We start from the raw sequence: 115343 nt of genomic DNA, 5'->3' as shown, positions 1-115343 counted from the left end.
TGTAAAATAATATTAAATCTGGTTAGAAAACCAAGTTATAAAAGTAGATTTTTTATAATATTTAAGGGTTGTATCTTAACCGGATTTAATATTATTTATTACTTATGGTTTAACGGCTTCTAAAATACGAGAATAATAAAAACGAGTGCTAGTCATATCATTTCTAGCGATGGTAAAACCATTTTCTTCTAATATTTTAATGATGTCTTTTTCTTTGTGTTGATAGGCTCTGGTGGTTTTACTTGGGCCGGGGAAAAGTTCACCAATTTTTTTCAATAAAACTAAACAGGGTTTTTTGGGGGCAAAACTCAAAATAATTCTTTTTTGGGCTAAAGAAGCTAAATGGCCGATCATTTTGGCCATATCTTCGTCTGGATAATGAATTAAAACGTCTAAACAGCAGACTGTATGATAGTTTCCGGTGATAGATTCTAAATCATGAACTTCAAAGGTTATTTTACTGGGATCGGCGATCGCTGCGGTGGCTTTTTCTTTGGCTTCCCCTACCATTTTTTCGGAAATATCACTGGCGAAAACCGTTGCTCCTTCTTGGGCAAGGGGAATACTTAAACTGCCTACTCCACAACCTGCATCACAAATGGTAATATTGGCTAAATTTTGATCGGCTTTTAACCATGAAATGACTGTATCAATGGTTTTTTGATGGCCGATGCGTATATCATTTTGCACTTTATTGACTTCTCCATCACCATAAATTCTACGCCAACGATCAAATCCTGTGGCATTAAAATAATCTTTGACAATGGCTTTATCATTACTAGCTGTATTGGTCATAAAATTTTTTAGTAGTTGAAATTGTGTGTAATTTGAGTTAATTTTTAAGCAATCTTCATTGTATCAAAAAAAGAACAAAAAAAGCGATCACCTTAAATCTAGTGATCGCTTTTGATTAATTATGATAAAGTTTTAATAGGCAATGATTTAAAATGAATTAACCTCGAAAATTAAAGAAAATTAACCTGCTAAATTTTCAGGAGTTTCAGGAGTAACTTTAACTTCGGGTTCTTCAATTAAATTAACTTTGATAACACGGTTAACTTCTTCTTCAATTTTGGGTAAAGTAAGAATCAAAATTCCATCTTTATATTCAGCTTTGACCTTACTATTTTGAATGGGAACTGGTAAACCGATGGTTCTTTCAAATTTACCATAACGAAATTCGGAATGGAAATAACCATTTTCATCAGTGGTTTTTTCGTAGCGGTTTTCCCCCATAATTTTAACAGATTCACGGGTAACACTAATATCCAATTCTTTAGGATCAATACCCGGTAATAAAGCTTTAAGAATTAAGGCTTCTGTGGTATTCAATAATTCAACGGCCGGTCGCCATGAAATATTATCACCAAAGACATTAACATTACCAAATTCATCAAGCATTCTATCAAATTGACGGCGGAGTGTTTCCATTTCAGAGAACGGAGAAAAGTGAACAATAGCCATAACTTAAAACCTCCAATTTTGGTTAATTGATTGATTTAATAATTCCTTGTTTTGTTACTTTTATCTTGGCTCTTTTCTCTCAAAAAAACATTGGTAAAAACCGAAAATCTAAAAGTACAGTTAACCGTATTTGTAAATATTAAATAAATCTTAAATTGGTGTGTTTAACCGTAATTTTAGTTCGGTTTTTACCATTGTTAATTGGTCTTAAGTATTGGGAATTTATTTTTTAGATAAGAATGGCATTTAAAGCAGACTTTGAAAATATGGTGGGATATTAGACTGGTTGGGAAAGTTAAACTAATCATAAAGACAATGACTTTTTGATGGTCAATTGTTAAATAGAAATGTTAACGACTGTTACAATTTTGGTAACACAGAAACAATTTAGCTATAACTGGAGACATACTAAAAATAATTAATAATTGGTAATTGACAATTATTGATGTAAGAATGTTAAATTTTGAAAATTTGATGGTAAATCTATGTTATTTAAAGATGCAAGGGATTCACAAATTTTAGTGTTATCTCTCTTTTTAGTTTTAGGAATTACTACCAGAGATTGGTCTTTAAAATGGGATTTAATTGCTGTTACTATTTTAACCTGTTTAGTAACTCAATTATTATTAACTATTTTAACTCAAATTGCTAATCATAATTCCCATAAAATTTGGACATCGGAAACTTTTTTGAGTTTAAAAAGTGCGTTTATTACTTCCCTTGGTTTATCTTTATTATTAAGAGCAAATGATCCCTTTACTATGGCGATCGCCAGTTTTTTTGCCATAGGTAGTAAATTTCTGTTTAAATATCAAGGAAAACACTTTTTTAATCCTGCAAATTTTGGCATAATTATAGCCTTAACTTTTACCCATTCAGCATGGGTTTCCCCTGGCCAATGGGGGGCTGACTGGTGGTATTTATTATTATTTATTGGCTTAGGTGGCATCATTTTAAAACAGGTGGGAAGATGGGAAACATCGGCCATTTTCTTTTTAACCTATAGCAGTTTAGAAATGATCAGAAATCTTTATTTAGGCTGGACTTGGGATGTACTTTTACATAATTTAATGAGCGGATCATTATTATTATTTGCTTTGTTTATGTTAACAGATCCTCGCTCAATTCCTAATGCTAAAAATGCGAGAATTATTTGGTCAATTACTATCGCTTGTCTGACCTTCTTTTTTCAACATCAATTTTATTTAACAACGGCTATTTTTTGGTCATTATTTATCATTTCACCCTTAACAATTTTCTTTGATCAAAAGTGGAAAGCCCCCCGTTTTAATTGGCTATCAAATTATAAAATCTTTAACCCATATTCTGCCATTTAAAAACACTATTGATCACAATTTCTATTGTGAAACAGGCATCTTACCTGTTGTATTAAAAACATCTTAACTGTGACGGGCTAGAAGCCCATCGCACATTTAAAAGTTCATTTGTAAATATTATATAACTATTAAATACGAGTTAAAAATGAAAATTTTAAATCTATTAAAAGGCTTAATTATAACCATAATCGCCACATTTTTATTAACCCAACCTGCTTGGGCATTTTGTGGATTTTTCGTCTCTAAAGCCGATACCAAACTATATAATCAAGCCTCTCAAGTAATCATCGCTAGAGATGGAAATAGAACAGTTTTAACTATGGCCAATGATTATCAAGGAGATGTAAAAGATTTTGCAATTGTTGTGCCTGTGCCGACAATTTTAACAGAAAATCAAGTTCATATTGGAGAGCCAAAAATTATTGAAAGATTAGATAGTTTTAGCGCTCCAAGATTAGTTGAATATTTTGATGAGGATCCCTGTAATCCCGTTGTGATGTACGATCTTCAAGCTGTTCCGGCTACGGCTAACGCCCCTAATGGTGGTTTTAGAGGCTTAACGGAAGAAGCTTTAGGGGTAACGATCGAAGAACAATTTAGCGTAGGAGAATATGATATTTTAATCTTAAGTGCCACTCAATCCGATGGTTTAGTCACATGGTTAAGACAAAATAATTATCAAATTCCTAGTAATGCTAATTCAGTTTTAGGGGCATATATTCGAGACGGTTTAAAATTCTTTGTAGCTAAAGTTAATTTAGAAGAATTTGCTAACACAGGCTATCAACAATTACGCCCTTTAATGATGGCTTATGAATCTCCCCGTTTTATGTTACCAATTCGTTTAGGAATGGTCAATGCCAATGGTGATCAGGATTTAATCGCTTATTTATTATCACCAAAAGGACGAATTGAATTAACTAATTATCGCACAGTTCAAATACCTTCAGGAGCAGAAATTCCCGAATTTGTTAAGGATGAATTTAAAGATTTTTACCTTGATTCTTTTCGCCGAGATTATGAACAAGAAGGCAAAAATATTGCCTTTTTAGAATATGCTTGGGATATGTCTTGGTGTGATCCCTGTGCGGCCGAACCTTTAACACCTGAAGAATTAAAAAGTGCGGGAGTTTTTTGGTTAAATGATGATCCCACTATTATTCGTCCAAATATTTTTCCGCCCGTCCAAAATAATGTGTATATTACCCGTCTTCATGTGAGATATACAAGGGATAAATTTCCCACAGATTTACAATTTAAAGAAACAGAAAATCGAGAGAATTTTCAAGGTAGATTTGTGATTCGTCATCCTTTTCGAGGTGAGATCAAATGTGAGATTAAAAATGATTATCTGCGACAAACTCGCCAAAGACAAGAGCAGGAAGCCCAAACTTTAGCCAGTTTAACAGGATGGAATATAGATCAAATTCGAGCTAAAATTAATTGGCTTGAAACGTCTTCTACTCCGGTAGAACCTCCCGTCAGACCTTGGTGGGAAACCCTTTGGGATCTACCCGGATAAATAGATTTTGTAGGGGTGAACCCTCGTTCACCCCTACGGGTATTGTAAATCAATCATATTGGAATGACTAACCAATCTCCCTAACTTTAGGGCAAGGAATTAAATCCGTTTTAGCAACACTACAATGATCGGGTAAACAAACTTGATGATAAACAGCCTCTTGTTCAATTGGGATGGGCATTTGACCGAAAACCATTTCACAACTAAAATCCTCAAAATTAGGAGTCATTGTTAAAGGAATACCAAAATCTTTTGTGAAAAATTCTTGAGTAGGAAGTTTACACATATTAATACACATTCCCACACAACCACTATTTTCTAAATATCTACATTTTTTAATTTTTACGCCACTTTTTTGCCGTTTAATTTCTCCATTTTCCGTTAATATTTCTGCCTCTATAACTTCACATTCCCCCACTAACCAAGGAAATAATAAAGTAGTAAACCAAGCATTTAATTCACAGACTAATTGAGTAGGAGAAAATAGGGTTTTAATTAATTTTAAAACAAAATTAGGGATTAAAGATTTTAAAATTTGAGCCACAACTTTTTGCTGTTCAATGGCATTACGGCCGCCCATAATTTTAAAAGATAAATCCACAAAACCATCATAACCCTTAATCTTAGTTTTTTCGCCTAAGACTTTCGACATTTTATTTTTAAACAGCAAAATAAATAATTGATCAAACCAATTATCATCATAAATTGTTTTTTCTTTCAAATTCATCATTAATACTCTGAAAATCAATTATTTACTATCAGTTTTTTCAACTCGGAAGCGTTCAACCCCTGAAATTAAATCTCTCGCAATGCCTACCAGACTCTGTAATGAACCCGATACCCTTTGTGATTCTTGTGAGGTTTCCTGAGCCGTTAACTCAACCGACTGCATAACTTGAGCCACCGCGCGCGATGTTTCTTCCTGTTCCACCGTATCCGCCGTGATCGAACGTACTAAAGCGTCAATGCGGTTAGATACCTGAATAATGTCCTCAAGCGATCGTTTCGCCTGTTCAGCCCGTTTTGTCCCATCAATAACCTGTTGGATCCCTTCTTCCATCGCCGTCATTACAAGGCTAGTTTCTGACTGAATTTGTAATACAATCACCTCAATATCCTTTAAGGCTTTCGCAGAACGATCCGCTAACTGTCTGACCTCATCCGCCACGATCGCAAAACCCTTACCCGCATCACCAGCCCGAGCCGCCTCAATGGAAGCATTTAACGCTAGTAAGTTTGTACGGGAAGCAATGTTAGAAATAACCGCCACAATTTTAGAAATTTCTTGAGACGACTCAGCTAACCGTTTTACCTTCCGTGCCGTTTCCGATACCGTTTCCCGAATTTGTAAAATACCCGCTACCGTTCTTTCTACGGATTGGACTTTGGACAAAAAGAAATTGGTAGAGGTTAAAATAGAAGATAAAAAAATAGACAAAGTAAAACTAACCTAAAATAATTTTAGGGGAAAAAAGATTAATTAACAGTCGTTTCTAACAGCAATTTAGCTATTTTGTTGACATTTTTGATTCTTTTTATAACCTGATAACGTGGTCTTTTCACTTGTATTTCACCTTTTTCCGTCCAGAAGAATAACCACGGGGTTTGGGAAAATTAGAATTGATCTCAATGGTGCTAATAATTCTATAAAAGTCTCTCTGAACAGCACTGGGGTAATCTTACTCTCACGAAAATTAGGCAAATATTTCTCCCAAGGGCGGGGTAAGCAAACAGCTAAATTCCTTGCATTCCACAATTGAATATAAGCAATTAAAATTAGGTTCATCCAGTTTTCTTCATAACTTGTATGAGAGGTTAAATAGTCGTTCATTAATAATCTTTGTTTGCCAAATCGAAAAAGTGTTCCAAGTCAAAACGTTGACGATAAGATTGATAAATTTCAAGCAAAGTTAATTCGTTACGGCGTTTACCAATGGCAATTAACCACATTGGTTTCCAAATAGAATTACCTTCTTGATCAGTAACAGTAATTTCCAATAATGTAAAGGGATAATCATGCAATTTATGTTCCTTTGTTCCCTTCATTAACATATTATTCCAACCCTTAATTTTGACATTTAATAATTTACCACGTTTCGTAGTAAAATTAGTTTGAATTAAATCATCAGGGGGATGCCAAGAAGTTGAATCTTTTAAATCAAATTTATCACCATACCAACGTGGATGTCCACTTTTTAACTCAGAAGAATCTTTGACAAAAGGACGAAAAAAAACACGATTACTTTTAACTCTGGTGACAACAAGTCGATCTTGATTAAGAACTTGTTTGCCAATAAAATCTTTTTGACTATAAAGACAATCTACGACAATAACTGATAGAATTATCTTAAATAATAATGAATCTGTCAAAACTTTATTAATCTGTTTATGAGCAACAGAAACATCTTTTTCATCGCTTTTTACTCGTTGAACTGATAAAGGAATTGTCCAAGAAGCATCACAATTAGATATTTTTTCAGGTAAGTAAAAAAGCCAAGAATAAGCATGACCAATATTGATGGGTTTATTGCCTTTAATACTGTTAGGTTGATGAATAAACGTTTTATCAGATACAGTAGGAGAAAACTGGCGTGAATTAGGGGTTACATCAATGCCAAATAGATGAAACTTTCGCTGATTATTTTGAGGAATACTCTCTAAAATAATCTTAGATATTTCGGCTTTATTTGTGATTTGTGATTTCTTTTTTCCCGCTTTATTAAAATCAGCAATTGCTCGATAAATACTTTGGTATTTATGTTTAAATAGAGGATTTAAACTTAATTCCACGACTGTTTTAGCATCTTGATTACTACTAAGAGCATCGAGTAAATTCATCAAGGCATCTTTTCTTAAACCAAGACTTTGATATAATCGTTGACGACCTTGAATAAATTGTTCAACTTCTTGGTAATTTTTATTTTTGATTTTCATATTATTTTGAATAATAAACTATCTATTTATTCTAATCTATAGAACAAACTTGTTGAGAAAGAAAGTTTATTATTTGACATTATGCTATTAGACAATATTCAATTTCTCTTAATATAAATATCTTATTTTAATTTTTTCGGTCTGATGTGAGCTTCATTAAATCTAATTTTTTGTCCAAAGTCCAATACGGACTCACCACCTTTTAAAGCTGTGGCCGAAGCAGATCGAGCCACTTCCTCCGCTTCCCTTGCGTTATCAGCTACCCTTTGGATCGAGTCAGTCATCATCTGTACAGAGTTCAAAGTTACCGCTAACTCCTCCGCCTGTCGTAACGCATCATTCGATAAATTTCGGGCGAAAGTTTCACTATCGGCCGAACTTTGGTTCACTTGACGAGCCGCTTGTTTTACCTGTTGAACGATCTCCCGTAGATTTTGAATAGTTAAGTTAAAAGCATCGGCCACCGCCCCTAATACGTCCGCCGTCACTTCAGCCTGTACGGTTAAATCCCCTCTGGCCGCCCCTTCCACGTCATCAAGTAAGCGGATCACCTGTCTTTGTAAATCTTCCTTCGCCTGTTCCATTTCTTCGGCGCGTCTTTGGGCTTCACTGGTAGTAGTTAAAATGACCCGTGCCATTTGGTTAAAACCGGCCGCTAACTGGCCAAATTCATCCTCAGAATAAACAGTGGCTTTAGCAGTAAAATTACCTTGTGCAACGGATTCAAACTGAGATTGTAAGTCTAAAATTGTGCGTTGAATCTGACGATTAGTTTTATTATTTAAGAATAAAGTCGCGCCAAAACTAAACCCTCCCGCAAAAACAATTGTGGCCAAACCTGTCTTTTGTAAATGCCATAAAAGGGATTTTTGATATTCTTTTGGAGTATCCGTATTACTAATTAAATTAGAAGCGGAGAAAAAAGTCACAAAAGCCGTCACGGTCATGGTGGCGATCGCTGATACCCCCGCCGTGATCCATTGTTTTTTCTGAACATTGGCATTTTCAAAAAAGGCCAAAATACCCTGTTCAACTTCAGAACTAGCCTCAACTATGGGTTCAGAAGACGAAGTAAAATTAGTAGCAACACCCGAAGACTCCTTGCCCAAACCAAAAGCATCTTCTCCACGATCAAGACTAGAGCCAAAACCCGTTCCATCAAAGCCAAAACTACCCGTCTGTTCCAGACTTTCGTTAAAAATAGCTGAATCTGGGAGTGATTCATCTATCTCCCCCATATCAAAAGCCGGAAGATGATCTAACTTATCACCATCAAACACATCAAACTCATCGAGAAAACTGTCCGCCCCCCCCGATAAAGGATGACTAAACACATCATCAGAAGTCGACCCTTCTTCAAAATCATCAAATTGGTCTAATTTAAGATGACCAGAATTATGAAAACCATTTTTACGGCCGAGGGTTTCAAAATCAGAGTCTTCTTCGTATGTATTTTCATTCAAAGTTTCCGATTGATTATCATTAAAGTCATCGTCATCGGTAAAATTTTGATCAGGCATTAAAAAAGTTTCTTCCGTTTCCCTCGAAGGCGACTCCCACTTTTCCGGCTCCGATATTTTTTCAGCAAAAGTATCTCCTAACTCATCTTCATTATCTAAATTGTTCGCAAAAGTATCATTATAATTAATATAATTTTCATCATCTTGGTCATAAAAATCACTATTACTAGCAATTTTTTCACTAATTTGGTTAAAATCTTCTTCAGAAATACCTAATTCATCATCTAAATCATTCATCTGATTATTCTTATAATTATTCTTATAATTATTTTTATTTTCGTTTAAATAATTTTGAGCAAATTGATCTTCTGCTCCCACCACTAAAGTCATTTCCTCACTATGGGAGAGAGACTGTTCGATCGAACTAGCTTCTTCACTCACATCTAAAAAAGGAGAATGACCAAATTCCTCTTCTTCAAGGGATAGCCAATTATCCCCTGAAACCTCAGAATTAATTAAAAAAGGATCATGGCCATTAGAGTGAGACTGGGAGATCGAATCATCATCTAAAGCAAAAGGATTATTCGTACTTGAGCCTGTATTGTGAAAATTACCATTAAAAGATTCCTCTTGTGAATTATCCCAATCTAAATTTAATTCTTCTTGTTCAATCCAACTATCATCATCATGGGACTCAAAAATCAAATTAGTGACCGGATCAAGATCGTCAAAATCTTGAAGATTAATATTATCTTCTTCTTGTTCTCTAAGATGCTGTACTTGTTGCAGTCCATTTTGGGCATAATCAAGACAATCAGGATCACTGGTGATTTCTAATACTTTTTGATATTGTGCTTGAGCTAAATCATATTTTTGCAGTCCATAACAGTAAATATGACCACGCAACAACAAACTATGAGGATCTTCAGGATAATCTTTGATTACCTGATCAATAATTTTGGCGGCGCTTTCATAATTACCTTGAAGATAAGCTTTTTCAGCTTGTCCATATTCTTGAGCATAATCTATTCCTGATGGCATTGATCCTCCTTCACGCTTGTGCTACTGGTTGTCTTATTTATATATCGTTAGTTTAATTAATTTAATTTTGAACAAAAAATTTTGTTGCCTTAATTTTTTGATTTAGTTACTTATTTTTATTTTAACTTTTAATTTTAATTATTTTATAACATTTTGAGATAGCCTGACCATTAATGGTCAATCATTGAGATTTAGGCCGCCCATCGAGCGGAACGTAAAATCGCAATGTGATCTAATAAACGCAAGAAAAGGGATTCTTTTTGATCAATCACCCATTCTCCCGGAACGAAAGGAGCCATATTATCAGCAATATTGGTAGGAGGCATTTTTAATTTTTCTAGGTCTAACCAGTCTATATCCCCTAATTTTTCAATAGCCAATCCTAATAAAATTTCTTGATCTTCCACCACAATAATGGGTATTTCCTGCCTTTGAGTATTAAGAATGATTGGGATTCCTAAAAACTGCCCTAGATCAGCCACCCAAATCACTTGACCCCTTAAATTAATTGTGCCTAAAAGAAGACGTGAAGCATTAGGAATAGATGTGATTCTTTCGGGAGGCAGTTGCATTACTTCTTTAATGCCATTGGCCGCAAGGGCAAACTCATCTCCAGAAGCGATGAAAAATCTCAGGTGTAGTTCACCTTCAGGAGTCTGTAACTCTTGAATTTCATCAGGTAATTCCTGACCAGTATTTGTTAAAAAAGCCGGATTGACCATTAATTAATTTAGACAATTAGTATTAGTGAACTGATCTGATTCAATAATCATCTGGCGATAGCCAAAAATGTTGGTGAGTTTATTCCTCACAGGGCTAAAACCATCAATTTAAGGTTGATCGGTTTAGATTGAGGAATAAATCACATTAGCCGTAAGAGTTGTTTAACTGTTCCGATTAACTCAACTGGCTCAAAAGGTTTAGCGATATAAGCATCCGCCCCCTGTTTCATACCCCAATAACGATCAAATTCTTCTCCTTTAGAGGAACACATCACCACTGGGACATTTTGGGTTTTTGGATCTGCCTTTAAACGTCTACAAACTTCGTAGCCGTTCATTTTGGGCATAACAATATCCAAAACCACCAGATCTGGACTAGATTTTTTTATCTGCTCTAAAGCTTCTTCTCCGTCACAGGCTACGGCTACATCCAAGCCACTGCCTTTGAGCAGATCGGAAATCATTTGTCTTTGAGCAAGGCTATCTTCAACAACTAAAATTGTACTCATGAGACTTTACCAGATGTTTTTACATATAATAATCCTTTCACTTAAATTAAAATTTTAAATTAAGTGGGGAAAAGAAGGTTAATCTAAAATAGTTGGATCTTAACCATTTATGATAATTAATGATTCAATTAAATCATAAATATTTTCAAAAACAATCTTGACTACATAAATTTTAAAATCACTCAGGAAAAAACTAAATTAAAACAGCTTTTTAGCTGACTGTTTGAGAATGGGTGTCTGTGGTTAGAGAGCTTGAATTAGTTACAATTGGCTTTAATTCTTGATTGAGTGGAAATCCTGAACCAATATATTTTTCCAAAAGCATTAATAATTCATTTTTCCCGAAAGGTTTAGTTAAATAATCAGTTGCGCCTACCATTCTGGCTCTAATGCGATCGATAAAACCTTCTTTCCCTGTTAACATTATAATTGGAGTTTGTTTAAAAGTGTTGGAATGTCTCAACATTGAGCAGATTTCATAACCATCTAATTCTGGCATGGCAATATCACATAAAATTAAATCTGGTTTGATCACAAACACTTGTTTGAGGGATTCTAAGGGATTATTTAAAACTGTGATTTCGTAACCTTGGGGGGCTAAAATAAATTCTACCGATTTACCAATGGTCAGATCATCATCTATACATACGACTTTGGGGACTTTATTGGTAGTTGATAGGTGATATTTTTTGTGATGTTCTAATTTTGAATGGGGGGGAGTGGGATTAAATAGTTGGATCCAACCTCGTTTTAAATAGGGATAAATGGCTTTGGCAATGGTTAACAGATCTCGATTAAAATAGCGTGAGAGTTGGCGTAGGGAGGTTTTGCCATCAATCCAACGATAAATACTTTTAAAAGCTCCTTCTTCAAGGGCGGTTTTTAGTTTATGCTCATCACTAATAACCGGACATTGGGTTGGAAATTGAATCAGGGGATGAAATTGTTTCCATTGTTGAACTTGTTTAATAATTTTGATAATTAAAGGATTAATGTCTAAGGTTGTGAGTTGGGGGGCTAAGGCCGAACTGATTTCAAAGATAAATTTGCCTTGATGTAAACTAAATAAATCAAAAAGGGTTTCTTCGATCATATTTTGGAGGATATTTCTACCTTGTTGGGGGGTGATAATATGATGCTCTAATAATTGCCATAAATAGGCGTATTCAGGGGCATTCATCGTGCCTAAAGTTGGATTTTTTAAGCGATTTAATTCTTCTTTTAGTTTATGGCGATGGAGATAATCTTGTAATCTAATTAAGCTACTATTCGTATTATCGGCCGCATAGGCAATTTTGCCATTAATAAAAAAGACAAACCAAATTGGTTTAGCATTTTGAAGGATTCCTAAATCTCCGTAGGGATAGAAATTTTCCGACTCAAAAGAATCAAAAAAATTGAAACGAGAAGACAGGGGATAGGCTTCCACAAAAAGTTCCCCAGTTCGCTGTCCTAATGCGATCAGTTGTAAGATACTGCGGATATCAATTTCATTTAATGTTCCCTGCATTTGACTAAAATCCGCTCCCGTGTCGACAGTGAATAAGATTGATTGAGATAGTTAATCAATGGATTTGGTCTCAAATAAAATAAAATTTTTGTTGATTTCAACTTTAAGCTCAATTGATCTTTTCTTTTAGTTTAATTTAAGATTTGACACAAGAAAAGATCAATCTTTAATTTTTCTACAGTCAATGAATTATAATTGGGCTGGGATAGCCTAGCTCTTGATGAGTTGAGGCTGTCTAAGCTTAATCGAGGTGGGGGAAAAAATCAAGAAAAGTTTGTAAATTTTTGTAAAAAATTGATCATAAAAATCAAGAAAAATGGAATTTTGGATAGAAATTTGAGAACAATGGTGATGAAACTTATCAAAAATTATCAAAAAATGTTAGTCTAAATCATTAGAATAGTGTTAGGTTACTCATCTTTTCAAGATGAGCATAAAGAATCAACTTTTAGATTCTTTGAGATCAAACAGTTTTGTTCAGTCTTAGTTTTTTAGACACATTAAGGGGACCATCAAGGATGCTCTATCTGGCAGAAGTTCAAAAGCAAAGTAAAGGTTTTATGGGCGGTTCGGAAACGAAACTGCAATTATTGGCTTGTCAGCGAAATGATCAAACTTGGAGTGCTGTACCAACAAAAGAAACCATTTCCACTGAAGAAGTTGCCTCTTTTAATGATGGGGCATTAGTGATGGTAAATTTAACTGATAATCGGCAAATTCAGGGCAAACCTGAAGCGGCGGCAAGTCAATTGGCAAGGATTCTTCAACGCTTTTCCTCCGAGGTTGAAAAGGCTAAAAAAGAAGAAGAAAAAATTGATATTTGGAGAGGTTCACTAGAAGCTCAAGCTCAGATGTTGAATGAACGTCAAGATGAGCTTGATGTGCGTTTTGAGGAGCTTGAACAAAAGGAAGTTCAATTTCAACAGTTGGAGGCCAAACGCCGTGAAATTGAGCAGTTACAAGCTCAGGCACAAAAGGTTAAGCAGGAGTTTGAGCAAAAAAGTAAGGAGTTAGAGGGGGCTTGGGAACATCTGCGGGGTGAGCAAAAGCGTCTAAGTGACAAACAAGAGGAGTTTAAAACTTCTGGATCGGCTTTAGATCATGATTGTTCTCAAAAACTTCAGGAGTTGATGAGCCGTTTGACTTCTTCAAAAATGCCGAAAAATGGCATTGGGGGTCAAATTGAACAGACTGTTGAAACCATTGAAAGTCAAAGATCCCTTTTAAATAAGGGATGGGAAGATTTACAGGGTCAGATCTCCTATTGTCAAAATCTGGAGGCGGAGCTACAAAAAAGGGAAGCTGAGTTAAAAAGTCGCAAACAGGAGTTAAAAGATTCAATTTTTTCGATTGAAACGGCGAAAACTCAGTTACAAATTCAAGAAAAATTATTAAATAGTAAACAGGATTCAATTCGGTTATTAAATATTGAGCTTGATGCTAAGGAGGAAATTTATGAGTTTTTAAGTCAAATTGCTTCTGGGGAGGGCGATTCGGCCGGAGATAGTAAGATTGATGTTACTGCTCTGGAAAATATGCCTTTAAGTGAGTTACAAGAAATTGTGGATAATTTGAGGGGGGATCTCGATCGTTTAGTTAGATTTGTTAATGATCAAGAGGAAGAATTAACTTTACAGAAACAAACGATTAAGGAGTTAGAGGAAAAAATTAATTCGGTGAGTGATTCGGAAAGAATCAATTTGGAGGCTGAATTATATGATGAAAAAGAAGGTTATAAAATGTTAGATGAGTCTATTGTCGGGTCTCGGCGTAATCTTCTGGAGAAACAAAATATTTTTAAACAGCATTTTTTGATTTTGCGTCGTCGTCAGGGAATTGTTGATTTAGATTCAACTCAGGCGGTGAATCTGGATCCGGTGTTGGATCGTTTAAATGAGTCTAAAAATAGAACTGATGAGGAGAGGGCAAAGTTAGAAGCTCAAGTTGAGCAAATTAATCAAAGTATTCAACAGATGCAAAGTATTATTCATCAACAACAGTCTCAACAAGCTCAAAAAGAGCAACAGTTACGTCAAGAGGAGGATCAGTTACAACAGGATTATTTGGCTTTGGTAAAACTTCAAGAACAAATCAGAATTTATGAGGAAATTCTGAATCCAGTTAAGGATAGTTTGAATACTATTTTAGAAAAAATTAAGGAGTTTAAACAGATTTTTGGTCAAATGGAACAAATTAATAATCAACAAAATGATGCTTTAACTCAGATGGATGATATTTTAAAACCGATTTTATCAATTGATAATTGATTAATTAGCTTTAAATATCTACTTTTAAACAGAGGTAATTATCAATTTTTGTGTTAAGACTGTATTGGTTAAATCCTGTAGAGATGTAAGATATTACCTCTCTACAAACGTCTTAATATTAGTTGGTAGTGTTATATAATTAAAACGATAAGTAGATGTGTGTAATTAATTACCCAATTGTGGCACAGGCTTCTAGCCTGTGACGGGCAGGATGCCCATTCCACATTATATAATTAATTTTGCTTAGGTACTTAAATTAATAATTAATCTTAAATAATTTTATGTCTGATTTAATCACTTCTCAAGTTAGCGATCGCATTTGTAAACACATGAATGAAGATCATGGCGAGGCGATCGTCTTATATGCCAAGGCTTTTGGGAATATTCCCGATGCGAAAAAGGCGGAAATGATCTCGATTGATCCCGAAGGGATGGATCTATGTGTGCTTTGTGATGAGCAAACTTTACCCATTAGAATTAATTTTGATCGCACTTTAGCTCATTCTGAGGACGCTCATCAAACTTTAATCGAAATGGTTAAACAAGCTAGACAAAAAATTAACAAATAATTTCTTTCAAAAAACTAATTAATCTGAGCTATTTCCTGAATAATTTTTATTTTTTTTGATCTGGGGGTGAACGGCCGTTCATCCCCACTTTATTTTGGGAAATTTGGAAAAAATCTTTAAATTTTTACGCTAGATCTAGCGTTTTGATGTATGATAATTAATCCTGACTCTATATATAGAGTACAGGCTTATTATAAAAGTCAAAAATTCGAGGATTAACTTACATTAATTATGACGACTTTAAATTATCTCAACGAATGGCGAAATAGTGCGGTTGATGAAACTTTGACCCGCCTTAATGTCATTTCACTTCAAGACAGTCGCCCTTTGGAGTATTTATTTTACGCAGATGATCTTCCTCGTAGGAATGATGGCAGGGTTAGTAACTCGTTTTTAGATCAATATCAACACACGGAAAACGGTGGCTGGTGGTGTTCAGGTGTGGATATTTTAACAGGCCAAGATGATCTTTGGGGATGTTTTAAGCCTGAAAATCCACGTTATAACAGGGATACGGGGAAAGTGATTAAATATGAACATCCCCCCAAAGCTCCGGCCAGTCTTTTTGCGTTGCGCGTTCCCCTTCATTTATGGGAAAAAATCGCTCAACGCTATCAAATCGCCCTTCCCACAGGGATTAATGATTATAACATTGAAAGTGACTATTTTGCTTTTTGGCAATGGGTGATTGACCATCCTCAGATTCCTCTTTGTATTACTGAGGGAGCTAAAAAAGCAGGGGCATTAGTTACGGCAGGTTATGTGGCGATTGCTTTACCCGGAATTTATGGTGGTTATCGTAATTTAAAAAATGAAGAAGGTAATATTATTGGTAAATCTGAGTTAATTCCCCACTTAAAAAAATTAATTCAGTCTCAAAGATCGGTTTATTTTGTTTTTGATCAAGATACACAACCGAAAACTCAGAAAAATGTTAATTTAGCAATTCAGAAAACGGGGTATTTATTAAAAAAATCGGGCTGTGAAGTTAAAATTATTAGTTGGGATCATCATTTGGCTAAAGGTGTTGATGATTTAATTGCTAAATATGGAGCGACAATTTTTGATCAGGCTTATATAAATGCTTTAAATTTTGAAGTTTGGAAAGCTCAATCTTTATTTAGTTTAACCTATCCCAGAAATTTAGAAATTAATGAGCGTTATTTAGGGGAAATTTCTGATCAAATTATCATTCCTGATCAGGTTAAATTAGTGGGGATTAAATCTCCTAAAAATACGGGAAAAACTGAATTTTTAAGTAAATTAGTTAAACAAAGTATTGAGAAAAAACAAAAAGTTTTAGTGATTAGTCACCGAGTTAAATTAGTTGAGGAACTTTGTCAAAGATTTGGGATTAATTATGATCATAATTATCAGAAAAAATCTATTAGTAATTTAACAAGTTATGGTTTATGTATTGATTCATTGCATCCCCAATCTTACTCTAAATTTAACCCTGAAAATTGGGCTAATGCTTTAATTATTATTGATGAAGTTGAGCAGGTTTTATGGCATGGTTTAAATTCCGATACTTGTAAACAAAATCGGGTTAATATTTTAAAAAATTTAAAGTTATTAATGCAGTGTGTTTTTAATCATCAAGGAAAAGTGGTTATTTCCGATGCGGATTTAAGTGATTGTTCTATTGAATATTTAATGAAGTTAGGTGGCAATTATGGTTCACCTTTTATAATTGAGAATAACTGGAAACCCTCTTTAAATGAGCATTATTGTGCTTATTATTATCCAGAAAATACCCCTAAAAGATTAGTTAAAGATTTGGTTAATCATATTGAGCAAGGGGGTAAACCTTTTATCTTTTTATCCGCTCAAAAATTAACCAGTAAATGGGGAACTTTAACTTTTGAAGCTTATTTAAAACAGAGATTTCCCCACCATCAAATTTTAAGAATTGATGCACAATCTTTGATGGATCAAAATCATAATGCTTATCAAATTATGGGTAATTTAAACAATGTTTTAAATCAATATGATATTGTATTAGCTAGTCCGGCGATCGAAACGGGTATTAGTATTGATTTAAAGGATTATTTTACTTCAGTTTGGTGTATTGCTCAAGGGGTACAATCAGCCCATTCTGTTTGTCAATCTTTAGGGCGGATTCGTGATAATATTGATCGTTATTTATGGATTAATACTTATGGTTTTAATAAGGTAGGCAATGGCTCAACTTCTATTCCTAATTTATTGACTAATGGCCATCGTTTAACTAATGCCAATATTCGGTTATTACAACAAGCTGATCTGGAATGTTTAGACGAGTTAGAGTTAAATTTTCAGGCCGAATCTTTACATTGTTGGGCTAAAATGGCGGTGCGGTTTAATGCGACAATGTTAAATTATCGTCAAACGGTTTTAACTCTGTTGAAAAATGAGGGACAAACTGTTACAATTAAACCGAAAAAAATGAAAAAACAGTTTGATCTTGATCAATTTAATTTAGATCAACAGCAAAAAAATGATCCTGAATATGTGAAAAATTTGACTTATTTTTTGCAAGTACAACAACATAAAAAAAAGGAAAAAGCTCAAAATCAATTAATGTCAGAAATTCAGGCCATTCGAGATTATAATTATCAACACGAATGTGGGGCGATCGCTGAGGCACAACAGTTAAATTTCGCTGAATATAGTAGTTTAAAAAAAGTTTTAGTTAAGACAATTGATCAAAAATATGCGCTCAGAAAATATGAATTACAACAGCGTTATTTAATTCCGGTAACAGTTGAATTAGTGATGAAAGATGATCAAAAATGGTATGATAAATTAAGGCTCAATTATTATTTAACTAAAGGGCGAGATTATTTAGCGCAAAGGGATGCAAAAATAGCCCAACAATTGATCCAACAAGGTGAGGGAAATATTTTTACTCCTGACTTTAATAATTGTCAATTAGGAGTGATGATTAATACTTTAGAACTATTAAGAATTAATCAAATTATTGCCCATCCTGAGCAGATTTTAAGCAATAACGATCCTTGGTTAGAGCAGATGGCGGAGTTAGCTTTAAAAAATAAAACTGTCATTAAAACTATTTTTAAAATTGGCTTAAGTAATAAGTCAACTCCGATTATGATTTTACGCCGTTTTTTAGATAAAATTGGCTATAGTTTAAATTGGATTAGTCAAGAAAAATTGAAGCAAAAAATCATCCGTCTTTATCAAATTAATGTTCCCCAAGATGGGCGAGATCAAGTGTTTAATAATTGGCTAATTTTAGATAGAATGTCCTTAGGAAATATTCAAGAAGAATTAAGACGCAATGAAGATTACTTATTATCTTTAGTCAAAAATTCTGGTGAAGAAATATCTAATTATATTCAATTAAATCTTAGTTTAGATCACTAACATTTTGTAGAGATGTTATCAGTTATCAAAAACCCCCTCGCCCTTGGGAGAGGGGTTAGATTAAACGATTAAATTACCGTACCATGAGGAATAATGGCATTTTTCAAGATGACGGTAATACCACTACGGATATAAAAACCTTGATCTTCTTTTTCCGCTTCTTCTACTCGGTCTTTATTGACAATCATCACATTTTGACCAATGCGCGCATTTTTATCAATAATAGCTCGGCGAATGGTTGATCCCTGTCCGATCCCGATCGGGATTGAACCACCTGCGATTTCGGCTTTACGATCGGCGGAAGTTTCATAAGCATCCGATCCCATTAAAAGACTATCCTCAATCACACAATCTTTTTCCACACGAGTTCTGACTCCTAAAACGGAATGATTGATCCGGCATTGTTTTAAGATACAACCCTCTCCGATCATAGACTCAGTAATCTGACAATCTAATAATTTGGTGGGGGGTAAATAACGAGAACGGGTATAGATGGGGAATTTTTGATCGTAGAAACTAAAGGGAGGGGTAGGTTGTTGAGTTAGGGCTAAATTGGCATCATAAAAGGCTTCGATCGTTCCAATATCTTCCCAGTAACCTTTAAATAAATAGGCCTGAATATTATGATCACTGGCCGCACTGGGGATAATTTCTCCGCCAAAATCGGTTTTATCAAGGTTTTGTTTGAGTAAATTAACTAAAACATCTTTTTTAAAGACATAAATACCCATAGAGGCAATATAGGGCATTTCTTGAGCTTTTTGGGGGTCTAAACCTAATTTGGTGGTATCCACGGCCATGGCTTTAAGGGCTTCACCTTTGGGTTTTTCACTAAAACTGATTACCCGTCCATGATCGTCAATTTTCATTAAACCGAAGGCAGAAGCTCGTTTTTCATCCATTGGTACAACGGATAAAGTAATATCGGCGTTAGTTTCCCGATGACGTTGGACAAATTTACTGTAATCCATGCGATAGAGATGATCACCAGAGAGGATCACAAATTCATCCACATCCCATTCTTCTAATAACCAGAGATATTGACGCACCGCATCGGCCGTTCCCTGAAACCAGTCGGGATTTTCCGAAGTTTGTTGAGCGGCCAAAACTTCTACGAAACCATCATTAAAACCGGCAAAGTTATAACTGCGGGTTAAGTGACGGTTTAAAGATGCGGAATTATATTGAGTTAAAACATAAATTTTGATAATTTCCGAGTTAATACAGTTACTAACGGGAATATCTATTAAACGGTATTTTCCGGCTAAGGGAACGGCGGGTTTGGCTCTGAGCTTAGTTAGGGGATAGAGACGAGTTCCCGCGCCTCCTCCTAAAATGATTCCTAATACTCTTTTCATAAAAATAACCTCATAGGAGTGGATAAATTTTACTGGTCATAGCAAGATTAATGATCAATCAAAATCTTGTTATAAAAGGATTTTAAACTTTATTGGTTCATTTAAAATTTTTTAATTAATTATTTGTCACTGGTCATTGTTCATTGCTGACTGTTTATTGCTCACTGTTCAGTGTCAATTGTCCATTGTTTAGAAAGGGGATCGGGAACTGGGAAAGGTTCAGAACTTAATGGTACAAATTCACCTTGGTTAGCATCATAAGCGGAAATAATACCCGTTTCAATTTCATAAAACCAAGCATGAAGATATAAGTCTCCGCTATATAAACGGGAACGCACGACTGGATAAGTTTCAATATTTTTGATTTGGGTGAGGACATTTTCTTTAATGGAAATAGTTAATAATTCTTCACCTTCATAATCTGAATAATTATCTCGTAAAAGACGAAGGGTAGAATCGGCATTTTTTAACCATTGATAAACTAAAGGCATTTCTTTTTTTATTTGATCCATTTTTAAAATCCCTTTCATACTGCCACAGTCAGAGTGTCCGCAGATGACAATATGTTTAATTTCTAGGGCAATAATGGCATATTCTACGGCCGCGCCTTCCCCATTATTGGGCATTCCATAAGGTGGAATCATACCCCCAATATTACGCAAAATAAATAATTCCCCCGGCTCTGTTTGGGTTAATAAATTAGGATTAATACGAGAATCACAACAGGTAATAAAAAGAATATCAGGTGTTTGTTTATGGGATAATTGAGCAAACATTTCCTGATGATCTGTAAAATAGGTATTCTGAAATTGGTTTAATCCCTGAATAATACGTTTAATTGGCATAATAAAATAAAACTCAAAATGTAAAGTAATAAGTAATAATTGATACTGATTTTACGCAACAAGTTAGGCTAAATTTTAATTATAACTAATGATTTTAAAATTTAACCTTTCTTAAATCTTAAATCTGGTGGCTTTTAAGATTAAAAAAAAACTAATATTCTACTTTCCAAATTTTAATTGTACAGTCATGACTAGCACTAGCTAAATATTTACCATCAGGGCTAAATTTGACACAATAAACAGTATTAGAATGATTGGTTATAGTATGTAATTCTTTACCCGTATTCACATCCCAAATTCTAATAGTATGATCATCACTACCACTAGCTAAAAATTTTCCATCTGGACTAAAATTTACTGACAAAATAGCCCCACTATGAGCAATTAAATTCTTTAATTTTTGCCCTGTATTAACATTCCAAATTTTAATAGTATGATTCCCACTACCACTAGCTAAAAATTTTCCGTCTGGACTAAAATTAACTGAAAAAATAGCTAGACCATGAGCAATCAAATTCTTTAATTCTTGCCCTGTATTAACATCCCAAATTTTAATTATACCATCACCATCACCACTAGCTACAATTTTTCCATTTTGGCTAAAATTAACGGTTCTAATCCAGTTAGAATGACCTATTAAAGTAGATAATAATTTACCAGTATTAATATACCAAATCTTAATTTTACCATCACTACTACCACCAGCTAACAAATGACTATCTGGGCTAAAATTGACAGAGCGAATCCAACTAAAATCTCCTGTTAAAGTAGATAATAATTTACCACTATTAACATCCCAAATTTTAACAGTTTGATCCTCACTACCACTAGCTAAAAGTTTTCCATTCGGGCTAAAATCTATTGAGTTAATATTACCAAGATGTCCTACTGAGTTAATATTATTAAGATAGCCAGAAAAATAGCGAATTTGCTTACCTTTACTGACATCCCATAATCTAATATTATTATCATTTCCGCCACTAACTAAAAATTTACTATCAGGGCTAAAAGCAATAGAATTAACTGGACATTTAACTAAAACTTTTTCTTCTTCTGTAAATATAAATAGCTTAGGTTTAATTTTTGTTTCCCAATAAGTATGACCTTCTAAAGAATGTAAAAGAGTAAATTTAGGGGTTGCAAAAGGCTTAACATTTTGAACATTTTGAGGTATAATTAAAGGTTGCTTTTGTGATTTATTATTAACTGAAGATTGACTTAATTTTTGTTCAATTTCTGTTAATTTTTCTAAGATTACTTGACTATTTTGAGGACGATCCTTTAATCTTTTCATTAAATCTTCAATTAAATCTAAGAATAAAGAATTAATATTTTCCGTTTCGTCTTGCCACACTAATTCATCATTAAAATTATCATATAAATCAATCGGATGTTTCCCTGTTAATAAATGAACAAAAGTTCTCCCCAATGCAAAAAAATCTGATTGCATTACCGCTTGACCAAGTTCTTGCTCCCTTGGAGTATAACCTACTGATACGATACCCGTTGATCTTTGGCCTTGTATTTTTTGTAAATAAGTTTGAGTTTCTTCTCTGGCTGTACCAAAATCAATTAATACTAATTCGCCATTATTTCGCATCATAATATTAGCAGGTTTAAGATCACGATGGAAATAATTTAAACTATGAATTTTATCTAATATTAATAATATTTCTTTCAACCATTTTAAAGCCTGATTTTGATTAATTTTACCATGAATATTAACCCATTTTTCTAAATCAATTCCCTCGACTTTTTCCATTACTAAACAATATAAATTTAAACCGTCTCTGGTTTGATATTCAAACAAATCTAAAACTTCAGGAATAGCCGTTATTCCCTGCTTAGTTAATTGTGCTAAAACTTCATATTCCCTTTTAAATAATTCGATCGCCTTGGGTTGATTATTCCATTCGGGTTTAAGTACCTTTAAAATAGATGCAGAAAAGCCCTTAAAAACCTCATAAACATCACCAAAACCGCTATTATTACTTAAGAGACGACCAACCCTAAATTGACCATTTAAAAGCAATTGTGAGCCACAACTTTGACAATAATTAATATTAGGATTATTATTATTAATATGATCCGGTTGTTGACATTTAGGATTGATACAAAAACAGGATTTAGTAGCCATAGCAAAGCATAATTTAAGATGATTAAAGATTAACTACAATGATAAATTAAATAACTAATAACTAATAATAAATTTAACAATTGACAATCTAAACTAGGGAAAAATTGTCAATTAATAATTATAATTTTTCCATTGGGGCAATAGTGGGATTAATAATTTTTGTGCCTAAATTTGGAAATTGAATCGCTAAATTTTGTTTTTTTCCATCCCCTAAAATATGGGTAACTTGGCCTTGTCCAAAAATTTTATGTAAAACATAATCCCCTACTTCCCATTGTTGATTATTTGGTAAAATCTTAACATGATCAGTCGTTTTTATTCCTTGATTTTCTGGAGATTTACTAACATTAATTGGTTTACCTGAAGGAGATTTTTTAACAGATTTTTTCGTATTTCCTGTTAATAAATCTGAGGGTAATTCCTTTAAAAATTGGGAAGGTAATTTCTTTTCAAAAGATCCCCACATGAATCTTTCATGACAATAAGTTAAAAATAATTGTTCTTGGGCGCGGGTAATACCAACATAACATAAACGTCTTTCTTCTTCTAATTCAAGGGGATCATAAATACTGCGACTATGGGGTAAAATTCCCTGCTCTAATCCTACCAGAAAAACGATTGGAAATTCTAAACCTTTGGCCGAATGTAATGTCATTAAAGAGATTTTTTCTTCTCCTTCTTGAAGATCATCAAGATCGGAAGCTAAAGAAGCACTAGAGAGAAAATCATTTAAACTATTTTCTTCATTTTCTTCTTGAAATTGTAGCACCGCATTATATAATTCATTAATATTTTCTAAACGGTTTTCTGCTTCATCTGTACCCTGTTCTTGTAAATCGGAAATATAACCAGAATTGTTTAAAATAAAGTTTAAAATTTCCGCTACAGATAATTCTTCTAATTGATTTTGAACAGTGGTAATTAAATTCACAAATTGACTAATTTTTTTGGCCGCTCTACCTGCAATTGTATTAACAGAAGTTTCATCTGTTAATATTTCCCATAATGGAATACCTAACTGTTGAGAAGCATTAACTAAATGATCAATTGTAGTTTTTCCGATGCCCCTTTTAGGAGTATTAATTACCCTTAACAAACTAACAGTATCATTGGGATTTGATACCAGTCTTAAATAGGCGATCGCATCCTTAATTTCCTTTCTTTCATAAAACTTAAATCCCCCCACAATGGTGTAAGGAATATCCGTTTTAATTAACTGTTCTTCAAAGGTGCGAGACTGGGCATTTGTACGATATAAAATTGCAAAACTACCCCAATTTAATTCGGGATTTTGTTGTTTTAATTTTTTAATACTATTTAAGACAAATCTTGCTTCATCTTCCTCTGTTTCCCCTTGATAACAATAGATTAAATCACCGGATCCCCTTGTAGGTTTTAAAATTTTATCAATCCTTTGATTATTATTTTGAATTAGATAATTGGCCGCTTGTAAAATTGTTTCAGTAGAGCGATAATTTTCCTCTAATTTTACCATTGTTGAGGTATGTTGATCGGGTAAATTATCGCCAAAATCCTCTTGAAAACCGAGTAAAATTGTAAAATCGGCCATACGAAAACTATAAATAGATTGATCCGCATCACCCACCACAAAAACCGAGCGATTTTCCCAATTCCAGTCGCTTTTTTTCGGCTCATTATTAGTAGATAAAAGCCTAATTAATTCATATTGAATGCGGTTAGTATCCTGATATTCGTCAACTAAAATATGATTAAATTGTTGATGCCAATAGGCTAAAAGTGATTCATTTTGTTGAAATAATAACCAAGGTACTAATAATAAATCATCAAAATCTAACCCATTATTAGCGGCTAATTGATCTTGATATTCTTGATAAATGTCAGCGATAACTTTACCCTGATAACCTTGATTTTCTTGGGCATAAGTGCGGGGAGTTAAACCTAAATTTTTAGCGTTACTAATGGCATATCTAACTTTACGAGGTTCAAATTTTTTATCATCTAAATTTAATTTTTTAGTAATAATATTTTTGATTAAACTTTGTACATCATTTTCATCAAAAATACTAAAATTTTTCTTCCATGTGTGGCCTTTTTCGTCTTGAAATTTGGGAATATCATAACGTAAAATTCGGGCAAATAAACTGTGAAATGTACCGATCCAAAGAGGTTTAATATAATTACGATAGACTTTAGATTTAATTTTTTTCTGATCTATTTCTGGTAATAATTCAAATCTTTGATTATATTTTTTTAAAGCCATTTCTTGGGCGAAAATATTTTCAATTCGCTCTTTCATTTCCCTAGCGGCCTTATTAGTAAAAGTCACAGCGAAAATATTTTCAGGATTAACTTTATATTCCCTGATTAAATGCGCGATCCGATAGGTTAAGGCTCTTGTTTTGCCGGATCCAGCCCCTGCTACTACTAATAAAGGGCCACAATAATGTTCAACGGCACGGCGTTGGGAAGGGTTTAAAGTTGCTAAAAAATCAGTCATATTATTGGTTATTTTTTATTAGTTATTGGTTATTTGTTATTTGTTAGTAGTATAGGCATCTTGCCTGTAAATTTAAGCTAAATTTTGCCTATAAATTTAACTTAAATTAATGATTTCATTAAGGCTAAAGCCTTATGCTATATCAACAAAGTCTGCCTGCGCAGACTTCATACCAAATCGGTTTTATATACCCTTTTTGGTAGTAGAGCGTTTTCAAAGTCGAGGGTAAAATGCAATTCTGAGTTCAATTTATTGAACGATCGCTGTTAGCTTTGAAATTTATTTCAAAGCGGGTTAAATGCTAAAACCCTTAACTCGCCTTGAACTTAAGTTCAAGGCTAACATAAATCGTTCAATAAATTGAACTAATTTTTGTTAGAAATTATCTCTTTTTTAATAATTTTTGATTTATTAACATCAAAAATAAACTAAAAAATTGATTATAAAAAGATCACAGAGATCATAAAATCTGACTTTGTTTAAATAGCCTAACCCTTTAGGTTTTGGGGCTATAATTTCTAATAGTTAAAGTTAAATAATTAAGTATTTCTAAAGCGGTACGATCGCAGACATTTTCTTGACCTAAATTTTGACGCATAATTTGATAATCAGTTAAAGTTTTAGATTTAATTTCTTGATTTAATAATAAATTTAAAGCATTTTCAGTAATATTTTTAGCAGTAGCTTTTTCCTGTAATAATTCAGGTACAATTTCAGTCATGGTAACTAAATTAACAGGAGACATAAAAGGAATAGAAAAATTTAAAATATTACAAGCAATCCAATAGGTAATAGGATGCACTTTATATAATACCACTTGAGGCACATTTAATAAAGCAATTTCTAAGTTAACTGTACCTGATTTTGTAATAGCTAAATCTGAAGCAGAAATGGCTTCTAAAGGTTGAGAATCTAAAAGTTTAATCTTTAAAGAATAGGGTTTTATTACCTCTTTAATTTGTGCTTCATAACTTTTTAAAGAAACAGGTAATAAAAATTTTATATCAGGGATTTTTGCCTGTATTTGTTGCGCCGCTTCACACATTACAGGTAATAAATATTTAATTTCTTGACGGCGGGAAGCAGGTAATAAAGTAATAACTTGATCGTCTTGATCTAAACCTAATTTTAAACGGGCTTCTTCTCTTTTGATCACATTTTTAATCCGATCTAATAAGGGATGACCAACCCATGTTACATCTGCACCTTTTTCCTGATAAAATTTAGCTTCCTCTGGAAAAATTGCCAATAATTTATCAGTAATACCTACTATTTGTTGAGTAGTTTTATCATTTAATGACCATACCCAAGCTTGAGGCGCAATATAATAAATAATCGGTATATTTGGATAGACTTTTTTAACGTAAGTACCAATACCAATATTAGGCCCTAAATAATCAATTAATATTACTAAATCAACGCTATTTTCCTTTAAATATTGTTTAGCTTTAGCCTGTACTTGTAAAGTGGGAATAATAAAAGGAACAGACTCAAATAAGCCTACTGAGCCGATCCCTGTGGTATTAGCGATTAATTTTGCTCCCGCTTTTTCCATGCGATCGCCCCCTAAAGCCATAATTTCTAAATCAAAATTTTGCATTTTGGCTTGACGGAATAAAGCCTCGATCAAAAGAGCGCCCTGTAGATCACCTGAAACTTCACCCGTACTAATAAAAATTTTCATTTTAATCTTTTAAATAAATTGTTAAGTTTTTATACTTAAATAACCAATTAAAATTATAATGTATGAATAGATACTTTATTGATTGACACAAGGAGATCAATATGACAGAATTTTATGATTTTCTCAAACGCAAATATGCTTACGTTGCATTAGGTGAATTTAAACCGGGTAAATTTCAAGAAGCACAACAACTCTTTGAAAAGGCTGTTTCTACTTATAAACAAGGATTTAAAGGAGCTTATCTACTGCAAGAGCCGGATACGGATAAGGGCATTGCAGTTATTTTTTGGGATAATATTCGGGATATGGATGCTAACAAAAATGATTGCTGTGATGAGATTTTAGCTCAAATGGCTCATTTATTCGTGAAAGCACCTACTACCTCATTTTATGAAGTTTCCAGCGAAATTGGCGACCGAGAACCCGTAGGAGTGGCTTAATTGATTGAGCAATCCCTAATTAACTGATCTGGTGCGGACATGGCGATGCTGTGTCCGTAACCTTTAAGGATTAAATTATTAATACTTAAGAATTTCATAATAATCAATTAAGAGTTTAAACCAATAATTAAAATTATTTTTGTGATTATTTATTAGATTAAATTTGAAAAATAGATAAAGTAAACATGAGATAATTCAGAATAAAAGTTAATCAAATTTTAAACATTTTCCCGAAACCGTAAAAAAAACATCTGTAAAATGTGATCATTAAGATTTAATAGATCAAATTGATCTAAAAGCCAGTTTTAACTTATCATATTAGTTAGATTTTATTCATTGTTAAACTTTGAGAAAAAATATGATCAAGAATCCAATTATTGATGAAATAGTAGAATATTTAAAAAATCATGATCAGGCCGAAAGGATCAAGAAATTAATGTATTATGCCGATACCAAGAAATGGGCGAAGAACTCTCAAGAAGTAGAAAGATTATCTTGTCGTGATCTAGTGGAAAAACTCAGGGAAGCTAATAGTAGCATTGATCAGTTAAGTTATTTAATGACTCGCATGGTAGAAACTTTAAATCGTCAAGATATTTATAGTAATATTGCTAATATTATTATCCAAAATTTAAGTAAACTCTATAATGATTCAGAAGATACAACTCAAATTGTTTTTGTGGAAAATAAAAAATCAAGTCAATTAATAATTGATGATTATTTAATCGATCGAGTGGTTGCCAATTTAGAAGAAAATATTGATTCAACTAGGATCAAAAAATTGATATTTTGCACCTGTAAAAAACATTGGGAAAATAACCCTCATATTTTAGAGCAGTATTCTTTGTATGATTTAATTTATGAATTAAGACAACAAAATCATGATCTTAATCAAGTCAAACAATCTTTACAAAGGGTGGTTAAAACTCTCAATCGTCAAGCAGTTTATTCTAATATTGCCAATATCATTATTCAAGCTAGTCAAATTCTTTATCAAACTTCAGAAGTTGAAGCTAATCAAGGTATAAAAAATAAAGCAATTGATAATTTTGAAACGGCATTATTAGATGGAGATTTAGATTATTTTTATGAAGAACAAGGTTTAATTCCTTCTATTGATCAAACTCAAGAATCAACGGCGGAAAATGAAAATGATATTAATACTAATGTTAAAGCAGTAACAAAACAGAAAGTATATGATATATTTGAAATTAGAATGTCTTTAATGCAATATGCCAATCCTTTGCGCGCTAAAATCCTATTATTTTCTATTTTAGATCATAATTTTGATGATAGTTGGCAAGATTGGTCAGCCTTAAAAACTTGTGAATTAGATGATTTAATTCATGATATTTATAATCGAACTCAATCTATTAGAGAATTAGAATCAACCCTCTTGAGTACGGCTAAAACTTTACCCGATGTTAGTGAATATCAACAGGCCGCTCATGGTATTATTACGGCTTTAAAACCTTATTATTATCATTAACAATTAATTATTTTTTGAGGTACAATTAAAACCATGAATGCTAATGAATTAATCGAACGTTATGCCAGTGGAGAGCATAATTTTACAGGGAAAAATTTAACGGGTTTTCATCTAATTAATGCGGATTTAATTGGTATTATTTTAAATGGAGCTAACTTAAATCAAGCTTATTTAACTTTTAGTTATTTGAATCGGGCGCAATTAAATCATGCTAATTTAGAAGGGGCGCAGTTAAACGGAGCTAACTTAAATCAAGCCAATTTAACTTCAGCTATTTTACATAATACTAATTTTCACGGTGCTATTTTAGAAAGGGCTATTTTAACCAGTGCGGATCTAACTTTAGCTAGTTTTTTAGATGCTAATTTAATTTCCGCCGACTTAAGGGGAGCGGATCTCAGTGGGGCTAACTTAACTGGAGCTTGTTTAAGAGGTGCTAATTTAAGGGAAGAAAAACGGGTTTATATTTCTAGTTTAAGGGGTGCAATTTTAGATCGGGCTGACTTATCAGGGGCGGATCTCCAAGGGGCGGATCTAGCCAGAGCTTGTTTAAGGGGGGCTAATTTAAAAAATACTAATTTAAGAGGGGCGGATCTGCGCGAAGTTGACTTAACTAATGCTAATTTAAGCGGAGTAATGTTAACTGATGCTAATTTAGTTGCGGCTAACTTAAGCGGAGCTATCATGCAAAATAGTCAACTTCAAAGAGCAAAATTAATGGAGGCCGACTTAACAGGAGTAGATTTAAAATTTAGTAATTTAAGTAATGCAAAATTAAGCCATTCTGACTTATCTGAAGGGAATTTAAGCTCTTGTCAACTCAATCGCACTGATTTTAGTCGTGGTAATTTATATAAAGTAAATTTTGAAGAATCTGATCTAATTGATGCTTATTTTGCCCGTACAAATTTAACCGGAGCTAATTTTAGAAATGCCAATTTAGTCAGGGCAGAATTGAGTAGCGCCAATATGATTGATGTAATTTTAGAAGGTGCTACTATGCCCGATGGTACGGTTAATTAACCATGATCAAAATTGATTAACTTCTAAAATAAAATTACAAAAACTAATTAATTGAGTTAAATTATGCTTAAATAACTTTAATCTTTTTTCAATAACCATCGGTTGAAGGGCGGTTTTTAAAAATAACCAATCATTTAATAATAGCCGATAAGAACGATTAATTTCTGTTTGAATTGATTGCCATTTACCCCTAAATTTTACCTCGATTTTTTCTTGATCTAATAATAAAATTTTCTGGTCTATTATTTTTTTTATTTCCATTAAATTTAATTCAATTGTTGCTCGATTATTGTCAAAATTAACTAAGAATTTTTCCAAATTTTCTAATTGTAATTTTAACTCTTGATAATTTTTTAAATCTAATTCAGATAACATCATTTTCCCCATTATTAAAAATCTAAATTTAACTTTTATTTTTACAAAAGATACCTCCTAATTTTATAATAATTACCATCAAATTAATAAATTAAATTTACTTATGGCTTCTCAATTTCGCATTTATGTTCCAGAACATCCTTTAATTAAACATTGGTTAGTAATCGCGCGCGATCGCCATACCCCCCCCGTCCTTTTTAAAACCGCCATCACAGAACTAGGACGTTGTTTGACCTACGAAGCTACCCGTTATTGGTTTTCTACCCAAGAAGTTGACCTTGAAACTCCCATCACAAACACGACAGGGACAATGATCAAACCTGATCAGCCCATCGCTTTAGTTCCCATTTTAAGATCGGGACTAGCCCTGTTAGAAGGCGCTCAAAGTATCTTCCCCATTGCCACTCAGACCTATCATTTAGGGATCAAAAGAGACGAAGAAACCTTACAACCCCATTGTTATTTTAATGCTTTACCCGAACAAATTAATCCCCAAACGAGAATCATTCTTTTTGACCCAATGTTAGCCACAGGGGGAACAATAATGATGGCCATGGATCAATTAACCAAACGGGGGGCTGATCCCGCCTTAATGAGAATAGTTAGCGTGGTGGTAGCCCGTCCAGCCTTAAGTCAACTGAGTCAAACCTATCCCCAATTAAATCTTTATGCCGCTATGATTGATGAAGGATATAATAATAAAGGTTATATCGTTCCGGGCTTAGGGGATGCTGGGGATCGTACCTTTGGCACATAAAAAAATTGACAATTGACAATGAACAATTGACAATAAAGATAACGCAATTATAAATGATCAATTATTAGCAAAAATGAGTGATAAAGGTAGTTTTACAAGCGGATTTTTAGCCGGAGCGATCGTGGGAGGAGTTGTTGGGGGAGTGATCGGCTCACTTTTAGCCTCTCGTCCCAAAAACAATACCCTTGAAGATGATGAAGATGACGAAATCTTATTAGAATCAGGGGAAGATCTAACTTTTAAATCTTCTAAAACTAAAGGTCTTAGTCGTAGTCTTGACGATCAAATTAATCAATTAAATTTAGCAATTGATGATCTGCGTCAACAACAAAGACAAACCGTAATTGACCATTCTTTAGATGAAGATTAAAGCAGAAAGTTTAGTTTTTTTTCACAAATTAACCTTTTATTTTTAATATTAATTAAATTCAATCTTAGACATTTTTACATCAGATGAATAACACAGCAACTTATTTATTAACTAATAGTATTGGTACATTTATTCAAATCTATTTGTTATTAATTTTTGTCAGAATTTTATTAACTTGGTTTCAAACGGAAAATTGGGCTAATCAAACTATGAGTTTTTTAGCACCAGTTACGGATCCCTATCTTAATATTTTTCGTTCATTTATTCCTCCTTTAGGGGGGTTAGATCTATCTCCAGTTATTGCGATTATCGTATTACAAACTGTTGGCCAATTAATTAATACTTTATAAACTTTATAATCTTTTTTGATTAAATTTTTAGCCAATTTAAAGATTAACAAAAAAAATAGCCATTCATTCTTTTTAACAAGATAATGGCTATTTTTGGCTTAATTAATGTTATTAATGATCGGTTAAATATTGAGCCACCGTATTAACATCCTTATCACCACGACCAGAACAACTGATCACAATGCGAGGTGTTCCTTCTAACTGTGGACAAAGTTTGTCTAAATAAGCTAAAGCGTGGGAAGTCTCTAAGGCGGGGATGATACCTTCTAACTTTGATAAAAGTTGAAAAGCATCTAAAGCCTCTTGATCCGTCACACTATAATATTCAGCCCGTCCTAAGTCCTTTAAGAAACTATGTTCAGGCCCTACCCCCGGATAGTCTAAACCCGCACTGATGGAATGGGCTTCGATCACCTGTCCATCATGATCCTGTAATAAATAACTCATCGCCCCGTGTAAAACTCCGGGTTGACCTGCGGTTAAAGTAGCGGCGTGTTTGCCCGTTTCCACACCGGATCCGGCCGCTTCCACTCCAATAATACGCACCGAGGGTTCTTTCAAAAATTCATAAAATAAGCCCATCGCATTAGAACCGCCACCCACACAAGCTAATAAAATATCAGGTAAACCGCCCCATTTTTCTTGACATTGAACACGGGTTTCTTGACCGATCACTTGATGAAAGTCGCGCACTAACATGGGGTAAGGATGAGGGCCGGCCACCGAACCTAAGATATAATGGGTTGTTTCCACATTTGTCACCCAGTCTCTAATGGCTTCGGAGGTGGCATCTTTTAACGTACCCGTTCCGGCCGCTACAGGTTGCACTGTAGCCCCTAATAACTTCATTCTAAAGACATTCAGGGCTTGACGTTCCATGTCCTGAACACCCATGTAAATGACGCATTCTAAGCCAAAACGGGCGCATACCGTAGCGGTAGCAACCCCATGTTGACCTGCTCCCGTCTCAGCAATGATCCGTTTTTTGCCCATGCGTTTGGCCAGTAACACTTGAGCAAGGGCGTTATTAATTTTATGAGCGCCCGTATGGTTGAGGTCTTCTCTTTTAAGATAAATTTGTGCGCCTGTACCGTCCGGTTTAGCATAATGATTTGTTAATCTTTCTGCAAAATATAAAGGGCTAGGTCTACCTACATAATCTTTAAGTAAACCATTTAATTGTGTTTGAAAATCAGGATCATTTTTCGATTGAGCGTAGGCTAATTCTAACTCGCTTAAGGCCGGCATTAAGGTTTCTGGTACATATTTTCCGCCGTAAATACCAAAACGTCCTAAATGATCGGGTTGGGCGTTTAAAACTTGAAAATTGATGGTTGTAGTCACGGTTTTTTATTCTATAAACAATTTATTATTATATTAATCTACTGTAGTATCAATTAAGTAGGTAGGAATATTTAGTAAAGTCTTAAGTCTAGTAAACATCACTTTCAACAATTGTCAACTGTCAATTGATAAATTAAACTGACGTGAGCTTAATCTTAAGAATAATGATTAATACAATTTCTTATGATCTTATTTATTTTTAATTTAAGGAAAATCTAAAGTGTTAAACCATCAATGGCTCAAAACAAAAATGTTACCTCTGATCTTGGGGGCAGGAATTAGTTTTTTAATCGGTTTATTAATTCCTGTTGATTTGTTAGCATGGTTTGGGGAGTCTTCTCAAAAAAAGGCTTCTCCCCAAATTGAAGTTGAATTAACTTTAGCACAAACCTCTGAGTTGACTCAAAAATCTATTTCTCCTCAAGTAATCAGTAATCAAACACAAAATTTAACTAAATTAGTAAAAATTCCTCCCTTAATGCAAGGGAAAATTATTAAACAGGTGACTACACCTAGCGATCGCAAGGTAATCGCTTTAACTTTTGATGATGGGCCATCTCAAGATCAAACTAATGATATTTTATATGTGCTGAAAACTTATGATATTAAGGCGACTTTTTTCGTCCTTGGTCAAAACGTGAAAGCCCATCCTGACTTAACTTTACGCATCGTTCAACATGGCCATGCCATTGGTAATCACACTTGGAGTCATCCCTATTCTCAACAAAGCAAAGCCTCGGCCGCTCGACAAATTGATCAAACAACAGATTTAATTAAGAAAATAACAGGAGTAAAAACAGAGTTATTTCGCCCCCCTGGAGGTTATTTAACTAATGGTCTGGCTTCCTACGCTCAACAAAAGAAAAATGCGGTAATTATGTGGTCAATAGATACCACAGATTATCGTAATAAATCACAAACTATTATTAATAATGCCCTGAAAAACGCTAAATCTGGGGGTATTATTTTATTACATGATGGGGGCGGAAATCGTCATCAGACTTTAGTGGCTTTACCCCATCTGATTGAAGGTTTACAAAAACAAGGTTATGAATTTGTGACAATTCCTGAATTATTAGCAATGGGAAGACTTCAAGCCAATTAAAATTAAACTTCGGAAGCATTAAAAAATCTGAATTTGATCATTGTCTTAGAACTTTAGGGACAACAGAAAGGAAAATTAAATGGAAAGATTGTTTCTCTAATGCCTTGTTTTTGATTGATCGATTGTGCGCGAATCAAAACTTTTCTATACTTTTCTATCGGGTGTTGATGATTTATAATAATATTTGAAAAATTGATTTTTATTGATTAAAATGTCAGATATAAAAACCCAACTGGGTGAAGAAATCGCCCCTATGCCTTGGAGTGATCTTCAGCCCCATGCGAAAAGAGATAGCATTATTATTGTCAATCCCTCTTTAGATTTATTGGAAGTGGGAGAGGCGATCGCCAATGATAACGCTCCTTTGGTGAATCAATGGATTAATCAAGGGTTAATTTCTAAACCAACTCAACAACAATTGAGTGAGTGGAATGAAAATTTACAACAACAATTCAATACAATTATTGTACAACCTTTTGTTTTAATCAGTCAACTATCCTCTTAATTTTTATTCTATCTATTCTTGAACCCTTTAATGGGTCTTCTACCATGAATCTAAATTCTACGATCGCTCTTAATTCTGTTTCTGAGTCTTCATTGCGTTTTGATGAAGATAATAAAGCTCCGACTCAATTCCTTGAGGAAATGATTTACCAAGAAATGTTTGAGGTTATTTCCTCCCATTCTCCTAGTTTAAAACAGGTTAGCCTTCGTATTGTGCAAGAAGTCCACCGTATTTGTGAAAAAAGCGATCGCATTCAGAAATCCGGTGATATTAATTCTTGGCAAATCTCTTTATGTCGTCATCGGGTTAATAAATGTCTAACTTATTATAAGTATGGCTCACAAAAAGGCAGAATAGAATTGCATAGTAATCTTAGTGTAATGATTTATCGTTATATTGCCCCCTCCCAATCTCAACTTAATTTTTCAGGAAGATATAACTTAATTGAGGATTTTTTACAGGATTTTTATGCAGAATCACTTAGGGTATTTCGCAGAGAAAATGATGTTAAAGATGATTATCAACCCCGAACACGCTTAGAATTAGCAGAATATATGGCTTTTACAGAGCAATATGCTAAGAGAAAAATTACTTTACCAAGGGGATCATCGGCGCAATTAATCATTTTAAGAGCGCAAACTTTTGCTAATCGTCAACCAGATGAAACCGTAGTAGATATTGAACAGGCCATCGAAACTCCGAAAGGAGAAGAAGCTCAACAGTACAGCCGTTCTGCCATTATGCAACAGGTGAGAAATTTGATGGTTTCAGAAAGTGTGGATCCCAGTGAATCAGTATTAAGAGATAGAATTATTGACACATTATTTGAATATTTTAAAGCCCAAGGACATCAAGATTGTGCGGATTATTTAACTTTAAAATTACAGGATTTAAGTGCTTCAGAAATTGATGAAATCTTAAATTTAACACCTCGTCAAAGGGATTATTTACAACAAAGATTTAAGTATCATATTGAAAAATTTGCCTTAAGTTCTCATTGGAAAATAGTACATCAATGGTTAGGGGCGGATCTGGATCAAAAGTTAGGTTTAAAACAGCTACAATGGGAACAATTTTTAACAGAATTATCCCCCATTCAACAACAAATTTTAGCAATGAAACAACAGAAAAAAAGTTATTTAGAAATAGCAAAAAGCATTAATTTAACCCCGAAAAAAGTGGAAAAACAATGGACAAAATTATTAGAATTAGCATGGAAAATCAGGAATTAATTTTCCATTATACCCTGCTTTTTTCAAAGTAAAACTAAAAGCTGATTTTTAGTCAATAATTACATGAATTTCTTAACATAGAAAACCACGAAGATAAAATAGAAAGTTATAAACAAGTCAAGAAATTGAATCTTTAATTAAATAAATTTTAAAATTAAGACAATTTATGATATAATTTCGTTTCTATCTTTTATCAATAACTGATTATTTTTATTTAATTATGTCAAAATCAAAACAAAATCCCCAACCTCAAAATAATTCAACCCTTGAAGAAATTAGAAAAACTCGCTTAGAAAAAGTTGAACAAATTAAAGAATTAGGTTTAGAAATATTATTGAAACAAGTACCATTTGTTAATTTAATGATTACAGCATCTAGTAATATTGCTTTATTTCAATTAGTAGGATTTACCGCTTGTAAATATTATGAACCAAAAGTAAATAATAAAGAAAATCCGTTAAGCTCTGATAAAGAATATTTACAAGTTGAACAACAATCAACTGCTTATTTAACTGAAATTTTAAGTGAAAAAGACAATCTTAATCAAATATTTGATCATGTTTTAGCAATTAAACAAGAAGTAATGATATAATATATTTAAAAAGTAAATTATTTTTTATCCTCAAAATTAATTAAATTTTGAGGCCGTGTTGATTACAGATCAAAATATTATTAAATAAAAATATGGACTTTCATACTGTTATTTTAAGAAAAAGTCAAGTCTATTGGGTTTCATTATGTTTAGAAAATGGCTTAGTTGGACAAGGCATAACTCAACAAGAAGCTATGGATAAACTTCAAGAAGCGATGGCCTCTTTTGAAGAAGTTTATCAGCTAGAAAATGATGTTTATTCATCTCCTATTTCTATTCAAGAATTACATGAATTTCTTAATATAGAAGAACAGGAAGAAAAAACAGATATTTATGAATTGAGGAAAGTTTATGCCTAAAAATATACCTTCACTCAAGCCTAAACAATTAATCAAAATTTTGGAAAAAGCAGGATGTTCCTTTTATAGAGAAGGGAAAGGAGATCATTGTCTTTATATTCGTCAATTTAAGGAACAAAAAAGAATTGTTCCTATTGATATTGGTGCAAAAGAGATGTCCCCAGCTTATGTTTTAAGAATTTTCCGACAATTTGGTTTTACGGATCAAGAAATTGAATCTTTAATCAAATAATATTTGATAAGATTCTATTCTTCTGAAGATTATTCACTTAAAAATTATTCATTTTATTCATTATGTCAAAATCAAAACAAAATCCCCAACCTCAAAATAATTCAACCCTTGAAGAAATTAGAAAAACTCGCTTAGAAAAAGTTGAACAAATTAAAGAATTAGGATTTAATCCCTATGCTTATAAATGGGAAATTTCCCATCATTGTCAACAGTTACAACAGCAATATAAAAACTTAGCAGATGGTGAAGAAATCGAGGTAAATGTATCAATTGCCGGACGAATTTTAGCACGGCGAGTCTTTGGAAAATTGGCCTTTTTTAGCCTTCAAGATGAAACAGGAACAATTCAATTATATTTAGATAAAACTAAAATTGATACTGTTATGAATGGGGTAGAAAATGCCTTTAAAAATTTAACAAAATTAACCGATGTGGGTGATATTTTGGGCGTAAAAGGCACAATTAAACGCACGGAAAAAGGGGAACTATCCATTTATGTGGGTGAATATGGGATCTTAACAAAATCGTTGTTACCCTTGCCTGATAAATGGCACGGTTTAACCGATACGGAAAAGCGATACCGTCAGCGCTATGTTGACTTAATTGTTAACCCCCAAGTGCGCAATACCTTCCGCATTAGGGCAAAAATTACCGCAGGGATCAGACGATATTTAGAGGAGCGAGACTTTTTAGAAATTGAAACTCCGGTATTACAAAGCGAGGCGGGAGGGGCGGAAGCACGTCCTTTCGTGACCTATCATAATACCTTAAAAATGGATTTATATTTGCGTATCGCTACGGAATTACACTTGAAACGGCTTGTGGTGGGCGGTTTTGAGCGTGTTTTTGAATTAGGGCGTATTTTCCGCAATGAGGGCGTATCAACTAAACATAATCCCGAATTTACCTCTATAGAAGTATATCAGGCTTATGGAGATTATTTCGATATGATGAATTTAACGGAAGATTTAATTCAAACGGTGGCACAGGAAACATTAGGGAAAACTGAAGTTGAATATCAGGGTGAAATGATTAATTTACAAGCACCTTGGCGGCGAGAAACTATGCACAATTTAGTGAAGGAAAAAACGGGTATTGATTTTAATAATATTACTGATATTGCGACAGCGAAAAAAGCTTGTGAGGAAATCGGTATTAAAGATTATGAGAAATTTAATACGATTGGCGAGTTATTAAATGAGTGTTTTGAGCAAAAAGTAGAAGAAACTTTAATTCAACCAACTTTTGTTACTGATTATCCAGTAGAAATTTCACCTTTAGCGAAACCCCACCGCAGTAAGCCCGGCCTTGTCGAAAGATTTGAATTATTTATTGTGGGGCGGGAATTAGCGAATGGATTTTCAGAGTTAACTGACCCTGTGGATCAATTACAAAGATTAGAGGCACAGGCTCAGAAAAAAGAAGCGGGAGATGATGAGGCTCACAGTGTGGATCATGATTTTGTGACGGCGTTAGAATATGGAATGCCCCCCACAGTAGGCTTAGGCATTGGGATCGATCGCTTGGTGATGTTATTAACTAATTCTGAAAGTATCCGTGATGTGATTGCATTCCCCTTATTAAAGAGTCATAGTGTAGCGATTCAAGAGTTTGATTATGATGAAGAAAAGAAAATATTAAGAGTTATCTTTGAAAATGGAGGTATTTATCAATATCACGATGTACCGAGTAATATTTATAAAGGATTAAAAGATGCACCTTCAAAGGGGCAATATTTTAATCAACAAATCAGAGATAAATTCGGTTTTGATCACGAAAATTAATTAAAATAAATGTTAAAAAGTCGGGGATTTTTGTTAAGATATAAATGTTATCTTTAAACTATTAAAAAAATCCCCGACTTTTATAATAGAGAAAAAAAGGAGATGATTATGTCTAACTTATCTTTAGATCAAACACAACTAAAACAAACTTTAAAAGAAGCAATGTTAGAACTTTTTTATGAAAATAAAGAGGAATTTTCTGCTTTGCTTACTGAAATAATTGAAGATATTGCCTTATCAAAAGCGATCGAGGAAGGAGAAAAAACAGAATTAATAGATCGGGAATCAATTTTTGCGATTTTAGATTCATAATTATGCAAACAGAATTTAGAAATAGTTTTAAAAAAGATTTAAAAAATATTAAAGATAAGAAATTACTAAAATGCCTAAAATTAATCATAGAAGAAATAGAAAATGCCGATAATTTACAAGAAATTAATAATTTAAAATTTCTGAAAACATTTAATAGTTATTATTGCATGCGAGTTGGTGATTATCATTTAGGATTATCTATTAATAATAATGTGGTAACTTTAGTAAGATTCTTACATCGAAAAGAAATTTATAAATATTTTCCTTAATTTGATAGGATACAAAGTCGTAGATTTCTGTTTATCATTGAATTTTAAGTATCAAGAGGATAATTTAGTTGTAGGGTGGGCAAAACAATAAATTTTAAATTTTATTAATTAATTTATTATATTTTGCCCACCTTACTAATTAAGCATTAGCTAAGATTAAACAATCATTATTCTTGATCAATAATCCATCTTTAACGGCATTATCTACTAATTTACCAAATTTATAAATAGTTTGACCATTTTTATTAATTGATGGAAATTTCTTAGGTAAATTATGAATTTTTCGCATTAAATTCCAAATTGAAGATATGGAAGGTTTTCGATTTTGCTGTAATGCTTTTTTGATAGTTTCAATTAACATTTTAACCGCTTCTTCATAACTAATCTGTAAACTGGAAATTGTTGATAATGTTGACTTTTGTTCAGTTAATTGAGATAATTCATCTAAATAATGAAACTCATCAGCAATTTCTATTAATTGTTGTTTAACATTCCCTTTCTGAGCAATAATAGTTACTTTGTTTTCTGATTCTTTTAATGTTTCTACGATATATTGAAAATCTCCATCTCCTGTAATTAATATTACCTGATCAAGATTTTTTTTATCTTTCAATATATCAGCTATAATTTGATTATCAGAACTATTTTTGAGTAAACAGGGAACATCTTTAAAAGTAAAGTTATTAGAATCAATTTTTGAGATAAAATTAATTTCATTATCACAATTAGAATTATAATAAACATTTGCAATCAAAATTTTTCCAGTTTCTTTTGCAAAGTTTAATACATCTGACTGATACACAGAAAATTTCCGACAATTTTGTGAATCCACATAAATTCCAATTTTTTGAGTTTTCATTTCCAAAATCCTCATTTTTTAATAAATTAAACAGAAATGAGAATCAATTAATATTCTTATTTTCTAATATTTCGATTATTGTTTATCGTTAAAAGTCACATTTAATCAGTGGCTTGATTGAGTTTTATGACATAAAATCTCTGTTTATGCCAAACTAATCTCACGAAAATGGGCTTTAGCTTCGATCAAAGTTTTAAACCAAGTATTTTTTTCCTTCCAATAAGCGTTGAGTGATATTAATGGATGATTAGCATTTACAGTTAACTTAATAATTTACTAGGAAAAACTGAAACTTTATATAAATCAGGATATTCTAGTTTTTAACTGCTAGTGAATATTATCAGTGGTGCAGTGATGCTTAGACTATTGCTATTCATCACCCATTAATCTCACTCAATGCTTATCAGAAGGGGAAAAATACTTCCGCTTAAAACTTCTATTGAAATCTTAATAAGAATTTTAATCATTCTTACCGCTATTATAACAAATTTCTGTTGCATGTCAATGAGATTATAAAAATTGGGGATTTTTGTTAAGATAAAAATCCCCAATTTTTTTGTTTAAACTAATTTTTATTCTTGATTTTTGTCTTGAGATTGGGGATAGATTTTTTCCGCATCTGGACAATCATCGGACGTATATATATCTACATTGCCTCTGGGTACAGAAGCAAGTTTATGGGTGATCGCCCCGATGCTTTCTAAACGTACCATTTCCTCCCAAGAACAGATTTCGTCATCATCTTCAGTTTCATAGCGGATCGTCACCAGATCGCCTTCTAGTTCGACAAAACGAGCGTCTTCGATCCAGCGTTGCTGATCCCGCAAGAATACACAGACCTCCCGCCCATCTGAACACAGTTGATAAATCTTGCGGTGTAGCATTAATTTCTCCTTAATATCTATATGATTGAAAAATTTTTGTAAAAATAATTTGATTTAGATCAGGGCTAAATAAGTTGATTTGATTTAACAACATTGTGATCGCCCATCTCTATTTTAAAGTTTAAGATCATCAGGTTTAACCTGAAGATTAATTGATTTAGTTGACAGTGTATCGTGATTGGCAAACAAAAGAATCATTATTGTGAGCAATTTTGCAACGAAAAAATAATTAATTGAGATTGGGATAAAACTAATCATTGAAAAACAACGTCAGAGTTAAAGTGATTGTTTACTATTGTGACATATTTTTTCATTATTGGTCATTAGTTATTAGTCATTTGTTTGTTGTCATTGTAACAGGCAAGATGCTTGTACTACTGAGTGATCACCGTGATGGTTTTCTAAAATTGAATTAATTTTAGAACTAACTAGATCGGGGTGTTCTAACATGGCAAAATGTCCACAGTTAGGCAATGTAATCACATTTTGACCTTGATACTCAAATAAACTGTGAAAACTGGCTAAATGATGGACATATTTTAATTCCATGATTTTATCCTGTTCCCCTGCGATAAAATAGGTGGGTTGTTTGAGTTGGGAGACAACTTGAGGTAATAAATGGACTTGTTCCTCGGTGGTGGCCTCTAATAATGATCCTAAAGCGGCCTGTTCATCTGCCCTTACTAAGTCTAATACCCTTTGACGACCCCACGATCGCGCTAAGGGTTGAACTACCATTGTTCTGGCGAATAGAAAATCAATAAAAGGTAAATAACATAACCATTGGGGGCGTTTTTTGACAATTTTAGCCCCTGCATTACGAAAACGCTCAAATTCTTCTTTTAAATAAATGCCTCCCCCCGCATTGACACAGATCACACCTTTAACTTGAGTGGGGCAACAATAGGCATTCCATAACGCAATACTACCGCCTAAAGAGTGGCCAACTAACCATGCTTGTTCAATTTTTAACTCTTGAAGAAGAATTTTTAAATCTTCAGCGTAGGAAGCTAAATCATATTTACAATGATCATTTTGTGGTTTTTTCGGTAAAGAATCACCAAAACCTCTTAAATCATAACTTAAACAAGAGAAATTTTCCGTTAATTGATTGATGATCGGTTGCCAATAATGACGACTTAATAACCAACCATGAATAAATATTAAAACTGGATTATCTGATGATTTAGCATTTTTTGAGGGTATAAAATCATAAACATGGTGAACTCCAGAAATATTAATAGTTTGCATAATTAACAGTAATTATTAGGGAATAGGTAACAGGGAATAGTGAATAAGGAATAGTGAATAGGTAACAGGCAAGATGCCTGTACTACTAGAATAAATAATCTATAATAAATAATCAAATAACCAATAATCAATTGTCAATTGTCCATTATCAATTGTCAATTGATAACTAATATCTTTGACCTAAAAGACGTTGTTTAATGCTTTCAGCAATACGCTGACCTAAATATTCAGGGATTAAACTTTCATTAGGGCCTAATAAATATAAAATTAAACGAGTACGGCCTCGCCATACTAATAGATTAGCATTAACTACCAACAGATCTTCTTGCCATGTGGCATACATTACTTTATAAAATAACCCTGGTTGGTTATCGGCTTCAATTAATAAAGCGGGTAAATGAAACACCGGATCTACATAAAATTCCGTTTCTACTTGTTCTAAACCAGCATCAAGATTAAATTCTACTGCTAACATTTCCTCAACTTCAAAATTTCCTGCTAAAGCTTCACGGATCGCTCGACAAAGATTTTCGGATGTTTTATCCGCTAAAGCTTGACTACCACGAGATACCACCAATTTAATAAAAACTAACATTGGGGGCTTAATTTGACCATAAAGACTTAAACTGTGAATAGTTAAACCGTATGCCGCTAAAACTCCAAAAATATCACTTAATAAAAAAGATTGATTTCGATAGGCAAAATGTAAACCACTTTTTGTGCCTTCTGGTTTAATTTCGATCACCGCTCGTCTTTCTTTATATAAACGGTAAGCTAACTGTAAATTTTGCAACTGAATATCACTGCTGACAAACTGATCGTAAAATTCAGGGAAAGAACGATTAAAGCGTTTGAGCAGTTCAAGGGTGGATGGTTTGAGTGTTGATTGAACACTTTTCATATCAGAGTTTTAGCTATCTATGTTTATAGGGCAATTGAGAAGTAGATTTATTGCACAATCCCGACTTATCATTTACTATTTAATCCTATTAGATCCATTTTAAAATAAATTAATCTTAATTTTTACCCATTGGCTTAAATGGGTTTCAATCTGATCTAAATTTAACGGTCAATTGTTCATTGTTAATTGTTGAACTAAAAATAACTAAAATGACGATCACAAAACAATTATTATTCAGTCTTAGTTTATCATTTTTATGTGCTAGTTGTGGGATGAGCAAATTTTCCCAATGTCAACAACTATTTATTAATGTTAATCAAGCGACTAAGGAGGTGACAACTTTAAACAGTTCATCTAATGATAAGGATTTAATGAAATTTAATCAAGCGGCTACTGCTTTAAAAACATCGGCACAAACTATCGCATCTTTAACTTTAAAAGAGCCGGAATTAATTGAATATCAAAGTAATTTTGTGAAAATTTATAATAATTATGCTCAGGCAACTTTAGAAATTATTGAGGCAAAAGAAAAAATGGATCGAAATTTAGCTAAGATTGCCATAACAAAAGTGCGTGATAACGCTAAACTGGAAAAGGAAACTGGCGAAAAATTACAGGCTTTTTGTTTAAGTAATTAGTCATTTGTCATTGGTTATTGGTAAATTTATAAAAGCAACTCAGTTCAATTTATTGAACGTCAATTATTAGCCTCGTCAATTTATTGCGAGGCGGTGTGGTGCTTTAATTGATAATCTTTTGTAATTTACCCACAATGAAATTAATTTCATTGCTAACAATGATCGTTCAATCAATTGAACTCAGAATTGTATGTTATCCCTAATTATATTTCTATGTTAAAAAAACCTAACTTTATTCAACTATTATTAACTTTTTTTATTACTTTTAGTTTAACTATTGCCTGTAGTCAAACTAACAATAATTCTCCCAATAATACTAATAGTAATAACTCTAATAATATTCCCATTGGCGTTGCAGTTTCTCAAACCAGTAATGTGGCTTTATTAGGTCAAGAACAGATCCTTGGTGTTAAAATAGCGCAAAACTATTTTAATGAAAAAAATGGCGTAAATGGCACCAAAATTTCCGTTATTATTGAAGACTCAGCCGCCGATGAACAAAGCGCTATTAATGCTTTTAATAATTTAATTACTAAAAATAAAGTGGTGGGAATTGTAGGGCCTACTTTATCACAACAAGGCTTTGCGGCCGATCCCATTGCGGAAAGGGCAAAAGTTCCGGTTTTAGCACCATCAAATACAGCTAAAGGTATTCCTCAAATTGGGGAATATATCGCCAGAGTTTCCGCCCCTGTAGCAGTTGTCGCCCCTAATGCTGTTGATCAAGCTTTAAAAATTAATCCTCAAATTAAAAAAGTTGCGGTCTTTGTTGCCCAAAATGATGCTTTTAGTAAATCGGAAAGTGAGACTTTTCAAGAAACAGTTAAAACTAAAAAGTTAGAGTTAGTAACTGTGCAAAAGTTTCAAACTACTGATACTGATTTTCAGTCACAAGCTACGGCCGCTATTAATTTAAAACCTGATTTAATTATTATTTCTGGTTTGGCTTCCGATGGTGGTAATTTAGTTAAACAATTAAGGGAGTTAGGTTATCAAGGTTTAATTATTGGGGGAAATGGTTTAAATACTTCTAATGTTTTTCCCGTTTGTCAGTTAAAATGTGATGGAGTTTTAATTGCACAGGCTTATAATTATGAATTAGATAATGAGATTAATAAGGCTTTTCGGGAAGCTTATAAAACAGAAAATGGCAAAGAGCCTCCTCAGTTTAGCGCCCAAGCTTTTACGGGTATTCAAGTATTTGTTGAAGCCTTAACAAAATTAGATCAAAAAACTAAATTAAATACTTTATCTTTAGAAGAATTACGCACTAAACTTAATCAAGAAATTTTAATAGGAAAATATGAAACAGTCTTAGGTGAAATTTCTTTTACCCCTGAAGGTGAGATCATCCAAAATCAATTTTATGTTGCACAAATTAAGATGGATCCTGATGGGAAAAATGGTAAATTTGTCTTTTTGAAATAACATAAATATAACAAAAAGAAAACGCCCTAACCCTAAAGGGTAGGGCTAGATCAACGAAGCCTGCGCAGGCAGGCTTTGTTTCTATAGCATAAGGCTTTAGCCTTAATGAAATCTTTATTTTATTTAAGTCTGCACACACAGGCTTTGTTTCTGTAGCATAAGGCTTTAGCCTTAATAAAATCATTAATTTAGCTTTTCTTTTAACAATGGATTTTAGTTTATTTTTACAAAATTTTCTCAATGGTTTATCAATTGGTAGCGTTTATGCTATCTTTGCTTTAGGTTATACTTTAGTATTTTCAATCTTAGGAATTATTAATTTTGCTCACGGTGCAATTTTTACCCTTGGCGCATATTTTACCTATACTTTATTCGGTGGAAAATTCGGTTTTAATGGCCTTTTAGCTAACGCCCAATTACCCTTTCAATTACCTTTTTTTCTCGCTTTATTCGTAAGTTGTATTTTAGCAGGTTTAGTATCAGTAATTTTAGAAAGAATTGCTTTTAAACCCATCAGAAATAAAGGCGGAGATTCTTTATTAACATTAGTTTCTAGTTTAGGATCGGCCGTAGTAATTGTTAATTTAATTCAATATTTAGTAGGTGCAGAAATTTATACTTTTCCTGATAATATTTATGGCAATATTCCCACTGCTATTAATTTTGGAACTGCGGAAAATCCCATTAATATTCGTACAGTTCAAATCATTATTTTTGTGGTTTCTAGTGTCATTGTTGGCATTTTAACCTATTTTATTAACTATACTAAAATAGGTAAAGCTTTACAAGCAGTGGCCGAGGATACAACTACCGCTAGTTTATTAGGAATTAATCCCGAAAAAATGATTATGATTACCTTTTTTATTAGTGGTTTTTTAGCAGGTTTAGCAGGTACTTTAGTGGGTTCAAGTGTGAGTATTGCCGGCCCTTATTTTGGGATTAGTTTTGGCTTAAAAGGTTTAAGTATTATTGTACTAGGAGGGTTGGGAAATATTCCGGGGGCAGTGATCGGGGGTTTATTGATCGGCTGTGCAGAAGCATTTATTCCCAGTGATTTTTCCGGTTATAAAGATGCGATCGCCTTTGCTTTATTATTTTTAATGTTATTAATTAGACCTCAAGGTTTATTTGGTAAAAAATATATTCAAAAAGTCTAAAATCAACTAATAACAAATCATCAATTATTCTTCATCATTAGTGATTGACAAAAGATTAGGAGTAATATCACAAGATTTAGTAAATAACTCTTTTTTTAGTATTTCAGGTTTACTAGAAAATTGAGGTAAAATTTCCATCGTAAAAGCTTCGGCCGCTTTAGAACAATAACGACTAGGATTAATAATGACATAAAGATTACGTTTAATTTCCACATCTTTAATTTGAGTAGAATATAAAACATTCATTTTTAATTCTTTTTCAATCGCCGTAGTTGAGACAAAAGCCGCCCCTAAACCTGACTGAACCGCATTTTTAATCGCTTCAATCGAATTTAATTCCATTTCAATTTTTAAGCGTTTAGGATCAATATTACAACGAGTTAAAACATGATCAATCACTTTGCGAATGGTTGATTGGGAATCAAGAGCGATAAAATTGAGCTTATAAAGGTCATCCTTTTGAATAGTAGACACTTTAGCTAAAGGATGATTAATCGGTAAAATCAGAGCCAATTCATCCTCTGCGTATGGAATAACCTGTAATATATCGTGTAACTCCGCTGGCACTTCACCACCAATAATAGCCAGATCTACTTGTCCATTAGCCACACTCCATGAGGTACGGCGAGTAGAATGAACTTGTAACTGTACAGAAACATCGGGATATTTTTGGCGAAATAAACCGATCATGCGTGGTAGTAAATATGTTCCGGTAGTTTGGGAAGCGCCCACAATCAGAGTACCACCTTGAAGATTTTGGAGATCTTCGATCGCGCGACAAGTTTCTTGACAAAGGGTAAGGAGTTGTTCACCGTAACTAAGCAGTAAATGTCCCGCTTCAGTCAATTGCGCCCTACGCCCTCCTCGATCGAACAGAGGGACATTAAGTTGTTTTTCAAGGTTTTGGACTTGTAAACTAACGGCGGGTTGAGAGACATAAAGACTATCGGCCGCCCTTTTAAAACTCCCTTCCGCCGCAATCGCTTTGAGAATACGGAGTTGATCTAAAGTGAAAGGAATATCAGTCATAGAGGTGTAAGGAGAAATAAATAATTCCAATCGTGAGAGTAAAAAACAAGGCTGATCAGTTGACAATGGACAATTGATTAATTTGGTTTATAATTCAACTTCACTCACCAGCCAACCTGCCCTTTAAAATTATTGAATGCTAGTTAAAATTAAACCCTGCTGACTTTGACAGTAACACAGATTGGGCATTTGTGATTAATTTTGTGATTAGGTATAAATAACATAATCAGTAAATCTTAAGTTTAAAGGATTTTAGATTTCGTAATAAGAATAGAATACTGATAAAATTTAACTTGTAACAAAAAATTATTAAAAATTTATAAAAATTAACATAATGAATAATTTAAACTGGTTAACATCTAGTCATTTTGTGATTTTAGGGTTATTAGTAGGTTTTGCGATCGCCCATAGTGGTTTAGCGGCCTTACGCCCTTGGGGGGAGGAAAAAATCGGAGCGAGACTCTATCGAGTTTTATTCGCTTTAGTGAGTATTCCCTTTGCCACCATTTTAATTCTTTATTTCTTAAATCATCGTTATGACGGCTTAATTTTATGGCAATTAAAGAATTTTCTCTTAATTAAACCAATTATTTGGGGATTATCGGCGATTTCCTTTATTTTTCTTTATCCTGCTACCTTCAATTTATTAGAAATAGCGGCCATTCAAAAACCAGAAGTCCATTTATATGAAACTGGTATTATTAGAATTTCCCGCCATCCCCAAATGGTAGGACAGGTGATCTGGTGTATTGCGCATAGTTTATGGATCGGAAGTAGCTTTATGTTAGTAACTTGTTTTGGCTTGATCGCCCATCATTTATTTGCAGTGTGGCATGGTGATCGCCGTTTAGAAAAACGCTATGGAGAAGCATTTTTAAAAGTAAAAGAAAGAACCTCTGTTATCCCATTTGTAGCCATTTTAGACGGGAGACAAACCTTAAAATTAGAAGAATTTTTACGCCCGGCCTATTTAGGAGTAGGAATTTTTGTTTTATTAGTTTGGTATGTACATTTATTATTAATTAATGGTTAGTAATATATATAGCAATCCTAAATAGGTTGTGGCAAAATTCCATATTGATAAAGTTTGGGGAAATCAAATATTTGACCATGCGCAAAAAACTTAAATAGCCACTTTACTATTTTAAATGATTTACATAAATGATAGAATTGTCTAATAAAATTTTTCACTTGTAGCCAAATATCTTCTACCGGATTTTGTTCTGGAGCATTAGGGGCAAATTTATGACAAGTAATTAACCATTCTTCTTCCAATAAATCTTGATTTATTATAGTTAAATACTCCCTAAATTCTTTTGAGTCATGATAGGTTGCTCCATCCCAAAATATTGCTAATCTTTTTCCTTTTCTTTTTGATAGTAAATACTTGATAAATTTGATCGTATTTTCTGTATTTCCACTTTCATATTCTTTGACAATAAATTCTTTAGTTTGATAGTCTAATGCCCCATAATAAGTTTGTCGGCTTTTTTCATTTTTAATGGGAATTTCTATTCTTTGATCTGTTCTTCCCCAAACATAACCTAAAATGTCTCCCCAAAGTAAATGACATTCATCAATCATAAACACTACAAGCTCTCCACTCTCTATTTCTTTTTCCAAATCTCTAATTTTTCACTGATTTCTTTTTTTTTAGCTTCGACTAATTCGTCATTTTTAGCCGGATTCTTTTTTGAGTTTTTTCCAACTTATTTTCGCTTCTTTGAGCAAACTATAATAACTTTGATTGGATTTATAAATAATATTATATTCTCGCTCTAAATAAATTTTTAAATCTGATAATCTTAAATATTCTTGCTCTCTTAACCAATTAATAACTTGGTCTTTTTCTTCTGGTTTTAATTCACTTTTAGTTCCTTTAAACTGTAATTTCAAGCTTTCTACTCCACAAAAAAGAGCTTGATTTTTCCACATACTAATAAAGCTATGAGAAACTTGTAATAATTCTTTTACTTCATGGTATGATTTTCCTTCTAAAATCATTTTGACAGCTAAAGCCCTTTTTATTTCTTTAGCCTCTTTTGTTTGATTGATAAAATCATTTAACTCAGAAATAATGTTCATTTTTTTTTCCTTGAATTTAGATTATAATTAATATTATATCTGTTATGACCTATTTAGGATTGCTATAGCAATCCTAAATTAACAAATAAAAAAATCTTTAACTTTATTTGTAACGACCAATTTAGGACTGCGATATATTATTGAATTAGTCATTTTTAGGTTAAATTATGATAAATTTTTGATAGATATGAAAGAATTTGCTAATCAAATAATACTTGGTGATAGTTTAGAAATAATTGAGAGTTCGATCGAGATTATGAAAAAATATTAAGTCTACTCTAAAGCATCTAAACGCTGTTGAAATTCTTTGGCTAATAAGTCTTGATCTAATAAATCTTTTTCCGTTGAATAGGCAATATTGGCTTGGGTAATTTCTTTTTGTGCCGCAAATTTTTGAGCAAAATTAATTTTTGCTTTCAATTCTGGTGTGGCTTTATTTAGTTTAATCGCTAAATTTTGTCTTTTTTCGTTACGTTCTTGAATTTTATTATTTTTTCCTTTTAACCATAAAAATCTAATAATAGGAATTGTGACAAAACTGGTAGCATAAGCTAATAAAAACCAGAAAATTGAGTCTACAAATGCGACTAAACCCCCTAATTCTTGGGCTAATTCTCCTTGTAATAAAACTCCTAAAGTGATGGCTAAAACAAAATTAACTACCCCCAAAGTAATTACTAATGCTTTTTGACCTCCGGTAGCTTCGGTAAATTTAATAATTTCTTCTCTTAAATAGGCTGATACTGCCTGTTTTCCTTGTTTTTTAGCTGTTACTTGTAATTCGGGAAAATAATAGATTAAATCACCGTCTGGGGAGACTTGAGGATAACCATTAAATTTAGTTAAAACGGGTAAAACATAATCATCCTCATCCATTAATTTAGGGTTAATATCATCTAAATAAGGTGCAACTTGAGGAGCAATAATTGCCCCTTGATTATTACGAATTACCGCTCCAATTTGTTGCCAACGGCGTTCTTCTAGGTTTTCATTTGGATCCCCATCACCAAATAAAAATGAAAAAACTGCTTCTAAGAAATTCATTTGATTTTCATTAGAATTAACTTGAGTTTTAAGGCGTTGACGGCGTTGATAGTGATAATCGGGTGTAAAAATCCAAAAAATATCGGGACTAATCCAAAAATGAGGTATAAAAAAAGAACCGCCCGAACGCCGAGAACTTGAATTATTATCATCTCGACTGGAGTTGGCGGCGATCATAATGGCAATAATGGCCAAAATCATTAAAATAATAGAAATAATTAAAACAATCCCAAAGGATATGCGCACTAAATAAAAGAGAAATTTAGCAATTTTAGCCCATTTTTCTTGAAAGGCAATGCGCCAATATTTATTGCGTAAAATCGTGCGATAATTTTTAGGGAAAAGATAGACGACTTCACCCTCATCTGAAACTTGAAGATGGCCTTGGGCATCGGAAGCCAACGCTAAAAGGCCTTGTTGAGTTAGATTTAATTCTAACCCAGCATGAGAAGCAAGATCACCCACAGTGACACGATAATTAAGTGTTTCAATTGACTTCATAATCAGGGGATTAAAAGTCGTCATATCTTCACCTCAAGAGATACATAGTTATTCTTTCATGGTATCTCAAATTTGCTTTAATAGGCTAATGTTGCTAATGTTTCTTTTAAATAATGTTGAACTTGTTGATCAAGTTCCATATAGGGCGTTTCCAGAACTTCGCTTTGTTCTTGTTGCCAACATTGGAAGCCAGAACTTTTGGCGATCGCTTCTTTTAAGCTTTGCCACATTACTTCATTTTCTGTTACCTGATCGGGTTCAAATCCTGTCATCATATTTGAAATAGCCATTTTCTTTGATATTCCTAGTCTATTAAAATGATTTAATATTTTCTTCTAGCATACCTTAAATTTTTCTAAAATTTGTGTGATTTACTACACATTTTGTAAAAAAAGTTTTCTAAACTTGATTTTTTGTAATAAAATTTAAACATTAGTAATTAATGATTAGTTATTTGTTATTAATTATTAAATAAAATTTAGATTAAGGAGTTAAAAATTATGATTTTACCCGGAGCTACTGTTAAAGTGATTAATCCTGACGATATTTATTATCGTTTTGAAGGTTTAGTGCAAAGAGTAACTGATGGGAAAGCGGCGGTTTTATTTGAAGGTGGAAACTGGGATAAAATTATCACTTTTCAACTTTCAGAATTAGAAAATGTTAATTTAACTGCTAAGAAAAAATAATTATTGGTCATTGGTCATTAGTCATTTGTTATTAGTTAATTATCAATTATTAATGATCAATTATTAATTATAAATAATGAGGATACCCATACCACAATATTCAACATTTGAACATCCACCCCATCATATTGGGGAGGTAATCGAAACATCAACAACTGAATTTTTAGCCCAATGTTTAGACGCAGAAGATCTTAGTTTTCCTTCCATTCCTCCCTTTGGTAGTTTAATTAAATCTTTTGATGAAGAATCAGGAAATAAAGTGATAGCAGTAGTCACATTTGTTACTACTAGCCCCATTGATTCTGTCCACCGTGCAAGGGCTTTGGGTTTATCCTTAGAAGAATTAAGGGAACAACAACCCCAAATTTTTGCTATGTTAAAAACAGAATTTAAGGCAACAATTATTGGTTTTGAAACTCCAACTATTAGTAATAATGGCAAAACACCCCAAGCAGGTATTTTATATCAATATTTACCCCCACGCCCTCCCCAAATACATCAAGGAGTTTATTTATGTGATGATCAAGAAATAATTAATTTTAGTAATAATTTAGATTTTTTACATATTTTATTGGCTGTACAAGGTATTTCACCTGATGCTTTAACGGCCGCTTCTATTCGAGAAATGTATCAATTTAGACGGCGAGATCGGGCTTGGTTAGTGCAAGTAGGTCGAAAATTAAGTTTATTATTAAAAGATGATTATGATCGCCTACGTTATATTTTAAGTCAAATTAATTAAATTATCAATTGTTATCAAGAATTAAATAAAAATGATTGATCAACCTCAAAATTATGATGTTACATTAGGAGGGAAAGCCTATCCTTTAACTCCTTTAAAAAAACTCAATATTAAAGATTTAGAAGAAATAAAAATATTGTTGGCGGGGGGCTATATTGAAAGGAAAATTTTAGCCTTAAAAGAGGCTTTAAAATATGGAGAAGATGGTTTTAATTTAATTATTAATGCGTTAAATGATCCCTCTCCAAAAGTGACTTATATGGCCTATCAACTTTTAAGTCATGCTCAAGAAAATTATGGGAAAAAAGCGTTAAGTAAATATTATGATTGGGAAACTCCTAAAATTTCACTTTTCCAAACTTTAGAAGGTCATAATAATAAAATTACAGCGATTTCTTTTAATTATGATCAAGGAATTATTGTCAGTGCAAGTTTAGATAAAAGTATCAAAATTTGGAGTTTAAATACTGGACAGGAATATTATACTTTAAGGGATCATTCTGAGGTAGTTTCAACTGTTGATATTAGTGATAATGGTAAGATTTTAGTTAGTGGAAGTCATGACAAAACTCTTAAAGTTTGGGATTTAGAAAATGGGGCTTTAATTGGTACAATTACAGGTCATTGTGCTGAAGTTTCTACGGTAAAAATTACCAAAAATGGACAAAGTTTAATTAGTGGAAGTAAGGATCAAACTATTAAAATTTGGAATTTACAAACGGGTAATTTAATTCATACTTTAGAAGGTCATCAAGGTATAATTAAACAGTTAAAATTAATTGATGAAACCTATACCATTATATCTTTAGGTGCTGATAATCAACTTAAATTATGGAATGGTTATACAGGTAAAGAACTTAAAACTATTAAGCTTGATTTTAACCATATTTCTTGTTTTGATCTAAGTGCAGATCATCAATATTTAGCTTGTGGTAATCAAGAGAGAATTATTAAAGTTTTTAATTGGGAAAATCAAGAAGAAATTTTAACTTTATCAGGTCACAATCAAACTATTCATACTTTAGCATTTAGTCCGGGGGGTTGGCCTACTTTAATCAGTGGAAGTATGGATAAAACTATTAAAATTTGGCATCTAAAAACAGGGCAAGAAATACGCTCTTTAGAAGCACATTCTGGAGCTATTTCTGATTTAATAATTAGTCAAGATTGGCAATATATTTTAAGTGCTAGTGATGATCAAACTATTGGTATTTGGAAAGTAGTATTTCAAGAATAACTGAATAATTGACAATGGAAAATGGACAATTGACAATTATTTTTAGTTAAAATTAATATAATTAAATATTAATAATTCCTGATTAAAGACAATGTTAGCAAGAGTTTGGAGTGCTTCGATATTAGGCATTGATGCCGTGAAGGTGGGGGTGGAAGTGGACGTGGCCGGAGGGCTACCAAAAACGGTGGTAGTGGGCTTACCCGATACGGCCGTACAGGAATCACGGGAAAGGGTGAAAGCGGCGTTAAAAAACTCTGGTTTTGCGTTCCCCGTGCGGAAAATCGTCATTAACTTAACTCCGGCGGATCTGAGAAAAGAAGGCCCTATTTTCGATTTACCCATCAGTATGGGCATTTTGGCCGCATCGGAACAGGTTGATCCGATGTTACTAGAGAATTATTTGTTTTTGGGTGAAGTGTCACTTGATGGCAGTTTACGCTCGGTGGCTGGGGTTTTGCCCATCGCCGCCGCCGCTCAAAAATTAGGATTTTCCGGTTTAGTCGTTCCGGCGGATAATGCCAAAGAAGCCGCCGTTGTCAAGGGTTTAGACGTTTACGGCTTCAATCATTTGGGGGAAGTGGCGGATTTTTTAGATCGGCCCGATCGCTATCAACCCGTAGAATTTGATGCTCATAATACTCTTAATAAGGTAAATCAGTTAATCCCCGATCTCAAAGATGTAAAGGGACAAAATCATGCCCGTAGGGCTTTGGAAATAGCGGCCGCAGGGGGACATAATTTAATTTTTGTGGGGCCTCCCGGAAGCGGTAAAACCATGTTGGCCAGACGTTTACCCGGAATTTTACCCCCCCTTTCCTTTCAAGAGGCTTTAGAAGTCTCCCAAATTCACTCCGTAGCCGGATTTTTGAAGGATCAAGGCTCACTGTTAACTGAGCGTCCTTTTCGTAGTCCCCATCATTCGGCCAGTGGGCCTTCCCTTGTGGGAGGTGGCAGTATTCCACGTCCGGGGGAAATTTCCCTAGCTCATCGAGGTGTACTTTTTTTAGATGAATTAACTGAATTTAAGCGTAATGTTTTAGAATTTTTACGCCAACCTTTAGAAGATGGTTTTGTTTCAATCTCTCGTACTCGTCAATCAGTCACATTTCCAGCACAATTTACTCTGATTGCTAGTACAAATCCCTGCCCCTGTGGTTATTATGGTGATCCCCTAGTCAGTTGCTCTTGTAGCCCACGCCAAAGAGAACAATATTGGGCTAAATTATCAGGCCCTTTAATGGATCGCATTGATTTACAGGTGATGGTTAACCGTTTAAAACCGGAAGAAATGACTCGTCAAAGTACGGGAGAACCTTCTGAATCAATCAGAGAAAGAGTTAAAAAAGCTAGAGATAAAGCCTCAGAAAGATTTATAAATATGGCTAATATTAGCTGTAATTCTGAGATGACATCCTCACAAATACGCAAATTTTGTATCTTAGATGAAGCCAGTCGTAATCTGTTAGAGGGGGCGATCAGGAAATTAGGTTTATCTGCAAGGGCGATGGATCGGGTGTTAAAGGTATCTCGCACGATCGCCGATCTAGCGGGAGCCGATCAAATTCAATCTTTTCATGTGGCCGAGGCTATTCAATATCGAACAATCGATCGCATGAGTTAAATATTTTTGTCATTGGTCATTTATCATTATCAATTAATAATTATCAATAATTAATTATTAATAATTAATTATTCACTTCTTAACGCAACAATTGGGTCTAATTTGGCCGCTTGAGTGGCAGGAAATACCCCACTTAATAAACCAATTCCCCCTGAAATTCCTACGGAAATAATAATAATAATTGGGGAAATTGGAGGAGTTAAACTGGTAAAAGTGCCAATTAATAAAAGTCCTCCTACCCCTGTCATTGTGCCGATTAATCCCCCTGTAGCACATAAAATAATTGCTTCAATTAAAAACTGAGTTAAAATATCAATTTTTCTCGCTCCAATCGCTTTTCTTAAGCCAATTTCTTTAGTTCTTTCTATCACTGAAACTAACATAATATTCATTACGCCAATGCCACCAACTAATAAAGAAATGGCCGCAATAATTGCTAAAAATAAAGTTAAAACGCCCGTAATTTTACCAATGGTTTCTAAAATATCTTTTTGAGTTTGCACCCCAAAATCATCTTGATCTTTAATTTTATGACGTAATCTTAATAAATTTTCAATCTGAAATTTGGCCGCATTAATACTTTTTTTATCTTGAGCCGAAACGGAAATAAAAGAAATTTCTAAGCCATAGGGAGAGGTTTTTCCTACTAATTGATTCGCCATAGTTGTCAAAGGAATAAAGACAGTTTCATCTTGATTTGTTCCTAAAAAAGAACCCTTTGATTCCATCACTCCAATCACTTGAAAAGAGGTATTATTAATGCGCATTTGTTTACCAATTGGATTTTCATTATTAAAGACTCTTTCGAGAATTTCAGAGCCAATAACTGCCACCTTTTTATTACGTTTTAAATCAATATCATTAATAAATCTACCTTGGGCTGTGTTAAAACTTCTCACAATTAAAAAAGAAGGAGTTACCCCTGAAATTAAACTATCCATATTTTGACTTTTATAGTTTAAAATACCACGAGAATTAATTTGAGGGGCAACATCTGTAATAGTTGGAACTTGTTTTTTAATCGCTTCTGCATCCGCTAAAACTAATGTTTTTGGTAAGTTAAAAGTTGTCTGTCTAGCTTGACGAGTTCCGGGAACAACAAACAAAACATTTGAGCCTAAAGATTCAAATTGTTCAGCCGTAAATTTTTGAATACCTTGGCCTATTCCTACTAAGAAAATAACGGAAGCATTACCAATAATAATCCCTAGCATTGTTAAGCCACTTCTAAGCTTATTTAAGGCTAAGGTTTTTGTCGCCATTTTTATATTTTCTAAAATGTCCATTGTTAGTAATTAAGGTTATTTTTAAAATATTTTTTTGAGGAATAAAAATCGAAAGAATCAATAATAAATATTCTTCTATATTATAGCGCATAATATATAACAATAAAGATTTTATCCCTTTTTGTTGAATTTTACGCCAATAAAAAACAATGGTACTGATTAAATTATTCAATCTTCTGCCAAAATATTCCTTTTGAATACCCCCCGGATCTAAGCGAATTAAATGGGGATTATAATTATCTTTGTTTAAATAATTCAGGGAATTTAAGTTATTAATTTTGGCAAATTCTTCATAATAAATACCCGCTCTATTTTCCGGTTTTTCTTGTTCATCAATCCATTCCCAAACTGCCCATTTTTCCGATGCAAATTGAAATTTTGCAAAGTCTTTTGTCACTTCATTTGCTTTAAAATAAATCCCTAAAGCAATCTCCGCCCAGTTACCATGATGCCACACAAATTCAGGATCAAAAAATACTTTAAAGGCCAAATTTATCTGTTCATTAATAATTAAATGAGCCACTCGGCCGATCATTCCTTCTCCAATAATTTCCACAGAAATTTTAATAAGATTAATTTGATTTTCCGTTAAATAATCCGATGGTAAAATAAAATTAGTTTTAAAACCAATTTGACTAAAATTTAAAATATATTTAGCTAAATCATCAAAAAATAAACGCCATTCTTTTAAATTTATGCTAGAATAAGGATAATTTATCTGAAAATCAGGGGCAAAAAAATAAAGCTGGTTTAGTTGATATTTGTGTTTAATTGTTTGACATTGATGATAAAATTGATGGGCGCTTAATAATTGCTCTTGTGCTTCTTGAATAATTACTTCAATCATGGTTTTTTTTGTTATTATTTGTTATAATTTTTCAGTAATTAAGTTGGGATCAATTATATAGCAATTTTTAATGGCTTGGGATCAATCAACTATTTTTTTTAAGTTCTAATCTTTTGTTATCAATCACAAACAAAGAACAACAAATAATAAATAATAAAATCTTGAATTTTTATGACCTTTCTAAAATTAAAAATTTTTAAATCCCCTTTATTTTGGTTATTTCTAATTGTAATCATTGCCAGTATTATAATTGGTAAAACCGCTTATGTTAAATTAGAAAATTCAGAAAATCAAAATAATTTAACAGAAATGACTGTAATTGTGGAAAAACAAAGTTTAGGAGTCAAAGTTCAAGCTAGTGGCACAGTTGAGCCGATCCAAAATGTTAATATTAGCCCTAAAAATCCGGGTATTTTAGCTCAATTATTAGTGGAACAGGGGGATTCCGTCAAGCAAGGCCAAACCGTAGCTATTATGGAAAATGCTCAGATTCAAGCTCAAATTTTACAATCAGAAGCGAATTTAAACAGAGCTTTATCCAACTTAGAACAGGCTAAAATTAGAATACCATCAGAAATTAAGCAATTTAAACTTAAATTAGATCAAGAAATAGCTCGGTTAGAAGAAATAAGTAAAAGAATACCCAGAGATTTAGATCAAGCTAAAGCTAAAATTACTCAAGCCCAGTCTCGCTTAGATTTAGCTCAAATTAGACTAAATCGCTATGAATATTTAGAAAAAGAAGGGGCAATTACCACTGATCGTTTAGATGAGGTGATTAATGAATATAACAGTGCTAAAGCTAATCTTTCCGATTTGCAACAACAACAGGCTCAAATTGAACAAACTACACCCTCAGAAATAAGTCAGCAAGAGGCCGTAGTTAATAACGCTCGAATTGCTCTGAAAGAAAAAGAGGATAATGCGGCTCAAGAAATCAAATTATTAGAGGCGGAAGTTAACTCAGTTAAAGCTCAGTTAAAACAGATAGAAATTCAATTTAGGGATACCATTATCACTGCCCCTTTTGAGGGAATTATTACCCAAAAATTCGCCACTGTGGGGGCTTTTGTCACTCCCACCACTTCCGCTTCTAGCACGGCTTCTGCCACTTCTTCCTCAATTTTAGCCTTAGCCCAGGGCTTAGAAATTATTGCGAAAGTGCCGGAAATTGATATGGCTCAGTTAAAAGTGGGGCAGGGGGTGGAAATATTGGCGGATGCCTTTCCCGATGAGACTTTTAAGGGGAGGATCAAGAGAATTGCCCCTGAAGCCATTGTCGAACAAAATGTTACTTCTTTTGAAGTGGCGATCGCACTCTCAACGGGAGAAGAAAAATTACGCTCAAAAATGAATGTAGATGTAACATTTATTGGCGAGGATATTAAGAATACATTAGTAGTTCCAACGGTGGCAATTCTAACTCAAGAGGGTAAAACCGGAGTATTAATCGCAGATAAAAAGGGACAACCTAAATTTATTCCCGTAGTTTTAGGCTTAACATTAGAAGATAAAACTCAGATTTTACAAGGTTTGAAGGCCGGCGATCGCATTTTTATTGATTTACCAGAAGGATATAATCAGAAAAATCAAGATGAGTAAAATTTTGTAATTTGATCAAGCTTCATTAATCATTTTTTGAGCAAGGCCTCCCCGTTTTCAATTAGCAATTAAAACTGTAATAGTTTCATTTTTTATTCTTTCTAAATAATGACCTAAATCTTGGCCAATCTAGGCACAAATTAATTAATAAAAACTTTCTGAAAATTGATTTTATTAGTTAATAGTTATTAATTTGGCAAAATATCTTATGATTAAAAACAAAATATATATTCATAATTGATAATAATTTAATCTATAACTTCAAAAACTAATCATTCTCAACTATACTTTAAACAGGTTAACAATTTTTTTGAATTTTCAATTTTAAAATAATCTTAATATGGCACATCTTACCTTAAATCTAATTCAAGGCTCAGTCGTTTTTAGCTTTTCTCCAGAAGGTGCAAAAAACTTAAAACAAGAAATTCAAACTTTAATGGAAAGTCTCAAAACCATTGCCACCAATACCAGTAGTGGAGTCAAACGCCCCTCCCCTCAAAAATCAATGGAATACCGTTATACAGGGGAAATTTTTTTAGAAGTATTTTGTAATCCAAATATTTATCCTAGTCCTTTTGCGGCTAAAGTCTTATTAACCCTCAGAGATGACAAAATTCGCATTACCACTGAAGCCGATTTAACTCAACTGATCCAAGACTTAGATCAATATTTAAACTCTGTTGTTTAAATTTTGCGTTGCTTAAAACTTTTTGATACTTTAGATATTAAGTATTAACTCATTAATAACTTTTTTTATAAAAAATGAACAATCATCCTATTTTTGATTTTGTCCAAAAAGGTTTTCGGGTAACGATCGGTGCCACTACCGTCTTACTTGAAACTTTACAAGATACTCACAAAAGACAAGAAACTTTCTCCCAACTGCAAACCCAATGGAATGAACTGGCTCACGAATGGGCGAAAAAAGGCGAACAAACTGAAGAAGAAGCCCGTCAGATCATTAATAAAATCTGGAATCAAAAACAGAACACCTCAAGGGGTGACAAGCAAACTGTTACTACCGTTGACGTTTCCTCTACCACTTCTGAGCCAGTTGAGTCAGACATTAAAAACTTAACTCAACAACTGATTGAGCTTAGACAACAGTTAGAAGATTTACGTCAAAATCAATAAAATTAAGCAGTTAACAGTCATCAGTTAGTCATTATCCCATTCTTCATAACCAATTAAATCTCCGATGCGATCGCGCAGAAGATAATCACCTTGTTCTAACTCAGACTCCAAAAAAACCCACTCTCTAGGGGGAATATGTTGGCATAAAACATAAATCGGCTGACGGCGACTAACTGTCCCCCTTTCCACAAGATGACGGGCTTCGTCTTGTAGTAATTTGATGGAATACTGACATTTGGCTGTTGAAATAATCATGTTTTTAATTTTTGTAAATTTATATACATTTATTTACCTATCTTAATCAACTTTTCCATAAGTGCAAGATTAAAATATAGCTTTTTTGAGTTAACCAAATGTTAACCAAAAGTTATACTCTTGAGAGAGTTTTTAATTAAAATAGGCGGTGGTAGAACTAAAAAACCGATTTTAATTCTTCATTTTTGGCAACCAAAGCAATAGCTAAAGGATAGATTTTATGTTCTTGAATTTGAATCCTTGCGTGTAATGTTTCGGGACTATCATCAGGTAAAATAGGTACGGCCGATTGTATAATGATTGGCCCATTATCCACCTCTATACTAGCAATATGAACCGTACAACCTGTTATTTTAACCTTAGCATTTAAAGCCTGTTCAACACCGTTAATTCCCCTAAAACTAGGTAATAAACTAGGGTGAATATTTAAGACATGATTAGGATAGGCATTTAATAAAACTTCAGTAATTATTCTCATCCATCCTGCCATAATGATCCAATCTATTTCATATTCTTTAAAAACTTCAACTATGGCCTGATCTAATGCTTTTCTAGTTTTAAATTCTCGATGATTTAATAATATACAAGGAATGCCATATTTTTGCGCTCTTAATTTAACTTTTGCGTCAGGATTATTATAAATAACTACACAAATTTTAGCATTCAATTTTCCTTCTTTGATAGCTTGGGCGATCGTCTCAAAATTACTGCCACTACCCGAAGCCATTACTCCTAATTTAATAGTTTTTTCTAGTGGTAAATCTTCTAAACTTAGATCAGCAGAAAGAAGATAATTGTTCTCAATATTAGTCATTTTTTGATTGATTAACTTATAACACTTAAATGATAATCTTATTATTAATTAATCATTGTCAATTGTCAATTATTAATTAGATAAAAGATATTTTCCCTAGAAAATTAATAGACTTATTACCATAAAAAAAGTCATCAGCTAAACCCCATTTACCTTGTAGAATAGGGCATTTTAACCAATTATATTATTAGCGATCGCCTTATTTTAACGATCGCTGATAATCATAACCCAGTCATGACCCATTTCGCCACAAGTCTATTAATTTTCAACAGAATAAGCATCCATGCCCAAACAAGAACAGACTAAATTGCGATCGCCGTAAGCATTATCAATACGGCCTACGGGTGGCCAATATTTAGCCTCTTTTGTCCATTCGGCCGGATAGGCCGCCACTTCCCGACTATAGCCATGATCCCATTCTCCACAAATTAAAGATTGAGCCGTATGGGGTGCATTTTTCAGAGGATTATCCGTTAAATCATATTCACCCTCTATCACTTTCTGAGCCTCATTATAAATAGATAACATCGCATCACAAAAACGATCCAACTCCTCTTTAGACTCACTTTCAGTAGGTTCGATCATCATTGTGCCAATCACCGGCCAAGACATGGTAGGAGCGTGAAAACCGTAATCCATCAGGCGTTTAGCAATATCATCTACTTCAATACCAGCCGCTTTTTTCAAAGGCCGTAAATCAATGATACATTCATGCGCCACAAAATCAGATTTTCCCTTATATAACACAGGATAGGCATGATCAAGACGTTTGGCCATATAATTGGCGTTTAAAATGGCAATTTTTGTGGCTTCTGTTAAGCCTTCACCCCCCATCATTTTAATATACATCCATGAAATGGGTAAAATACTGGCACTGCCCCAAGGCGCGGCCGAGATCATACCAATGGAATCAGAATTTTGATCAGTGAGATCAGTTTTTGGTAAAAATGGCTTTAAATGGGAAGCCACCCCGATGGGCCCCATACCTGGCCCACCGCCACCGTGAGGAATACAGAAAGTTTTATGTAGGTTTAAATGGCACACATCCGCGCCGAAATCTCCCGGCCGACATAGCCCCACTTGTGCATTCATATTCGCACCATCGAGATATACTTGCCCACCATTGAGATGGATAATCTCACAGATTTCTTTCACATTTTCCTCAAAAACTCCATGAGTAGAGGGATAGGTAATCATTAAAGCGGATAAAGTATTACTATATTTTTCAGCTTTAACTTTTAAATCAGTTAGATCAATATCCCCTTGAGCCTCACATTTAACACCGATTACTTTCATCCCACACATCACAGCAGAGGCGGGATTTGTGCCATGTGCTGATTCAGGAATTAAACAAATATTACGCTGAGGCTGACCATTTTTGAGGTGATACTGACGTATTACTTGCAAACCTGCATATTCACCCTGTGATCCCGCATTAGGTTGAAGTGATACGGCCGCAAAGCCCGTTATTTCCGCTAAATAGCTTTCTAACTGTTCAAATAATATTTGATAGCCCTTAGTTTGTTCAAGGGGGGCAAAGGGGTGAATTTTGCCAAATTCTGGCCAGGTAACGGGTATCATTTCCGAAGTAGAATTAAGCTTCATAGTACATGAGCCAAGGGGGATCATGGAGGTGGTTAAAGATAAATCTTTTTGCTCAAGTTGATGTAAATATCTTAATAATTCCGTTTCAGAATGATAACGATTAAAAACAGGTTCTGTTAAATATTTACTATGACGAATTAAGTTAGGGGGTAAATAATCCGTAACTTGATGTTTTAAAATATTAAAGTCAAAAGGTAAATCTTTAGACTGGGCAAAAATTTCTAATAATTCAAGTACATCTTCTTCAGTAGTAGTTTGATCTAAACTTACAGATAGATGATTTTGGTCAATATGACGTAAATTAATTTTTTGACTGTAAGCTAAATTTAAAATTGATTGAAGATGATTAGTTTCTAACTTAATGGTTACAGTATCAAAGAAATTTTTGTTAGTAATTTGATGATTTAATTTGCTTAAACCTTCTGCTAAAATTGAGGTTAATTGATGTACTTTTAAAGCAATATTTTTAACACCTTCAGCCCCATGATACACCGCATACATGGAAGCAATCACCGCTAATAATACCTGCGCGGTACAAATATTACTGGTGGCTTTTTCCCGTCTGATATGTTGTTCTCTAGTTTGTAGAGCCAATCTTAGGGCTTTATTGCCCTGACTATCTTTTGAGATGCCCACGATCCGCCCAGGAATCTGTCTTTTATATTCTTCTTTGGTGGCGAAATAGGCCGCATGGGGGCCGCCGTAGCCCAGTGGGACACCGAATCTCTGGGTATTCCCGATCGCAATATCAGCCCCCAACTCTCCGGGAGATTTTAATAAAGCTAAACTTAAAAGATCCGCCGCAATAGTGACTAAAGCCTTATGTTGATGGGCTTTTTCGATAAAATCTTGATAATCATAAATATTACCATCAGTAGCCGGATAGGGCAATAACGCCCCAAATATTTCAATCTCAAAATTAAAACTTTCATGATCCCCAATAATCAGATCAAGTTCTAAAGGCATGGCTCTAGTTTTGATCACCTCAATGACTTGTGGATGGCACTTTTGGGACACAAAATAACTCTTACTTTTCGACTTAGAAACCCCTAAACTCATCGTCATGGCTTCAGCGGCCGCCGTAGCCTCATCTAACAGGGAAGCGTTGGCTATTTCCAAGCCCGTTAACTCGATAATCATGGTTTGAAAATTTAAGAGGGCTTCTAGTCGGCCTTGGGCGATTTCCGCTTGATAGGGAGTATAGGCGGTATACCAACCCGGATTTTCTAAAATATTACGTTGAATGACCGTAGGCGTAATACAGTCATAATACCCCATGCCAAGATAATTTTTAAAAACTTGATTTTGAGAGGCTATTACTTTTAATTCTTTTAATGCTGAATATTCACTCTGAGCTTTAGGTAAATTTAAAGGTTTTTCTAAGCAAATATCAGAGGGAATTGTTAAATTAATTAATTTATCAAGGGAAGATAAACCTAAATATTTTAACATTTGCTCTTTTTCTTCACTGTTAACCCCTAAATGACGATTAAGAAAAACATCTTGAGGGAGTTCTGAAGTCGGGAGATTATTGCTCTGATTGGTTTTTGGGGTTATTTGCGTTGCCATTTTCTGATCTAAATTCAACATATTCAATGAGAATGGGTAATTAAGTCTTAATTTTGATACAATTATTATTATTTTGTAACAAAACTTAAGATTTGACAAGAGTAATTTTTTATTTATAGAAACCTTGTAGACAAAAAAATCAGGAGTTTTGAAAATTGCCTAAATTTTTATCACAAAAAATTAATTGTTTCTTTAATAAAAATTAGCTATTTAGTAATCATAAATAAATTTAGTTGTTCAAACAAAATTAATACATTTTACTTAATTTTACGGAAGCATTATATTAATTATTTTTGCCTTTAAAAACCATTTTAACCCCTGTTTTTGGGGCTAAAACTACACCCCTTCTTTGAGGTTTAACGGGTTTTGTTTCGCCTAATTCTAATTGATAATTTTTGATAATTGTAGCTAGAACTAATTTTAATTCAAACATAGCTAAAGCTTCTCCCATGCAACGGCGCACCCCCCCACCAAAGGGCATAAATTCATAAGGGGAAAATTGTTTTTCTAAAAATCTTTCAGGTTTAAATTTATGAGGTTCAGGATAAAGATCTTCCCTTTGATGTAAAAGATAAATACAACCTGCTAAAATTGCTTTTTGATCAAATTTTGTTCCCAATAATTCCACTTCAGTTTGTGGTACTCTAGGAAAAGTTAACATTGCTACGGGATGAATGCGCAAAGTTTCATAACAAACAGCCGTTAAATAAGGTAATTTTATAACAGCCATTGGATTAAAAGAATCACCTAAACTTTTTAATTCTGCTATCAATTTTTGGTAAACTTCCGGTTGTTTATGAATCCAGTATAAAGCCCACGCCATCGCCAAAGCCGTTGTATCATGGCCGGCTAATAAAAAAGAGATTAATTCATCTCTAATTGCTTGATCTGTTAAAGTTTGTCCTTGTTCATCTTTAGTTAATAATAGCAGGGTTAAAATATCTTTTTGATCCGGATTAAGTTGATTTCTTCTCTCTTTTATTTGCGCGTAAATTAACTGATCTAATTGTTTTCTTAAGTATAAAAAATAACCCCAAGGGCTAAATTTTCCTAAGTTTTTTTGTAAGAAGGGAAAAAAGAGAATACTGGCGGTTAAAGGATTATTTAAAAAGTTAAGTAATTGACAAGCATATTTAATAATTTGACCTGATTTTTCGCTTTCATGTACCCCAAAAATTATTTCCATAATCACTTGAATGGTAATTTTTTGGGTAATGGACATAGCGGTAAATTTTTGTCCAACTGTTAAACGATCTAAAATTTTTATAGTTAATTTTTCTATTAATTCCCCATAAACTTGTAAATGATCTCCATGAAAAGAAGGCATTAATAATTTTCTTTCTTTTTTGTGGCGATCGCCGTCTAATAACATCACGGAATTTTGGCCGACTAAAGGCTCTAAAATAGTATTTAAACTACCCGGAGATTCAAATAATTTGCGATCATTAGTTAAAATATATTGAATAGTAGCAGGATCATTAATAAAGATTAATTCATCACCAAAACCCGTTACATTTGCATAAAAATAATCAGGATATTCTTTAACTGCCTGTTGCAAATATCCAACAGGATTTAATACCCATTGAATTTTCTGAATCAAAGGAATAGTTGAAAGTTGATGAGGATTGTTCATAATAATGATCAATTAAACTTTTATCAGCAATAATCAATAACCAACAACTAATAACCAATAACTAATAACTAATAAGTTAATTTTGAACTAGAAAAAGCTAGGTTGATGGCGAATTAAATTTAAAAATTCTTCTCTAGTTTTTTGTTGTTCTTGAAATACCCCTAACATCGCACTCGTAACAGTCCAAGAGCCGGGTTTTTGCACCCCACGCATCACCATACACATATGGGTAGCTTCCATGACTACCGCCACACCTTGAGGATCTAAAATTTCTTGAATAGCCTCAGCGATCTGACGAGTTAATCTTTCTTGCACCTGTAAACGGCGGGAATACATTTCCACGATCCGAGCTAATTTACTTAAACCTACCACTTTTTGATTAGGAATATAAGCAACGTGCGCCCGTCCCATAAACGGTAACATATGATGTTCACACATACTAAAGAAATTAATATCTCTGACTAAAACCATTTCATTATGACCCTCATCAAAAATTGCTCCATTGACAAGGGTTTCAAGGGATTGGTTATAACCTTGAGTCATAAATAACATCGCTTCAGCCACCCGTTTGGGGGTTTTAAGTAAACCTTCCCGATCAGGATCTTCACCCACTGCATCTAACATTGTGCGTACAGCCTTCATCATTTCTTCTTTAGCTTCTTCAGAAGTTGGATGAGTTTGGGCTTTAGCACCATCATGGGTAATGCGATCTGGTAAAGGTTTAATTTTGAGGATAGACTCAGGAGGAATAATCGTAGAATTTTGATTCATTGATAATTAATAATTGAAAGTAAATAAAATAACAAAACAAATATCTATAAACTAAGATAGACATTTATCTATAGATTTGATAGATTAAGATTAAACATTAAAAGACTACCGATTCACTTTTTAGTGATCAGTAATCAGCAATCAGTTATTTAGTTATAAGTTGTTAGTTGTGAGTTACTAATACTTTACTCCTACTTCAAAGGTTTCAGCATCGGGTTTGACGTAAAAACGAATAACCCCTTACTGAAAACTGATTACTGAAAACTGATCACTGAATGGAAACAATTAACTATTCTTAGTATACCATTTGAGGTAATTGAAATTAATTATTAATTATATTTTCTTGAAATACTCCCATTTGTCTGAATTTTTGATAACGTAAATCTTTTCTTTGTTCTGGAGTCATTTGTGATAACTGTTCAAGATTTTTTAACAGATGATGTTTTAACAAGGTGGCCGCTTCTACTGGGGCGCAATGGGCGCTATTGGGTGGCTCTGGTACAATTTCATCAATAATAGCCAATTCTTTGAGATCTTTGGCGGTAATTTTTAAAGCTAAGGCCGCCTGTTCTGATTTTTGAGCGTCTTTCCATAAAATGGCGGCACAGGCTTCAGGAGTAGCTACGGTATAAACGGAATTTTCTAACATTAAAACTCGATCGCCTACCCCAATACCTAAAGCTCCTCCGGATCCACCTTCCCCGATCACGGTACAAATAATAGGTACATCAAAATCGAACATTTGACGTAAATTATAGGCGATCGCTTCACCTTGTCCCAATTCTTCCGCCTCTCTACCCGCATAAGCTCCCGGAGTATCAATAAAGGTTAAAATGGGCATTCTAAACTGATTAGCGTGTTCCATTAATCTTAAAGCTTTACGATAGCCCCCCGGCGAAGCCATGCCAAAGTTACGCGCCACATTGTCCTTCGTATCTCGTCCTTTTTGATGACCCATCATCACAACGGGATGACCGCCCAAACGTGCCACCCCCCCCACCAAGGCGGGATCATCATAGCCGCAGCGATCGCCGTGTAATTCTAGCCATTCATCCGTCATCGCTTGAATATAATCTAAAGTAGAAGGTCTACGGGGATGACGAGCCAGTTGAAGACGTTGGGAGGGAGTTAAATTACTAAAAATTTCGTGGCGTAACTGTTCATATCTCGTTTTAAGTTGAGCCAGTTGCTCAGAAACATCCACATTATTTTCCGCCGCTAGTTCCCGAATTTGGTTAATTCTTGTTTCTAGTTCAATTAAGGGCTTTTCAAACTCTAATAAAAAAGTGCGTTGTTTTGGTTTGGTCATATCTTTAATTTTAATAGTCTAAAATTATAGTATTTTTACTTTAAATAGTGATATTATCATATGGGAATGCTAAATAGATTGTAGCAAACAAGGTTAACACTTTTGCTATTTGTTATTACTTATTGGTTTTCTTAACAAAGCTTTGCATCTGTTTTAACAATTAATTAATTAAAGCTTTAAGTTAATGGTATAATCAAAGGGAGTGTCATACCCATCCTTTTTTATTAATCAAATTTTTTAGATAGTTAGAACAATGATAAAGATTGAAATTATTGCTACTGAAGATAAGAAAAATAGCCCAGAATATAAAGGTGCTGAATATCTCAAAGAAATGTTTGAAAGAGATTTTAAACCTATAGAAAATGGAAGAATTATCATTCTTCCTAGTGTTTATTGTTATGGTCAAGAAGTTAAAGATATAGATATTGTTGTAATTGGAATTTTGGATAATGTATTTAGAAACATTAAAACTAAAGTAAAAATAAAAGATCAAAATAATAAATGGAAAACAGCAGATAATTACAATGATTATAATATTTTGGACTTTGGACAAAAAATTAGATTTAATGAAGCTCACATCAGACCGAAAAAATTAAAATAAGATATTTATATTAAGAGAAATTGAATATTGTCTAATAGCATAATGTCAAATAATAAACTTTCTTTCTCAACAAGTTTGTTCTATAGATTAGAATAAATAGATAGTTTATTATTCAAAATAATATGAAAATCAAAAATAAAAATTACCAAGAAGTTGAACAATTTATTCAAGGTCGTCAACGATTATATCAAAGTCTTGGTTTAAGAAAAGATGCCTTGATGAATTTACTCGATGCTCTTAGTAGTAATCAAGATGCTAAAACAGTCGTGGAATTAAGTTTAAATCCTCTATTTAAACATAAATACCAAAGTATTTATCGAGCAATTGCTGATTTTAATAAAGCGGGAAAAAAGAAATCACAAATCACAAATAAAGCCGAAATATCTAAGATTATTTTAGAGAGTATTCCTCAAAATAATCAGCGAAAGTTTCATCTATTTGGCATTGATGTAACCCCTAATTCACGCCAGTTTTCTCCTACTGTATCTGATAAAACGTTTATTCATCAACCTAACAGTATTAAAGGCAATAAACCCATCAATATTGGTCATGCTTATTCTTGGCTTTTTACTTACCTGAAAAAATATCTAATTGTGATGCTTCTTGGACAATTCCTTTATCAGTTCAACGAGTAAAAAGCGATGAAAAAGATGTTTCTGTTGCTCATAAACAGATTAATAAAGTTTTGACAGATTCATTATTATTTAAGATAATTCTATCAGTTATTGTCGTAGATTGTCTTTATAGTCAAAAAGATTTTATTGGCAAACAAGTTCTTAATCAAGATCGACTTGTTGTCACCAGAGTTAAAAGTAATCGTGTTTTTTTTCGTCCTTTTGTCAAAGATTCTTCTGAGTTAAAAAGTGGACATCCACGTTGGTATGGTGATAAATTTGATTTAAAAGATTCAACTTCTTGGCATCCCCCTGATGATTTAATTCAAACTAATTTTACTACGAAACGTGGTAAATTATTAAATGTCAAAATTAAGGGTTGGAATAATATGTTAATGAAGGGAACAAAGGAACATAAATTGCATGATTATCCCTTTACATTATTGGAAATTACTGTTACTGATCAAGAAGGTAATTCTATTTGGAAACCAATGTGGTTAATTGCCATTGGTAAACGCCGTAACGAATTAACTTTGCTTGAAATTTATCAATCTTATCGTCAACGTTTTGACTTGGAACACTTTTTTCGATTTGGCAAACAAAGATTATTAATGAACGACTATTTAACCTCTCATACAAGTTATGAAGAAAACTGGATGAACCTAATTTTAATTGCTTATATTCAATTGTGGAATGCAAGGAATTTAGCTGTTTGCTTACCCCGCCCTTGGGAGAAATATTTGCCTAATTTTCGTGAGAGTAAGATTACCCCAGTGCTGTTCAGAGAGACTTTTATAGAATTATTAGCACCATTGAGATCAATTCTAATTTTCCCAAACCCCGTGGTTATTCTTCTGGACGGAAAAAAGGTGAAATACAAGTGAAAAGACCACGTTATCAGGTTATAAAAAAGAATCAAAAATGTCAACAAAATAGCTAAATTGCTGTTAGAAACGACTGTTAATTAATCTTTTTTCCCCTAAAATTATTTTAGGTTAGTTTTACTTTGTCTATTTTTTTATCTTCTATTTTAACCTCTACCAATTTCTTTTTGTCCAAAGTCCAATGATTTAAGAAGAATGGTTGCATTAGCTCAAGTTGAAACAGGTATAGGGAAAAAAGCAATCAATATTAGAACTATACATAAATTTATTCGTGTTTTAATGATTGGTTTTGGTATTCTTAACGATAGAAATAAGGATGATTTTCTTGATAAATATGGTGAATTTAAGACAGAGTTAATTAATTATATTAAAAATGAATTAATTACTAAATCAGATATTCAAGATTTGATGAAAAGTCGTCATCATGAAGTAGTTTGGGATACCATATTAATTGATGAAGGTCAGGATTTTCCCGAAGATGAAAAAGAAATTTTATTTACTATTTTTGATCCAAAACAATTTATTATTGCGGATGGAGTTGATCAACTTATTAGAAGTCAGAAAAAACTTCACTGGACAAAAAATACTGATCATCATCAACCTATTATTTCAGAAAAAAGATCGTTAAGACAAGAACCTAACTTATGTAATTTTGTAAAAAAATATGCCGATCAAATAAAACTAAAATGGGATATTAAATCAGAAGGACAGTTATTGGGGGGTAGAGTTATTATTTTACCTATGTCAAAATATAATCAAGAATTTTATCATCAAATATTTAAAGAATGTAAAAAAGATGGAAATCAAGCTTATGAAATGTTATTTTTAGCGCCTCCAAGTTTAGTTTATAGAGAATACTATCCCTATACAAATCAAGAAATTAAAGAGAAAAGATACTTTAAATTAAGAGAAAAATGGTCTAAATGGGGTATTCAATTATGGGATGGTACAAATGAAAATACGAGAGATGATTACCCAAAACGTATTGATGAACATAGAGTTGTACAATATGATTCATGTCGAGGTTTAGAAGGTTGGACAACAGTTTGTCTTTGTATGGATCAATTTTTTGAACATAAATGTGATCCAAAATATAACCCTTTGCTTATGCCATCAGATAATGATCAATTAACATTAGGTTTATATAGTAAAGAAGAAAAACAAAAATTAGAGGAAAAAGAAAGAAGAAAAAATGCTTTTTTATGGACAATGATTCCTTTAACAAGAGCAATTGATACTTTAGTTATTACACTTGAAAATCCTCAATCAGAATATGCTTTAATTTTAAAAGAAGTTGCTGATCAATGTTCTGATTTTGTTGAGTGGATTGATTAAGATTAAGGAGTTTTAAGGATAACAACAATTAATCTAACAAAAAATAAATCAAATATTAATGAAATTTTTTCCTTGAAATTTATCAATAAAATTGGACAACCCTATTATAACAAGAATAGCTTTATCATTAAAAATATTAAAGTGGGCAAATTTAGTATTTTTAATTATAAAAATAATGATTAAAAATTAATTATTTGCCCAAGGTACAAACTTATATATTCTTATTATCTCATGGTGACAAATTCCTCGGCCGCACTGGGATGGATGCCCACTGTAGCATCAAAATCGGCTTTTTTCGCTCCCATTTTCACTGCGATCGCTACCCCTTGGATAATTTCGGCGGCGTGATCCCCCACCATGTGCGCCCCTAATACCTGATCTGTTTCAGAATGTACTACTAATTTCATCATAGTTTTATTTTCTTTTTCAGGTAAAACGTAGTACATCGGACGGAATTTAGTACGATAAATTTTAATTTGATCTCCGTATTTTTCTCTTGCTTGAGCTTCCGTTAAGCCCACTGTAGCCGCTTCAGGATTGGTGAAGACAGCACTGGGAACATTCTCATGGCTCATTATACGGGGTTTATTGCCAAACTCAGTATCTGCAAACGCTCGACCCTCATTAATGGCCACGGGAGTTAAATTGATGCGATCGGTGCAATCACCCACAGCGTAAATATTTTCCACCGAGGTGCGACTGTGCTGATCCACTACCACCACACCTTTTTCCACTTTTACCCCTACCGCCTCTAAATTTAAGCCGTTTAGCTTAGGTTTGCGCCCTAAGGCCGCTAAGGCCACAGCATCAGCCATCACCACATCTTCAGCCCCATCTAAGCTAATTTTAAAGCCTTCTGCCGTTTTTTCGATCGCTGTGGGTTGATGACCTTTTAAGAGTTTAATATGATGTTTTTCCATGCCTTCTTCAACTGTTAACCTTAAATCTTCATCAAAACCCCTTAAAATATGATCGGCTCGGAAAATTTGAGTCACTTCAGAGCCTAAACCCCTCATAATACAGGCAAATTCACAGGCGATAAAACCGCTACCCAAAATCACTACTTGCTTAGGCTGTTCAGGCAATTCAAACATTTGATCGGAGATTAAAGCGTGTTCAATTCCGGGAATAGAAGGTTTAGTAGGCTCACCACCCACAGCAATTAAAATTTTATCGGCGGTAACAGAGGTTTCTCCCACTTTCACCGTGTGAGTATCTACAAAACTGGCAAAACCTTGGAAAACTTCAACCTTAGAATTACTTAGCATCCTTTCATAGATGCCATTTAACCGTTTAACTTCATTATTAACGGCGGTAATCATTTTTGACCAGTCAAGAGTGCTTTGAACCTCACTCCAACCATAACCCACCGCTTCTCGGAATAATTCAGGAAAATGTGAGGCATAAACCATTAATTTTTTAGGAATACAACCTCGATTAACACAAGTTCCTCCTAAACTGCTAAACTCAGCAATACCAACTTTAGCGCCGTATTCCGCAGCCCTTCTGGCCGTGGCAATACCACCTGATCCCGCACCGATCACAAATAAATCAAAATCGTAACTCATGTTTAATCCTAATTAATTAATAAATTTTTTTTAGTTAATTTTAATCTTAGCAAATTTTTAGCTGAAAATTAATAGTAATAATTTTAAAGAGAAGATAAAGAACGGATTTCTTCAAGAGATAAACCCGTAGTATTACTAATAGTTTGCTCATCTAAAATTCCTAATAATTGACGAGCAATTTCTTTTGCTTTTTCTTCTTTGCCTTCAGCTAAACCTTCTTTTTTTGATTTGATCATAAATGCTTGTTGATCGAGAATAAATAATTCTCTTTTTTGCAAATCTTCTAATTCTTCTCTGCTTAAATTAGCACGACTGGCAATATTAAAAGCTTTATGAAATTCAGGAATTTCATCCATATTTTCAGGGATTATTTCGATATGATCAGCATTTTTCATAAAGTAAATCCACTTATCTGTTAAGGATTTAATTTGCTCAATTGTTGCCTTAAATTTAGGCAATTCAACAAAGATTAAATCTAAATGATTTTCAGGATAAATGAAATTTGCTTCCAACTCTTTAAAAGCAAAATGGTTAATAAATTTTTCCGTTTCAGGAAACATGATAAAATCCGTAATTGTTAAAGCAATTACAGGTTTTAATGCCCAATAACCTTGACCCGCATCTAATTGTAAAGAGTAAGCTTTAGAGGCATTATATAACACTCTTTTGCCAAAAGATTCTACATTTAAAACCTGCATTTCAATAATGACTAAAGAGCCATCTTTTAATTTTGCTTTAACATCAAGATAGGTGTCTTTTAAACCAATCACTTGAGGTATTTGATAGGGATCAAGTATTTCTAAATCCTCAATTGTTGATTCACCATTATAAATTAAAGCATTGAGAAAACTAATTAAAATATCTTTGCTATCAGGTGAACCAAAGATTTTTTTAAAAGCAAAATCTGTTTTTGGGCTGATAAATCGCATCTGATTGACCTACAACTAATTTGCTCATTAATTTTGATTAATTTATGATAACATAAATTATTGTTGATTGTTTGATCGCCAGTTAACTTGATCAATTTTATAATTCTATTATATCATAGATATTAATAATTAATTTTTGCAAAATTTTACTTTTATGACTTATACTCAAACAGCACAAGATCTTTTTCGTATAGCTTACGAAAATCGTTATACTTGGGATGAGAATTTTCCCGGATATACCGCCGATTTAAAATTAACTCAAGGGGAGGAAATTTACACCGGAAAAATTAAAGTTAAGGCTGATTTTTCCACAGAAGTAACGGGTATTGATGATGAAAAAATTACCGAAAGTGTCACATATCAATTAAAAGATATTGTTACCCATCGTCAAAGAAATTCTTTTGAAAAAACCCATGGGAAAAATAGCTTTTCTTTCGGAGAAAAAGATGAAACTGGAGCGATTGAAATTCTAGTTTCTGGTAATGCAATGGGATCAAAATATAAGGTTAGAGAAAAAGAAATTTGTCAAGTTTATCGAGTGATGGGTGCAATGGCTTTTTATATTAATACTCATTCAATTTTTGAGACAGAAGAAGGCTATGTTCCTATTACTTATGATGCGGTTTTTCTTGATGCTAAAACTCAAGAAGTAAAAGGGGAAAGAAAATTTCAAGAAGGTTATACAAAAATTGGTAATTATTATTTACCTTCGGTGCAAAAAATTGAATCTATTGATCAAAATCAAGAAAATATTACCACAATTTTTGAATTTTCTAATTTTGAATTAATGTAGTTTGATAACTTATTAAACTTTACTAAATATGGGGTGGTCAATCTAAATTATTGAGGAAATAAATAGTCATCAAAAATTTAAACATATTGCCCACCCTACTAAATTTAGTTGAGTTTTTTAGCCTAATTTTTAAAGCTTTTTATTGATAACGATTAATTTCTTGTTGTAGCCAAGAATCAACTTCTGTCCCATCTTTGCGCTTTAATTCTATATAAATATTAAAACTTAAATTAGTCTCAGGAATAGGTGATTGACGATGGAAAATTATTTCATAATCTTTAGGATCTTCTTTTCTTTCCCTCAGCCAGTCATTAACTTTTTCAATCGCAAAAAAAGATTGACCACTTTCAAACATTCTCGTGATCTGCATTTGTAAAGTATAAGGATTAAATTTAGCCATAATTTGTTATTTGTTAATTATTTATTCCGATTTTATCTAACACAGATTTAGTCGCAACAACATGACGATCTAAACCTAATGCTTCTGGTTTAATTCCTAATGCTAATGATATTAATTGAGGCAAATGTAACACAGGTAAATTTAATTTTTCACCCAATATTTTCTCTATTTCCGGTTGACGAGAATCTAAGTTTAAATGACATAATGGGCAGGGGGTTACTAAACAGTCAACCCCTGCGGCGATCGCACTTTTAAGATTATTTCCGGCCATCAAAAAAGCCTCTTTCGTGGCATAACTGGAAATAGGCCAACCACAACATTTAATTCTGCCCTCATATTCCACCGGAGTTGCCCCGATCGCACTAAAAACATTCTCCATCGAAGTGGGGGCAAAAGGATCATCAAAAGATAAATTTTTCTGCCCTCTCAATAAATAACAACCATAAAAAGCCCCACATTTCAAACCTTTTAAGGGTTTTGTTACCCTTTGGCGCAAATTTTCTAAACCGTAATCGGCCACTAACGCCCATAATAAATGTTTTACTTCCGTTGTCCCTTGATAAGGTGAACAATTCTCTTTTTTCAAGAAATTATTTACTTTTTCTAAGTATAAAGAGTCGTTAAGTTTCGCTTCTTTTAATCTTTCATCAACATGACCGATCACCCCTTGACAAGTACTACAGTGGGTTAAAAGCGGTAAATTTAAAGACTCAGCTAAAGCAATATTTCGAGCATTGACAGTATCCTCTAAAAGCTGTGAATCCTCTTTAAAAGTACCCGAACCACAACAGGAAGCCTTTTTCAGTTCAATTAATTCAATTCCTAAAGCCTTGGTTAAAGCCTCAGTAGACTGATAAAGTTCTCTGGCCGCACCTTGAGCCACACAGCCCGGAAAATAAGCATATTTGAGAGGTTGAGATAACATAATTAATGATAGTTAAAAGTCAATTAAAGGTTAATTTTGGGTAGGAGATTCAAGAAAAATAATCCTTCTTTGTTGAGGATCAACACGGGGATTCTGTTCTTGCATCACTTTTTTACTTTGGCGGGGATCAAAATTACGTCTAAAATTTTCCCTAAGTTGATTAACTCTTTGCTCAGTTTCTTCCACTTCAATATTAATTTCCTTTAACTTTGTTTGTTGAGAAAATTGATAAGGTAACAATTTAACTAAAGTAATCAAAGCCGAGGCAGATAACAAAATATTAACCACAATTTTAATCGTTAATTCTATGGCAACAACTCCATTAGAGTAACGCTGAGGCCTTGGCTGAGTTCGTTTTCGCCGTTTTGGTTTTCTTTGATCAGTAGGGGTTTCTAAACTTTTTTGCAGTGCATTCATAAGATTATCATATAATTCATTAGAAGATAAAAGATTGAAGTCTAATTGATAAAAATTTAATCATCAATTATTAATCTAAATTGTCATTCTAAAAAAAATTATTAATACAAATTTTCTAGTCCAAACATTTAGATAACTAAAGATAATTTACAACAAAATTTTAAATTTATCTGTATTTTTTCATCTTTTTTGTAGTTGCTCTGATCAATGGCAAGTTAATTATAGCACCTTGTTTTTATTTCAACCAAAAAAAACGGGGCTAAATTGACCGATTAAGTCAAAAAGCCCAATTAAAGTAAAACAAAAATACTCTTTTAATCAAAAATTGAGAGAGTAAAAATGATCTACTTATAAAGTTCTGTGCCTAAGCGTAAAGCCAAAACAGCAGGTACTAAAGCAAGTAATAACGCTACGATAACTTGACCGTTACTTAACATTGGTGTTAACTCCTGAATTAAAAAAAGTTTTATTCTTTAAGAATGCAATATTATGACATTTTATGACATAAATTGTTACAAGATTTAAAATTTGTTTTAACTAATACAAAAATATTACTTGGTAGAATTGCCATTTTTTAAACTATAAATATTAATATCATTTAGAAAATTTGTTACTTTATTTTACTTAATTATTCTATTAATTCTATAACATACAGGTGATCGCCTTGGGTGAGGCTAGACGATCGCCGACTTTTAGATATTTTCTGAAGATCAGTCCTAAGATCAGATAAGATGAATGTTTAAATATCAAAATAAAATCAAAGTTCTAGTTTCATTAACTAGATTTTTATAAGATTAGGAGTAAATTTAACATGAGCGAAGAAACTACCACCGAACCCAAATCAGAAGTTATGGCTTTATCTGTGCCGAGTGGGGGGCAAAAAACTACAACCATTAAATTAGCTAATCTGTTTGGCAATCGTCCGATCGAGGCTAGTAATCTGGTGGTTTTAAGCACTTTTGGCTTTAATCGTCCCATTTTAGCTAGTGACATGAAGGTCAGTAGTACAATTACTCTATCAGGTAATCGTCCCATCGCCGTAAGTCATCTCCAAATTAGTGAAACTTGCACTGTGATCGGTAATCGCCCTGTGGCTTCTAATGATATTGATGATAGTGCTATTTTAATGGGCTATCTTGATTAAATTAAACTAGCCCTCACCCCCTAACCCCTTCTCCCAAGAGGCGAGGGGGGATAAGGGGTGAGGGCAAAATTTAACAATTCAAATTTCCATTAGGATCTGTAACATTTAAGCAGATTTGTTTGATGTGAACTGCTAAGGTTATTAATTTAAAAATTTAGATCTATACATTATTACCGATGACTTCCAAGACAGCAACATTTAGAACAATCCGCCCTTTTGCCGCCTGTGCCATTCATGGCATCGCTTTTCATAACAATCTGCTTTATGCGATCGATGCGATCAATGGTTATTTATTGCAAATTGATCCCCTCACCGATCAGACTAAAATTATTAATAGTCAATCATGGTCAGAGTTTATCGGAGCAACGGGTTTGGCGATCGCTGATGAGATTTTATGGTTTACCACCGATGAGAGTGTTTATTATTGTGATCTAAAAGCAGAAAATTTTACCCCTCAACTATTTACCCGTTTATCAGATAACGCTAACGGGATCGCCGTTTATCAGTCTACAGTTTATGTGAGTTGTCATCGTAGAGGCTATATTTATATTTTTAATAAGGATACCCAAAGAGAAATTACCCATTTTTATGCCCCCGGCATCGGTATTGAAAATTTGACCGTTAGGGATGAGCAATTATGGGTATGTGATACCCTTGAACAAACGGTATATTGTTTAGATCGTGCCACCGGAGATAAAGTTTTCAGTGTTTTAACCCCCTTTCCTAACCCTTCTGGCTTAAGTTTTTATACGGATCCAGCAACGGGAAAAGAGGTTTTATATATAGCTTATGCTAATATTGACCCTTATATTAGAGATAATCCGAATATTGAGCCAAATCATGAGATTCAATACCGAGATCGCACCTTTATTCATCCCCTTTATTTTCATTATTATGAGCAGGAAAGATATGCCCTTTCTAATGGTTATTTAATCGAAATGTCTTATATAGAGGAACTTTCCCCCCTTGATCAAGTGGCATTGAATAATTTAGAATGGCGCATCGCTTTACCTGCTCAAACTCAACGTCAAAAAATCAGAGATATTCAGGCGATCGGGCTACCCTTTACGGAAGAAATACAAAACGGGCAAAGAGTTGCCGTCTTTAAGTTTGATCATCTTACTTCAAAAGATCGCCATGTGTTCGGCTGGAAAGCAATTTTAGAAGTTTGGGGAATTAAATATCAATTAACCCCTAAAGATTGTGAGACTTTACCATCAAATGATCCGGTTATGGATGAATTATTTAAAGTTCATTACCTCATGGATAATGATAATTTAGCTATGAATACCGATATTATTATGAGGGCGGCCTTAGATGCACCAGGCCGTGAAACGAATATTTTACGAAAAATGTATAGTATTCGCAATTATGTTTACGATCGCCTCTCCTACGGGATTAAACCTACCATTGATACACCGGATATAGCTCTGAAAAGGGGGGTGGGATCCTGTGGTGAATATTTAGGAGTATTATTAGCCCTTTCCCGTTTAAATGAAATTCCCTCCCGCACCGTTGGCCGTTATAAATGCCCCGCTCACCCCCATTCCAGAGAGGAGGAGTTGATCCCAGACTTTAATCATGTGTGGATGGAGTTTTATGTGCCGGGCTTCGGTTGGTTGCCGATGGAATCTAATCCTGATGATATTATGGAGGGTGGCCCCTATCCCACAAGGTTTTTTATGGGTTTAGCGTGGTATCATGCTGAAATGGGTAAGGGCATCGCTTTTGAAACTTTAAGTAGTGAGGGCAAACCCATTCCCAAAGAACAAGTCTCGATCGGTTCATTAGCAATTAATCATGTTCGGTTTAGAATTTTATCAGAACTTGAACCTGTTTAAATTTTAATACTTTAACGGGTAGCTGTGAATAATTAACTCGCAATGAAATTAATTTCATTGCTAACAAAACTCGTTCAATAAATTGAACTAAATTAATATTAAAATTGATTAATTTTTTTTAAAGTTTTAATATTTTAACGTCAAAAACAAGCTTAAAATTTGATAAGATCATTATATCAAAAATTCCCGACTTAGCTATTTATAATTAAATCTAAGGTGGGCAATCCCCAAAATAAATTTATGGTAATACTTTTAGCTTATTTTAGACATTGCCCACTCTACAATATTTAGATTTAATTAGATTTAACTATTCCCTATACCCTATTCCTTGACTATAAAAAATGACTGATATTTTAATAAAAAAAGTAAGATTAATTGATCCTTCCCATCACATTGATCAAGTTATTGATCTGTGTTTAAGTGATGGCAAAATTAAAGATTTTTCACCTCAATTAAATTTATCCGATTATAACCTGAAAATTATAGATGGTAATGGGTTAATTTTAGGTACTGGTTTAGTTGATCTTTATAGTCATAGTGGCGAAACCGGCCATGAGGAGCGGGAAACTCTTAATAGTCTAGCACAGGCGGCGATCGCCGGAGGTTATACCCGTTTAACCATTTTACCCGATACCTTACCTAATATAGATCATCCGGCTCAAGTGAGTTTATTAAGCAATAAAGCTCCTGAACTTCCTAAACTTTCCTTTTGGGGAAATATAAGTTTAGGAGGTAAATCAGAAAAAATGGTTGAATTAGTGGAATTGGCAGAGGCCGGTGTGATCGGCTTTACCGATCATACTGGCCTTAAAAATTTACCCATGTTGAGACGGGTTTTAGAATATGTCCAACCTTTAAATAAGCCTGTGATGCTTAAGCCTATTGATCCAGCTTTTCAGGGCAATGGAGTCATGAGGGAAGGGGCGACTTCTTTGCGTTTTGGTCTTCCGAGTGTTCCTGAGTTTTGTGAGACTATTGCCATTAATACTATTTGTGAGTTAGTCAAAGAGTTTTCTACCCCCGTTCATTTGATGAATCTTTCTACAAAAAAAGGAGTAGAATTACTTTCACAAGCTAAAGCCCAAAATTTACCCATTACCGCCAGTGTTTCATGGATGCACTTAATTTTAAATACTGAGGATTTGATTAATTATAATCCTAATTTACGCTTAAATCCCCCTTTAGGTAATCCTTGGGATCAGGAGGCTTTAAAGGAAGGGCTAAAAACAGGGGTAATAGATGCGATCGCCGTTGATCATACCCCTTATACCTACGAAGAAAAAACGGTGGCTTTTGGGGAAGCCCCTTGTGGCGCGATCGGGCTAGAATTAATTTTACCTTTATTATGGTCAAAATTAGTCGAAACTGGTGAATTTTCGCCTTTAGAATTATGGCAAAAAATGAGTTATAATCCGGCTATTTTATTACAACAAAAACCTCCTAGAATTAGAATAGGAGAAAAAGCCGAATTAGTGTTATTTGATCCCCAAAAAACTTGGCTAGTCAATCAAGAAAATTTACAATCAATTTCCCATAATACCTATTGGTTAAATCAAGAAATTAAGGGAAAAGTTATACCATTAAATTATTAGTAATATATTACTTTTTGAAATTAATAATAAGTAACAAAAACTATGTATAAAGTAGGCGGTAGTTTAGAGTATAATGCTCCCTGTTATGTTGAAAGAAAAGCCGATCATCAGTTATATGAATCCTTAAAAAAAGGTGATTTTTGTTATGTTTTAAATTGCCGTCAAATTGGTAAATCTTCTTTATTAGTTAAAACAAAACATCACTTAGAAACTGAAGGTTTTAAATGTGCTTCTGTTGATATTACCAGTTTAGGTAGTGAAAATATTACTCCTTCTCAATGGTATAAAGGCATTATTACTCAATTGTGGAGAAGTTTTAATTTATTAACTAAAGTTAATTTAAAACAGTGGTTTCAAGATCAGGAAAATTTATCACCAATTCAACTATTACATTTATTTATTACTACTATTTTATTTACCCAATTTAAACAAGAAAAAATAATTATTTTCATAGATGAAATAGATAGTATTTTATCTTTACCTTTTTCTATTAATGATTTTTTTGCTTTTATTCGTTTTTGTTATAATCAAAGAAGTATTGACTCTGAATATAATAAAATTACTTTTGCTATTTTTGGGGTGGCTACTCCTAGCGATCTAATTCAAGATAAAAAAAGAACTCCTTTTAATATTGGTAAACCCATAGAATTAGAAGGTTTTACTTTCCAAGAAATTGAACCTTTAACTCAAGGTATAAATTTAAAAAATAGGGAAAAATTAATTCAAGAAATTTTAAAATGGACAAATGGACAACCATTTTTAACCCAAAAAATTTGTAAATTATTAGTGGAAAATATCCAAGATAATTTAATCGTTTCACCAATTAATGAGGCTTTTTATATTGAAAATTTGATCAGAACAAACATTATTGATAAATGGCAATTCCATGACGAACCGGAACATTTAAAAACAATTCGAGATCGAATTTACCGTAATGAAGTAAAAGCCGGAAAATTATTAGAAATTTATCAAAATATTTTAGAAAAAGGCAGTATTAAATATGATAATACTAGGGATTGGACTTTGGACAAAAAATTAGATTTAATGAAGCTCACATCAGACCGAAAAAATTAAAATAAGATATTTATATTAAGAGAAATTGAATATTGTCTAATAGCATAATGTCAAATAATAAACTTTCTTTCTCAACAAGTTTGTTCTATAGATTAGAATAAATAGATAGTTTATTATTCAAAATAATATGAAAATCAAAAATAAAAATTACCAAGAAGTTGAACAATTTATTCAAGGTCGTCAACGATTATATCAAAGTCTTGGTTTAAGAAAAGATGCCTTGATGAATTTACTCGATGCTCTTAGTAGTAATCAAGATGCTAAAACAGTCGTGGAATTAAGTTTAAATCCTCTATTTAAACATAAATACCAAAGTATTTATCGAGCAATTGCTGATTTTAATAAAGCGGGAAAAAAGAAATCACAAATCACAAATAAAGCCGAAATATCTAAGATTATTTTAGAGAGTATTCCTCAAAATAATCAGCGAAAGTTTCATCTATTTGGCATTGATGTAACCCCTAATTCACGCCAGTTTTCTCCTACTGTATCTGATAAAACGTTTATTCATCAACCTAACAGTATTAAAGGCAATAAACCCATCAATATTGGTCATGCTTATTCTTGGCTTTTTACTTACCTGAAAAAATATCTAATTGTGATGCTTCTTGGACAATTCCTTTATCAGTTCAACGAGTAAAAAGCGATGAAAAAGATGTTTCTGTTGCTCATAAACAGATTAATAAAGTTTTGACAGATTCATTATTATTTAAGATAATTCTATCAGTTATTGTCGTAGATTGTCTTTATAGTCAAAAAGATTTTATTGGCAAACAAGTTCTTAATCAAGATCGACTTGTTGTCACCAGAGTTAAAAGTAATCGTGTTTTTTTTCGTCCTTTTGTCAAAGATTCTTCTGAGTTAAAAAGTGGACATCCACGTTGGTATGGTGATAAATTTGATTTAAAAGATTCAACTTCTTGGCATCCCCCTGATGATTTAATTCAAACTAATTTTACTACGAAACGTGGTAAATTATTAAATGTCAAAATTAAGGGTTGGAATAATATGTTAATGAAGGGAACAAAGGAACATAAATTGCATGATTATCCCTTTACATTATTGGAAATTACTGTTACTGATCAAGAAGGTAATTCTATTTGGAAACCAATGTGGTTAATTGCCATTGGTAAACGCCGTAACGAATTAACTTTGCTTGAAATTTATCAATCTTATCGTCAACGTTTTGACTTGGAACACTTTTTCGATTTGGCAAACAAAGATTATTAATGAACGACTATTTAACCTCTCATACAAGTTATGAAGAAAACTGGATGAACCTAATTTTAATTGCTTATATTCAATTGTGGAATGCAAGGAATTTAGCTGTTTGCTTACCCCGCCCTTGGGAGAAATATTTGCCTAATTTTCGTGAGAGTAAGATTACCCCAGTGCTGGTTCAGAGAGACTTTTATAGAATTATTAGCACCATTGAGATCAATTCTAATTTTCCCAAACCCCGTGGTTATTCTTCTGGACGGAAAAAGGTGAAATACAAGTGAAAAGACCACGTTATCAGGTTATAAAAAAGAATCAAAAATGTCAACAAAATAGCTAAATTGCTGTTAGAAACGACTGTTAATTAATCTTTTTTCCCCTAAAATTATTTTAGGTTAGTTTTACTTTGTCTATTTTTTTATCTTCTATTTTAACCTCTACCAATTTCTTTTTGTCCAAAGTCCAATAATTTATAAAAGCGTTTTTAGTCCCAATGGTAAATTTATTGCTACGGCAAGTAACGATTATACGGTAAAAATTTGGGATCAAAATTTAAGTTTAGTTCACACTTTAGATCATAAAAAATATACGCCAGACTCGGTAATATTTAGTCCTGATAGTAAATTAATTGCCACTATTTCTTCACAACCCGCTATTTTATTATGGCAAGTTGATGGGAAATTATTAAAAAGTTTTACTAATCATGGATATAAAATTTGGAGCTGGGGTTTAGATTTCAGTTCTGATGGGACTTTTATTGCTACCTGTAGTGAGGATCATACGGCTAAACTTTGGTTTTTAAATAACGATCAAATTGTTAATTTAATCGGACATCAAGGCATAGTTGATGAGCTATCAATTAGTCCTGATAGTGAAATGATTGCAACCGCAAGTTGGGATCGCACGATTAAAATTTGGAATCGAAAAGGGAAATTATTAAAAACATTAAATGGCCATAATGGTGCTGTTAGAAGTGTGGCCTTTAGTCCTGATGGAAAATGGTTAGCTTCTTCGGGTGATGATCAATCAATTATTATTTGGAATTTAGAAAAAGTTTTAAAGTTAAATGAATTAGATTATGCTTGTGAATTGGTTAAAGATTATTTACAAAATAATTTAGAATTGGAGTCACAAAATAGGTACTTATGTAATAAATAATTATCAATTGACAATTATCAATTGACAATTAATAATATTGACAATTGATAATTAGTTAATTAGGTTTATGGTTCGACTCCCCTGATCAACCAAACTCCTTTTTTCTTAATCAGAAAAAAATTTTCACTTAAGGTCTAGCCTCAAGACAATTTTGCATCGCATTTTCAATAGATACTGGGAATACCTCTCTTTCTTGAGCATAATAATTACTATTACTTAAGCCCGTTACACATTGACTAAAAGTTAAGGGCAGTAAACTACGGCGACAATAATCTAAAATCAGATTAGGTTGTAAATTTTGGGTTTGGCGATCGCCGTTAGTTTCTCGGTGAATATCTCCGGCACACTGAGCCAATTCTAGGGGTCTACGGGAACGCAAACAGCCCTCTAAAGCCTCATTACCTGAAAGTTGGGTAACATAATTAATTCTAGCTACACAAAGGGATAACTCATCGGGATCGAGACTTTCCCCACAAGCATTAGCGGATTTTTGGGGGTCAATACCTGTTTTTTGTAAGCGAATTGAACAGAGGGTAAAATCATTCCATTCTGCTTTTACAGGGGAATTAAAACAGAATAGGTTAAAAGCAGGATAAAGAGCGATCGAGCTAAAAGTTAAAAATTTTTTTAAATTGATCATGATTTAGGTATAAGTTATGATTTAACAATAATAATCATAAATATTTTACATTCTTAATTGAATAGTAGCAAAAAAAGTTAACGGTTAGTTTTATGATTGATTATTAATGATTGACAAAAAAACAGAGATTATTTTGTCAAAAAAATAATTACACACAACCTATTTTTTATTGTTATAATCAAGTAATTAAAGCAAAAAAATAAAGCTTATGGTCACACAAATTAAACCGATAATTTATCCAGAAAGTGATGGACAACCGATGGCTGATAATACTTTACAATATCGCTGGATTGTCACAATTCAAGGTGGAATTGACGCAATTTTTAAAGATAATCCTAATGTTTTTGTAGCGGGAGATTTACTTTGGTATCCGGTAGAGGGAAATAATAAAATTAGAGTAGCACCGGATATTTTAGTAGCATTTGATCGCCCTAAAGGTGAGAGAGGATCCTATCTACAATGGAGAGAAAATAATATTGCTCCCCATGTAGTTTTTGAAATATTATCCCCCGGAAATACCCTAACAGAAATGGCGAAAAAATGGCAATTTTATAACCATTATGGGGTAGAAGAATATTATCTTTATGATCCAGATAAAAGAGATTTTAGCGGTTGGATTCGTCAAGATCAAAGTCAAGATTTAAAAGTAATTGAAAATATTGATCAATGGATCAGCCCCCGCTTAAAAATCAAATTTATTTTAGGGGAAGATGAATTAGAAATTTATCGCCCTAATGGGGAAAAATTTGTTAGTTTTGTGGAGTTAGATCGGCAAAAACAACTAGCAGAAGAAAAAGCTTTACGTTTAGCTGAAAAATTAAAAGAATTGGGAATTAATCCCGATGAAATTTAATTAGTATTGATTAATTAATCAATCAAAAATCGGAGATTTTTTTTACTAATTTTTTTCCTAAAATCAATTAAAATCCCCGATTTTTAAATTAATTAATATTAATTAATATTGAGTCACATTTGGATCCACTTCTTTACTCCAAGCAGTAATACCGCCTTTAACATTCGTTCCCTCAATACCCGCTTGTTTAAGAATTTGTAAGGCTTTGGCGGATCTACCACCCATTTTACAATGGGCAATTAATTGACGACCTTGCAATAAATCCCTAATTTTTTCGATGCCATCACCATTTTCAATATCGGGTAAAGGTACTAATACCGCACCTTCAATCCTCGCAATATCGTGTTCATTGGGATTACGCACATCAATTAAGAGGAAATCTACCTGATCACTATCCATTAACTCTTTTAACTCAGTAACGGTGATTTCGGGCAATTCTTGCTGTTCCTTGGCTTCTTGGGCTTTAGCTTGGGGAATGCCACAAAACTCCTGATAATCAATTAATTTTTCAATTACCGGACGCTCAGGATTGGGGCGTAATTTTAACTCTCTAAACTTCATATCCCAAGCATTATAGAGCAATAAACGCCCACTGAGGGTATTAGGCGCACCTAAGATAATTTTAATGGTTTCAGTGGCTTGAATTGTGCCAATAATCCCCGGAAGTACCCCTAAAACCCCTCCTTCTGCACAGGAAGGCACCATCCCCGGCGGTGGTGGTTCGGGATAAAGATCTCGGTAGTTAGGCCCACCTTCATAATTAAACACCGTTGCTTGTCCTTCAAAACGGAAAATAGACCCATAAACATTAGGCTTATTTAAGAGGACACAAGCATCATTTGTGAGGTAACGGGTAGGAAAATTATCTGTTCCATCAATTACCACATCATAAGGACGGATAATATCAAGAGCATTTTCCGAGGAGATTTGGGTATTATAGAGATCAACCTCACAAAAAGGATTAATTTCTAAAATACGATCTTTGGCCGACTCAATTTTAGGCTTACCTACCCAAGAAGTGCCGTGAATAATTTGACGTTGTAAGTTAGAATGATCCACCACATCAAAGTCAACGATACCAATGCGGCCGATCCCAGCCGCCGCCAAATATAAAAGCAAAGGGGATCCTAGTCCACCTGTACCAATACAAAGCACACTAGCGGCCTTGAGTTTTTTCTGCCCTTCTACGCCCACTTCTGGCAAGATGATATGACGAGCATAACGGGCGTAGTCGTCTTTACTTAGATTTATTTCCTCTAAATTAGGATTTAACATAATGATTTAAGGTAATTTGATTCAATTTGAATGAATCTTTAAATAATCAGAATATTTTAATCTCAAACAGGTAAAATTAACATTTTTTCCTGTTGAAATTGATCAGTTTCATCCAGACTCCAAGATTTTACTTCCTTAATTTGTTGCCGTGCTAGACTGACTATTAGATAAGAATAGTTTGGCCAAGCGATCGAGCGATCAAATTCTGAAGGAATAGCAAGATAATCAGGATGGGAGTGATAAAATCCTATGATAGCAAATTCTTGATCTCTTGCGTATTTTTGAGCTTTAAATAAAATTTTTGGAGCGATCGAAAAGCGATTTTTTTTACTAAGATTTGGCTGATTATTGTGGGAAAATAAGTTAAAAGTTTCTGGATCATTACCCCAATTATTTTCTGTTTCCCAAATTTTTATTACTATTTTTTCCTGCGGTTGATTATCTATTTTTCCAAATAAAATACCACAACATTCTTCAGGATAAATTGTTAAAGCATGATCATAAATTTGTTTAATTTGTACTTCTTTAAAAATAATCATCACTTGTTAATTATTAGATAGTTTTTTGATTTAAAAATTTACTTAAACCTTTTAGTAACGGGGTGTTTTCACGATTAAATAGGAAATCTTTTTAACATTTTAATAGCTGTTTTGGCATTTTCAGCTAAGACGGGGGAGATTTTAGGAACTTGGGGAATTTGCCATAAAACATCAATAGTTCGGCGCAAAATTCTGACAATATCACCCTCATCTAAATTAGTATTTTGACATAATTCAAACCAGTCCACACCTAAAGCCCATTGTTCCACTAAACCAACAAATTCTAACTCTAATAATACTAACATTTCTACTTCATTATTTAACTGAGTTTTAAACAGTTGTTTTCTAATTTTTTGTAAAGGTTGAACCACCTCCCAAACAGTGGGAGAAACTTGATAATTTGTCCAAATATCAGAGCGTAAAGGTTCAGTAATAAACGCACTGATCGCCCCTGCTAAATGATGGGGAGGTAAGTCGTCTAAAGAGCCTGACAAGAGGATTAAACCTAACCATAATTCATTTTCTCCCCTGATAGTTGCCGCCGCTTCTCCTAAAGGAGTGGGGGTATATTCATCTAATGCTTGAAATTCCCTTAAAACTTTAATTAAATTGAGAAAATCTTGCCAATAATATGACCCATGAGTTTTATGTTGTTGTAATAATCTTTGACTGCGATAAAGATTTTTCTTTAACTCTAAACGGTGTTTATGACGTTTAATCAAATGGCTAGTATTTTTCCATTTTGTTAAGGGGTGATTTTTAATTTTTTCCTGTATAATATCGACTTTTGTTTGTTGTTCAATAATCTCAAAAGGGGGTTCAATTTTGATTGATTTTAATTTAATTTGTTCACAAATTGGCTTAAATTCTGCTTCAATTTTTTTATTTTTACCTAATCTCATTATTTCTAAATTAGGTAAGGGTAAATCTTTCAATTCTGTGGCTTCTAATTGAGCTAAATTAAGATTAGCCACATCGCCATGAGTTATTAAATACCAATAACGATCTTCCCCCAAACATAAAAAATCATCGGCTTTTCCTGAGCCTTTAATTTTATCAACTAATACCGCCCTCACAGGCTCGGCTACTTTTAAATGTTTACCTTTTAAATGCAAAATTTGTCCGATGGGAACTTCAAATAAAAAGGGAGCAATTTCTTTTTTAATTGTTTCTTCACTTTGTTGTTTTAAGATTTTTAATAAGCGTTTTTCTTCCTTCAAACTTTCATTTAATTTTTCATAACTTTGAAAATGTTTTTCATCAATTTCTGCCAATTCTATATCTAATTGGGCTAATTCCTTCATTAATTCTGTAATTGCTTCCTGTTCGGGAATTAATCTTAATTGCGCTAAATATTCAGCAAAACTTCTCTCTAATAACTCTTTAGCCTCAGATAAACCATGTTTTTGTAACAGATTTAAAACCATTCCATAAGAAGGAGTAAAGTAACTTTTCAGAGGCTCAGTTTCTTTAGTTGCTAAAAAAGCGGCCTCTTTTGCCCCTTCGTAGGGTGTATCCACTGTCACCACATAACCAACTTGATCTAAGCCCCGTCTTCCGGCACGGCCAGCGATCTGTAAAAATTCCGCCACCGTTAACATTCGATGGCCGTCATCACTGCGTTTTTTCAGAGCAGAAATAACCGTTGTGCGTGCGGGCATATTAATTCCGGCCGCAAGGGTAGCCGTAGCAAAAACCACCTTAATTAAACCTGCTTCAAATAATCTTTCTACTAATTCTTTCCATGCGGGTAAAATCCCCGCATGATGGGCGGCGATCCCCCTTGTTAATGGTTCTAAATGACCATTTCTCACCCCTTGAGCGTTACCATCTAAATAACTAAATAAATCTGATTTTATTTCAGGAAAACGGTATAAAAACTCTGCTAATTCATAATCGGAATTTTTATTTTGAGCAAAAAAGTTTCTTAATTTTTCTTGACATTGGGGATAATTAGCCACAAAATTAAGTAAATTTTCTTGTAAATCAGGGTTATTTTCTAATAAAAATTTTAACAATATTAATTGTAATTGTGCTTCTTCCTCTGATGTGACTAAATTCATGCGGCGCACCTGATCAACGGCTTGATCGCAGCCTTTGCGACTGAAAATAACGTAAATAGCCGGAAGCATTTTAGCTTCTTGAAGTTGACTCACAATTTGGGGTAAACTGGGGTAATCTGCCCATTTGGTAAAGCGATCGCCCCGTTTTTTGGGGGGATTTTTATTAGTTTTTGATTTTAAATTAGAATTGATGGCATTTTTCTTATTATTTAAAAGGGGATATAAACCTTTTTTATTACTGAAATAAAATTCTAAGGGAACGGGGCGATGATCGGAATTAATTAACTGACAATTTTGAATGGGAAAATCGCAATTTTTCTGGGCGGCTTTTCTAGTTTGATTGATCCAATCTGTAAATTCTTGCGCATTACCAATAGTAGCTGAAAGGGCGACTAACTGGATTGAAGGAGGACAGTAAATAATCGCTTCTTCCCAAACAGTTCCCCTTTTTCCATCACTAATATAATGACATTCATCTAATATTACGGTTGCCACATTTTCCACCGAAGTTCCTACTTCACCAATGGTAGTTTCGTATAACATATTTCGGAAAATTTCGGTGGTCATAACGATAATAGAAGCGCTAGGATTGATTACTATATCTCCGGTAATTAATCCTACTGTACCTTGATATAAACCCGTAGAAAACTTTTCTTGAAAGTCTCTAAACTTCTGATTGGAAAGGGCTTTGAGGGGTGTTGTATAGAAAAGTCTGCGGCCTTGGGCTAAAGCCCGATAGATCGCATATTCACCAATGAGCGTTTTTCCCGATCCCGTTGGCGCACAGACTACCACCGACTGCTCCTGATCCAATGCTTCGATCGCTTGTAGCTGAAAATCATCTAATGCAAAAGGAAAGAGTTGTTTTAAATCTAAATTAGGTTTCACCGACTTTGTTAATTTTTTCACCCAGAGTTACTTTCATTTATTGATGAGAGTTTGATTATAGCATAATTAAATATTTTTGTCATTGGTTCTTGGTTATTTATGATTGGTTATTTGTTTTTAGTCAAAAAAAATGGTATATACTTAGTAAGTAATAAATGGTAAAAATGAATAATGAACGATGAATGATCAACCATAAAAATTACAGAATAACCAATAACTAATAACGAATAACGAATAACTAAGAACAAATAATTAATAACAATTATGGAAAAACAAATTATTATTTATGATACTACCTTAAGAGATGGCGCTCAAAGAGAAGGTTTATCTTTATCTTTAGATGATAAATTGAAAATTACTCATTTATTGGATCAAATGGGTGTACCTTTTATTGAAGGGGGCTGGCCGGGAGCTAATCCTAAAGACGGACAATTTTTCGCTAAAATTAAAGAATATCCTCTTCAACAAGCAGAAATAGTTGCTTTTTGTTCGACTCGCCGCCCCCATCAAAAAGCCTCAGCGGATCCCCTTTTAAAAGCAATTTTAGAGGCTCAAACTAACTGGGTAACAATTTTTGGTAAGTCATGGGATCTTCATGTGACAACGGGTTTAAAAACTACCCTTGAGGAAAATTTAGCCATGATCTGCGATACCATTGAATACTTGAGAAGTCACGGTAAACGGGTGATCTACGATGCGGAACATTGGTTTGATGGTTATAAGGCCAATCCTGATTATGCTCTGAAAACTCTTAAAGCGGCGATTAATGCGGGAGCGCAATGGTTAGTTTTTTGTGATACCAACGGGGGAACGCTACCCCATGAAATTAGTCAAATTATTCAAGAAGTAATTACAGGTTTAAATCTTAATTTAAAGGGTAATGATGCTGTAAAATTAGGGATACATCCTCATAATGATGGGGGGGTAGCCGTAGCCAATGCGATCGCCTCGGTAATGGAAGGGGTAACGATGGTACAGGGTACGATCAACGGCTATGGGGAAAGATGTGGCAATGGGAATTTATGCACGATTATCCCCAATTTACAACTAAAATTAGGATACCACTGTTTGAGCGCCACCCAACTACAACAATTAACCCCCATCAGCCGTTTAATTAGTGAAATTGCCAATTTAGCACCGGATGATCATGCTCCTTTTATCGGGCGATCGGCTTTTGCTCACAAAGGTGGGATTCATGTATCAGCAGTACAGAAAAATCCCCTCACCTACGAACATATTGATCCCCAAATTATAGGCAATGAAAGGAAAATCGTCATTTCGGATCAATCTGGCTTAAGTAATGTGCTATCAAAAGCGCAAAGTTTTGGCATTGACTTAAATAAGGATAATCCCACTTGTCGCACCATTTTGGAACAGTTGAAAGAGTTGGAAAATGAGGGCTATCAGTTTGAGGCGGCGGAGGCTAGTTTTGAACTGTTGATGAGATCATCCGTAGGCTGTCGTCATGAAATGTTTACGGTTAAAGGTTTTCAGGTACATTGTAATTTATTTAAGGGGGTAAATACGCCCTATAGTAACGCTTTAGCTACGATTAAAGTTAATGTCAACGGCCAAGACTTGTTAGAAGTAGCGGAGGGAAATGGGCCGGTTTCCGCCTTGGATCAGGCTTTACGCAAGGCTTTAATTAATTTTTATCCTCAGATTGGGCATTTTCATTTAACCGATTATAAAGTGAGGATTTTAGATGAAAAAGAGGGAACTTCAGCAAAAACGAGGGTATTAGTCGAATCAAGTGATGGAATTAAACGGTGGACAACGGTAGGAGTTTCTACTAATATTATTGAGGCTTCCTACGAAGCTATTGTAGAAGCGATCGAATATGGGTTATTATTTGAGGCTGATCAAAAAATTCCTTGTGAAATTAAATTGTAATTAAATGTAAGGTGGGTAATGCCGAAAATAAATTAATGATAATTCTTTTAAGTTATTAATAGGTATTGCCCACCCTACAATTATTTATATTGATTAAACTTAACTAATTATGTGAATATTGAAATAAAAATTACAATTATAATTGAGGTACAATTTTAATATTATCTTTAAAATACCATGAGCGAATTAGAACAAAATAAAAAAATTAATCAACTTAAAAGACAAATGCTTAATGCGATGGAACGCATTAAAACTTTAGAAATGGATATTGAACCTGACGGTAGAATTAGTCAAGCATTTTCTGTTTTATCAGATCATGTAGATGAACAATTTGACGTAATTAATAAGCGTTTAAATGGTTTTGAAACTCGATTTGATCGCATTGAACATCAAATTTCGCAAATGAATAGTAAAATGGAAGTGATACTTCAATATTTAACAGGTATTGATGATTTACCTGAAGAATAATTAATGATTATAACCTAAAAGTCGGGGATTTAACAAATCCCTAACTTTTGAATTTTCAAATTATTAATAATTCTACAAATTTAACCAATTAAAAATAATTTCTGGTGTTAATTCTAATTCAATTCCTGTTAAAATAGGTAAGATACTATTACCTTGATATAATTCAATTTTTTGATCAGAAAATATAGTTAAAATTGTTTCGTCAGAGGGGTTAATTAACCAACCTAATTCTATACCTTGACGGGAACAATGTAATAATTTTTCTAATACTTTGCTATAATTTTGTTCAGGTGATAAAATCTCAATTGACCAGTCAGGATAACGATCAAATTGATCAGCTATTTTACCATCATTATCCCTTGGTAAATTTTGCCAACGAATCACAGCAATATCTGGTACAATGGAGCGATCGCCACAGTTACAACGCAATTCAGGTAAAGCATAAGCTAACTTTTTGCTTTTAGTTTGTTGATTAATAGCGGATGCTAGTTCAATTTGTAAAATACTATGTTTTCCTTTAGGCATAGGTTTTTGAGTAATTTTTCCATTAATAAATTCTGATGCTGGTTCAGTTTCAGGAAGTTTAAGGAAATCTTCCAAAGTCAAAGTTTTTGGTTTTTCGATCGTTACTACCATAAGCTTAATTTTGATAGTGTAATATTTAATTTTTAGTTTAACATATTAATTAAAATTTCTGGCTCTTTTCAAATTATTTTTGAAGAAATTACTCTCAAAAAATTAATCTAAAAACTAGGTTTTTAGGATGAAGAATTAAAGAAATATTTAGCAAAATATCAACTTATAATGTTTCATTAAGGCTGAAGCCTTATGCTAGAAAAACAAAGCCTGTCTGCACAGGCTAGATGAAACCTGCGAAGGCCGGTTTCATCTAGCAAAGGGTTTTAACCCTTTGCCTCCGGACTTTTTTCTATTGATTTTCAAGATTAGTTAAAATTTCCTGATCTAAAGAAAAATCAACTTCTTTTTGATCCTTTCCTAATGCTAAATAATCATTATTAAATGACTCTTTTAAACCGGAAATTAAATCATATTTTGGTTGCCAATTTAATTCTTTAATTGCTTTATTTATATCGGCAAAAAAGTGTTGATTTCTGATAGGAAAAGCCTTTCTTTTCCCAAAATTAAACGCTTTTGGATTATAATGTACAATCTTAATTTCATTGGGATCAAGCCCGATCGCCTCGGCACAGGCTTTCGCTAAACCATTAAAAGTTACATAGCGATCGCCAGAAATATTGTAAATTTGACCAATAGCGGTTTTATTTCCTAATACTTTCACCATCGCCTCCGCTAGATCATCTACATGACCTAATTGGGTAATATATGTACCATTTGAAGGAATTAAAATCGGATGATTACGAGTTAAACGGTCAAAAAACCATGATTCTAACGGATTATAATTACCCGATCCATAGATATAAACGGGACGAATTGAGGTATAAGGAACTCCCATTGACTCTAAATAAGCCTCTGTTTCATACTTACCTTTATGACGGCTTTTGGGATCAACCTGATCACCCTCTTTGTGAGGCATTTGATCAGAGGATAAATAGACTCCTGCCGAACTCACATAAACAAAATGCTCTACTTGATCTTTAAATAATTCTACTAAAGGCTTAGTATCCTCTAATTCCCTACCATTATTATCAAAAATAGCGTCAAATTTTTGGCCGGCTAATTTCTCTTTTAATTGACTAGCATCGGTGCGATCGCCGTGAATTTGAGTAACACCAGCCACAGGTGCGGGTTTATTTCCACGATTAAATAATACCACTTCATGCCCCTGTTGTACTAATAATTTAGTTAAAGACACCCCGATAAAACGAGTGCCTCCCATGATTAAAATTCGCATCTTTTTCATTATCCTGATTAAGAAAAATTATTATTATTTTCTTACTATCATAAATGGAAACGAGGCATTAAAAATAATAAATTGATCAACTTTTCAAGTATAATTAATTTTAGTATTTATTATCATATTTTTATTGTTAATTTCTATGACTGAAACAACTCAATCTTTTGTTACTCAAATATCCCCTGATCAAGCCCAAGAAATTATGCGATCGTTGTTACATAAAGAAGGTAATTGGACAGATTGGGGGAAAAACTGTCAAATTTTACAGAAAAATGGCTATAATCCTCAAGATATTTTTGAACAAACAGGCTTTCAAACTAGCCAACAAAATCTGATTATAGTCGCTTTTAATGTTTATCAAAGTTTAATTAATGAAAATGCTTCAGAGGAATTATTAAATTATTATGTAGGGCCTCGCAGTGATGTTTTATATGAATTAAGAGTATTAAATCAAAAACAACGATTAGAAGCGGCTCAAGTGGCTTATGAAAAAAAATTAGAAGCAGATGAGGCTCACAATTTAGCGAAAGCAGTACAGGAAATTAATCGTATTTCCCAACTTCCCCCCGAATTTACCCGTCATGCCGGAGACGCTATGGCTTATCTAGCATGGAAAAGAGCCAAAAATAAACGAGATCTGCAAGAAAGAACTCGTTTAATTGTACAGGGTTTAAAATATGCCTATTCTCATGGTGCAAGAGAGGCAATTGAGAAATTATTAAGTGATATTTCCGTAACTCCTAAAGTTAATGCTCCGTTATTACCTACCTATCGTTTAGAATCTGAAGAAGAATTACCTCGCATTGTGCCAGTAGCGGGTAAATTTCCCATTAATAAAGAGACGTTTTTAGAAACCCCTAGTTTAGAGGCTGAAGAACCTTTTAGAGTTGCTAAAACTCCGGCTAATCTGAGTATTGTTCCCATTCCGGGGTGGCAGTCAGTGTTAAAAGCAGGGGATCCCGTGGCCATTTTGATGCAAAGTGATCAACTTCCCGTTACGATGTCAGGGAAAGTAGAGGAAGTTTTATTATTAGTTGATCGTAGTATTCAAGAATGGAATATTAATGCTTATTTTTTAATTGAAACTGATGGTAATTTACAAATAAAATGGTTTGAAAATCAACCAGATGGTCAAATTTTTGGGCAAATAGTTTTAGTGTTACGTCCGAAAAAAATCCTTGATGAAAATAATATTCTTGAGCCTTGGCAAATGGATGATTAAATTGAAATAATAATAGTTTGGGTGTTTAAATATTTAAAATACCTATTAGTAAAACAGGCTTCTAGCCTGTTATAATTAAGATAGTTGTTATCAATAATTATTCATCATGACTACGACAGATTTAATTAAAAGAAAAATTAATACTTGTCAAGATTTACACTCAGTCGTAAAAACAATGAAAGCTTTGGCGGCCGTTAGTTTACGTCAATATGAAAAAGCTGTTGAATCATTAGTTGATTATACTCGCACTGTGGAAATGGGTTTACAAGTGGTTTTAAAAAATCAGATCCCCACTAAAGTTAATCAAAAAAATAATCAAGAAACAATATTAATTATTTTTGGCTCAGATCAGGGAATGTGTGGTCAATTTAATGATCAAATTGTACATCATACTTTAGAAGAAATAAAAGATTTAAACATTCAATTAGAAGATTTAATTATTATTACCATTGGCTCAAGATTAATCGCACCTTTAGCAATAGAAAAAATTAAAATTAATCAACAATTTTTTAATCCGGCCTCAGTGATAGGAATTACACCATTAGTTCAAGAATTATTAATAAAAATTGATCAATTACAAACAACAAAATTAATTAATTATTTATTATTAGCTTATAATCAACCCTATCAAAATAATTATCAACCAACGATTAAACAATTATTACCTTTAGATCAAAAATGGTTAAAACAATTAGAAAAAACTCGATGGAAAACAAAGATGATTCCTTTATTTACTTTACCCGCCGAAACTTTATTTTCTGCTTTAATTAGACAATATTTATTTATTTCTTTATATCAAGCTTGTGCGGGATCGTTAGCTAGTGAAAATAGTAGTCGTTTAAGTGCGATGCAAATAGCACAGAAAAATATTGAGGATCGTTTGGAAGAATTAAATCGAGAATATCAACAAATTAGACAAACTGATATTAACAATGAATTATTAGATCTAGTTTCGGGTTTTGAAGCTTTAACAATTGACAATTAAAAGTTGATAATTGATCATAATTTTTTAATGTTAATTATTAATTGATATGTCATAATAAAAGTATAGAGTCTGAAAATAGGAGGATGTTTATGAAAATTAATCATCGTAAACCAAAAATGAAAAATAGTAATCGTCCTATGCCTCACCCTGTAATGAATATTAAAGCTAATTTCCGTCACAGAGATCGGGGTATTCATGGCGGTGCGATCAGAATCTAATTTTGTTTTAAATAGCGTGGGGGTCAATTTTTCTTGACCCCTAAATAATATCAAATTTTTTAATTTTTACTAATAGGAATTAATTTTTTTCTTTGTTAGAAAAAACCATTAAATTTTATTTATTCTTTAATTTCTGTTGGCTCATCATTAACTTTAATACTATCTTTAATTTCTTGATCTTCAATGGTTATTTCTGCTTTAGTTTCCTCTTTTTCTTCACTTAAAATAATCTGATCTTGATTAATTTCTTCCACTGCATTTGTTTCATTTGATTCAACTAAAATAACCTCCTCTTTAACATCAATTGCAGTGGCTTCTATTATAATTTCTTCACTTATATTAGCTTCTTGTAATTCCATTAATTCTGATGGAATTTGATTAATTTCAGGTTGAATTTCTATCACTTCACTTTCTATTACTTCAGTTTCCCCAACTTGATCTTTAATCATTTCTTGACTTGAATTTTCTTCAATTTCCTTTACCATTTCATTAATATTAGATTTATTTTCCGTTTCGTCTAAATCAAAATCATCATTTTCGTGATCATTTGTAACTACAATATTATCTTGTTTTTCAGCTTTTGGTTTATTAAAAATACCGGAAATATTAGTGATCAATTTACTAAAAGAAAAACCTTTTTTTTCTTCCATATTAACAACAGAAGGGATAGGTTTAATTTCAATTGATTCTTCAGTTTCAGTCTCCAGAGGGGGGATAATTTCTTGCTTAATTTCTGCTATTTCGGCCGGGCTTTCTTCTAAAATTTCTTCATTATCAATTGTCATTTCTGGAGTAGTTTCGGCCTCAATTTCAACTATTTCCTCCGCAGGTTCAACTTTTGTTTCAATTTCATCAAAAGATATGGAAGCAGTTTCCAAATTTGGCGCTATATTTTCCGATTTTTCAACATTATTTTCAACAGAAATTGAAGGAGTAGGAATATTATTAATCACAGGTTTTTGATTAAATTTATTAACAATTTGATTAAATAATTTACTTAAAGAAACTTCCTCAATTTTGCTTTTTGCCACTTCAGAAATAACCGTTTCTGGATCGGGTTTGGTGAAAATTCCTCTTAAAGATAAAGTTTCCCAAACAAACCAACTTAATAAAGCCACTCCAGCCACTTGGCCTAATAATACTCCTCCGGTGATCCTTCCTGCACAAGTCCATAAAACTAAAGCATAAAATAAACCGAGTCCACTTAAAATAAAATCATCTTTGCGATGAAGATGAGGCTTAACAAAAGTCGCTAAATAAAGGCTTAAACTACCCAAACCAACGGCGATCGCCAGAATGTATGATAACATTTTCCTATACTCCTTTTTTTCCGATAAAATTAAATAAATGTTAAATAAAATTTTGATCTATGGACTGGCAAGAAATTTCTGGTAATTGGTTGTTAATTCCTCATCAACCCATCGGTATTATACACTTTTTAGGGGGAGCTTTTATTGGCAGTGTACCGCAATTAAGTTATCGTTGGCTATTGGAAGACTTAGCCCAAGCGGGTTATGCCGTCATTACCACCCCTTTTATTAATACCCTCGATCACACAGCGATCGCGCGTGATGTTTTAAACCGTTTTGAAAATCTCACCACCCGATTATATCATCAATTGAATCTAGGATATTTACCTATTTATGGGGTTGGCCATAGTATGGGCTGTAAATTACATTTATTAATAGGAAGTTTATTTTCTGTTGAAAGGGCAGGAAATATTTTAATATCCTATAATAATTTTCCCATTAATCGTTCAATTCCTTTAGTTGAACAATTAGAAATAGATAAAACTTTTCAAATTGAATTTACCCCAACTCCCGATGAAACTCATCAATTAATTACCCAAGAATATAAGATTAAACGTAATTTATTAATTAGATTTCATTATGATACTTTAGATCAAACTAAAATCTTAACACCTGTCTTAAAAAATCGGTTTCCTAATATGGTTTCTCAACTAAATTTATCGGGAAATCATTTAACACCATTAGGTCAAAATATAGACTTTAAAATGGGTGATTTTTTTAGCATGATGAACTTAGGAGAATTAAAAGAAATGTTTGCTCCTATTGATACCGTTGGCCAATGGTTTAAACAAGAATTATCAAAAGATTTAACCCAATTAAATCGTGAAATTATCCGTTGGCTTAACCCTAGTCAATTATTAATTGATCATAGATAATTAATAATTAATAATTAACAATTAATTAATAATTGATAATTATAGATTTTATTTCATTACATTAGGTTAAGGCTAAAGCCTTAATGCTACAAAAACAAAGACTACCTACCCAGTCTGAAATGAACTCTGCACAGGCAGACTTTGTTTATATAGCCTAACCCTTTAGGGTTTAGGCTAATTCTTACAAATTAATGATAAAATTACATCATTTAACATCAAAAATAAATCAATATTAAATTTATGAATCAACCTCAAATCAAATCTTATGGAGAGTGGAAATCTCCCATTTCTTCAGATTTAATCGTCTCTAATTTCATTGGCCTTAGTTCCGTTAAAATTGACCAAAATAATAACATTTATTGGCTAGAAAGTCGCCCCCAAGAAAAAGGCCGTAATGTTATTGTTAAATATAATCAAAATGGCGAAAAAATAGACCTTACTCCCATTAATTTTAATGTGCGCACAAGAGTCCATGAATATGGTGGCGGAGCATTTTTAATTACGGAAAATAAAATTTATTTTTCTAACTTTCAAGATCAACAAATTTATCGTCAAGATTTAACAAATTTAGACGCTCTACCTCAACCATTAACTAACTCTGAAAATTGGCGTTTTGCTGATGCCATTTTAGACGAAAAAAGACAGCGTTTAATCGCAGTGGGAGAACACCATGATCCCAACTTTAAAGAGCCAGAAAATTGCTTAGTTTCCATTGATTTATTAACAGGAAATGTGCAAAAAATAGTTACCGGAAACGACTTTTTTGCATCCCCTAAATTATCTCCAGATGGTCAATATTTAGCTTGGCTAAGTTGGAATCATCCTAATTTGCCTTGGGACGGTACATTTTTATCATTAGCTCAAATAAATGATCAAGGTTTATTAACACAAATAAAAGTCATTGCCGGAAGTGAAAATGAATCAATTTGTGAGCTAAAATGGTCATTAGATCATGAACTTTATTTTGCCAGTGATAAAACGGGATGGTGGAATCTTTACCATCTTAATGAAAGGGGAATAATTGAGCCTTTATACCCATCAGAAAAGGAATTTGGTTATCCCCATTGGGTATTTGGGGAGTCAATTTTTGACTTTATTTCTGATAGTGATTTACTCTGTACTTATACTAATAATGGCACTTGGAACTTAGCTCGTTTAAATGGGAAAACTAAGCATTTTCAAGAGTTAAATTTGCCTTTTTCTAGTATTTCCTATCTACAAGTTAATCAACAATTTGCAGTTTTTATCGGAGCATCTGCCACTCAACCCACAGCCGTAGTTAAATTAGATTTAAACTCACAAAATTATCAGATATTATGTCAGGCTACAACCTTAAAAATTGACCCTAAATATTTATCTATTCCTGAGCAAATTTCTTTCCCCAGTAATCATGGAGTCGCCTATGCTTGGTATTACCCTCCCAAAAACGGTGATTTTATAGCCCCAAAAGGAGAATTACCTCCCTTATTAGTCAAAAGTCATGGCGGGCCAACGGCGGCCGCATCGTCCAGTTTTAATTTAAGAATCCAATATTGGACAAGTCGGGGCTTTGCTTTTTTAGATGTGAATTATGGTGGTAGTACGGGTTACGGCCGTGCCTATCGGGAAAAATTAAACCGTCAATGGGGTTTAGTGGATGTGGAAGACTGCGTTAATGGGGCGGAATATCTAGCCCAACAGGGCAAGGCCGATCGTCAAAAATTAGCGATCGCCGGAGGAAGTGCAGGGGGTTATACTACATTAGCGGCCTTAACCTTCCATCATACCTTTAAAGCAGGGGCAAGTTATTATGGCATCAGTGATTTAGAAGCCTTAGCTCAGGATACTCATAAATTTGAAGCCCGTTATTTAGACAATTTAATCGGAGCATATCCAGAGGAAAAAGAGGTTTATTATCAGCGATCGCCAATCCATTTTACAGAGGGTTTATCCTGCCCGATTATTTTCTTTCAAGGCTTAGAAGATAAAGTTGTACCCCCCAACCAAGCCGAAATGATGGTTAAAGTCTTAACTCAAAAGGGTTTACCCGTTGCTTATGTGCCATTTGAAGGAGAACAACACGGTTTTCGTCAAGCAGAGAATATTAAACGCTCATTAGATGGAGAATTTTACTTTTATGCAAAAATTTTTAATTTTGAACCGGCCGATCAAATTGAACCAGTGGAAATTATTAATTTAAACTCTTAGGATAGTTATATTTTAAGCTTCTAAGGCTTTATTTAGAATGATCAAAAACCGTTAACAATACCCTGACTAACTCTCAAAATCAAAACCAAAATATCATAATAATGGTATTAGGATTTAGTCAGGAAATTCACCTAAAAATTTAAACAATTATTGAAAGTAAACCTCTAGTTTGATTCATTCTTTTAGAGAAAAATTAGTCATAAAGATTATGATATGATAAGATGATCACATAATAACAAATATCTTTAAATAAATTTAGTTAATTATGGGTGATATTCGGGAATTAGCAGAAAAATTCCATTCGTCTTCAGAAAAACAACAACTTCAAATCATCTCTGAATTAAAAGATAATGGTAATGAAGGCTTAAGTATACTGAGGGATTTTCTCTCCCAAAATCAAGAACAAACTCCTAATTTAATCTTAGGCCAAATTTATCAAACTCTTTATCAAAGCCAAATTCCTGAGTTTCAAGATTTTCTCAAGCATCAATTTCCCACTGGAATTATTCCTTTAAAATCAGAGCGTAATATTGATTATTTTCCTTTACAACAAGCTTTAGCAGAGGGAAATTTTCAAGAAGCGGATCTAATTACCTCACAAAAATTATGTGAGTTAGCCGGAGAAATGGCCATTAAACGCAAATGGCTTTATTTTACTGAAGTAGAAGGCTTTCCTCATACAGATTTACTCACGATTGATCAATTATGGGTGATCCATTCCCAAGGAAAATTTGGCTTTTCAGTTCAGCGCTCAATTTGGCTTTCCCTTGACAAAAATTTTGTTAAAATGTGGGATCAAATTGGCTGGAGAAAAAATAATAATTGGACTCGTTATCCTAAAGAATTTATTTGGGATCTCAGTGCGCCAAAAGGTCATCTACCGTTATCCAATCAATTAAGAGGAAGTCGAGTTATTAATTCTCTTTTATCTCACCCTGTTTGGTCAAAATAAAAATTTTTCCTTATTTTTAATCCTCTACTTTTAAGTAGAGGTAATTGTCAATTGTTGAAGCTAATTTTTAAGATTAATTATCACCAACGATCGAAATATAAGGATTTTGAAAATATTTATTAGCTGTTTGATAGATCATTTGGGGTGTAATTTCTTTAATTTTGCCTTGAAATTCCTCATCAAATTCTAATCCTAATCCTAAATTTTCATACCAGCCATAAATCTGAGCTAATTCTGAGTTAGTCTGTTTCCCTAAAGCATACTGCCCTAATAATTTATTTTTCGCCCCTTGTACCTCACTAGGGGATAATTCGTCTTGACACAGGCGATCTACTTCTTTTTTCAAGCCTTCTAGTGCGATCGATCTATTATGGGGAGCAGTCCCAATATACACTACAAACTGAGAAGAATCTAACCTTGTAGGATAAAAAGCAGAAACATCATAAGCTAATCCTCTTTTTTCCCTTAATTCCACAAATAAACGACTCGATAAACCGTTCCCTAAATAGGTATTAATTAACTTTAAAATCGGATAATCTTCACTTAATACCCCACTAGCCAGATAACCTAACATAATAATGGTTTGTTGACTATCTTGAGGGATAAATTTTTCACTAGGTTGGGAATTAATCAGAGGTAAATGTAACTCAGGTAAAGATTCTTGAGGGATTTCCCAACTATTAAACACCGAATTAACCCAATTTAAACCCTGTTCATGGGTTAAATTACCTGATAAACTAATAGTTATATTATCCGGCCGAAAATAGGCTTGATGATAATTTAATAAATCCTCACGGGTCAGATTTTCAAGGGTTTCCGCCGTACCTAAAATTGAACAGCCATAGGGATGATCGGGATACATCGCCTCCCTTAACTGATTATAGGCTACATTAAAAGGTTGTTCTAATTGGGAGCGTATACTCTGTAATGCTAATTTTTTCTCTAATTTTACCTCATCTTCGGGAAAAGAGGGAAATCTGAGGATTTCAGCCGCTAAATTTAAGATTGATAAAAAATCTTTGGTCACAGTTTTAATACCCATCACAAAATAATCAGAAGCCGCCTCAGTGCCTAAGTTTGCCCCGATAAACTCAACTTTTTCCGCAATTTCGATCGCCGATAATTTTTGTGTGCCTTTAGTTAAAACAGCAGATAAAAGATGGGATAAACCGGCCTTTTCTCTCGTTTCCCATAAAGCCCCGGCCTTTTGCAAAAAAATCCTTCCGGCGATCACATCGGCAGTATTATTTTCAATGGTAATTAATTTAATTCCGTTATTTAAAACACAACGATTAATAGACTGATGAATCATAATAATAGAGAATGGATAATTAATAATTAATTGTTATTTTTGGCTGTCTTAATAATAGCAGTTAAGAGTTTTAAATTTTCTTCTAAATCTTTAATTGTTGAATTATAACCATCTTTTTTATTAATATTTAATCTGCTACATAATTCTTCATTGTCCATTATCAATTATCCATTATCAATTATTATTAACAGGGTTTTAAAATACTAATAGCATAATTTTCGGAGGATAAATATTGTTGTGCCAATCTTTGTAACTGATAGGGATTAATTTTTCTGATTTCTGAGGGATAAATTACCGCTAATTCAGGTTTAGCAATGGTAGCATAATAACCATATAATCCAGCTAATTGGCCGGGGGTTTCCGTTGAAAATGTATAATCATTACATAACATTCTTTTAAATCTTGCTAATTCTAACTCAGAAAGTTGCTCATTTTGTAATTGACGGATGCGGTCGCCGATGCGTTGCTCTACTAACTCTAAATCCTCTGATTCTAACCATGCACTCACCGTTAATAAACTAGAATCCTGTTGTAAAGAAAAATTACTGCAAATATCTAAAACTAGATGATCCTCCTCCCGTAACTCCTGCACTAAGCGAGAAGTGGAACTTCCGGCCAACACCGCCGACAATAGATCCAAGCCAAAACCATCGGCCAAATTTTCCACCCCAGGGCCGATCCACCCCATAGATAGGCGAGAATGTTCTAAACGTGGTATGTGTATTTCACTGCGCCGAATACCGATCAAGGGGGGTTCAGCTTCAGCGATGGCCGCAGGTGATTCCGATCTAACTAAAAACTGATTATTAACATATTTTTCCATTAAATTTACTGCTTCTTTTTCCGTAATTCCCCCCACAATTACCACCGTAATATTTTCTGGTTGATAATAAGTCTGGTGAAAACAGCGCATTTGATTCGGAGTATATTTGATTAATTGTTCCTCTTGTCCTAAAATTGAACGCCCATAAGGATGATTTTGATAAATAGTCTCACAAAGAGTCTGAAAACTTACCCAATCAGGATCATCATAACTCCCCCTAATTTCTTCTAAAACTACATCTAATTCTTTTATAAACTCAGCATCGGGGATTTGTGCCTGTAATAAAATTTCAGCTAAATAGGGGAAAGTATCTTTAAAACAGTGATTAGCCGTTGTGAGGTAAAAGTGAGCATAATCGTGACTGGTGGCGGCGTTAGTCATGCCCCCTTGATTTTCGATCGCAAGATCGAACCATCCGGGGGGAATACGCTTACTACCCTTAAAAATCATGTGTTCCAAAAAATGTGCCATGCCGTTCCATTGTAGGGGTTCAGCCATTGCACCGGCCCGAACCCAAATATCAGCTACCACCACAGGGGTAGCGGCAATATGTTGATGCACTAGAGTTAAACCCTGATCTAAAGTGAAGATGTTAGCAGGGAAAGAACTTTGACGGTTTTCCATGGAAAAGGATAGTTGTTGCAACCTTTAGAACCTATGATTAATAATGGATGTTATTATCTTAACCCTATTTTTACTTTTTCTTTAAAAATTTTTATTTTTAAATCATAACATCTAATCCTGTAAACTAATTTGGGGATCAATGGCCGTTACCCCTAACTCTAATTTTTTAAAAATAATTAGAGTTAGAAAGGCTTTAGGCGGGAGGTTAACAAAACAAGGTATAATAAAAAAATTATTTAATTATTTTAATTAGCAATGATTGAAGCTCAAGAATTTGTCGAAATCACCCGAAATAAAGGTTTTGAATATTATGCAGGAGTACCCTGTTCTTTCCTTACACCTTTTATTAATTATGTAATTAATGATCCCAACTTAACTTATATTTCTTCCGCCAATGAAGGAGATGCTTTAGCAACAATTTGTGGTTTAAATATTGGTGGAAAAAAAGGCATTGTGATGATGCAAAATTCCGGTTTAGGTAATGCCATTAACCCCTTAACTTCCCTTGCTTATACTTTTCGGATCCCCTTTATTTTAATTACGACTTTACGAGGAGATCCTAATTTAAAAGATGAACCTCAACATGAATTAATGGGACAAATTACGGAAAAAATGCTTGATTTAATGGAAATTCCTTGGGAATATTTCCCCACTTTAGCAACAGAAATTCCCCCTCTTTTAGACAGAATTGAAAACTATTTTAATCAAGAAAGTAGGCCTTATGCTTTAGTGATGCGTAAAGGCACGGTTGCACCCGTTCCCCTTGAACAAGAAAGCATCCCCACCCCCAAAACCGATGTTAAACCCGTTCAATCTTACTTTCAGGTCAAAAATGACCTTCACAGCCGTCAAGAAGCCTTAGAACGCATTATAAGCCTCACTCCAGAAGAAAATACAGTGCTTATAGGTACAACGGGTTTTACAGGGAGAGAATTATTTGCGATCGCCGATCGCCCTAATCAGCTTTATCTAGTGGGATCAATGGGCTGTGCGTCTTCTTTGGGCTTAGGCTTAAGTTTAGCGCGACCTGATTTAAAAGTAATTATCATAGATGGAGACGGGGCAGGATTAATGAGAATGGGCAATTTTGCCACTATTGGAACCTATGGAAAAGGAAATTTATATCACTTACTTTTAGATAATTCTGTACATGATTCTACAGGCTCTCAAGCAACAGTTTCTCAAAGAGTTTCTTTTGCCAAAATTGCCCATAGTTGTGGTTATGAAATAGCTTTAGAAGGTAATGATTTAAACTTAATTAATAAGTTAATTAATTGTGACAGTAAGGGAGTAAAATTTGGACATTTAAGAATTAAAGCAGGTACAAATAAAAATTTACCACGTCCCAATTTATCACCGGATCAAGTATTAAAAAGATTAAGAAAATATCTCTAAAAAAATTTAAAAAATTCTTAATTTAAGGCAGTTTTAGAAACTTTTAACTGCCTTATTAAAATCACCGAATTTTTTGGCTACTAACTATCAAATATAAATTAACCTTTAACACATAAAACTTGTTTTAAAGTAGCTACAATTTCAACTAGATCTGATTGATTTTGCATTACTTTTTCAATCGGTTTATAAGCGCCCGGAATTTCATCAATAACCCCCGTATCTTTGCGACATTCTACTCCTTTAGTTTGTTCAATCACATCATCTAAACTGAATTTTCTTTTCGCTTCACCACGAGACATTAAACGGCCTGCACCATGGGAACACGAACAATAACTATCATGATTTCCCTTACCTTTAACAATAAAAGATTTAGCACCCATTGAACCCGGAATAATGCCATAATCGTCTTCTCTGGCTCTTACCGCACCTTTACGAGTGACATAAACTTCCTCGCCAAAATGCAATTCTTTTTCCGCATAATTATGATGACAGTTAACAGTAATTACCGGTTTTGTAGGCTTACCTCCTGCTAAATGTTTTTCCATAATTCGTTTAAAACGTGCCATCATCACATCCCGATTATAATGGGCATAATTTTGCGCCCATTGTAGATCACGCCAATAAGCCTGAAATTCGGGAGTTCCTGCTACAAAATAGGCCAGATCTCGATCGGGCAATACGATCTGAGCCATTTTCGCTAAATTTTTAGCCGTATTAATATGACATTCAGCCAATTTATTCCCAATATGACGAGAACCTGAATGTAACATTAACCAAACATGATCCTCTGTATCGAGACAAACCTCGATAAAATGATTTCCGCCACCGAGGGATCCTAATTGTTTAATGGCCTTTCCTTCCAAGTCTTGCACCCCTTGATGCAATTCTTGAAAGTCTCTCCAGCCTTGCCAGTTGGTAACGGCTTTTTCAATTTCCTTATTTTCAGCAAAACCAACGGGGATCGCTTCCTCAATTTCTTGACGAATTTTTTTGAGTTTTCCCTCTAATTGTTCTGCTTTAAATAGGAGTTGAATCGCACACATCCCACAACCAATATCCACCCCCACCGCCGCCGGAATAATAGCGTCTTTGGTGGCAATTACTGAGCCTACTAAAGCTCCGATTCCCAAATGCACATCCGGCATTAGGGAAACGTGCTTAAACACAAAGGGCAAAGAGGCCACATTTTTGGCCATTAATAATTCTTGTGAGGCTAGATCATGCCCCGCCCATGATAAGACGGGCTTTTCTGTTTTGATTTTTAATTGTTCGTATGGCATATAAATTTTAAATTTCAACAATGTATTATTATTGTAACACGATAAAAAAAAGAAATCTAAAATTTTTCTAAAAATTACAAGGGATTAATGACAAAAAAGAATTTACCTATTTTGGAAAAAGTAAGATTATGATAAAAGAAAATATAGCACTCCTAAATTATTTTCTCCAATTGATCATCGCCAAAAAATTAAAATTAAGAATATTTTATGATGAAAAAATTATTATTATTTTGCTTATTTATTATTGGTATTAGTTTTGCCTTAATTAATTTTCAAGGTTTAGCAACTAAAGGTCAATATGATTCGATTGTCTTAGATTTTCGTGAAGATATATCTTCAACACAAGTAACTCAAGCATTAAAAAACATTAATCAACTTTATAATCAACAAGTAAATTTGAATAGTGCTTTTTCTATTTCCGATCAAATTTATATCGTTAAAGGTAATCAAAATTTACTCAAAAAATTAAAAAGATCTTTGCTTAAAAGTCAGACAGAATATATTGAGCCAAATTATATTTATAATGCCTTAGAACAACCAAATGATCCTGATTATCATAAACAATGGAATTTAAAAAATATCAATATTGAACAAGCTTGGAATGATACTCAAGGTGAAGGTATTACCATAGCAGTAATAGATACCGGAGTTAGCCCTGTACCTGATTTACAACAAACCAAATTTGTGCAAGGTTATGATTTTATAAACGATCGAATTAATACGATTGATGATCTAGGTCATGGTACTCATGTCGCAGGAACGATCGCCCAATCAACTAATAATAATTATGGGGTGGCCGGTATTGCTTATAAAGCCAAAATTATGCCCATTAAAGTATTAAGTAAAAATGGCGGAGGTACAATTTCTGATATTGCAGAAGGAATCCGTTTTGCAACTGATAATGGCGCTCAAGTGATTAATCTGAGTTTAGGCGGTGGCGGTGAAAGCCGTTTGATGAAGGAAGCAATTGACTATGCCTATAGTAAAGGGGTGGTGATCGTGGCGGCCGCCGGAAATTCCAATGAAAATGCCTCTACCTATCCCGCTCGTTACCCTAAAGTTATCAGCGTTTCGGCTTTAGATGCGGCCGGAGAAAAAGCCCCCTATTCTAATTTTGGGGCAGGTGTGGACATTTCCGCCCCAGGTGGTGGTGAAAATGGCAAAATTATTCAAGAAACCATTGATCCAGAAACGGAAATGCCCATATTTGGCGGTTTTCAGGGTACAAGTATGGCTTCTCCCCATGTGGCAGGAGTAGCCGCTTTAATTAAAGCCAGTGGCGTTTCCGATCCCCAAGATGTGTTACAAATCCTCAAAACCTCTGCTACTAAAGTTAATCAGGATCCCCTCAATCATTTTGGGGCAGGAAAATTAGATGCAGGTCAAGCAGTAAAACTCGCATTAAAAGGACAAATCACGGTTAATGATTTTTTCCGTTGGTTACGGGATAATGGTTATTTAAACCCTGTTTTTTGGATTGATGGCGGAGCAATAGCATTTTTACCTAAGATTTTAATGGTTATAGGCTCATATTTATTGGCTTTTATTTTACGCAATTATGTTCCTTTCGGTTTTAATTGGGCTTTAACGGGAGGGATCGTAGCGGGAAGTTGTGGTTTATTTCCCTTACAGGGTTTTTATGTGTTTGACTTGCCCCAATGGGGTTTCCGCCTACTGGGATCATCTATTCCAGAGTTAGGGAATGCAGTCATGGCCAATTCTGAGTTAAATCCGATTTTTGCCAGTGTCTTAATACCGTTTCTGTTGGTGGCTTTATTGGCCGGCCATCAAACTTGGAAATGGTTTGGGGTAGGCGCTTGTTTGGGGGTGGCTTCCTGTTTAATCGTCACAACCTTTATGTCACCTGTGTTATGGGGCTTAGGCAGTGGAGCATTGGCCAAAGGCTTTTTGGTGGCCAATGCGGTGCTATGCTTTGGTTTAGGGCGTTTAGTGGTACAGGAAAAATGGAATTAATTATCAATTAACAATTTAAGTTTAATTTATTGAACTTAAATTTGTTAGCCCTCACCCCCCAACCTCCTATCCATAGGGCGAGGGTGAATTATTTAAACATAATTTATTTAATTTTAAATAAAATTAAATAAAAAAACCCAGTTTAGAGTTAAAATATTTTTACACATCACAAATGACTAATAACAATTTTAAACAATTATTACTTAAAAATATGAAGAAAATTAAAATTAAACTGTTTAATCAAATTTTGCGCACTGTAATTACCTTTTTAATGGTAATTAGTTTAAGCTTCACCTTAATTAGTTGTAGCGATCGCATCGAGGCGGTGACACCATTTGAAAAAGATTTTCAACCATTAGCAAAACAAGAAGGAAAATTAAAAGAAGTATCTCCCCCTGTGGTTATTACTGAATTAAATAAAAGCTTACAAAAATATCAACCACAAGTAAAAATTATTAGCCCAAAAATTGATCAAAATTTTGATGAAACAAGCATTAAAGTACAATTAAAAGTTGAAGATTATCCCCTCTTTAAAAATGAAGAAAAACAAATGGGAAATCATTTACATTTAATTTTAGATAATGAACCCTATCGGTCTATTTATAATTTAGATCAACCAATTATTTTAGAAAATTTAACCCCCGGAACTCATACTTTAAGAGTTTTTCCTGTTAAACCTTGGCATGAAAGTTTTAAAAATAATGGTGCTTATGCCCAAACAACTTTCCATATTTTAACTAAAAGTGAAGACAATAATCCCGATCCTAATTTACCTTTATTAACCTATAGTAGACCAACGGGAACTTATGGTGCTGAACCCATTATGTTAGACTTTTATTTAACTAATACTCCTTTACATTTAGTAGCACAAGAAAATCCCCAAGATCAAGTGACAGACTGGCGAATCAAAGTAACAATTAATGGTCAAACTTTCTTATTAGACAGTTGGCAACCAATTTATTTAACTGGATTTAATAAAGGGAATAATTGGGTAAAATTAGAATATATTGATGAAAGTGGGAATGAAGTTAAAAATGTTTTTAATAATACGGTAAGATTAATTAACTATCAACCAAATGGTCAAGATACCTTATCTCAAATGCTCAGAGGTGATGTTACACTTGAACAGGTTAAAGATATTGTTGATCCCTCTTATATTGCTCCAGTAATTCAACCAGAAATTGAAGTAAAAGAAGAAATTAAACCTGTAGAAGTTCAACCAGAAACTCAAGTTAAAATTGAAGAAAAGTTAGAAGAAAATATCATCGAAGATCAACCAATTGAAACAACTGAAAAATTAGAAATTGAAGAAAATCAATTGGAAGAAACAGACAAAATAGAACCCAAATTAGAAATAAATGATGTAGAAATAAATGAAACTAAATTACAAGAAAAAGAAGAAAATATAGAAACCATTGAAACAGAAGAAAAACCAATCAATGAACCTATTACTATTGATCAAATTACACAACCTTCTGTTAAAATTGACAATGAAACTTCAATTCCTGAAATGAAAAATACAGAAACAACCGAAAATCAAAAACAACCTAATTTTCTTAACTCTGTAACTAATTTTTGGAATAGTCTTTTAGAAAAAACAAATTAAACTAATTTAATTAGTAGAGACGTACTATCATACGTCTCTATAATAATTACTATTTCAACTTTAAGATTGAAAATTACAAGACATTACGGGGAGAAAGCATTGATATATAATCATTTTAGCCCTTTTCCACAATTTCTGCACATTTTGCAAAAAAGAAAATTTAAAAAATTTTTTGATTTGCACAGGAAATACACAAATAATTTTTATAGTCAAAGCATAAATAAAAAAAAGTTGTTTTTGAGGTGATTATTATGTTTTTCGATCAAAATAAAACTGATTCTTTACAAAAAGAAAATTTAAACTTAAATATTTACACTAAAAATAAAAATGTTTTATTAGGTGAATTATTACAAAAAGCAGGGTTAATTACATCGGGTGAAATTGAAGTAGCCTTAGAAGATCAAAAATATCACAATGATCTTAAACTGGGTGAAATTTTAGCCACTAGAGGCTGGGTTAAACAACAAACTGCTGATTTTTTTGCTAGTCAATGGCAGTCAATGATCACTGAAGTCAAAAGAGGTGAAGCCAAATATCGTTTGGGCGAATGTTTAAATAAAGCGGGTTTGATCACTCGCGCCCAAGTTCAAGAAATTTTAGAATTGCAAAAAATTACTAATAAATGTTTTGGTGAAATTGCGGTTGAAAAGGGCTATATTAAACAAATTACTCTCGATCTTTTCATTGAAAATCTTTGTGCTTATGATCATCATTTGAATCAAACAGTAGAAGTATTTTTAAATTCAGCGAAAAAATTAGTTAAAATTAATCAATATTCTCCTGCTATTTTAGAATTAAGAAAAGCTTTAAAATATAATCCTCATCATTCTGCTATTCATGGTTTATTAAGTATTATTTATATTAAACAAAAGCAATTAACTATGGCTAGTATTCATATTAAAAAAGCTCAAAGAAGCAATCCTGACGAGCCTTTATTAAGAGAAGCTAAATCTTTATTAGGTATTCATCACAATTTTTCCCTAAATAATCAAACGACAATTAATATTCAATCCACTTCTAATTCTCAAGAAAAAAAAGATAGTTTGTTTAGCTTATTTTCTAAAAAATTAGCATTAGCATAACTCTTTTAAAAACTCAATAACAACTTTTTCCCCACTTAAAGTGGGGTTTTTTTATAAATAAAATATTTTGACGATCAACTATTAATTAATCACTCTGGTAAAGCCATCACAGGAGTATTATCTCTTAAGTTCATAATCCCGGCCGTAATAATTTTTTCTCCTGCCTTTAAACCTTCTAAAACTTGATAATTATTACCCTGTAAATTACCCAGTTTAACTAATTTTTGTTTAGCCATTAATTGAGGTTGATTTGACGAAGATTTATCCATAGATTGCGCTACAAAAATAAAAGTTTTATTCCCTAAACGAGAGACAGCAGAAGCCGGAACTAAAATTCCCTGATTTTCTTCCCAAATAATTTTAGTTTGAAATGATCCCCCATTTAAAAGAAGATTTGAATTATTTTCTAACACCGCTTTAGCTAAAACTAATTGAGTTTGAGCCTTAACATCAGGAGAAATAAAATTAATTTGCCCTCTGGAGATACTTTCGCCCTGTTGATCTAAAATTTCCACAGGCAAACCTAAACGCAATTTTTCCGCCTGTTCGATCGGTACGGATAAATTAACCTCTAATACATTATTCTCCGTAACTGTAGTAATATCATTGCCTGAGTCTATATAATCCCCCAATTTTACAGCAATATCCCCCACGATCCCGCTAAAAGGAGCAATAATCTGAGTTTTCTTAATTTTTACCTCTACCATTCTCATGGCGGCGATCGCCTGAGCCACATTAGCCTCAGCTTGGGCAATTTCCTCAACTCTCGCCCCATTTTCCAAACGTCTTAAATTCTGTCTAGCTTCCTCCACCGAAGCTTCTAAAGCACTCACATCAGCTTGTCTGCCCTTGGTTAAAGCCTCCAAACGTCTTTGAGCCTCCCTTAAAGAAGCACTGGCTTGACGTTCAATTTTCACATATTCCGCAAACTGATCCTCAGAAATAGCCCCTTGCTCCTCTAGCTCACCATATCTTTTTACTCTTTCCTGAGCCAGATCTAACTCCGCTTGAGCCGAGTCAACTTGAGCCTGAGCCTGAGCAATTTCCTCCGGCCGCGCCCCCTGTTTCGCATTATCTAACCTTGCGATCGCCTGATTTAACTGAGCCTTAGCCTTAGCAATATCTTCCGGCCGATTACCCGTTTTTAACTCAGTTAAACGAGCTTGAGCATTAACGATCACCGCCTTAGCCTGAAATAACTCCGCCTGTAGATCATCACTCTCCACCGTGACGATCACCTGCCCCGCCTTAACTCTCATCCCCTCTTTAACCAAAATTTTATTAACCCTTCCCCTAACTTCAGACTCAAGGGTTACAGCCCTAGAAGCATCCAACGTACCCACCACCGTAGAGCTATTTTCCACCATTTCACTGCCCAGAGTCTCGATTTTTACAGGTAAAGCCTGAGCTTGAGGCTTGGCCGTAGCCATAGAACCCTTATTCTGTTGATTTTGACTAACCAACCACCATTTCGCACCCGTACCCGTCATCAAAACCAAAAAGAAAAAACCGAACACTAACCACCAACGAAATGAAGATTTTTTCCCCATTGACGGATTAACAGGAATCATCTTCAATTCATCTTCAAGATTATTTTCTTCATGGGACGGCGCAGAGTTTAGATTAGTCATAATTAATTACTTTCAATCGCAAAATCTTAAAAAATTATTAACTTCCCATTATAGCAAAATTAATAATTGATTCAAAAAGTTAATTGTCCATTCTCCCAAGACAATACCCGGAAAAATACACAAATACAAGTCATAAACATCGCATTCGCATATTGTTCCGGGCATTTGTTAACTTAAGGGGTTAACCCTTGATTATGCCAGATCAGCTAACATAAATTAGCTAAGAGCATTGATAGCGTAGTC

The 115343-nt window shown here is 33.4% G+C and carries 100 protein-coding genes and 6 pseudogenes (1 of these 106 only partly in view); 55 read left to right on the top strand and 51 right to left on the bottom strand.

Translation table 11 applies throughout. The annotated features are described in order from the left end of the window. Positions 1-102: 102 nt before the first annotated feature. Together bchM and Anndu_RS04035 are read right to left on the bottom strand one after the other, a co-directional pair. Positions 103-795, bottom strand: a complete 693-nt coding sequence (gene bchM, locus Anndu_RS04040; RefSeq protein WP_464103137.1) for a magnesium protoporphyrin IX methyltransferase — start codon at positions 793-795, stop codon at positions 103-105. A 180-nt stretch (positions 796-975) separates the two neighbouring features. After that, positions 976-1464: an Hsp20/alpha crystallin family protein gene (locus tag Anndu_RS04035; RefSeq protein WP_464103136.1), complete on the bottom strand. Its 489-nt coding sequence runs from the start codon at positions 1462-1464 to the stop codon at positions 976-978. 485 nt (positions 1465-1949) lie between these two features. Between Anndu_RS04035 and Anndu_RS04030 the strand changes: the two genes are divergently transcribed. Both Anndu_RS04030 and Anndu_RS04025 read left to right on the top strand, forming a co-directional pair. Next, on the top strand, positions 1950-2801 hold the full coding sequence (locus Anndu_RS04030; protein WP_464103135.1) for an RnfABCDGE type electron transport complex subunit D: 852 nt from the start codon (positions 1950-1952) through the stop codon (positions 2799-2801). 145 nt (positions 2802-2946) lie between these two features. Beyond that, the gene (locus tag Anndu_RS04025) at positions 2947-4323 is read left to right on the top strand and encodes a DUF2330 domain-containing protein (RefSeq protein ID WP_464103134.1); all 1377 of its coding nucleotides are present in this window, start codon (positions 2947-2949) and stop codon (positions 4321-4323) included. Positions 4324-4390: 67 nt separating this feature from the next. Here the strand turns inward: Anndu_RS04025 and Anndu_RS04020 are convergent, their stop codons facing one another. The 7 genes and pseudogenes from Anndu_RS04020 to Anndu_RS03990 all read right to left on the bottom strand — a co-directional run bounded on the left by Anndu_RS04020 (position 4391) and on the right by Anndu_RS03990 (position 12499). After that, on the bottom strand, positions 4391-5053 hold the full coding sequence (locus Anndu_RS04020) for a DUF4033 domain-containing protein (RefSeq protein WP_464103133.1): 663 nt from the start codon (positions 5051-5053) through the stop codon (positions 4391-4393). An 18-nt stretch (positions 5054-5071) separates the two neighbouring features. Then, positions 5072-5707 (bottom strand): annotated as a pseudogene (locus tag Anndu_RS04015) (methyl-accepting chemotaxis protein); the annotation flags it as partial. Between the two features lie 92 nt (positions 5708-5799). After that, positions 5800-7257 (bottom strand): annotated as a pseudogene (locus Anndu_RS04010) (NF041680 family putative transposase). Between the two features lie 122 nt (positions 7258-7379). Further along, positions 7380-9758 (bottom strand): HAMP domain-containing protein, encoded by a 2379-nt coding sequence (locus tag Anndu_RS04005; protein WP_464103132.1) that lies wholly within the window; start codon positions 9756-9758, stop codon positions 7380-7382. Positions 9759-9949: 191 nt separating this feature from the next. Continuing rightward, positions 9950-10480 carry a chemotaxis protein CheW gene (locus Anndu_RS04000; protein ID WP_464103131.1) on the bottom strand — a complete coding sequence of 177 codons (531 nt, stop codon included), beginning with the start codon at positions 10478-10480 and terminating at the stop codon, positions 9950-9952. Between the two features lie 140 nt (positions 10481-10620). Continuing rightward, positions 10621-10989 carry a response regulator transcription factor gene (locus tag Anndu_RS03995; protein WP_464103130.1) on the bottom strand — a complete coding sequence of 123 codons (369 nt, stop codon included), beginning with the start codon at positions 10987-10989 and terminating at the stop codon, positions 10621-10623. 211 nt (positions 10990-11200) lie between these two features. Then, complete coding sequence (locus Anndu_RS03990) at positions 11201-12499, bottom strand: response regulator (RefSeq protein WP_464103129.1); 1299 nt, start codon at positions 12497-12499, stop codon at positions 11201-11203. 518 nt (positions 12500-13017) lie between these two features. Between Anndu_RS03990 and hmpF the strand changes: the two genes are divergently transcribed. The 3 genes from hmpF (at position 13018) to Anndu_RS03975 (ending at position 18704) form a co-directional block, all read left to right on the top strand. Next, positions 13018-14766, top strand: coding sequence for a pilus motility taxis protein HmpF (hmpF, locus tag Anndu_RS03985; RefSeq protein WP_464103128.1), 1749 nt, complete (start codon positions 13018-13020; stop codon positions 14764-14766). A gap of 281 nt (positions 14767-15047) precedes the next feature. Further along, on the top strand, positions 15048-15335 hold the full coding sequence (locus Anndu_RS03980) for a DUF2470 domain-containing protein (RefSeq protein ID WP_464103127.1): 288 nt from the start codon (positions 15048-15050) through the stop codon (positions 15333-15335). Between the two features lie 231 nt (positions 15336-15566). Beyond that, complete coding sequence (locus Anndu_RS03975) at positions 15567-18704, top strand: plasmid replication protein, CyRepA1 family (RefSeq protein ID WP_464103126.1); 3138 nt, start codon at positions 15567-15569, stop codon at positions 18702-18704. A 68-nt stretch (positions 18705-18772) separates the two neighbouring features. Here the strand turns inward: Anndu_RS03975 and Anndu_RS03970 are convergent, their stop codons facing one another. From Anndu_RS03970 to lpxB, 5 genes are all read right to left on the bottom strand, one after another. Further along, positions 18773-20062 carry a glucose-1-phosphate adenylyltransferase gene (locus tag Anndu_RS03970; RefSeq protein WP_464103125.1) on the bottom strand — a complete coding sequence of 430 codons (1290 nt, stop codon included), beginning with the start codon at positions 20060-20062 and terminating at the stop codon, positions 18773-18775. A 161-nt stretch (positions 20063-20223) separates the two neighbouring features. After that, positions 20224-20907: a carbonic anhydrase gene (locus tag Anndu_RS03965; RefSeq protein WP_464103124.1), complete on the bottom strand. Its 684-nt coding sequence runs from the start codon at positions 20905-20907 to the stop codon at positions 20224-20226. Between the two features lie 151 nt (positions 20908-21058). Beyond that, positions 21059-23044 carry a WD40 domain-containing protein gene (locus tag Anndu_RS03960; protein WP_464103123.1) on the bottom strand — a complete coding sequence of 662 codons (1986 nt, stop codon included), beginning with the start codon at positions 23042-23044 and terminating at the stop codon, positions 21059-21061. A gap of 118 nt (positions 23045-23162) precedes the next feature. After that, positions 23163-25523: a DNA helicase PcrA gene (gene pcrA / locus Anndu_RS03955; protein ID WP_464103122.1), complete on the bottom strand. Its 2361-nt coding sequence runs from the start codon at positions 25521-25523 to the stop codon at positions 23163-23165. Between the two features lie 496 nt (positions 25524-26019). Next, positions 26020-27207: a lipid-A-disaccharide synthase gene (gene lpxB, locus Anndu_RS03950; protein ID WP_464103121.1), complete on the bottom strand. Its 1188-nt coding sequence runs from the start codon at positions 27205-27207 to the stop codon at positions 26020-26022. 101 nt (positions 27208-27308) lie between these two features. Here lpxB and Anndu_RS03945 point away from each other — a divergent pair, with 101 nt between their 5' ends. The 3 genes from Anndu_RS03945 (at position 27309) to Anndu_RS03935 (ending at position 30159) form a co-directional block, all read left to right on the top strand. Next, on the top strand, positions 27309-27647 hold the full coding sequence (locus Anndu_RS03945) for an antibiotic biosynthesis monooxygenase (RefSeq protein WP_464103120.1): 339 nt from the start codon (positions 27309-27311) through the stop codon (positions 27645-27647). Positions 27648-28005: 358 nt separating this feature from the next. Then, positions 28006-29136: a hypothetical protein gene (locus Anndu_RS03940; RefSeq protein ID WP_464103119.1), complete on the top strand. Its 1131-nt coding sequence runs from the start codon at positions 28006-28008 to the stop codon at positions 29134-29136. Between the two features lie 33 nt (positions 29137-29169). Continuing rightward, positions 29170-30159, top strand: a complete 990-nt coding sequence (locus tag Anndu_RS03935) for a pentapeptide repeat-containing protein (protein ID WP_464103118.1) — start codon at positions 29170-29172, stop codon at positions 30157-30159. A gap of 6 nt (positions 30160-30165) precedes the next feature. Here the strand turns inward: Anndu_RS03935 and patD are convergent, their stop codons facing one another. After that, positions 30166-30537: a heterocyst frequency control protein PatD gene (gene patD, locus Anndu_RS03930; protein WP_464103117.1), complete on the bottom strand. Its 372-nt coding sequence runs from the start codon at positions 30535-30537 to the stop codon at positions 30166-30168. A 100-nt stretch (positions 30538-30637) separates the two neighbouring features. On the opposite strand from patD, the gene upp reads away from it, so the two are divergent. The 3 genes from upp to Anndu_RS03915 all read left to right on the top strand — a co-directional run bounded on the left by upp (position 30638) and on the right by Anndu_RS03915 (position 32011). Beyond that, positions 30638-31291: a uracil phosphoribosyltransferase gene (gene upp / locus Anndu_RS03925; RefSeq protein ID WP_464103116.1), complete on the top strand. Its 654-nt coding sequence runs from the start codon at positions 30638-30640 to the stop codon at positions 31289-31291. A gap of 73 nt (positions 31292-31364) precedes the next feature. Continuing rightward, positions 31365-31661, top strand: a complete 297-nt coding sequence (locus Anndu_RS03920) for a ssl2009 family thylakoid membrane protein (RefSeq protein ID WP_464103115.1) — start codon at positions 31365-31367, stop codon at positions 31659-31661. An 83-nt stretch (positions 31662-31744) separates the two neighbouring features. After that, the gene (locus Anndu_RS03915; protein ID WP_464103114.1) at positions 31745-32011 is read left to right on the top strand and encodes a YggT family protein; all 267 of its coding nucleotides are present in this window, start codon (positions 31745-31747) and stop codon (positions 32009-32011) included. A gap of 111 nt (positions 32012-32122) precedes the next feature. Here the strand turns inward: Anndu_RS03915 and trpB are convergent, their stop codons facing one another. After that, a complete protein-coding gene (gene trpB / locus Anndu_RS03910) occupies positions 32123-33355 on the bottom strand; it encodes a tryptophan synthase subunit beta (RefSeq protein WP_464103113.1) in 1233 nt (410 codons plus the stop codon). Positions 33356-33575: 220 nt separating this feature from the next. On the opposite strand from trpB, the gene Anndu_RS03905 reads away from it, so the two are divergent. The 9 genes from Anndu_RS03905 to Anndu_RS03865 all read left to right on the top strand — a co-directional run bounded on the left by Anndu_RS03905 (position 33576) and on the right by Anndu_RS03865 (position 39745). Then, positions 33576-34460 (top strand): polysaccharide deacetylase family protein, encoded by an 885-nt coding sequence (locus Anndu_RS03905; protein WP_464103112.1) that lies wholly within the window; start codon positions 33576-33578, stop codon positions 34458-34460. Positions 34461-34671: 211 nt separating this feature from the next. After that, positions 34672-34965 carry a DUF2288 domain-containing protein gene (locus Anndu_RS03900; RefSeq protein WP_464103111.1) on the top strand — a complete coding sequence of 98 codons (294 nt, stop codon included), beginning with the start codon at positions 34672-34674 and terminating at the stop codon, positions 34963-34965. Positions 34966-35009: 44 nt separating this feature from the next. Next, a complete protein-coding gene (locus Anndu_RS03895; RefSeq protein ID WP_464103110.1) occupies positions 35010-36197 on the top strand; it encodes a HetZ-related protein in 1188 nt (395 codons plus the stop codon). Positions 36198-36417: 220 nt separating this feature from the next. Then, positions 36418-36789 (top strand): hypothetical protein, encoded by a 372-nt coding sequence (locus Anndu_RS03890; RefSeq protein WP_464103109.1) that lies wholly within the window; start codon positions 36418-36420, stop codon positions 36787-36789. A gap of 92 nt (positions 36790-36881) precedes the next feature. Further along, complete coding sequence (locus tag Anndu_RS03885; protein WP_464103108.1) at positions 36882-37148, top strand: type II toxin-antitoxin system HicB family antitoxin; 267 nt, start codon at positions 36882-36884, stop codon at positions 37146-37148. After that, entirely contained in the window at positions 37141-37380 is a 240-nt protein-coding gene (locus Anndu_RS03880) for a type II toxin-antitoxin system HicA family toxin (protein WP_464103107.1), read from the top strand. Before Anndu_RS03885 ends, Anndu_RS03880 begins: the two co-directional genes overlap by 8 nt. Positions 37381-37442: 62 nt before the next feature. Further along, positions 37443-39164 carry a lysine--tRNA ligase gene (gene lysS, locus Anndu_RS03875; protein ID WP_464103106.1) on the top strand — a complete coding sequence of 574 codons (1722 nt, stop codon included), beginning with the start codon at positions 37443-37445 and terminating at the stop codon, positions 39162-39164. Positions 39165-39272: 108 nt separating this feature from the next. Beyond that, positions 39273-39476, top strand: coding sequence for a hypothetical protein (locus tag Anndu_RS03870; RefSeq protein WP_464103105.1), 204 nt, complete (start codon positions 39273-39275; stop codon positions 39474-39476). A 2-nt stretch (positions 39477-39478) separates the two neighbouring features. After that, complete coding sequence (locus Anndu_RS03865) at positions 39479-39745, top strand: type II toxin-antitoxin system RelE family toxin (RefSeq protein ID WP_464103104.1); 267 nt, start codon at positions 39479-39481, stop codon at positions 39743-39745. A gap of 139 nt (positions 39746-39884) precedes the next feature. On the opposite strand, the gene Anndu_RS03860 is transcribed toward Anndu_RS03865, so the two are convergent. The 4 genes from Anndu_RS03860 to Anndu_RS03845 all read right to left on the bottom strand — a co-directional run bounded on the left by Anndu_RS03860 (position 39885) and on the right by Anndu_RS03845 (position 43640). Then, positions 39885-40604, bottom strand: coding sequence for an NYN domain-containing protein (locus tag Anndu_RS03860; protein WP_464103103.1), 720 nt, complete (start codon positions 40602-40604; stop codon positions 39885-39887). 572 nt (positions 40605-41176) lie between these two features. Further along, complete coding sequence (locus Anndu_RS03855) at positions 41177-41488, bottom strand: DUF6679 family protein (protein ID WP_464103102.1); 312 nt, start codon at positions 41486-41488, stop codon at positions 41177-41179. A gap of 348 nt (positions 41489-41836) precedes the next feature. Beyond that, entirely contained in the window at positions 41837-42739 is a 903-nt protein-coding gene (locus Anndu_RS03850) for an alpha/beta fold hydrolase (protein ID WP_464103101.1), read from the bottom strand. Between the two features lie 166 nt (positions 42740-42905). Further along, positions 42906-43640 (bottom strand): hypothetical protein, encoded by a 735-nt coding sequence (locus Anndu_RS03845; RefSeq protein ID WP_464103100.1) that lies wholly within the window; start codon positions 43638-43640, stop codon positions 42906-42908. Positions 43641-43849: 209 nt separating this feature from the next. On the opposite strand from Anndu_RS03845, the gene Anndu_RS03840 reads away from it, so the two are divergent. From Anndu_RS03840 to Anndu_RS03830, 3 genes are all read left to right on the top strand, one after another. After that, on the top strand, positions 43850-44278 hold the full coding sequence (locus Anndu_RS03840; protein ID WP_464103099.1) for a hypothetical protein: 429 nt from the start codon (positions 43850-43852) through the stop codon (positions 44276-44278). Positions 44279-44491: 213 nt separating this feature from the next. Continuing rightward, entirely contained in the window at positions 44492-45706 is a 1215-nt protein-coding gene (locus Anndu_RS03835; protein WP_464103098.1) for an ABC transporter substrate-binding protein, read from the top strand. A gap of 206 nt (positions 45707-45912) precedes the next feature. Then, positions 45913-46863: a branched-chain amino acid ABC transporter permease gene (locus tag Anndu_RS03830; RefSeq protein ID WP_464103097.1), complete on the top strand. Its 951-nt coding sequence runs from the start codon at positions 45913-45915 to the stop codon at positions 46861-46863. Between the two features lie 24 nt (positions 46864-46887). Here Anndu_RS03830 and Anndu_RS03825 read toward each other — a convergent pair whose 3' ends face one another. Further along, a complete protein-coding gene (locus Anndu_RS03825; RefSeq protein WP_464104030.1) occupies positions 46888-47892 on the bottom strand; it encodes a LysR substrate-binding domain-containing protein in 1005 nt (334 codons plus the stop codon). Positions 47893-48226: 334 nt separating this feature from the next. Here Anndu_RS03825 and Anndu_RS03820 point away from each other — a divergent pair, with 334 nt between their 5' ends. Continuing rightward, positions 48227-48925 (top strand): NnrU family protein, encoded by a 699-nt coding sequence (locus Anndu_RS03820; protein ID WP_464103096.1) that lies wholly within the window; start codon positions 48227-48229, stop codon positions 48923-48925. 17 nt (positions 48926-48942) lie between these two features. Here the strand turns inward: Anndu_RS03820 and Anndu_RS03815 are convergent. The 3 genes and pseudogenes from Anndu_RS03815 to Anndu_RS03805 form a co-directional block, all read right to left on the bottom strand. Then, a pseudogene (locus tag Anndu_RS03815) lies at positions 48943-49968 on the bottom strand (IS630 family transposase). A gap of 282 nt (positions 49969-50250) precedes the next feature. Then, positions 50251-51522, bottom strand: coding sequence for a hypothetical protein (locus Anndu_RS03810; protein WP_464103095.1), 1272 nt, complete (start codon positions 51520-51522; stop codon positions 50251-50253). Positions 51523-51599: 77 nt separating this feature from the next. Beyond that, positions 51600-51812, bottom strand: coding sequence for a hypothetical protein (locus tag Anndu_RS03805; RefSeq protein WP_464103094.1), 213 nt, complete (start codon positions 51810-51812; stop codon positions 51600-51602). Positions 51813-52022: 210 nt separating this feature from the next. Here Anndu_RS03805 and Anndu_RS03800 point away from each other — a divergent pair, with 210 nt between their 5' ends. From Anndu_RS03800 to Anndu_RS03785, 4 genes are all read left to right on the top strand, one after another. Then, on the top strand, positions 52023-52211 hold the full coding sequence (locus tag Anndu_RS03800) for an NAD(P)H dehydrogenase subunit NdhS (RefSeq protein WP_464103093.1): 189 nt from the start codon (positions 52023-52025) through the stop codon (positions 52209-52211). Between the two features lie 76 nt (positions 52212-52287). Further along, positions 52288-52953 carry an HAS-barrel domain-containing protein gene (locus tag Anndu_RS03795; RefSeq protein ID WP_464103092.1) on the top strand — a complete coding sequence of 222 codons (666 nt, stop codon included), beginning with the start codon at positions 52288-52290 and terminating at the stop codon, positions 52951-52953. Between the two features lie 31 nt (positions 52954-52984). Beyond that, positions 52985-54190 (top strand): WD40 repeat domain-containing protein, encoded by a 1206-nt coding sequence (locus tag Anndu_RS03790; RefSeq protein ID WP_464103091.1) that lies wholly within the window; start codon positions 52985-52987, stop codon positions 54188-54190. Positions 54191-54281: 91 nt separating this feature from the next. Continuing rightward, complete coding sequence (locus Anndu_RS03785; protein WP_464103090.1) at positions 54282-55811, top strand: YifB family Mg chelatase-like AAA ATPase; 1530 nt, start codon at positions 54282-54284, stop codon at positions 55809-55811. A gap of 68 nt (positions 55812-55879) precedes the next feature. On the opposite strand, the gene Anndu_RS03780 is transcribed toward Anndu_RS03785, so the two are convergent. Together Anndu_RS03780 and Anndu_RS03775 are read right to left on the bottom strand one after the other, a co-directional pair. Next, a complete protein-coding gene (locus Anndu_RS03780) occupies positions 55880-57097 on the bottom strand; it encodes an ABC transporter permease (RefSeq protein WP_464103089.1) in 1218 nt (405 codons plus the stop codon). Beyond that, entirely contained in the window at positions 57045-57944 is a 900-nt protein-coding gene (locus Anndu_RS03775; RefSeq protein WP_464103088.1) for a hypothetical protein, read from the bottom strand. The genes Anndu_RS03780 and Anndu_RS03775 overlap by 53 nt, the downstream gene beginning before the upstream one ends. 171 nt (positions 57945-58115) lie before the next feature. Here Anndu_RS03775 and Anndu_RS03770 point away from each other — a divergent pair, with 171 nt between their 5' ends. The 3 genes from Anndu_RS03770 (at position 58116) to Anndu_RS03760 (ending at position 60680) form a co-directional block, all read left to right on the top strand. Continuing rightward, positions 58116-59546, top strand: a complete 1431-nt coding sequence (locus Anndu_RS03770) for an efflux RND transporter periplasmic adaptor subunit (RefSeq protein WP_464103087.1) — start codon at positions 58116-58118, stop codon at positions 59544-59546. A 340-nt stretch (positions 59547-59886) separates the two neighbouring features. Further along, a complete protein-coding gene (locus Anndu_RS03765; RefSeq protein WP_464103086.1) occupies positions 59887-60234 on the top strand; it encodes a hypothetical protein in 348 nt (115 codons plus the stop codon). A gap of 74 nt (positions 60235-60308) precedes the next feature. After that, a complete protein-coding gene (locus Anndu_RS03760; RefSeq protein ID WP_464103085.1) occupies positions 60309-60680 on the top strand; it encodes a hypothetical protein in 372 nt (123 codons plus the stop codon). Positions 60681-60704: 24 nt separating this feature from the next. Here the strand turns inward: Anndu_RS03760 and Anndu_RS03755 are convergent, their stop codons facing one another. From Anndu_RS03755 to accA, 6 genes are all read right to left on the bottom strand, one after another. Beyond that, entirely contained in the window at positions 60705-60935 is a 231-nt protein-coding gene (locus Anndu_RS03755; protein ID WP_464103084.1) for a DUF4327 family protein, read from the bottom strand. Positions 60936-61092: 157 nt separating this feature from the next. After that, a complete protein-coding gene (purN, locus tag Anndu_RS03750; protein WP_464103083.1) occupies positions 61093-61749 on the bottom strand; it encodes a phosphoribosylglycinamide formyltransferase in 657 nt (218 codons plus the stop codon). A gap of 258 nt (positions 61750-62007) precedes the next feature. Further along, a complete protein-coding gene (gcvP, locus tag Anndu_RS03745; protein WP_464103082.1) occupies positions 62008-64944 on the bottom strand; it encodes an aminomethyl-transferring glycine dehydrogenase in 2937 nt (978 codons plus the stop codon). Between the two features lie 262 nt (positions 64945-65206). After that, positions 65207-66556, bottom strand: coding sequence for a cytochrome P450 (locus Anndu_RS03740; RefSeq protein WP_464103081.1), 1350 nt, complete (start codon positions 66554-66556; stop codon positions 65207-65209). Between the two features lie 87 nt (positions 66557-66643). Next, a complete protein-coding gene (folE, locus tag Anndu_RS03735; protein ID WP_464103080.1) occupies positions 66644-67327 on the bottom strand; it encodes a GTP cyclohydrolase I FolE in 684 nt (227 codons plus the stop codon). 322 nt (positions 67328-67649) lie between these two features. Continuing rightward, complete coding sequence (gene accA, locus Anndu_RS03730) at positions 67650-68636, bottom strand: acetyl-CoA carboxylase carboxyl transferase subunit alpha (RefSeq protein ID WP_464103079.1); 987 nt, start codon at positions 68634-68636, stop codon at positions 67650-67652. A 253-nt stretch (positions 68637-68889) separates the two neighbouring features. Between accA and Anndu_RS03725 the strand changes: the two genes are divergently transcribed. The 3 genes and pseudogenes from Anndu_RS03725 to Anndu_RS03715 all read left to right on the top strand — a co-directional run bounded on the left by Anndu_RS03725 (position 68890) and on the right by Anndu_RS03715 (position 72070). Continuing rightward, positions 68890-69237 carry a hypothetical protein gene (locus Anndu_RS03725; protein WP_464103078.1) on the top strand — a complete coding sequence of 116 codons (348 nt, stop codon included), beginning with the start codon at positions 68890-68892 and terminating at the stop codon, positions 69235-69237. 122 nt (positions 69238-69359) lie between these two features. Continuing rightward, a pseudogene (locus Anndu_RS03720) lies at positions 69360-70791 on the top strand (NF041680 family putative transposase). Between the two features lie 139 nt (positions 70792-70930). Then, positions 70931-72070 carry a hypothetical protein gene (locus Anndu_RS03715; RefSeq protein ID WP_464103077.1) on the top strand — a complete coding sequence of 380 codons (1140 nt, stop codon included), beginning with the start codon at positions 70931-70933 and terminating at the stop codon, positions 72068-72070. A 224-nt stretch (positions 72071-72294) separates the two neighbouring features. Here Anndu_RS03715 and gor read toward each other — a convergent pair whose 3' ends face one another. Both gor and Anndu_RS03705 read right to left on the bottom strand, forming a co-directional pair. Then, positions 72295-73638 carry a glutathione-disulfide reductase gene (gene gor / locus Anndu_RS03710; protein ID WP_464103076.1) on the bottom strand — a complete coding sequence of 448 codons (1344 nt, stop codon included), beginning with the start codon at positions 73636-73638 and terminating at the stop codon, positions 72295-72297. Between the two features lie 83 nt (positions 73639-73721). Further along, positions 73722-74567, bottom strand: coding sequence for an Rpn family recombination-promoting nuclease/putative transposase (locus tag Anndu_RS03705; RefSeq protein ID WP_464103075.1), 846 nt, complete (start codon positions 74565-74567; stop codon positions 73722-73724). Positions 74568-74721: 154 nt separating this feature from the next. On the opposite strand from Anndu_RS03705, the gene Anndu_RS03700 reads away from it, so the two are divergent. After that, complete coding sequence (locus Anndu_RS03700) at positions 74722-75360, top strand: DUF3386 domain-containing protein (RefSeq protein WP_464103074.1); 639 nt, start codon at positions 74722-74724, stop codon at positions 75358-75360. 139 nt (positions 75361-75499) lie between these two features. On the opposite strand, the gene Anndu_RS03695 is transcribed toward Anndu_RS03700, so the two are convergent. The 4 genes from Anndu_RS03695 to psaM form a co-directional block, all read right to left on the bottom strand. Beyond that, a complete protein-coding gene (locus tag Anndu_RS03695) occupies positions 75500-75760 on the bottom strand; it encodes a hypothetical protein (RefSeq protein ID WP_464103073.1) in 261 nt (86 codons plus the stop codon). A 13-nt stretch (positions 75761-75773) separates the two neighbouring features. Next, positions 75774-76685 (bottom strand): CoB--CoM heterodisulfide reductase iron-sulfur subunit B family protein, encoded by a 912-nt coding sequence (locus Anndu_RS03690; RefSeq protein WP_464103072.1) that lies wholly within the window; start codon positions 76683-76685, stop codon positions 75774-75776. Positions 76686-76715: 30 nt separating this feature from the next. Beyond that, positions 76716-77102: a slr1601 family putative cell division protein gene (locus Anndu_RS03685; RefSeq protein WP_464103071.1), complete on the bottom strand. Its 387-nt coding sequence runs from the start codon at positions 77100-77102 to the stop codon at positions 76716-76718. 344 nt (positions 77103-77446) lie between these two features. Next, positions 77447-77539, bottom strand: a complete 93-nt coding sequence (gene psaM / locus Anndu_RS03680) for a photosystem I reaction center subunit XII (protein ID WP_464103070.1) — start codon at positions 77537-77539, stop codon at positions 77447-77449. Between the two features lie 374 nt (positions 77540-77913). Here psaM and Anndu_RS03675 point away from each other — a divergent pair, with 374 nt between their 5' ends. From Anndu_RS03675 to Anndu_RS03645, 7 genes and pseudogenes are all read left to right on the top strand, one after another. Beyond that, on the top strand, positions 77914-78246 hold the full coding sequence (locus Anndu_RS03675; RefSeq protein WP_464103069.1) for a hypothetical protein: 333 nt from the start codon (positions 77914-77916) through the stop codon (positions 78244-78246). A 176-nt stretch (positions 78247-78422) separates the two neighbouring features. Further along, positions 78423-80087 (top strand): transglutaminase domain-containing protein, encoded by a 1665-nt coding sequence (locus tag Anndu_RS03670; RefSeq protein WP_464103068.1) that lies wholly within the window; start codon positions 78423-78425, stop codon positions 80085-80087. A 341-nt stretch (positions 80088-80428) separates the two neighbouring features. Next, entirely contained in the window at positions 80429-81679 is a 1251-nt protein-coding gene (locus Anndu_RS03665) for a dihydroorotase (protein WP_464103067.1), read from the top strand. A gap of 42 nt (positions 81680-81721) precedes the next feature. Further along, entirely contained in the window at positions 81722-82753 is a 1032-nt protein-coding gene (locus tag Anndu_RS03660; protein WP_464103066.1) for an AAA-like domain-containing protein, read from the top strand. Positions 82754-82880: 127 nt separating this feature from the next. Further along, positions 82881-84311 (top strand): annotated as a pseudogene (locus Anndu_RS03655) (NF041680 family putative transposase). A gap of 80 nt (positions 84312-84391) precedes the next feature. After that, positions 84392-84841, top strand: a pseudogene (locus Anndu_RS03650) (WD40 repeat domain-containing protein); the annotation flags it as partial. A gap of 6 nt (positions 84842-84847) precedes the next feature. Then, positions 84848-85129: a WD40 repeat domain-containing protein gene (locus Anndu_RS03645; protein ID WP_464103065.1), complete on the top strand. Its 282-nt coding sequence runs from the start codon at positions 84848-84850 to the stop codon at positions 85127-85129. Between the two features lie 127 nt (positions 85130-85256). On the opposite strand, the gene Anndu_RS03640 is transcribed toward Anndu_RS03645, so the two are convergent. Further along, positions 85257-85769 (bottom strand): hypothetical protein, encoded by a 513-nt coding sequence (locus Anndu_RS03640; RefSeq protein ID WP_464103064.1) that lies wholly within the window; start codon positions 85767-85769, stop codon positions 85257-85259. Between the two features lie 208 nt (positions 85770-85977). Here Anndu_RS03640 and Anndu_RS03635 point away from each other — a divergent pair, with 208 nt between their 5' ends. Continuing rightward, entirely contained in the window at positions 85978-86622 is a 645-nt protein-coding gene (locus Anndu_RS03635) for a Uma2 family endonuclease (RefSeq protein WP_464103063.1), read from the top strand. Positions 86623-86724: 102 nt separating this feature from the next. Here Anndu_RS03635 and moeB read toward each other — a convergent pair whose 3' ends face one another. The 3 genes from moeB to Anndu_RS03620 form a co-directional block, all read right to left on the bottom strand. Continuing rightward, complete coding sequence (moeB, locus tag Anndu_RS03630) at positions 86725-87897, bottom strand: molybdopterin-synthase adenylyltransferase MoeB (RefSeq protein WP_464103062.1); 1173 nt, start codon at positions 87895-87897, stop codon at positions 86725-86727. Positions 87898-87959: 62 nt separating this feature from the next. Beyond that, positions 87960-88436 carry a M67 family metallopeptidase gene (locus Anndu_RS03625; protein WP_464103061.1) on the bottom strand — a complete coding sequence of 159 codons (477 nt, stop codon included), beginning with the start codon at positions 88434-88436 and terminating at the stop codon, positions 87960-87962. A gap of 74 nt (positions 88437-88510) precedes the next feature. Beyond that, entirely contained in the window at positions 88511-91408 is a 2898-nt protein-coding gene (locus tag Anndu_RS03620) for a DEAD/DEAH box helicase (RefSeq protein WP_464103060.1), read from the bottom strand. Between the two features lie 243 nt (positions 91409-91651). On the opposite strand from Anndu_RS03620, the gene cimA reads away from it, so the two are divergent. Beyond that, the gene (cimA, locus tag Anndu_RS03615) at positions 91652-93280 is read left to right on the top strand and encodes a citramalate synthase (RefSeq protein WP_464103059.1); all 1629 of its coding nucleotides are present in this window, start codon (positions 91652-91654) and stop codon (positions 93278-93280) included. 177 nt (positions 93281-93457) lie between these two features. Beyond that, positions 93458-93748 carry a hypothetical protein gene (locus Anndu_RS03610; protein WP_464103058.1) on the top strand — a complete coding sequence of 97 codons (291 nt, stop codon included), beginning with the start codon at positions 93458-93460 and terminating at the stop codon, positions 93746-93748. A gap of 72 nt (positions 93749-93820) precedes the next feature. Here Anndu_RS03610 and Anndu_RS03605 read toward each other — a convergent pair whose 3' ends face one another. Continuing rightward, positions 93821-94384: a Uma2 family endonuclease gene (locus tag Anndu_RS03605; RefSeq protein WP_464103057.1), complete on the bottom strand. Its 564-nt coding sequence runs from the start codon at positions 94382-94384 to the stop codon at positions 93821-93823. Positions 94385-94676: 292 nt separating this feature from the next. Further along, the gene (locus Anndu_RS03600; RefSeq protein WP_464104029.1) at positions 94677-95621 is read right to left on the bottom strand and encodes an NAD-dependent epimerase/dehydratase family protein; all 945 of its coding nucleotides are present in this window, start codon (positions 95619-95621) and stop codon (positions 94677-94679) included. A 145-nt stretch (positions 95622-95766) separates the two neighbouring features. Between Anndu_RS03600 and Anndu_RS03595 the strand changes: the two genes are divergently transcribed. The 3 genes from Anndu_RS03595 (at position 95767) to Anndu_RS03585 (ending at position 98049) form a co-directional block, all read left to right on the top strand. After that, positions 95767-96846 (top strand): RuBisCO accumulation factor 1, encoded by a 1080-nt coding sequence (locus Anndu_RS03595; RefSeq protein WP_464103056.1) that lies wholly within the window; start codon positions 95767-95769, stop codon positions 96844-96846. 106 nt (positions 96847-96952) lie between these two features. Beyond that, a complete protein-coding gene (locus tag Anndu_RS03590; protein ID WP_464103055.1) occupies positions 96953-97831 on the top strand; it encodes a F0F1 ATP synthase subunit gamma in 879 nt (292 codons plus the stop codon). A gap of 89 nt (positions 97832-97920) precedes the next feature. Then, the gene (locus Anndu_RS03585) at positions 97921-98049 is read left to right on the top strand and encodes a hypothetical protein (RefSeq protein ID WP_464103054.1); all 129 of its coding nucleotides are present in this window, start codon (positions 97921-97923) and stop codon (positions 98047-98049) included. A gap of 119 nt (positions 98050-98168) precedes the next feature. Here the strand turns inward: Anndu_RS03585 and Anndu_RS03580 are convergent, their stop codons facing one another. Continuing rightward, positions 98169-99359, bottom strand: a complete 1191-nt coding sequence (locus Anndu_RS03580) for a Ycf66 family protein (RefSeq protein ID WP_464103053.1) — start codon at positions 99357-99359, stop codon at positions 98169-98171. A gap of 59 nt (positions 99360-99418) precedes the next feature. On the opposite strand from Anndu_RS03580, the gene Anndu_RS03575 reads away from it, so the two are divergent. The 3 genes from Anndu_RS03575 (at position 99419) to Anndu_RS03565 (ending at position 103373) form a co-directional block, all read left to right on the top strand. Then, on the top strand, positions 99419-100234 hold the full coding sequence (locus Anndu_RS03575) for a DUF1350 family protein (protein WP_464103052.1): 816 nt from the start codon (positions 99419-99421) through the stop codon (positions 100232-100234). A gap of 240 nt (positions 100235-100474) precedes the next feature. Further along, complete coding sequence (locus Anndu_RS03570) at positions 100475-102421, top strand: S9 family peptidase (protein WP_464103051.1); 1947 nt, start codon at positions 100475-100477, stop codon at positions 102419-102421. A gap of 265 nt (positions 102422-102686) precedes the next feature. Continuing rightward, positions 102687-103373, top strand: a complete 687-nt coding sequence (locus Anndu_RS03565) for a GUN4 N-terminal ARM-like repeat domain-containing protein (RefSeq protein ID WP_464103050.1) — start codon at positions 102687-102689, stop codon at positions 103371-103373. A 73-nt stretch (positions 103374-103446) separates the two neighbouring features. Here Anndu_RS03565 and Anndu_RS03560 read toward each other — a convergent pair whose 3' ends face one another. Genes Anndu_RS03560 through Anndu_RS03550 form a run of 3 tightly spaced genes read right to left on the bottom strand, consistent with a single transcriptional unit; the run spans position 103447 to position 106132 of the window. Beyond that, positions 103447-104685 (bottom strand): M16 family metallopeptidase, encoded by a 1239-nt coding sequence (locus Anndu_RS03560; protein ID WP_464103049.1) that lies wholly within the window; start codon positions 104683-104685, stop codon positions 103447-103449. Positions 104686-104711: 26 nt separating this feature from the next. Next, entirely contained in the window at positions 104712-104843 is a 132-nt protein-coding gene (locus tag Anndu_RS03555) for a hypothetical protein (protein ID WP_464103048.1), read from the bottom strand. 26 nt (positions 104844-104869) lie between these two features. After that, positions 104870-106132 carry a M16 family metallopeptidase gene (locus Anndu_RS03550; RefSeq protein WP_464103047.1) on the bottom strand — a complete coding sequence of 421 codons (1263 nt, stop codon included), beginning with the start codon at positions 106130-106132 and terminating at the stop codon, positions 104870-104872. A 255-nt stretch (positions 106133-106387) separates the two neighbouring features. Here Anndu_RS03550 and aepY point away from each other — a divergent pair, with 255 nt between their 5' ends. After that, positions 106388-107527, top strand: coding sequence for a phosphonopyruvate decarboxylase (gene aepY / locus Anndu_RS03545; protein WP_464103046.1), 1140 nt, complete (start codon positions 106388-106390; stop codon positions 107525-107527). 98 nt (positions 107528-107625) lie between these two features. Here aepY and Anndu_RS03540 read toward each other — a convergent pair whose 3' ends face one another. After that, positions 107626-108807 (bottom strand): RtcB family protein, encoded by a 1182-nt coding sequence (locus tag Anndu_RS03540; protein ID WP_464103045.1) that lies wholly within the window; start codon positions 108805-108807, stop codon positions 107626-107628. A 210-nt stretch (positions 108808-109017) separates the two neighbouring features. Between Anndu_RS03540 and Anndu_RS03535 the strand changes: the two genes are divergently transcribed. The 3 genes from Anndu_RS03535 (at position 109018) to Anndu_RS03525 (ending at position 113469) form a co-directional block, all read left to right on the top strand. Further along, a complete protein-coding gene (locus Anndu_RS03535) occupies positions 109018-110781 on the top strand; it encodes a S8 family peptidase (protein WP_464104028.1) in 1764 nt (587 codons plus the stop codon). A gap of 211 nt (positions 110782-110992) precedes the next feature. After that, complete coding sequence (locus tag Anndu_RS03530; protein WP_464103044.1) at positions 110993-112387, top strand: hypothetical protein; 1395 nt, start codon at positions 110993-110995, stop codon at positions 112385-112387. A 251-nt stretch (positions 112388-112638) separates the two neighbouring features. Further along, positions 112639-113469, top strand: a complete 831-nt coding sequence (locus Anndu_RS03525; RefSeq protein ID WP_464103043.1) for a tetratricopeptide repeat protein — start codon at positions 112639-112641, stop codon at positions 113467-113469. Positions 113470-113558: 89 nt separating this feature from the next. Here the strand turns inward: Anndu_RS03525 and Anndu_RS03520 are convergent, their stop codons facing one another. Further along, positions 113559-115100 (bottom strand): efflux RND transporter periplasmic adaptor subunit, encoded by a 1542-nt coding sequence (locus tag Anndu_RS03520; protein ID WP_464103042.1) that lies wholly within the window; start codon positions 115098-115100, stop codon positions 113559-113561. A gap of 216 nt (positions 115101-115316) precedes the next feature. Continuing rightward, positions 115317-115343, bottom strand: the end of a protein-coding gene (cpcA, locus tag Anndu_RS03515) for a phycocyanin subunit alpha (protein WP_464103041.1). Its footprint extends 465 nt past the window's final position; the window shows 27 of its 492 coding nt (coding positions 466-492); its start codon lies beyond the right edge, outside the window; the stop codon is at positions 115317-115319.

The sequence above is a fragment of the Annamia dubia NIES-4383 genome (assembly GCF_055394725.1).
Note: the sequence above shows the minus strand (reverse complement) of the source record. Positions and strands in the feature narration are given on the sequence as shown.

Excerpts from the sequence above, each read along its gene's own strand:
- bchM (WP_464103137.1), bottom strand. The coding sequence starts at position 795 with ATGACCAATACAGCTAGTAATGATAAAGCCATTGTCAAAGATTATTTT.
- Anndu_RS04035 (WP_464103136.1), bottom strand. The coding sequence starts at position 1,464 with ATGGCTATTGTTCACTTTTCTCCGTTCTCTGAAATGGAAACACTCCGC.
- Anndu_RS04030 (WP_464103135.1), top strand. The coding sequence starts at position 1,950 with ATGTTATTTAAAGATGCAAGGGATTCACAAATTTTAGTGTTATCTCTC.
- Anndu_RS04025 (WP_464103134.1), top strand. The coding sequence starts at position 2,947 with ATGAAAATTTTAAATCTATTAAAAGGCTTAATTATAACCATAATCGCC.
- Anndu_RS04020 (WP_464103133.1), bottom strand. The coding sequence starts at position 5,053 with ATGATGAATTTGAAAGAAAAAACAATTTATGATGATAATTGGTTTGAT.
- Anndu_RS04005 (WP_464103132.1), bottom strand. The coding sequence starts at position 9,758 with ATGCCATCAGGAATAGATTATGCTCAAGAATATGGACAAGCTGAAAAA.
- Anndu_RS04000 (WP_464103131.1), bottom strand. The coding sequence starts at position 10,480 with ATGGTCAATCCGGCTTTTTTAACAAATACTGGTCAGGAATTACCTGAT.
- Anndu_RS03995 (WP_464103130.1), bottom strand. The coding sequence starts at position 10,989 with ATGAGTACAATTTTAGTTGTTGAAGATAGCCTTGCTCAAAGACAAATG.
- Anndu_RS03990 (WP_464103129.1), bottom strand. The coding sequence starts at position 12,499 with ATGCAGGGAACATTAAATGAAATTGATATCCGCAGTATCTTACAACTG.
- hmpF (WP_464103128.1), top strand. The coding sequence starts at position 13,018 with ATGCTCTATCTGGCAGAAGTTCAAAAGCAAAGTAAAGGTTTTATGGGC.
- Anndu_RS03980 (WP_464103127.1), top strand. The coding sequence starts at position 15,048 with ATGTCTGATTTAATCACTTCTCAAGTTAGCGATCGCATTTGTAAACAC.
- Anndu_RS03975 (WP_464103126.1), top strand. The coding sequence starts at position 15,567 with ATGACGACTTTAAATTATCTCAACGAATGGCGAAATAGTGCGGTTGAT.
- Anndu_RS03970 (WP_464103125.1), bottom strand. The coding sequence starts at position 20,062 with ATGAAAAGAGTATTAGGAATCATTTTAGGAGGAGGCGCGGGAACTCGT.
- Anndu_RS03965 (WP_464103124.1), bottom strand. The coding sequence starts at position 20,907 with ATGCCAATTAAACGTATTATTCAGGGATTAAACCAATTTCAGAATACC.
- Anndu_RS03960 (WP_464103123.1), bottom strand. The coding sequence starts at position 23,044 with ATGGCTACTAAATCCTGTTTTTGTATCAATCCTAAATGTCAACAACCG.
- pcrA (WP_464103122.1), bottom strand. The coding sequence starts at position 25,523 with ATGACTGATTTTTTAGCAACTTTAAACCCTTCCCAACGCCGTGCCGTT.
- lpxB (WP_464103121.1), bottom strand. The coding sequence starts at position 27,207 with ATGAAAATTTTTATTAGTACGGGTGAAGTTTCAGGTGATCTACAGGGC.
- Anndu_RS03945 (WP_464103120.1), top strand. The coding sequence starts at position 27,309 with ATGACAGAATTTTATGATTTTCTCAAACGCAAATATGCTTACGTTGCA.
- Anndu_RS03940 (WP_464103119.1), top strand. The coding sequence starts at position 28,006 with ATGATCAAGAATCCAATTATTGATGAAATAGTAGAATATTTAAAAAAT.
- Anndu_RS03935 (WP_464103118.1), top strand. The coding sequence starts at position 29,170 with ATGAATGCTAATGAATTAATCGAACGTTATGCCAGTGGAGAGCATAAT.
- patD (WP_464103117.1), bottom strand. The coding sequence starts at position 30,537 with ATGATGTTATCTGAATTAGATTTAAAAAATTATCAAGAGTTAAAATTA.
- upp (WP_464103116.1), top strand. The coding sequence starts at position 30,638 with ATGGCTTCTCAATTTCGCATTTATGTTCCAGAACATCCTTTAATTAAA.
- Anndu_RS03920 (WP_464103115.1), top strand. The coding sequence starts at position 31,365 with ATGAGTGATAAAGGTAGTTTTACAAGCGGATTTTTAGCCGGAGCGATC.
- Anndu_RS03915 (WP_464103114.1), top strand. The coding sequence starts at position 31,745 with ATGAATAACACAGCAACTTATTTATTAACTAATAGTATTGGTACATTT.
- Anndu_RS03900 (WP_464103111.1), top strand. The coding sequence starts at position 34,672 with ATGTCAGATATAAAAACCCAACTGGGTGAAGAAATCGCCCCTATGCCT.
- Anndu_RS03895 (WP_464103110.1), top strand. The coding sequence starts at position 35,010 with ATGAATCTAAATTCTACGATCGCTCTTAATTCTGTTTCTGAGTCTTCA.
- Anndu_RS03890 (WP_464103109.1), top strand. The coding sequence starts at position 36,418 with ATGTCAAAATCAAAACAAAATCCCCAACCTCAAAATAATTCAACCCTT.
- Anndu_RS03885 (WP_464103108.1), top strand. The coding sequence starts at position 36,882 with ATGGACTTTCATACTGTTATTTTAAGAAAAAGTCAAGTCTATTGGGTT.
- Anndu_RS03880 (WP_464103107.1), top strand. The coding sequence starts at position 37,141 with ATGCCTAAAAATATACCTTCACTCAAGCCTAAACAATTAATCAAAATT.
- lysS (WP_464103106.1), top strand. The coding sequence starts at position 37,443 with ATGTCAAAATCAAAACAAAATCCCCAACCTCAAAATAATTCAACCCTT.
- Anndu_RS03870 (WP_464103105.1), top strand. The coding sequence starts at position 39,273 with ATGTCTAACTTATCTTTAGATCAAACACAACTAAAACAAACTTTAAAA.
- Anndu_RS03865 (WP_464103104.1), top strand. The coding sequence starts at position 39,479 with ATGCAAACAGAATTTAGAAATAGTTTTAAAAAAGATTTAAAAAATATT.
- Anndu_RS03860 (WP_464103103.1), bottom strand. The coding sequence starts at position 40,604 with ATGAAAACTCAAAAAATTGGAATTTATGTGGATTCACAAAATTGTCGG.
- Anndu_RS03855 (WP_464103102.1), bottom strand. The coding sequence starts at position 41,488 with ATGCTACACCGCAAGATTTATCAACTGTGTTCAGATGGGCGGGAGGTC.
- Anndu_RS03850 (WP_464103101.1), bottom strand. The coding sequence starts at position 42,739 with ATGCAAACTATTAATATTTCTGGAGTTCACCATGTTTATGATTTTATA.
- Anndu_RS03845 (WP_464103100.1), bottom strand. The coding sequence starts at position 43,640 with ATGAAAAGTGTTCAATCAACACTCAAACCATCCACCCTTGAACTGCTC.
- Anndu_RS03840 (WP_464103099.1), top strand. The coding sequence starts at position 43,850 with ATGACGATCACAAAACAATTATTATTCAGTCTTAGTTTATCATTTTTA.
- Anndu_RS03835 (WP_464103098.1), top strand. The coding sequence starts at position 44,492 with ATGTTAAAAAAACCTAACTTTATTCAACTATTATTAACTTTTTTTATT.
- Anndu_RS03830 (WP_464103097.1), top strand. The coding sequence starts at position 45,913 with ATGGATTTTAGTTTATTTTTACAAAATTTTCTCAATGGTTTATCAATT.
- Anndu_RS03825 (WP_464104030.1), bottom strand. The coding sequence starts at position 47,892 with ATGACTGATATTCCTTTCACTTTAGATCAACTCCGTATTCTCAAAGCG.
- Anndu_RS03820 (WP_464103096.1), top strand. The coding sequence starts at position 48,227 with ATGAATAATTTAAACTGGTTAACATCTAGTCATTTTGTGATTTTAGGG.
- Anndu_RS03810 (WP_464103095.1), bottom strand. The coding sequence starts at position 51,522 with ATGAAGTCAATTGAAACACTTAATTATCGTGTCACTGTGGGTGATCTT.
- Anndu_RS03805 (WP_464103094.1), bottom strand. The coding sequence starts at position 51,812 with ATGGCTATTTCAAATATGATGACAGGATTTGAACCCGATCAGGTAACA.
- Anndu_RS03800 (WP_464103093.1), top strand. The coding sequence starts at position 52,023 with ATGATTTTACCCGGAGCTACTGTTAAAGTGATTAATCCTGACGATATT.
- Anndu_RS03795 (WP_464103092.1), top strand. The coding sequence starts at position 52,288 with ATGAGGATACCCATACCACAATATTCAACATTTGAACATCCACCCCAT.
- Anndu_RS03790 (WP_464103091.1), top strand. The coding sequence starts at position 52,985 with ATGATTGATCAACCTCAAAATTATGATGTTACATTAGGAGGGAAAGCC.
- Anndu_RS03785 (WP_464103090.1), top strand. The coding sequence starts at position 54,282 with ATGTTAGCAAGAGTTTGGAGTGCTTCGATATTAGGCATTGATGCCGTG.
- Anndu_RS03780 (WP_464103089.1), bottom strand. The coding sequence starts at position 57,097 with ATGGACATTTTAGAAAATATAAAAATGGCGACAAAAACCTTAGCCTTA.
- Anndu_RS03775 (WP_464103088.1), bottom strand. The coding sequence starts at position 57,944 with ATGATTGAAGTAATTATTCAAGAAGCACAAGAGCAATTATTAAGCGCC.
- Anndu_RS03770 (WP_464103087.1), top strand. The coding sequence starts at position 58,116 with ATGACCTTTCTAAAATTAAAAATTTTTAAATCCCCTTTATTTTGGTTA.
- Anndu_RS03765 (WP_464103086.1), top strand. The coding sequence starts at position 59,887 with ATGGCACATCTTACCTTAAATCTAATTCAAGGCTCAGTCGTTTTTAGC.
- Anndu_RS03760 (WP_464103085.1), top strand. The coding sequence starts at position 60,309 with ATGAACAATCATCCTATTTTTGATTTTGTCCAAAAAGGTTTTCGGGTA.
- Anndu_RS03755 (WP_464103084.1), bottom strand. The coding sequence starts at position 60,935 with ATGATTATTTCAACAGCCAAATGTCAGTATTCCATCAAATTACTACAA.
- purN (WP_464103083.1), bottom strand. The coding sequence starts at position 61,749 with ATGACTAATATTGAGAACAATTATCTTCTTTCTGCTGATCTAAGTTTA.
- gcvP (WP_464103082.1), bottom strand. The coding sequence starts at position 64,944 with ATGTTGAATTTAGATCAGAAAATGGCAACGCAAATAACCCCAAAAACC.
- Anndu_RS03740 (WP_464103081.1), bottom strand. The coding sequence starts at position 66,556 with ATGAACAATCCTCATCAACTTTCAACTATTCCTTTGATTCAGAAAATT.
- folE (WP_464103080.1), bottom strand. The coding sequence starts at position 67,327 with ATGAATCAAAATTCTACGATTATTCCTCCTGAGTCTATCCTCAAAATT.
- accA (WP_464103079.1), bottom strand. The coding sequence starts at position 68,636 with ATGACCAAACCAAAACAACGCACTTTTTTATTAGAGTTTGAAAAGCCC.
- Anndu_RS03725 (WP_464103078.1), top strand. The coding sequence starts at position 68,890 with ATGATAAAGATTGAAATTATTGCTACTGAAGATAAGAAAAATAGCCCA.
- Anndu_RS03715 (WP_464103077.1), top strand. The coding sequence starts at position 70,931 with ATGGTTGCATTAGCTCAAGTTGAAACAGGTATAGGGAAAAAAGCAATC.
- gor (WP_464103076.1), bottom strand. The coding sequence starts at position 73,638 with ATGAGTTACGATTTTGATTTATTTGTGATCGGTGCGGGATCAGGTGGT.
- Anndu_RS03705 (WP_464103075.1), bottom strand. The coding sequence starts at position 74,567 with ATGCGATTTATCAGCCCAAAAACAGATTTTGCTTTTAAAAAAATCTTT.
- Anndu_RS03700 (WP_464103074.1), top strand. The coding sequence starts at position 74,722 with ATGACTTATACTCAAACAGCACAAGATCTTTTTCGTATAGCTTACGAA.
- Anndu_RS03695 (WP_464103073.1), bottom strand. The coding sequence starts at position 75,760 with ATGGCTAAATTTAATCCTTATACTTTACAAATGCAGATCACGAGAATG.
- Anndu_RS03690 (WP_464103072.1), bottom strand. The coding sequence starts at position 76,685 with ATGTTATCTCAACCTCTCAAATATGCTTATTTTCCGGGCTGTGTGGCT.
- Anndu_RS03685 (WP_464103071.1), bottom strand. The coding sequence starts at position 77,102 with ATGAATGCACTGCAAAAAAGTTTAGAAACCCCTACTGATCAAAGAAAA.
- psaM (WP_464103070.1), bottom strand. The coding sequence starts at position 77,539 with ATGTTAAGTAACGGTCAAGTTATCGTAGCGTTATTACTTGCTTTAGTA.
- Anndu_RS03675 (WP_464103069.1), top strand. The coding sequence starts at position 77,914 with ATGAGCGAAGAAACTACCACCGAACCCAAATCAGAAGTTATGGCTTTA.
- Anndu_RS03670 (WP_464103068.1), top strand. The coding sequence starts at position 78,423 with ATGACTTCCAAGACAGCAACATTTAGAACAATCCGCCCTTTTGCCGCC.
- Anndu_RS03665 (WP_464103067.1), top strand. The coding sequence starts at position 80,429 with ATGACTGATATTTTAATAAAAAAAGTAAGATTAATTGATCCTTCCCAT.
- Anndu_RS03660 (WP_464103066.1), top strand. The coding sequence starts at position 81,722 with ATGTATAAAGTAGGCGGTAGTTTAGAGTATAATGCTCCCTGTTATGTT.
- Anndu_RS03645 (WP_464103065.1), top strand. The coding sequence starts at position 84,848 with ATGATTGCAACCGCAAGTTGGGATCGCACGATTAAAATTTGGAATCGA.
- Anndu_RS03640 (WP_464103064.1), bottom strand. The coding sequence starts at position 85,769 with ATGATCAATTTAAAAAAATTTTTAACTTTTAGCTCGATCGCTCTTTAT.
- Anndu_RS03635 (WP_464103063.1), top strand. The coding sequence starts at position 85,978 with ATGGTCACACAAATTAAACCGATAATTTATCCAGAAAGTGATGGACAA.
- moeB (WP_464103062.1), bottom strand. The coding sequence starts at position 87,897 with ATGTTAAATCCTAATTTAGAGGAAATAAATCTAAGTAAAGACGACTAC.
- Anndu_RS03625 (WP_464103061.1), bottom strand. The coding sequence starts at position 88,436 with ATGATTATTTTTAAAGAAGTACAAATTAAACAAATTTATGATCATGCT.
- cimA (WP_464103059.1), top strand. The coding sequence starts at position 91,652 with ATGGAAAAACAAATTATTATTTATGATACTACCTTAAGAGATGGCGCT.
- Anndu_RS03610 (WP_464103058.1), top strand. The coding sequence starts at position 93,458 with ATGAGCGAATTAGAACAAAATAAAAAAATTAATCAACTTAAAAGACAA.
- Anndu_RS03605 (WP_464103057.1), bottom strand. The coding sequence starts at position 94,384 with ATGGTAGTAACGATCGAAAAACCAAAAACTTTGACTTTGGAAGATTTC.
- Anndu_RS03600 (WP_464104029.1), bottom strand. The coding sequence starts at position 95,621 with ATGCGAATTTTAATCATGGGAGGCACTCGTTTTATCGGGGTGTCTTTA.
- Anndu_RS03595 (WP_464103056.1), top strand. The coding sequence starts at position 95,767 with ATGACTGAAACAACTCAATCTTTTGTTACTCAAATATCCCCTGATCAA.
- Anndu_RS03590 (WP_464103055.1), top strand. The coding sequence starts at position 96,953 with ATGACTACGACAGATTTAATTAAAAGAAAAATTAATACTTGTCAAGAT.
- Anndu_RS03585 (WP_464103054.1), top strand. The coding sequence starts at position 97,921 with ATGAAAATTAATCATCGTAAACCAAAAATGAAAAATAGTAATCGTCCT.
- Anndu_RS03580 (WP_464103053.1), bottom strand. The coding sequence starts at position 99,359 with ATGTTATCATACATTCTGGCGATCGCCGTTGGTTTGGGTAGTTTAAGC.
- Anndu_RS03575 (WP_464103052.1), top strand. The coding sequence starts at position 99,419 with ATGGACTGGCAAGAAATTTCTGGTAATTGGTTGTTAATTCCTCATCAA.
- Anndu_RS03570 (WP_464103051.1), top strand. The coding sequence starts at position 100,475 with ATGAATCAACCTCAAATCAAATCTTATGGAGAGTGGAAATCTCCCATT.
- Anndu_RS03565 (WP_464103050.1), top strand. The coding sequence starts at position 102,687 with ATGGGTGATATTCGGGAATTAGCAGAAAAATTCCATTCGTCTTCAGAA.
- Anndu_RS03560 (WP_464103049.1), bottom strand. The coding sequence starts at position 104,685 with ATGATTCATCAGTCTATTAATCGTTGTGTTTTAAATAACGGAATTAAA.
- Anndu_RS03555 (WP_464103048.1), bottom strand. The coding sequence starts at position 104,843 with ATGGACAATGAAGAATTATGTAGCAGATTAAATATTAATAAAAAAGAT.
- Anndu_RS03550 (WP_464103047.1), bottom strand. The coding sequence starts at position 106,132 with ATGGAAAACCGTCAAAGTTCTTTCCCTGCTAACATCTTCACTTTAGAT.
- aepY (WP_464103046.1), top strand. The coding sequence starts at position 106,388 with ATGATTGAAGCTCAAGAATTTGTCGAAATCACCCGAAATAAAGGTTTT.
- Anndu_RS03540 (WP_464103045.1), bottom strand. The coding sequence starts at position 108,807 with ATGCCATACGAACAATTAAAAATCAAAACAGAAAAGCCCGTCTTATCA.
- Anndu_RS03535 (WP_464104028.1), top strand. The coding sequence starts at position 109,018 with ATGAAAAAATTATTATTATTTTGCTTATTTATTATTGGTATTAGTTTT.
- Anndu_RS03530 (WP_464103044.1), top strand. The coding sequence starts at position 110,993 with ATGAAGAAAATTAAAATTAAACTGTTTAATCAAATTTTGCGCACTGTA.
- Anndu_RS03525 (WP_464103043.1), top strand. The coding sequence starts at position 112,639 with ATGTTTTTCGATCAAAATAAAACTGATTCTTTACAAAAAGAAAATTTA.
- Anndu_RS03520 (WP_464103042.1), bottom strand. The coding sequence starts at position 115,100 with ATGACTAATCTAAACTCTGCGCCGTCCCATGAAGAAAATAATCTTGAA.